Source organism: Bradyrhizobium viridifuturi (assembly GCF_001238275.1).
In the GTDB taxonomy this organism is placed as follows: Bacteria; Pseudomonadota; Alphaproteobacteria; order Rhizobiales; family Xanthobacteraceae; genus Bradyrhizobium; species Bradyrhizobium viridifuturi.
This window is the reverse complement of the sequence record NZ_LGTB01000002.1, coordinates 109,603-224,945: the sequence shown is the minus strand read 5'-3', so window position 1 is coordinate 224,945 and position 115,343 is coordinate 109,603. Positions and strand designations below refer to the sequence as shown.

The 115,343-nt window shown below is 61.4% G+C and carries 88 protein-coding genes, 2 tRNA genes and 18 pseudogenes (2 of these 108 only partly in view); 73 read left to right on the top strand and 35 right to left on the bottom strand.

Annotated elements, in window-relative coordinates:
• From ALC15_RS03130 to ALC15_RS03120, 3 genes and pseudogenes are all read right to left on the bottom strand, one after another.
• Positions 1 to 256, bottom strand: partial view of a carbohydrate ABC transporter permease gene (locus ALC15_RS03130; protein ID WP_050422655.1) — the 5' end (the start) only. The gene continues 614 nt to the left of window position 1, outside the view; the window shows 256 of its 870 coding nt (coding positions 1-256); its start codon is at positions 254 to 256; its stop codon lies off the left edge, out of view.
• A 198-nt stretch (positions 257 to 454) separates the two neighbouring features.
• On the bottom strand, positions 455 to 1,840 hold the full coding sequence (locus tag ALC15_RS03125; protein ID WP_050626014.1) for an ABC transporter substrate-binding protein: 1,386 nt from the start codon (positions 1,838 to 1,840) through the stop codon (positions 455 to 457).
• A 202-nt stretch (positions 1,841 to 2,042) separates the two neighbouring features.
• Positions 2,043 to 4,006, bottom strand: a pseudogene (locus ALC15_RS03120) (AsmA family protein).
• A 243-nt stretch (positions 4,007 to 4,249) separates the two neighbouring features.
• On the opposite strand from ALC15_RS03120, the pseudogene ALC15_RS03115 reads away from it, so the two are divergent.
• From ALC15_RS03115 to ALC15_RS03090, 6 genes and pseudogenes are all read left to right on the top strand, one after another.
• A pseudogene (locus tag ALC15_RS03115) lies at positions 4,250 to 4,956 on the top strand (CoA transferase subunit A).
• Positions 4,957 to 4,991: 35 nt separating this feature from the next.
• The gene (locus tag ALC15_RS03110; RefSeq protein ID WP_021078521.1) at positions 4,992 to 5,642 is read left to right on the top strand and encodes a 3-oxoacid CoA-transferase subunit B; all 651 of its coding nucleotides are present in this window, start codon (positions 4,992 to 4,994) and stop codon (positions 5,640 to 5,642) included.
• A 1-nt stretch (position 5,643) separates the two neighbouring features.
• Positions 5,644 to 6,288, top strand: coding sequence for a GNAT family N-acetyltransferase (locus ALC15_RS03105; RefSeq protein ID WP_050626013.1), 645 nt, complete (start codon positions 5,644 to 5,646; stop codon positions 6,286 to 6,288).
• Positions 6,289 to 6,634: 346 nt separating this feature from the next.
• Positions 6,635 to 7,654, top strand: coding sequence for a GlxA family transcriptional regulator (locus ALC15_RS03100; protein WP_050626012.1), 1,020 nt, complete (start codon positions 6,635 to 6,637; stop codon positions 7,652 to 7,654).
• A 99-nt stretch (positions 7,655 to 7,753) separates the two neighbouring features.
• Positions 7,754 to 8,281, top strand: coding sequence for a tautomerase family protein (locus ALC15_RS03095; protein ID WP_050626011.1), 528 nt, complete (start codon positions 7,754 to 7,756; stop codon positions 8,279 to 8,281).
• A gap of 14 nt (positions 8,282 to 8,295) precedes the next feature.
• Positions 8,296 to 9,417 (top strand): carbon-nitrogen hydrolase family protein, encoded by a 1,122-nt coding sequence (locus tag ALC15_RS03090; RefSeq protein WP_244485900.1) that lies wholly within the window; start codon positions 8,296 to 8,298, stop codon positions 9,415 to 9,417.
• Here the strand turns inward: ALC15_RS03090 and ALC15_RS03085 are convergent.
• A complete protein-coding gene (locus ALC15_RS03085) occupies positions 9,333 to 10,307 on the bottom strand; it encodes a threonine/serine dehydratase (RefSeq protein WP_050626010.1) in 975 nt (324 codons plus the stop codon). The two genes, ALC15_RS03090 and ALC15_RS03085, sit on opposite strands and share 85 nt — an antisense overlap.
• A gap of 27 nt (positions 10,308 to 10,334) precedes the next feature.
• On the opposite strand from ALC15_RS03085, the gene ALC15_RS03080 reads away from it, so the two are divergent.
• Together ALC15_RS03080 and ALC15_RS03075 are read left to right on the top strand one after the other, a co-directional pair.
• Entirely contained in the window at positions 10,335 to 10,652 is a 318-nt protein-coding gene (locus ALC15_RS03080; RefSeq protein ID WP_050626009.1) for an ArsR/SmtB family transcription factor, read from the top strand.
• 249 nt (positions 10,653 to 10,901) lie between these two features.
• Positions 10,902 to 12,596 carry a vWA domain-containing protein gene (locus ALC15_RS03075; protein WP_050626008.1) on the top strand — a complete coding sequence of 565 codons (1,695 nt, stop codon included), beginning with the start codon at positions 10,902 to 10,904 and terminating at the stop codon, positions 12,594 to 12,596.
• Between the two features lie 93 nt (positions 12,597 to 12,689).
• On the opposite strand, the pseudogene ALC15_RS03070 reads toward ALC15_RS03075, so the two are convergent.
• From ALC15_RS03070 to ALC15_RS03060, 3 genes and pseudogenes are all read right to left on the bottom strand, one after another.
• A pseudogene (locus tag ALC15_RS03070) lies at positions 12,690 to 14,056 on the bottom strand (MFS transporter).
• A gap of 74 nt (positions 14,057 to 14,130) precedes the next feature.
• On the bottom strand, positions 14,131 to 15,660 hold the full coding sequence (locus ALC15_RS03065; protein ID WP_050626007.1) for an aldehyde dehydrogenase: 1,530 nt from the start codon (positions 15,658 to 15,660) through the stop codon (positions 14,131 to 14,133).
• A complete protein-coding gene (locus ALC15_RS03060; protein ID WP_094193634.1) occupies positions 15,657 to 16,310 on the bottom strand; it encodes a GntR family transcriptional regulator in 654 nt (217 codons plus the stop codon). The genes ALC15_RS03065 and ALC15_RS03060 overlap by 4 nt, the downstream gene beginning before the upstream one ends.
• A 142-nt stretch (positions 16,311 to 16,452) precedes the next feature.
• Between ALC15_RS03060 and ALC15_RS03055 the strand changes: the two genes are divergently transcribed.
• Together ALC15_RS03055 and ALC15_RS03050 are read left to right on the top strand one after the other, a co-directional pair.
• Complete coding sequence (locus ALC15_RS03055; RefSeq protein WP_050626006.1) at positions 16,453 to 17,247, top strand: alpha/beta fold hydrolase; 795 nt, start codon at positions 16,453 to 16,455, stop codon at positions 17,245 to 17,247.
• 131 nt (positions 17,248 to 17,378) lie between these two features.
• Positions 17,379 to 17,864, top strand: coding sequence for a Crp/Fnr family transcriptional regulator (locus ALC15_RS03050; protein WP_050626005.1), 486 nt, complete (start codon positions 17,379 to 17,381; stop codon positions 17,862 to 17,864).
• On the opposite strand, the gene ALC15_RS03045 is transcribed toward ALC15_RS03050, so the two are convergent.
• Positions 17,803 to 18,630: a metallophosphoesterase family protein gene (locus ALC15_RS03045; protein WP_050626004.1), complete on the bottom strand. Its 828-nt coding sequence runs from the start codon at positions 18,628 to 18,630 to the stop codon at positions 17,803 to 17,805. The genes ALC15_RS03050 and ALC15_RS03045 overlap by 62 nt on opposite strands.
• 153 nt (positions 18,631 to 18,783) lie before the next feature.
• Positions 18,784 to 22,670 (bottom strand): annotated as a pseudogene (locus ALC15_RS03040) (PAS domain-containing protein).
• 357 nt (positions 22,671 to 23,027) lie between these two features.
• Here ALC15_RS03040 and ALC15_RS03035 point away from each other — a divergent pair.
• The 10 genes from ALC15_RS03035 (at position 23,028) to ALC15_RS02990 (ending at position 32,190) form a co-directional block, all read left to right on the top strand.
• Positions 23,028 to 23,426, top strand: coding sequence for a phasin family protein (locus ALC15_RS03035; RefSeq protein WP_050626003.1), 399 nt, complete (start codon positions 23,028 to 23,030; stop codon positions 23,424 to 23,426).
• 256 nt (positions 23,427 to 23,682) lie between these two features.
• On the top strand, positions 23,683 to 24,120 hold the full coding sequence (locus ALC15_RS03030) for a phasin (RefSeq protein ID WP_050626002.1): 438 nt from the start codon (positions 23,683 to 23,685) through the stop codon (positions 24,118 to 24,120).
• 186 nt (positions 24,121 to 24,306) lie between these two features.
• Positions 24,307 to 24,383, top strand: a tRNA-His gene (locus tag ALC15_RS03025).
• Between the two features lie 366 nt (positions 24,384 to 24,749).
• Entirely contained in the window at positions 24,750 to 25,424 is a 675-nt protein-coding gene (gene tenA / locus ALC15_RS41095) for a thiaminase II (protein WP_063781774.1), read from the top strand.
• Positions 25,403 to 25,489, top strand: a tRNA-OTHER gene (locus ALC15_RS03015). Before tenA ends, ALC15_RS03015 begins: the two co-directional genes overlap by 22 nt.
• A gap of 177 nt (positions 25,490 to 25,666) precedes the next feature.
• Positions 25,667 to 27,640: an ATP-dependent nuclease gene (locus ALC15_RS03010; protein WP_050626000.1), complete on the top strand. Its 1,974-nt coding sequence runs from the start codon at positions 25,667 to 25,669 to the stop codon at positions 27,638 to 27,640.
• 2 nt (positions 27,641 to 27,642) lie between these two features.
• Positions 27,643 to 29,547, top strand: coding sequence for a UvrD-helicase domain-containing protein (locus ALC15_RS03005; RefSeq protein ID WP_050625999.1), 1,905 nt, complete (start codon positions 27,643 to 27,645; stop codon positions 29,545 to 29,547).
• 22 nt (positions 29,548 to 29,569) lie between these two features.
• On the top strand, positions 29,570 to 30,220 hold the full coding sequence (locus tag ALC15_RS03000; protein WP_050625998.1) for a hypothetical protein: 651 nt from the start codon (positions 29,570 to 29,572) through the stop codon (positions 30,218 to 30,220).
• A gap of 26 nt (positions 30,221 to 30,246) precedes the next feature.
• Complete coding sequence (locus ALC15_RS02995; protein WP_128089425.1) at positions 30,247 to 30,768, top strand: hypothetical protein; 522 nt, start codon at positions 30,247 to 30,249, stop codon at positions 30,766 to 30,768.
• 141 nt (positions 30,769 to 30,909) lie between these two features.
• On the top strand, positions 30,910 to 32,190 hold the full coding sequence (locus ALC15_RS02990) for a hypothetical protein (RefSeq protein WP_128089424.1): 1,281 nt from the start codon (positions 30,910 to 30,912) through the stop codon (positions 32,188 to 32,190).
• A gap of 26 nt (positions 32,191 to 32,216) precedes the next feature.
• Here ALC15_RS02990 and ALC15_RS47805 read toward each other — a convergent pair whose 3' ends face one another.
• Together ALC15_RS47805 and ALC15_RS02980 are read right to left on the bottom strand one after the other, a co-directional pair.
• Positions 32,217 to 32,546, bottom strand: a complete 330-nt coding sequence (locus ALC15_RS47805) for an SOS response-associated peptidase family protein (protein WP_430649129.1) — start codon at positions 32,544 to 32,546, stop codon at positions 32,217 to 32,219.
• A 31-nt stretch (positions 32,547 to 32,577) separates the two neighbouring features.
• Positions 32,578 to 33,438 (bottom strand): hypothetical protein, encoded by an 861-nt coding sequence (locus ALC15_RS02980; protein WP_050625994.1) that lies wholly within the window; start codon positions 33,436 to 33,438, stop codon positions 32,578 to 32,580.
• Between the two features lie 1,014 nt (positions 33,439 to 34,452).
• On the opposite strand from ALC15_RS02980, the gene ALC15_RS45865 reads away from it, so the two are divergent.
• On the top strand, positions 34,453 to 34,584 hold the full coding sequence (locus tag ALC15_RS45865) for an amidase family protein (protein ID WP_244485898.1): 132 nt from the start codon (positions 34,453 to 34,455) through the stop codon (positions 34,582 to 34,584).
• 1,411 nt (positions 34,585 to 35,995) lie between these two features.
• Here the strand turns inward: ALC15_RS45865 and ALC15_RS02965 are convergent.
• Complete coding sequence (locus ALC15_RS02965) at positions 35,996 to 36,238, bottom strand: excisionase family DNA-binding protein (RefSeq protein WP_244485897.1); 243 nt, start codon at positions 36,236 to 36,238, stop codon at positions 35,996 to 35,998.
• A 530-nt stretch (positions 36,239 to 36,768) separates the two neighbouring features.
• On the opposite strand from ALC15_RS02965, the gene ALC15_RS02955 reads away from it, so the two are divergent.
• The 5 genes from ALC15_RS02955 to ALC15_RS02930 all read left to right on the top strand — a co-directional run bounded on the left by ALC15_RS02955 (position 36,769) and on the right by ALC15_RS02930 (position 50,462).
• Positions 36,769 to 40,332, top strand: a complete 3,564-nt coding sequence (locus ALC15_RS02955; protein ID WP_128089423.1) for an AAA domain-containing protein — start codon at positions 36,769 to 36,771, stop codon at positions 40,330 to 40,332.
• The gene (locus ALC15_RS02950) at positions 40,329 to 41,867 is read left to right on the top strand and encodes a phospholipase D-like domain-containing protein (protein WP_050625988.1); all 1,539 of its coding nucleotides are present in this window, start codon (positions 40,329 to 40,331) and stop codon (positions 41,865 to 41,867) included. The genes ALC15_RS02955 and ALC15_RS02950 overlap by 4 nt, the downstream gene beginning before the upstream one ends.
• 248 nt (positions 41,868 to 42,115) lie before the next feature.
• Positions 42,116 to 43,642: an HNH endonuclease gene (locus ALC15_RS02945; RefSeq protein ID WP_050625987.1), complete on the top strand. Its 1,527-nt coding sequence runs from the start codon at positions 42,116 to 42,118 to the stop codon at positions 43,640 to 43,642.
• 1,529 nt (positions 43,643 to 45,171) lie between these two features.
• Complete coding sequence (locus ALC15_RS45105; protein ID WP_200914636.1) at positions 45,172 to 47,001, top strand: PD-(D/E)XK nuclease family protein; 1,830 nt, start codon at positions 45,172 to 45,174, stop codon at positions 46,999 to 47,001.
• Positions 46,998 to 50,462, top strand: coding sequence for a UvrD-helicase domain-containing protein (locus ALC15_RS02930; protein WP_050625984.1), 3,465 nt, complete (start codon positions 46,998 to 47,000; stop codon positions 50,460 to 50,462). The genes ALC15_RS45105 and ALC15_RS02930 overlap by 4 nt, the downstream gene beginning before the upstream one ends.
• A gap of 45 nt (positions 50,463 to 50,507) precedes the next feature.
• Here ALC15_RS02930 and ALC15_RS02925 read toward each other — a convergent pair.
• The 5 genes and pseudogenes from ALC15_RS02925 to ALC15_RS02905 form a co-directional block, all read right to left on the bottom strand.
• A pseudogene (locus ALC15_RS02925) lies at positions 50,508 to 51,243 on the bottom strand (SOS response-associated peptidase).
• A gap of 45 nt (positions 51,244 to 51,288) precedes the next feature.
• The gene (locus ALC15_RS02920) at positions 51,289 to 53,958 is read right to left on the bottom strand and encodes a hypothetical protein (protein WP_128089422.1); all 2,670 of its coding nucleotides are present in this window, start codon (positions 53,956 to 53,958) and stop codon (positions 51,289 to 51,291) included.
• A complete protein-coding gene (locus tag ALC15_RS02915; RefSeq protein WP_050625982.1) occupies positions 53,925 to 54,656 on the bottom strand; it encodes a hypothetical protein in 732 nt (243 codons plus the stop codon). The genes ALC15_RS02920 and ALC15_RS02915 overlap by 34 nt, the downstream gene beginning before the upstream one ends.
• Before the next feature lie 74 nt (positions 54,657 to 54,730).
• Positions 54,731 to 55,180, bottom strand: a complete 450-nt coding sequence (locus ALC15_RS02910; protein WP_050625981.1) for a hypothetical protein — start codon at positions 55,178 to 55,180, stop codon at positions 54,731 to 54,733.
• 45 nt (positions 55,181 to 55,225) lie between these two features.
• A complete protein-coding gene (locus ALC15_RS02905) occupies positions 55,226 to 55,621 on the bottom strand; it encodes a hypothetical protein (RefSeq protein WP_200914635.1) in 396 nt (131 codons plus the stop codon).
• Between the two features lie 143 nt (positions 55,622 to 55,764).
• Here ALC15_RS02905 and ku point away from each other — a divergent pair.
• A pseudogene (gene ku, locus ALC15_RS02900) lies at positions 55,765 to 56,691 on the top strand (non-homologous end joining protein Ku); the annotation flags it as partial.
• Between the two features lie 54 nt (positions 56,692 to 56,745).
• On the opposite strand, the gene ALC15_RS02895 reads toward ku, so the two are convergent.
• Entirely contained in the window at positions 56,746 to 58,353 is a 1,608-nt protein-coding gene (locus ALC15_RS02895; protein ID WP_128089421.1) for a recombinase family protein, read from the bottom strand.
• A 148-nt stretch (positions 58,354 to 58,501) separates the two neighbouring features.
• On the bottom strand, positions 58,502 to 58,894 hold the full coding sequence (locus ALC15_RS02890) for a hypothetical protein (protein ID WP_050625979.1): 393 nt from the start codon (positions 58,892 to 58,894) through the stop codon (positions 58,502 to 58,504).
• 908 nt (positions 58,895 to 59,802) lie between these two features.
• On the opposite strand from ALC15_RS02890, the pseudogene ALC15_RS02885 reads away from it, so the two are divergent.
• The 3 genes and pseudogenes from ALC15_RS02885 (at position 59,803) to ALC15_RS02875 (ending at position 64,388) form a co-directional block, all read left to right on the top strand.
• Positions 59,803 to 61,808: pseudogene (locus ALC15_RS02885) on the top strand (ParB/RepB/Spo0J family partition protein).
• Between the two features lie 708 nt (positions 61,809 to 62,516).
• Complete coding sequence (locus ALC15_RS02880) at positions 62,517 to 62,828, top strand: DUF736 domain-containing protein (RefSeq protein ID WP_050625978.1); 312 nt, start codon at positions 62,517 to 62,519, stop codon at positions 62,826 to 62,828.
• A gap of 364 nt (positions 62,829 to 63,192) precedes the next feature.
• Positions 63,193 to 64,388 (top strand): annotated as a pseudogene (locus ALC15_RS02875) (DUF932 domain-containing protein).
• Between the two features lie 146 nt (positions 64,389 to 64,534).
• Here the strand turns inward: ALC15_RS02875 and ALC15_RS02870 are convergent.
• Positions 64,535 to 64,762 (bottom strand): helix-turn-helix domain-containing protein, encoded by a 228-nt coding sequence (locus tag ALC15_RS02870; protein ID WP_050625977.1) that lies wholly within the window; start codon positions 64,760 to 64,762, stop codon positions 64,535 to 64,537.
• Between the two features lie 544 nt (positions 64,763 to 65,306).
• Between ALC15_RS02870 and ALC15_RS45395 the strand changes: the two genes are divergently transcribed.
• From ALC15_RS45395 to ALC15_RS02810, 10 genes and pseudogenes are all read left to right on the top strand, one after another.
• Entirely contained in the window at positions 65,307 to 65,501 is a 195-nt protein-coding gene (locus ALC15_RS45395) for a transcriptional regulator domain-containing protein (protein WP_050625975.1), read from the top strand.
• A gap of 166 nt (positions 65,502 to 65,667) precedes the next feature.
• A complete protein-coding gene (locus ALC15_RS41415; protein ID WP_094193630.1) occupies positions 65,668 to 66,078 on the top strand; it encodes a DUF2285 domain-containing protein in 411 nt (136 codons plus the stop codon).
• A gap of 133 nt (positions 66,079 to 66,211) precedes the next feature.
• On the top strand, positions 66,212 to 66,493 hold the full coding sequence (locus ALC15_RS02850) for a helix-turn-helix transcriptional regulator (protein WP_050625973.1): 282 nt from the start codon (positions 66,212 to 66,214) through the stop codon (positions 66,491 to 66,493).
• A gap of 22 nt (positions 66,494 to 66,515) precedes the next feature.
• The gene (locus ALC15_RS02845; RefSeq protein WP_050625972.1) at positions 66,516 to 67,379 is read left to right on the top strand and encodes a replication initiator protein A; all 864 of its coding nucleotides are present in this window, start codon (positions 66,516 to 66,518) and stop codon (positions 67,377 to 67,379) included.
• Between the two features lie 291 nt (positions 67,380 to 67,670).
• Positions 67,671 to 68,135 (top strand): DUF2840 domain-containing protein, encoded by a 465-nt coding sequence (locus tag ALC15_RS02840; RefSeq protein ID WP_050625971.1) that lies wholly within the window; start codon positions 67,671 to 67,673, stop codon positions 68,133 to 68,135.
• A complete protein-coding gene (locus ALC15_RS02835; RefSeq protein WP_094193629.1) occupies positions 68,132 to 68,644 on the top strand; it encodes a S26 family signal peptidase in 513 nt (170 codons plus the stop codon). The genes ALC15_RS02840 and ALC15_RS02835 overlap by 4 nt, the downstream gene beginning before the upstream one ends.
• Positions 68,641 to 69,546, top strand: a complete 906-nt coding sequence (locus ALC15_RS02830) for a lytic transglycosylase domain-containing protein (protein ID WP_244485896.1) — start codon at positions 68,641 to 68,643, stop codon at positions 69,544 to 69,546. The genes ALC15_RS02835 and ALC15_RS02830 overlap by 4 nt, the downstream gene beginning before the upstream one ends.
• Positions 69,547 to 69,748: 202 nt before the next feature.
• Positions 69,749 to 71,512 (top strand): relaxase/mobilization nuclease domain-containing protein, encoded by a 1,764-nt coding sequence (locus tag ALC15_RS02820; RefSeq protein ID WP_050625968.1) that lies wholly within the window; start codon positions 69,749 to 69,751, stop codon positions 71,510 to 71,512.
• Positions 71,513 to 71,547: 35 nt separating this feature from the next.
• Positions 71,548 to 73,532, top strand: a pseudogene (locus ALC15_RS02815) (conjugal transfer protein TraG).
• A 6-nt stretch (positions 73,533 to 73,538) separates the two neighbouring features.
• A complete protein-coding gene (locus tag ALC15_RS02810) occupies positions 73,539 to 73,964 on the top strand; it encodes a CopG family transcriptional regulator (protein ID WP_050625967.1) in 426 nt (141 codons plus the stop codon).
• Positions 73,965 to 74,012: 48 nt separating this feature from the next.
• On the opposite strand, the gene ALC15_RS02805 is transcribed toward ALC15_RS02810, so the two are convergent.
• Positions 74,013 to 74,309, bottom strand: a complete 297-nt coding sequence (locus tag ALC15_RS02805; protein ID WP_050625966.1) for an HU family DNA-binding protein — start codon at positions 74,307 to 74,309, stop codon at positions 74,013 to 74,015.
• 599 nt (positions 74,310 to 74,908) lie between these two features.
• On the opposite strand from ALC15_RS02805, the pseudogene trbB reads away from it, so the two are divergent.
• From trbB to ALC15_RS02750, 11 genes and pseudogenes are all read left to right on the top strand, one after another.
• A pseudogene (trbB, locus tag ALC15_RS02795) lies at positions 74,909 to 75,822 on the top strand (P-type conjugative transfer ATPase TrbB).
• A 1-nt stretch (position 75,823) separates the two neighbouring features.
• Positions 75,824 to 76,150 carry a TrbC/VirB2 family type IV secretion system protein gene (locus ALC15_RS02790; RefSeq protein WP_050625964.1) on the top strand — a complete coding sequence of 109 codons (327 nt, stop codon included), beginning with the start codon at positions 75,824 to 75,826 and terminating at the stop codon, positions 76,148 to 76,150.
• Positions 76,150 to 76,413 (top strand): VirB3 family type IV secretion system protein, encoded by a 264-nt coding sequence (locus ALC15_RS02785; protein ID WP_050625963.1) that lies wholly within the window; start codon positions 76,150 to 76,152, stop codon positions 76,411 to 76,413. Before ALC15_RS02790 ends, ALC15_RS02785 begins: the two co-directional genes overlap by 1 nt.
• A 9-nt stretch (positions 76,414 to 76,422) precedes the next feature.
• A pseudogene (gene trbE, locus ALC15_RS02780) lies at positions 76,423 to 78,862 on the top strand (conjugal transfer protein TrbE).
• The gene (gene trbJ / locus ALC15_RS02775; protein WP_050625962.1) at positions 78,859 to 79,587 is read left to right on the top strand and encodes a P-type conjugative transfer protein TrbJ; all 729 of its coding nucleotides are present in this window, start codon (positions 78,859 to 78,861) and stop codon (positions 79,585 to 79,587) included. Before trbE ends, trbJ begins: the two are co-directional and overlap by 4 nt.
• Entirely contained in the window at positions 79,587 to 79,958 is a 372-nt protein-coding gene (gene trbK-alt, locus ALC15_RS41410) for a putative entry exclusion protein TrbK-alt (RefSeq protein ID WP_094193628.1), read from the top strand. The genes trbJ and trbK-alt overlap by 1 nt, the downstream gene beginning before the upstream one ends.
• Positions 79,955 to 81,184, top strand: coding sequence for a P-type conjugative transfer protein TrbL (gene trbL / locus ALC15_RS02770; protein ID WP_050625961.1), 1,230 nt, complete (start codon positions 79,955 to 79,957; stop codon positions 81,182 to 81,184). The genes trbK-alt and trbL overlap by 4 nt, the downstream gene beginning before the upstream one ends.
• Positions 81,185 to 81,285: 101 nt before the next feature.
• Positions 81,286 to 81,969, top strand: coding sequence for a conjugal transfer protein TrbF (gene trbF / locus ALC15_RS02765; protein ID WP_050625960.1), 684 nt, complete (start codon positions 81,286 to 81,288; stop codon positions 81,967 to 81,969).
• A pseudogene (gene trbG, locus ALC15_RS02760) lies at positions 81,966 to 82,999 on the top strand (P-type conjugative transfer protein TrbG). Before trbF ends, trbG begins: the two are co-directional and overlap by 4 nt.
• On the top strand, positions 82,996 to 84,204 hold the full coding sequence (locus tag ALC15_RS02755; protein ID WP_050625959.1) for a TraB/TrbI/VirB10 family type IV secretion system protein: 1,209 nt from the start codon (positions 82,996 to 82,998) through the stop codon (positions 84,202 to 84,204). The pseudogene trbG and the gene ALC15_RS02755 overlap by 4 nt, the downstream one beginning before the upstream one ends.
• 4 nt (positions 84,205 to 84,208) lie before the next feature.
• Positions 84,209 to 84,448 carry a DUF2274 domain-containing protein gene (locus ALC15_RS02750; RefSeq protein WP_050625958.1) on the top strand — a complete coding sequence of 80 codons (240 nt, stop codon included), beginning with the start codon at positions 84,209 to 84,211 and terminating at the stop codon, positions 84,446 to 84,448.
• Here ALC15_RS02750 and ALC15_RS41405 read toward each other — a convergent pair.
• Positions 84,421 to 85,377, bottom strand: a complete 957-nt coding sequence (locus ALC15_RS41405; protein WP_094193627.1) for a LysR family transcriptional regulator — start codon at positions 85,375 to 85,377, stop codon at positions 84,421 to 84,423. The two genes, ALC15_RS02750 and ALC15_RS41405, sit on opposite strands and share 28 nt — an antisense overlap.
• 254 nt (positions 85,378 to 85,631) lie before the next feature.
• Here ALC15_RS41405 and ALC15_RS02740 point away from each other — a divergent pair, with 254 nt between their 5' ends.
• The 4 genes and pseudogenes from ALC15_RS02740 to ALC15_RS02725 all read left to right on the top strand — a co-directional run bounded on the left by ALC15_RS02740 (position 85,632) and on the right by ALC15_RS02725 (position 90,456).
• Positions 85,632 to 86,126 carry a cupin domain-containing protein gene (locus ALC15_RS02740; RefSeq protein ID WP_128089420.1) on the top strand — a complete coding sequence of 165 codons (495 nt, stop codon included), beginning with the start codon at positions 85,632 to 85,634 and terminating at the stop codon, positions 86,124 to 86,126.
• Entirely contained in the window at positions 86,123 to 87,829 is a 1,707-nt protein-coding gene (locus ALC15_RS02735; protein WP_050625955.1) for a thiamine pyrophosphate-binding protein, read from the top strand. The genes ALC15_RS02740 and ALC15_RS02735 overlap by 4 nt, the downstream gene beginning before the upstream one ends.
• Positions 87,830 to 87,894: 65 nt before the next feature.
• Positions 87,895 to 89,226, top strand: coding sequence for an MFS transporter (locus ALC15_RS02730; RefSeq protein ID WP_050625954.1), 1,332 nt, complete (start codon positions 87,895 to 87,897; stop codon positions 89,224 to 89,226).
• Positions 89,213 to 90,456: pseudogene (locus ALC15_RS02725) on the top strand (ABC transporter substrate-binding protein). The gene ALC15_RS02730 and the pseudogene ALC15_RS02725 overlap by 14 nt, the downstream one beginning before the upstream one ends.
• A 344-nt stretch (positions 90,457 to 90,800) precedes the next feature.
• Here ALC15_RS02725 and ALC15_RS02720 read toward each other — a convergent pair.
• Together ALC15_RS02720 and ALC15_RS02715 are read right to left on the bottom strand one after the other, a co-directional pair.
• The gene (locus tag ALC15_RS02720; protein ID WP_210168576.1) at positions 90,801 to 91,367 is read right to left on the bottom strand and encodes a maleate cis-trans isomerase family protein; all 567 of its coding nucleotides are present in this window, start codon (positions 91,365 to 91,367) and stop codon (positions 90,801 to 90,803) included.
• A 229-nt stretch (positions 91,368 to 91,596) separates the two neighbouring features.
• Positions 91,597 to 92,676 (bottom strand): alkene reductase, encoded by a 1,080-nt coding sequence (locus ALC15_RS02715; protein WP_050625952.1) that lies wholly within the window; start codon positions 92,674 to 92,676, stop codon positions 91,597 to 91,599.
• Between the two features lie 262 nt (positions 92,677 to 92,938).
• Here ALC15_RS02715 and ALC15_RS02710 point away from each other — a divergent pair, with 262 nt between their 5' ends.
• Positions 92,939 to 94,195: a LysR family transcriptional regulator gene (locus ALC15_RS02710; RefSeq protein ID WP_050625951.1), complete on the top strand. Its 1,257-nt coding sequence runs from the start codon at positions 92,939 to 92,941 to the stop codon at positions 94,193 to 94,195.
• 390 nt (positions 94,196 to 94,585) lie between these two features.
• Here ALC15_RS02710 and ALC15_RS02705 read toward each other — a convergent pair whose 3' ends face one another.
• A complete protein-coding gene (locus ALC15_RS02705; protein ID WP_128089419.1) occupies positions 94,586 to 95,488 on the bottom strand; it encodes a helix-turn-helix transcriptional regulator in 903 nt (300 codons plus the stop codon).
• A gap of 313 nt (positions 95,489 to 95,801) precedes the next feature.
• Between ALC15_RS02705 and ALC15_RS02700 the strand changes: the two genes are divergently transcribed.
• From ALC15_RS02700 to ALC15_RS02680, 5 genes are read left to right on the top strand one after another with little or no spacing between them, the layout of a single operon-like run.
• On the top strand, positions 95,802 to 97,229 hold the full coding sequence (locus tag ALC15_RS02700) for an MFS transporter (protein WP_094193626.1): 1,428 nt from the start codon (positions 95,802 to 95,804) through the stop codon (positions 97,227 to 97,229).
• A 36-nt stretch (positions 97,230 to 97,265) separates the two neighbouring features.
• Positions 97,266 to 98,162, top strand: coding sequence for an NAD(P)-dependent oxidoreductase (locus ALC15_RS02695; RefSeq protein ID WP_050625948.1), 897 nt, complete (start codon positions 97,266 to 97,268; stop codon positions 98,160 to 98,162).
• 12 nt (positions 98,163 to 98,174) lie between these two features.
• Positions 98,175 to 99,233: an amidohydrolase family protein gene (locus tag ALC15_RS02690; protein WP_050625947.1), complete on the top strand. Its 1,059-nt coding sequence runs from the start codon at positions 98,175 to 98,177 to the stop codon at positions 99,231 to 99,233.
• 7 nt (positions 99,234 to 99,240) lie between these two features.
• On the top strand, positions 99,241 to 99,576 hold the full coding sequence (locus ALC15_RS47800) for a NifU family protein (protein WP_050625946.1): 336 nt from the start codon (positions 99,241 to 99,243) through the stop codon (positions 99,574 to 99,576).
• Positions 99,577 to 99,632: 56 nt separating this feature from the next.
• Positions 99,633 to 100,067 (top strand): GlcG/HbpS family heme-binding protein, encoded by a 435-nt coding sequence (locus ALC15_RS02680; protein ID WP_050625945.1) that lies wholly within the window; start codon positions 99,633 to 99,635, stop codon positions 100,065 to 100,067.
• A 386-nt stretch (positions 100,068 to 100,453) separates the two neighbouring features.
• Here ALC15_RS02680 and ALC15_RS02675 read toward each other — a convergent pair.
• Positions 100,454 to 100,711: pseudogene (locus ALC15_RS02675) on the bottom strand (cell envelope biogenesis protein TolA); the annotation flags it as partial.
• A 363-nt stretch (positions 100,712 to 101,074) separates the two neighbouring features.
• Positions 101,075 to 102,202 (bottom strand): DUF1236 domain-containing protein, encoded by a 1,128-nt coding sequence (locus ALC15_RS02670; RefSeq protein WP_050626105.1) that lies wholly within the window; start codon positions 102,200 to 102,202, stop codon positions 101,075 to 101,077.
• A gap of 218 nt (positions 102,203 to 102,420) precedes the next feature.
• On the opposite strand from ALC15_RS02670, the gene ALC15_RS02665 reads away from it, so the two are divergent.
• The 8 genes and pseudogenes from ALC15_RS02665 (at position 102,421) to ALC15_RS02635 (ending at position 107,199) form a co-directional block, all read left to right on the top strand.
• Positions 102,421 to 102,648, top strand: coding sequence for a hypothetical protein (locus tag ALC15_RS02665; protein ID WP_050625943.1), 228 nt, complete (start codon positions 102,421 to 102,423; stop codon positions 102,646 to 102,648).
• 253 nt (positions 102,649 to 102,901) lie between these two features.
• Entirely contained in the window at positions 102,902 to 103,318 is a 417-nt protein-coding gene (locus ALC15_RS02660; RefSeq protein ID WP_063781773.1) for a hypothetical protein, read from the top strand.
• Positions 103,319 to 103,504: 186 nt separating this feature from the next.
• A pseudogene (locus ALC15_RS44500) lies at positions 103,505 to 104,141 on the top strand (ABC transporter substrate-binding protein); the annotation flags it as partial.
• Positions 104,142 to 104,224: 83 nt separating this feature from the next.
• A complete protein-coding gene (locus tag ALC15_RS47490) occupies positions 104,225 to 104,422 on the top strand; it encodes a hypothetical protein (protein ID WP_162240466.1) in 198 nt (65 codons plus the stop codon).
• Between the two features lie 105 nt (positions 104,423 to 104,527).
• Positions 104,528 to 104,833, top strand: coding sequence for a hypothetical protein (locus ALC15_RS47485; RefSeq protein ID WP_162240465.1), 306 nt, complete (start codon positions 104,528 to 104,530; stop codon positions 104,831 to 104,833).
• A gap of 152 nt (positions 104,834 to 104,985) precedes the next feature.
• The gene (locus tag ALC15_RS41400; protein WP_094193652.1) at positions 104,986 to 105,357 is read left to right on the top strand and encodes a hypothetical protein; all 372 of its coding nucleotides are present in this window, start codon (positions 104,986 to 104,988) and stop codon (positions 105,355 to 105,357) included.
• A 183-nt stretch (positions 105,358 to 105,540) separates the two neighbouring features.
• Positions 105,541 to 106,262: pseudogene (locus ALC15_RS02640) on the top strand (hypothetical protein).
• A 394-nt stretch (positions 106,263 to 106,656) separates the two neighbouring features.
• Positions 106,657 to 107,199, top strand: coding sequence for a cytochrome b (locus ALC15_RS02635; RefSeq protein ID WP_050625941.1), 543 nt, complete (start codon positions 106,657 to 106,659; stop codon positions 107,197 to 107,199).
• A gap of 162 nt (positions 107,200 to 107,361) precedes the next feature.
• On the opposite strand, the pseudogene ALC15_RS47795 reads toward ALC15_RS02635, so the two are convergent.
• From ALC15_RS47795 to ligD, 3 genes and pseudogenes are all read right to left on the bottom strand, one after another.
• Positions 107,362 to 107,421: pseudogene (locus ALC15_RS47795) on the bottom strand (hypothetical protein); the annotation flags it as partial.
• Positions 107,422 to 107,693: 272 nt separating this feature from the next.
• Positions 107,694 to 107,888: a hypothetical protein gene (locus tag ALC15_RS41385; protein ID WP_094193624.1), complete on the bottom strand. Its 195-nt coding sequence runs from the start codon at positions 107,886 to 107,888 to the stop codon at positions 107,694 to 107,696.
• A 124-nt stretch (positions 107,889 to 108,012) separates the two neighbouring features.
• Positions 108,013 to 108,936: pseudogene (gene ligD, locus ALC15_RS02630) on the bottom strand (non-homologous end-joining DNA ligase).
• A 174-nt stretch (positions 108,937 to 109,110) separates the two neighbouring features.
• Here ligD and ALC15_RS02625 point away from each other — a divergent pair.
• Together ALC15_RS02625 and ALC15_RS02620 are read left to right on the top strand one after the other, a co-directional pair.
• Complete coding sequence (locus ALC15_RS02625; RefSeq protein ID WP_050625940.1) at positions 109,111 to 109,335, top strand: hypothetical protein; 225 nt, start codon at positions 109,111 to 109,113, stop codon at positions 109,333 to 109,335.
• 219 nt (positions 109,336 to 109,554) lie between these two features.
• The gene (locus tag ALC15_RS02620) at positions 109,555 to 109,779 is read left to right on the top strand and encodes a DUF3606 domain-containing protein (protein WP_050626103.1); all 225 of its coding nucleotides are present in this window, start codon (positions 109,555 to 109,557) and stop codon (positions 109,777 to 109,779) included.
• Positions 109,780 to 110,653: 874 nt separating this feature from the next.
• Here ALC15_RS02620 and ALC15_RS02615 read toward each other — a convergent pair.
• The 3 genes from ALC15_RS02615 to ALC15_RS02600 form a co-directional block, all read right to left on the bottom strand.
• On the bottom strand, positions 110,654 to 110,869 hold the full coding sequence (locus ALC15_RS02615) for a hypothetical protein (protein ID WP_050625939.1): 216 nt from the start codon (positions 110,867 to 110,869) through the stop codon (positions 110,654 to 110,656).
• A 23-nt stretch (positions 110,870 to 110,892) separates the two neighbouring features.
• Positions 110,893 to 111,423: a transposase gene (locus ALC15_RS02610; RefSeq protein WP_050625938.1), complete on the bottom strand. Its 531-nt coding sequence runs from the start codon at positions 111,421 to 111,423 to the stop codon at positions 110,893 to 110,895.
• Positions 111,424 to 112,570: 1,147 nt separating this feature from the next.
• Positions 112,571 to 113,254 (bottom strand): hypothetical protein, encoded by a 684-nt coding sequence (locus tag ALC15_RS02600; protein ID WP_050625937.1) that lies wholly within the window; start codon positions 113,252 to 113,254, stop codon positions 112,571 to 112,573.
• Between the two features lie 165 nt (positions 113,255 to 113,419).
• On the opposite strand from ALC15_RS02600, the gene ALC15_RS02595 reads away from it, so the two are divergent.
• Positions 113,420 to 114,010, top strand: a complete 591-nt coding sequence (locus ALC15_RS02595; RefSeq protein ID WP_244485895.1) for a DoxX family protein — start codon at positions 113,420 to 113,422, stop codon at positions 114,008 to 114,010.
• Between the two features lie 47 nt (positions 114,011 to 114,057).
• On the opposite strand, the gene ALC15_RS41380 is transcribed toward ALC15_RS02595, so the two are convergent.
• Positions 114,058 to 114,258, bottom strand: coding sequence for a hypothetical protein (locus ALC15_RS41380; RefSeq protein WP_094193623.1), 201 nt, complete (start codon positions 114,256 to 114,258; stop codon positions 114,058 to 114,060).
• Positions 114,259 to 114,336: 78 nt separating this feature from the next.
• Entirely contained in the window at positions 114,337 to 114,612 is a 276-nt protein-coding gene (locus tag ALC15_RS02590) for a hypothetical protein (protein ID WP_050625936.1), read from the bottom strand.
• A 477-nt stretch (positions 114,613 to 115,089) separates the two neighbouring features.
• Between ALC15_RS02590 and ALC15_RS02585 the strand changes: the two genes are divergently transcribed.
• Positions 115,090 to 115,343 carry the 5' portion of a hypothetical protein gene (locus tag ALC15_RS02585; protein ID WP_050625935.1) on the top strand. Its footprint extends 19 nt past the window's final position, so the window shows 254 of its 273 coding nt (coding positions 1-254); its start codon is at positions 115,090 to 115,092; the stop codon falls past the right edge of the window.

Genomic DNA, 115,343 nt, shown 5'->3' with positions numbered 1-115,343 from the left:
TCTTGATGTTGATGCCGATGACCAGGAAGATCAGCGTGTTGACCGCGGCGCGTGCGAAGATCGGGTCATTGTAGAGCGCGACATAGCTCGCCGGCTGGCGCGCCAGCCACAGGCCGTATCCGACCGGATAGACCACGAAGGCGAGGAAGACGAGCAGGTAGGGCGCGAGCAGCACGATGCCCCAGACCTGCGGCGGCGACAGCCGCGCCGACAGTGGCGGCGAGGGGGCATCGGATGCGGAGAGTGTGATCGCCATTCGGTTACTCTTGGAAAGACATGCCGGTCGCTGCTACGTCGTCGTCCCGGCGAAAGCCGGGACCCATAACCACAGGCCCCGGATATTGCGCGAAAGCCGTCGACCAGCCTACTCCAAAACCGCTGCCGCGGCGTATGGGTCCCGGCTTTCGCCGGGACGACGCGGAGCAAGTATCAGCAGCGCTGGTCATCGCTTACATCACCCCGCGACCTGCTTGATGCGGGCGATCAGCTCGTCGACGGCCTTGTCCACCGGCACCTTCTCGCTGACCACGCGGTTCATGGCCTTGGCCCAGACGTTCTCGTTGTTCAGGATGGTGAACTTCCAGTTCTTGGTGAAGTCGAACGGCGTGGTGCCGCCGGTGAACTGATTCCAGACCGCCTTGCGATGCCGGTCGGCCTGCCAGAACGGGCTGGCCTGGCTGGCCTTGGTCACCGGGAACCAGCGGCCGAGCGCACCTTCGATATAGGGCCGGACGTTGTCTTCCTGCATCAGGAACGCGATGAACTGCTTGCCCTCGGCCTTGTTCTTGGCGTTGGCGAAGATCAGCCCGGTCTTGACGTCGGAGCGGTAGCGGATCGTCGAGCCGTCCGGCGCCTTCGGGAAGGACGCCGTGATGATGTCGTGCTCATAGGCCTGCTTGCCGGCGGCGCGCTGCGCGTCGGTCAGCGCCGGGTTGGTGGAATCCTCGAACCACTTCGCCGCGATCGAGATCGTGAAATTGTGGGTCATCACGATCGTCTTGTTGTGGAAGGCGACGTTGTTGTCCGGATCCTTCCAGGTGGTGGAAGAGGGCGGCGTGCAGCCCTTGATGTAGGTGTCGGTGTAGTCCTTGAGCGCGTGGATCAGGCCATCGCGCACCTTGGGATCGTCGACCAGGAGCTTGCCGTCGTCGTCGACCAGCTTGACGTGGTAGGCGTCCATGAAGGTGTAGAACGACTGGAAGGAGTCGGTGGATTCCACGCCCATCGGCTGGCCGACCCCATAGATGCGCTGGCCGGTCGCCTTGCGGATCGCCGGCTGCACCTTGTCGCACCAGAACGTCCAGTAGTCCTCCCACTTGGTCGGGATGTCGGCGGCCTTGAAGCCGGCCTTCTCCAGCATGTCGCCCCAGATCTGGACGTGCATGCTCTGCTGCTTCAGCGGGAAGCCGTAATAGGACTTCTTCTTGGTGACGTCGTTATAGAGCAGCGCCGCTTCCAGCGTGTTCGGCGCGAAGGCATCCTTCATCGGCAGCATGATGTCGGAGAGATCCTCGAGCTTGCCCTCGAATGCCCACTTGCCCTGGGCCTGCACGTCGTAAGTGTCGGAATAGGCGACGTCGGGCACGGTGCCGGAATCGAGCGCGGCGACCGTCTTCGGAATCATGTCCTGGATCGCGTATTGCGACAGTTCGACCTTGATGCCGGTCTTGGCCTCGAATTTCTTGATGGTCTCAAGCAGCGCGTCGTCTTCGGATTTGTAAAACCCCTTGCCCCACCAGACGGTGATCGTCTTGCCCTGGGCCAGAGCGGGTGCAGTTGCGGCAAGCAGGCCGACCGCGGCGACCGCAATTGATAGTGCACCGATAACCTTGGATCTCACGTTGTTCTCCCTCTTGAGGCCGGCTTTTTAACCGGTTGGAGAAAACAGTAGCGCATGCCCGTGACCCGATAAAGATGCCGGATCGACGACTTCTGTAGGGGTGTGCGGCGAGAGCGTGGATCAGTCCCGGTGCATCCATGCGGAAAGTGAATGGATCGATCAGTTCGACTTCGGTCAGGTCGACTTCTTCAATCCGACGTCGTCAGTTGGATTTGGCGTTCTCGGCCGCTGTCGCCGGTGCATTGCCGGGCGCGCCGGCGGCAGCATCGGGTGCGACCGCGGGGCGTGCCGCGCCGCCGGTGAAGCGCTCGATCACCGAACGCACCGCATCGCGCGTCTTGCGATCCTTCACCGCATCGAGCAGCGGCGCGGATGCCGGCGAACGGCGGATCAGGCTTTCCGGATCGGGGAAGACCAGCGGATCGTCCCACGGGCCCTGGATCACGAAAGGCAGGTCGAACGCGTTGCCGCCGGCCGCCGCCGAGGTCAGGCTGGCGACGCCCTTGAGATCGTATTCGCGCGACGGCACCGAGGCGGTGCCGGTCAGCGTGATCTTCGCCGTGGGGCTCTCGACACGGATGTCGTCGGCGGTCGCGACACCGTCGGCGAATTTCACCGAGACGTTGAGATTGTCATAGGGCGTCGAGCCGGAGCGGAAATTGCCGCCGCCGGACAGCGGCCGCTTCTCCAGCCGCCTCAACAGCTGCTCGACATTGAAGCCCGCGATCGCGCCGTCATGCCCGTTCAGCGTGGCGGTGCCGTCCAGCGACGATGCCAGTCCGAACGGGCTCGAGCCGGAGGCGGTCAGTGAGACGTTGAGGTTGCCGCGGCCGGAGAGCTTGTTGATGCCGAACAGCTCGCTGGCGCAGGCCTGCAGATCGACATCGGTGAACTGGAATTGCGCCCGGACGTCGGCGACCGCATCCGAGCGCGCGATCGCGAACGACCCCTTGGCGATGCCGCCATACATCTGCGCTTCGCCGACGCTGAGCGCCAGCGCGCCGCCGCGCAGATTGGCGCCGAACGCGGTGCGGCCGAGCTTGGACGGGCCGACCGTGACCTTGGCCGCCGACAGACGCATGTCGAGATCAGTCGACGACAGCGAGGAGAGGTCGAACAGTTGCCGGTTCCAGTCGCGCTGGCCGCTGGCCAGGAGGCGGAAGGTCGAGATGTAGGGCGTGAAATCGAGATTGCCGGCGGCAAGCGTCGCCTGTAGCGACTGCCGGCCGTTATTGGCGTAGGTCATCACGCCTTCGGCGACATTGCCGTCGAGCTCGACATTGACGTTGGTGAGCGCGACCGAGCCGCCGACCACATTGGCGCGGGCCTTCAGCGCGAAGCGGCCAAAGCCGCCACCGCCGCCGGGCGGCGCCTGGCCCATCCAGCGCAGCGCGTTGCGCAGCGAAGGGGAGTCCATGGTGGCGGTGCCTTCCATCATCAGGCTGGTGCGGTTGGCGACGGTTCCGTCGAACGCAACCTTCAGCGGCGCGCTGGCCAGCCGTGCCTTGAGGCCGGAGCGGTCGCCCGACAGCAGCGCGACGAAATCGCTGGCGCTGATCGAGCCGTCGACGCGCTCGCCGCGCCAGTCGAACTGGCCGGTTGCGGCAAAGGAACGCGAGATCGACGGCCAGGCCAGCGACAGGTCGATATCGCCGAGCTTTTCGGAGATGCGGTTGATGCCGTCCTCGTAATTCAGCTCGCCGTCCTGGATCCGGATTTCGGAGAACGACACCTGGTTCTCGGCGCCCGGCGTCATCGCCTTGGCGATGGTCTCGACGAACGGGGTCCAGTTGCTCTCGCCGGCGCGTCGCGGACCACATGGATATGCGGACGGAGCATCATGACGTCGGCAATCTCGAACCGCCGCAGCAGCAGCGGCAGCAGGCGCAGATTGGCGGTCAGCACGTCGACCTGCAGGGCCGGGTCGGTGGTATCGGCGCCCTTCAGCCCGACATTATGAAAGGAGACGTAGCTGCCCGGAAACACCGAAACATCGATCGGCCCGTTGACGACGAGCTCGAGCCCGGTCACGGCGCGAATCTGCGCTTCCACCGCGCGCTGCAGCGCGTCCCGGTTGAGGAACCACGACGTTCCGACCAGCCCGGCGAGCGCCAGGCCGAAAAGCGCCGCGATCGGCATCCCCAGGCGCTTAATTCCTTGGGCCATCGTCAATGACATATCCGGGTCGGGTTGAGTTTTGTCGGGTCGTCGTCGAACACAGCGGGCTCTCGCCGGAGGCCCCTGCCAACCCACGCAACTTGAAGGGTTTTCTTGACGCTTTCAAGGCCATGTTGCCGCCGCAGGCGCCGCCTGTCGCCGCACGGGGCCGTGATTGACGCATTGCGAAGATTTCGCCTAATAATCCGCTTTGCCACAGCCGTTCCGCGCCCTCCATCAGGTATTTGCTGCATGAACAAAGTTTATCCCGACGCCAAATCGGCACTCGATGGTCTCCTCAAGGACGGCATCATGATCATGTCCGGCGGCTTCGGCCTCTGCGGCATCGCCGAGACCCTGTCGGACGCGATCCGCGATTCCGGCGTCAAGGGCCTGACGGTCGTGTCCAATAACGCTGGTGTCGACGGGATCGGCCTGAGCCGGCTCCTGGAGACGCGCCAGATCAAGAAGATGATCTCGTCCTATGTCGGCGAGAACAAGCTGTTCGCCCAGCAATATCTCGCCGGCGAGCTCGAGCTCGAGTTCAACCCGCAGGCACGCTGGCCGAGCGTATCCGCGCCGGCGGCGCCGGCATCCCGGCCTTCTACACCAAGACCGGTGTCGGCACGCTGATCGCCGAAGGCAAGGAAGTGAAGGAATTCGACGGCGAGAAGTACATCATGGAGCGTGGTCTGTTCGCCGACGTCGCCATCGTGCACGCCTGGAAGGGCGACACCGCCGGCAACCTGGTCTACCGCAAGACCGCGCGCAACTTTAACCCGATGATGGCGACCGCCGCGAAGGTCACCGTCGCCGAGGTCGAGCATCTGGTGCCGGCCGGCGAGATCGACCCGGACCACATCCACACCCCCGGCATCTTCGTCAAGCGCATCATCGAGGTCGGCACGGCCAAGAAGCGGATCGAGTTCCGCAACACCCGTCCGCGGCCCGCCGCTTAACGCGCAACCCATAAGTAATTCCTCAGGAGAGCCTCATGGCCTGGACCCGTGAACAGATGGCCGCCCGCGCCGCCAAGGAGCTGCGCGACGGCTATTACGTCAATCTCGGCATCGGCATTCCGACGCTGGTCTCGAACTACATCCCCGACGGCGTGGACGTGAATCTGCAGAGCGAGAACGGCATGCTCGGCATGGGCCCGTTCCCCTATGAGGACGAGGTCGACGCCGACCTCATCAACGCCGGCAAGCAGACCGTGAGCGAGCTGCCCTCGACCAGCTATTTCTCCTCGGCCGAGTCCTTCGGCATGGTGCGCGGCGGCCATATCGACCTGTCGATCCTCGGTGCCATGCAGGTGGCGCAGAACGGCGACCTCGCCAACTGGATGATCCCCGGCAAGATGGTCAAGGGCATGGGCGGCGCCATGGACCTCGTCGCCGGTGTCAAGCGCGTCGTCGTCGTGATGGAGCATTCCGCCAAGGACGGCCCCAAGCTGCTCAAGCAGTGCAACCTGCCGCTGACCGGCGAGCGCGTGGTCGACATGGTGGTGACGGATCTGGCGGTGTTCACCATCGACAAGCACGGCAAGGACGGCATGGCGCTGATCGAGCTCGCCGACGGCGTCACGCTCGACGAGGTCAAGGCCAAGACCGAGGCGGAATTCCGCGTCGCGCTGAAGAACACCTGAGATGGACGGCGCGGGACGATCTTCGATCCGTCCCGCACGATCCGACGACGCCAGCTTCATCGCCCGTATCGTGCTGGCCGCGCAACGCGGCCCACTCCCGCGCGGCTGGTGCGACATTGCGCTCGACCGGCCGGAGGGCGAGTGCCTGGCGTTCATGACGCGGCTCGCCGTGGCGCGGGTGCGGTCATGGTACCACGTCGCCCATTTCCTGATCGCCGAGGTCGATAGTGTCCCGGCGGCCGCACTGTGCGCGATGCCGGCATCCGGAACGGTCGTTGCGGCCCGCGCGGCGATTGAGGAGGTGGCGGCACAGCTCGGCATGGATGCCGATACCATCGTGGCGCGCGGCGGCTACGCCCGCAATTGCTGGGTGCAAGGCGGTGAGGGCGACTGGCTGATCGAGCATGTCGCCCGGCAAGCATCGCAGCACGGCCGCGGCCTGGTGCAGGCCCTGATCGGCCGCGCGCTCGCCGACGGCAAGGCCGCAGGTTTTGCGCGGGCATCGATCTCGTTCCTGATCGGCAACGACGCCGCCGAACGCTGCTACACCAGGGCCGGCTTCGCCTTCGTCGAAGAGAAGCGCGATCCGGCATTCGAGGCCCTGACCGGCGCACCGGGCTTTCGCAGATTTGCGCGCGCGATTTGAGGGGGGCACAGCGCCCACAAACACCGCTGTCGTCCCTGCGAAAGCAGGGACCTATACTCCGCGGCTTGTGTAGTGGGAGGAACGCGTCGTCCCGGCATCGCGCAACAATGACCATCGGTGGTTATGGGTCCCTGCTTTCGCAGGGATGACGATGGGGATGATTCTCGATTCAAGACGTCAAATCCTCGGTGTCATCACCCGCGAAAGCGGGTGATCCAGTATTCCAGAGACGTTTGAGTTCAATCGGAGAAGCCGCGGCATACCGGAGCGACAGTTTTGATGTGGCTTGTCCGGTCATGCAAGCGATGACAGGATTGCCCCATCCTAGGCAAGATCGGACACGGCCATGCCACTCATCCGGATTTGGGTCTATGACGGCATCCTGGCTTCGGGCGTTGCCGGCATCGTCGACGTGTTCACCGCCGCCAATTCGGTCGTGGCGAGCCGGCCGAGGCGCGGCGACGGCAAGCCGTCGCAGCTGCGCTGGCGCGTCGAGTCGCTGAGTGGCCGGCCGATCCAGACCGCCTCTGGTCAAATCATCAGCGTCGACGGCCAGATCAGCGCGCGATCTTCGGCGGACGCGGTGGTGGTTCCCGGGCCGTTCGTCGGCGACATCGAGAGCTTCTTCGAGCGGCTCGATACGGTCGAGCCATTGCTGACGGCACTACGCCGCCAGCATGAGCGCGGCGCCCTGCTCGCATCCTATTGCACCGGCAGCTTCATCCTCGCCGAAGCCGGTCTGCTCGACGGCCGCGTCGCGACGACCCATTGGGCGAAGGGCCGGACTTTTGCGATGCGCTATCCGGACGTCGATCTGCGCGTCGCCGAGATCCTCACCGAGCAGAGCCGGATCATCTGCTCGGGCGCGGTGACCACGTCGCTCAATCTTGCGCTGCGGCTGGTCGAGACGTTCGCCGGCATCGACGTGGCGACCGAGACCGGCAAGCTGATGCTGATCGACAGCAATCGCGTTTCACAAGCGTCCTATGCCAGCCGCACGCGCGACGTGCAGCATTCCGATGCGCTGGTGGCGCGGGCGCAAAGCTTGATGGAAAAGTCGCTGCAACGGGGCTTCAGCCTCGCGAGGCTGGCCCGCGACCTTTCGGTCAGCGAGCGCACCCTGAACCGACGCTTCAAGCTGGCGGTCGGCGAGGCGCCGCTGCAATATCTGCAGGCGCTGCGCGTTGACGTGGCCAAGCGCCTGATCGAATCCAGGCGGCTGAAGCTCGACGCGGTCAGCGCGCGCGTCGGCTACACCGATCTGTCGACCTTTCGCCGCCTGTTCAAGCGCGAGACGGGGCTTTCGCCACGCGAGTACCAGCGCCGCTTTGCGCGTGTTGCCGCACGGGTTGCGCCGGCCACCTGACCCTGTGTCCGAATCTGCCCTGAAATTGGTGATACTGCCACTGCTGCGGGAGATGCCCGGCGCATAGACCTCGTGTTGACAACAACAGGAGGTCTCTCAATGCCGATGATCGATGTGACAATTCCTGAAGGAGCCCTGAAGCCGGACGCGGAAGCGCGGCTGATCAAGGAGCTCGGCGATATCCTGATCGGTCACGAGGGCTTCGACCCGGCCAACAAGGTTGCGCAGAGCGTCACCGTCGTGTTCCTGCATCGGCCGACCGCAGTTTATGTAGCAGGAGCGCCGTCGCCGTCGCCGCGGTATCGCATCGTCCCGACGGTGCCCGAGGGGCAGTACACCGAAGCGTCGCGCGCGGCGCTCGTGAAGGACGTGACGGCCGCAGTGGTGCGCGCCGCCGGCGGCTCGTTCGAGGATGTGGCGCCGCAGGTCTGGGTGTTTCCAACCGAGATACCCGACGGCCAATGGGGCAGCCGCGGTGTCATTCGTCCGCTGCCGGACATCCAGGCCTTCATCGCCGGCGAGCACGAGCGCGAGGTCGGCGAGCAGCGCCTGGCGCGGCGGCGGCGTGTCAAGGCGCTGGAGCTGCTTGTGGGCGCGCTGGATGCGGCCCGCAAGGGCGTCGAGTGACGCGGCGGCCGGCGATGACAATCGATACGCATTTCAGGCTCGCGGCGATCCAGGCCGCTGCGGTGCCGTTCGATCGCGAGGCTTCGGTGGAGAAGGCCTGTCGCCTGATCCGCGAGGCCGGCGCCATGGGGGCAACGATCGCCGCGTTCGGCGAGACCTGGTTGCCGGGCTATCCGTTCTTTTGTCACGCACCGACCGGGCCGCTGACCTTTCGCGCCATGGCGGAATATCTCGACAGTGCCGTCGAGATTCCGTCGCCTGCGACCGATCGGCTCTGCGATGCCGCAGAGAGCGCAGGTATCGATGTCGTGATCGGCGTTGCAGAACGCGACGCCGTCACCAAGGGTACGGTCTATTGCACGCTGCTGTTCATCGGCCGCGAGGGGCGGATTCTCGGCCGCCATCGCAAGCTCAAGCCGACCTTCAACGAGCGCTCGGTGTGGGCCGACGGCGACGCGATCGGCCTGCGCGTGCATCAGCGGCCGTACGGCAGGATCAGCGGGCTCAATTGCTGGGAGCACAACACCATGTTGCCCGGCTATGCGCTTGCCGCGCAGGGAACGCAAATCCACGTCGCCGCGTGGCCGGGACGAGAGCCAGCGGTGGCGCCACCGTCGCCGACGCCGCTTTGGCCCCGCCAGCTCCTGCTGTCACGCGCGTTCGCCTCCCACGCAGGCTGCTACGTCATTGCCGTCGGCGGCATGCGGTCGCACGAGGCGACGCCCGAACGTTATCGCGAGCTGTCGACGATCGAGTACACCGGCGACAGCGTGATCATCGATCCGCGCGGCGAGATCATCGCGGGGCCGGCACATGGCGAGACCATCCTGATCGCCGACGGATCGCGGGAAATTGTACTCGCCGCCAAGGCTCTGTGCGATATCGGCGGCCACTACTCGCGGCCGGACCTGCTGCGGCTGCTCGTCGACCGCGATCCGCAGGATCGTGTCATCGATTGCGGCCTTGCCGGGCGTGTTCGCCCGGACATGTGGGAGTGGGGCTGCTCGATCGATCCACTCGACGCTCGGTCCCGGAATGATATCGGGAGAGATCAGCGCGTGCGCGCAAAATCCACGGCGGCGGTATTGCCGCCGCTGAGCACGACGGCGATGCGTTCGCCGGCCTCAGGCTTGTAGGCGCCCGACAGCAGCGCTGAGAAGGCTGCGGCGCCACCCGGCTCGGCGACGATGCGCAGCGTGCGCCACAGCGTCTCCTGTGCCGAGGCAATCGCGTCGTCGGACACCAGCACCGTGCTGCGCACATATTTTTCCGCAATCGGATAGACGCGGTCGCCGACCCGGCGCGGCGCCAGCGAATCCGCCGCAATGCCGCCGGCCTCGGCATCGACCGGATGGCCGGCCGCAAGCGCACGGGTCAGCGTCGGTGCCGCCGCCGGCTCGACGCCGACTACCTTGATGCGGCCGGCGAACCAGGCGGCGATGCCGGCGATCAGACCACCGCCGCCGACCGCAACCAGCACGGTGTCGATGTCGGGCGCTTGTTGTTCGAGCTCGAGGCCGAGCGTCGCTTGGCCCATGATGGTTTCGCGCTGGTCGAAGGCCGGCACCGGCATTGCGCCGCTTTGCCGAGCCCAGATCTCGCTGGCGGCGAGCGCGTCGGCATAACGGTCGCCCTCGATGACGAGGTCGGCGCCGTAATCGCGGATGCGCTGCACCTTGGCCGGCGACGATACGCTCGGCACGTAGATGCGCGCCGGCTTGCCGAGCTTCATCGCGGCGTAGGCGGTGGCTGCGCCATGATTGCCGCCCGACGCCGCAACGACGCCGGCCGCCGGCACCTCGCGGGTCAGCAGATTGGCGAATGCGCCGCGGGTCTTGAATGCGCCGGCATACTGCAACAGCTCGAGCTTGAGCGTCAGCGGATTGGCGGCGAGACCGAACTCGGTGCCATCGATCGCGACCACCGGTGTCCGCCTGATGTGCGGCCGGATCAACGCCGCGCATCGTTCGATGTCTTGCGATGTGATCCCGGTCACGGCGTCCTCCTCGGTACAGCGGATTGACATTACTTAGTCATTTAGCTAATTAGCAATATGCCTACTTCACCTGATGATGTCGAGTCCACCCTGCGTGCGCTGGCGAGCGATCGCAGGCTGTTGATCCTGGAGTGGCTGAAACGTCCGAAAGCGCATTTCCGGCCGCAGGTCGATGGCGATCTCGTCAAGGACGGCGTCTGTGCAGTGCTGATCGCCGAGAAGCTCGGGGTCAGCCAGCCGACGGTGAGCGAGCATCTGAAGATCCTGGCGCAGGCCGGCCTCGTGACCACCAAGCGCGTCAAGCAGTGGACATTCTACAAACGTGACGAGGCGCAAATTGCTCGGCTGAAGACTGCGATTATCGAGAAAGTCTAGGCCGGTACGGGCGCGAGAGCGTTTCGGTTGTCGCGCCGTGGGCGCTTACCAATGCACGGCAGCGTGCAAAGGAGCGTCATCCGTGATGGCGCTCACATCTGCGGTCATGGCCGCATCTCGCAAAACAATCTAATTGTCATTCGCGTGTCGCGTCAGTCCAAACGCTTGTCGCGATAGTCCAAGTGTCAGGACGCCGGCCGTCGTAGTCGTCTCCGCCCTCCGATTGTCTCCATTATCGAGGATCGATCCGTGATTAAGGTTTTTCGCCGCTCGTTCGTTGCCGGTCTGCTGTCGCTTGGCCTGGCGTTGCTGTCACCTCACGGCGCCAGGGCGCAGGCGCAGGGGACCGACACCATTCTCGTGCTCGATGCCTCCGGCTCGATGTGGGGCCTGGTCGACGGGCAGAGCAAGATCTCGGCTGCCCGCCAGGCGGTCGATGCGATCCTGTCGAAATGGAATTCGGCCGATCGTCTCGGCGTCATGGTCTATGGCCATCGCTCGAAGGGCGACTGCAAGGACATCGAGCTGATGGTGCCTGTCAGCAAGTTCGATCCGGCGAGGATCAAGGCCGCGATCGACGGCATCAACCCCAAAGGCAAGACGCCGATCTCGGATTCACTGCGTGCCGCCGCCGAGGCGCTGCACTCGACCGAGAACAAGGCCAATGTGATCCTGGTCTCCGACGGCATCGAGACCTGCGCGCCGGATCCGTGCGCGGCCGCGGCCGAGCTGAAGAAGGCCGGCATTGGCTTCACTGCCCATGTGATCGGCCTCGACGTCGCCGATCCCGCGGCGAAGAGCCAGCTGCAATGCATCGCGCGGGCGACCGGCGGCGTCTATCTCGATGCCGGCAACGCCGCGAGCCTGACCGGTGCGCTGACCAAGGCGGTGGCGGCGACGCAAGGCGCCAAAGTCGCGAGCGAAGCGCCGCCGAAGCCGGCGGCCGCCGATCCCTATCTCGGCAAGAACCTCCGCGGCGTGGCGCGGCTCGCCGAAGGGCTCGATCCGATCAGCGACGAGGACGTCAACTGGGGCATCTACAAGCGCGCCGGCGACGAGAAGGGCGAGCACGTCAACACCTTCTACGGTGCGCCGTTCGCCGACAACATCGCGCCCGGCGACTACATCGTGGAGGTGAGCTACCGGCAGCTCAAGCGCGAGTTTCCGCTCAAGGTCGAGAAGGGCAAGCCGGCTGCGCTCGACGTCATCCTCGATGCCGGCTACGTCACCAGCGAAGGCGCCGTTGCCGGCGGTGCGGGCAAGGTCGACGACGTGGTCTGGCAGGTCGCCGACAAGGGCGGCAAGGTGGTTGCGCAGGAATACGACGCGGTGCCGCGCTTCGTGCTCGCCGCGGGCAGCTATACGCTGACGCTGACCAAGGGGCAGTCGAAGACCAGCAAGCCGTTCACGGTCGCCGCCGGCGATTCCAGCAACGTGCAGCTGACGATCGACGTCGGCAAGCTGATCGTCACCACCACCTATGCGGAGGGCGGGCCCAAGGTCGAGAAGGACCTCGTGGTCGCGGTCCACCAGCCTGCGAAACCCGATGGCGACGAGGGCGACAAGGTCGCGCAGGAATACGATCCCGAATCGAAGTTCGATCTGCCCGGCGGCAGCTACGAGGTGAAGGTGACGGTCGGCGAGGCCAGGGGCACCGCGAGCACGGAAGTGAAGTCCGGCGCGCCGACCCGCGTTACGGTCAATCTCAATGCCGGAGTGGTCGGGATCAAGACCGACGGCGCCCAGCAGGTCGACATCTACAGCGCCGAGCGCGATCTCAACGACGAGCGCAAGCACGTCGCGGTCAACTACGATGCGACCTACAACGTCGCGCTCAACGCCGGCGACTACGTCGCGGTCGCCACCTTTGCCGACGGCCAGAAGGCCGAGAAGCCGTTCTCGATCGCCGCCGGCAAGCGCCAGACGGTGGAGATCAAGCAGTAGGGGCGGATTACGTGGCGTCGTCGCCCAAGTCTCGGTCGCGCATTCCGGCGCGCGCTGGAATGCGTGACGAGCAGCCGGTGGGACTGTGGCGGCTCACGACGCTTCTTGCGGGACCGCGGACGGCGCCTCCTCGCCCTTGAGCTCCTCGAGGCTGCGGTGTCGTGGCTCGATGCCGAGCGCCCAGACCGTGATGATCTGCACGATGAGCAACCCGATCATCAGGGCCATCACGCCGGCGACACCGCGCGCTTCGAACAGCATCACGACCAGGAACGGCGTCACGATGGTGGCGCCGCGGCCGAGCGTGTTGACGATGCCGGACGCCCGCAGCCGCACCTCGGTCGGGAACAGTTCGGGGATGTAGATGCCGAACAAGAGCGCGACCAGGACATAGATCGGTACCGTCAGCGCGAAGCCTGTGGCCGGCAGCAACAACGGATCCGAGATCATCGGGTAGATGGCGCCGAGGATGATCGAGATCAGCGATGCGCCGATGATCGTGGGCTTGCGGCCCCAGCGGTCGGCGGTCAGGGCGCCGATCGCCGATCCGATCGGCGCGCCGAGCGCCATCAGCAACGAGTAGCCGAACGAGGTCGCGATCGAGAGGCCCTGCTTGATGAAGAACACCGGCAGCCAGGTCACGAAGCCGTAGAGCAGCGTATTGATGGTGATCAGGCAGACAGCGCCGACGATCATGCGTGACAGCAGCGGCGCGGTGAACAGCGTCGCGAGATCGGGTGATACCGGCACCGGCGTTGCCGCCGCGGGAGCAGGCAATGGTCGGCCCTGAGCCGCTTCCTTTTCGATCGCCTGCATCAGCGCCTCGGCCTCGGCGGTGCGTCCCACCGCCTCCAGCCAGCGCGGCGATTCCGGCAGTGATTTGCGCAGGTACCAGACGATCAGGGCGCCGACGCCGCCGAGCACGAACATCGCGCGCCAGCCGAACTGTGGGACGACGACGGAGGCGACCAAAAGCGCGATGGGCAGGCCGGTCACGACGCAGACGGCGGTGAAGCCGAGCACTTGCCGCGGCTTCGGGCCGGCACGAACTCGGTCATGGTGGAGTAGCCGACGACGTTCTCGGCGCCGAGACCGACCCCCATCACGAAGCGGCAGGCGATCAGGAAAGCCATGTTCGGCGCAAACGCCGCCGCCAGGGAAGCGATGCCGAAAAGCAGCAGATTGAACTGATAGGTGAAGCGCCGGCCGTAGCGGTCGCCGAGAAACCCGGTGCCGAAGGAGCCGAGCATCATGCCGACGAAGGTTGCCGAGATGAACGCCGCGTTCTGGGCAAGCGTCGAGAACCCGGTCTTCAGCGTCACGCCGAGCACGGTGCCGGCGATATAGATGTCGAAACCGTCGAAGAACATCCCGATCCCGATCAGGATCATGATGCGGCGGTGGAATGGTCCGATCGGCAGCCGATCGAGACGGCTCCCCGCATTGACCGATGTCGACATATACGCTCTCCCCTTGACTGTTTCCTCGCGCTGCGGCCCGCCATCTCCGGGCGGTTTGCCGCTCCTGACTGTAGTTAGTTCAACCGGCGCTGGCTGGCCGTGTCGCGGTACCAATCGAACGGCTGTTCGTGAGTCGCCACCATCACGCTCTTGGTGTTGAAATGGTCGTCGAAGCTTTCGCTACCGCACTCGCGGCCAATGCCGGAATCGTCGACGCCGCCCCAGGGCGAGGCCGGATCGAGCCGGTGGTGGTCGTTGATCCAGACGATGCCCGCCTTGACCGCGGCGGCGACGCGATGGGCGCGCGCGACGTCGCGGGTGCGAATGGCGGCGGCGAGGCCGAAGGGCGAGTCGTTGGCGAGCCGCAGCGCGTCGGCCTCGTCCTTGAACGGCGTGACCGAGGTGAAGGGACCGAATACCTCCTCCTGGAAAATCCGCATGTCGGACTTGACGTCGGCGAACACCGTCGGCTCGACGAAATAGCCGTTGTCGTGACCCGCTACCTTCGCGGCCACGCCGCCGGTGAGGAGCCGCGCACCGTCTTCATGGCCATAGCGCGCGTAGGTCAGCACGCGGTCGCGCTGACGCGCCGAGATCACGGGCCCAAGCTGGGTGTTCGGATCGAAGGGATCGCCGATCCGGATGCTGCGGGTCTTGGCTTGCAGCTTTTCGACGAACTCGTCGTAGATCGAGGCCTGCACAATGTGGCGCGACGCGCAAACGCAGGTCTGTCCAGCGCCGATGAAGGCGCCGAAGGCGGCATAGTTGACGGCGCGGTCGACGTCGAAATCGTCGAAGATCATCACCGGCGTCTTGCCTCCGAGCTCCATGGTCTGGTGCGCGAACACCTTTGCCGCGGCGCTGCCCGCGATGCGGCCCGCCTCGGTGCCGCCGGTCAGCACGAGCTTGTTGATGTCGCTGTGCTCGGCCAGCATCCTGCCCGCGCTCTGGCCGAGCCCGAGCACGATGTTGAACACGCCGGGGGGAAGGCCAGCCTCGCTGAAGATCTGGGCGAGCTTCAGCGTCGTCAGCGGCGTGTATTCCGACGGCTTGACCACGGTGACGCAGCCGGTTGCCAGTACCACGGCAAGCGACTTGCACAGGATCATCAGCGGGTGATTGAACGGCGTGCAGTTGGCGACGATTCCGATCGGCGTGCGCAGCGTGTAGTTCAGATAGGCGCCTTCGACCGGGATCACGGAGTCGCGGCGAGATAGCGCAAGCCCGGCGAAATAGCGGAAGAAATCCGGCAGCCGCGACAACTGCGCGCGGGTCTCGTTGACGGGGCGGCCATTGTTCAACGTCTCCAGCCGGTACAGGGTGTCGAGATTGGCCTCGAACGCGTCAGCGAGCCTGTTGACGAGCTTCGCGCGCGACCTGGTATCCATCCCGCCCCACGCCTTGCCTTCGAACGCCGCGCGTGCGCTCTTTATCGCGCGGTCGATATCCGCTGCGGTCGAATTCGGGATCCGGGCGATGACGTCGCCGTTCGCGGGATTGCGAACGTCAAGCATCTCGCCGTTGCCGGCCTCGACCTCGCGTCCGTCGATGAAATTGCCGTGAATCTCGACGTCGATCGTCGCGGGCTTCGACGGAATGTTCATGATGACCTCTCTTCGACGATGACGGCGTTGCGCTTGAGTGCCGGCAGCACGCGCTTTTCGGTCGCCGCGATGTGAGCCTTGATGATGCGGGCCGCGGTGCGCCCCTCGCGCTGCTGCATGGCGTCGATCAGGGCGACGTGTTCGGCCACGAGCTTCGCCGGATCGTGGCCTTTCAGGTTGGAGACGCTGACCCGCACCAGCCGGTCGGCCTGGCCGATCAGGTCGCAGAGCGTCGCCGCCATGCGGCGGTTGCCCGATGCGTGCGCGAGCGCGGAATGGAAGCCGCGATTGTAGGCGATGAAGTCCTCATGGCTGCCGGAGAAGCGGCGGAATTGATCGAGCGATTTCAGCATGCTGTCGGGCGCGCTCTCGATCGCTTCGGCGACGCAGGCCGGCTCGAGCGCAAGGCGAAAGCGCAGCAGGTCGCGTGCGTCGGACAGCGAGATCGGATTGACCCGGTAGCCCTGGCGCGGCTGCACCGTGACGAGATGCTCGCGCTCGAGCCGCAGCAGGGCATCCCGGACCGGCTGGCGGCTGACCGCGTAGCGCTCCGCCAGATCCTGCTCCCGTATTTCATCTCCCGGTGCAAGCTCACACGATAAAATATCAGAACGCAGGTTTTCGTAGATATTTTCGCGCAGAAGGATCATATGGCTCGGTACTCCTGCTATTAAACTGCATGCCGTGAAATATCACGTCAAGGCCAAAATCCTTGAAATCCGTGTGATTTGATTTATCAATCGTCGCGCAAGGGCGCTTCCGAGCCCCGGCGCGATCTGAAAGAGACCGGCAATGGACAGGCTTTTCGCCAACCGCACAGTCAACGCAGCCCAAATCGGCGAGGGGCCGCCGCTGCTGCTGTTTCACTCGCTGCTGTCGGATCGCGCCAGCTTCGATGCGATCGTGCCGGAGCTTGCCAGGTCGTTTCGGACCATCGTGCCGGAACTGCCGGGGTTCGGCCGGTCGATCGCGGTCGAGGGCGGCCTTGCCGCCGTTGCCGACCGGATGGCGGAAGTGGTGCGTGATGCGACTGAGGGCGTCCCGGCCATTGTGCTCGGCAATGGTTATGGCGGATTCGTCGCGTTGCAGATGGCGATCCGTCACCCGGCGATCGCGTGCAAGCTGATCCTTGCCGACACCGGCGCGGCGTTCTCCGAGCCGGGCCGCGAGGCGTTTCGCAACATGGCGAGGATCTCGCGCGAGAAGGGGCTTGCCGCGATCACCGACGTCGCGATGCGCCGGCTGTTCGCACCGGATTTCCAGGCGCAGCACCCGGCGCTGATGCAGGATCGCCGCGACGCCTTCCTGCGCACCGATCTCGACGTGTTCTGCGCGGCCTGCGACGCGCTGGCGGGCCTCGATCTTCGTGCCGGACTGCGCGGCATGACCGTCCCCACGCGTGTCGTGGTTGGCGAATATGACGAGGCGACGCCGCCGGAGATGTCGTACGAACTGGCGGCCGGGCTGCCGCGGGCCGAGCTCAGGATCATCCCCGGCTGTGCGCACGTCCCGCAACTGCAATCGCCACGACTGTTTCTCGATACGATCGGCGATTTCCTCGCGCTCAAGTACAATGTGCTCGCCTGAGCGGCGCGCAAACGGCTGGATCGCGTCGCGGCCGGTCCCTCGTCTGCCGACAATTTGGGCAGTCCGCCCAGCTAATCCGGTTCATCTCGACGGCATCTCTGCCTAGTCTGGCTGACACGGAGGCGCACAGCATGCGAGCGATCCTTGATCACTGCACCGGCGGGACCAGGCGCAGCCTGCCGGCCGGCACGGATTTCGTCGAGGAGGGCGGCAAGACCGGTCATCTGTTCGTGCTGCTCGAGGGCAAGGTCGAGGTCATGAAGGGCGACAGCCTGGTCGCCGTGATCGACGAGCCCGGTGCTGTGTTCGGCGAGATGAGCGTGCTGCTCGACCGGCCGCACAGCGCGAAGGTTCGTACGGCGTCCGACTGCGTGCTGTATGAATTCGACGATGCGGCGTCGTTCCTGCGCGAGCAGCCGGCGGTGGCGCTGTTGATCGCGCAGCTCCTGGCGCAGCGGCTGCACGTCGCGACGACCTATCTGGCCGACCTGATGCACCAATATGCCGACCACGGCACCCATCTGGCGATGGTCGGCGAGGTGCTGCAGAGCATGATCAACCTGCCGCCGATGCAGGTCGCGCCAGGCTCGGATCGGCAATCCGATCCAAGGATATGAGCCAGTCCGGCGCTTCGCGCACCGGCGCCGCCGGCCGCGACAGCGGCGCCTTGAGATCGACGATCTGGGCATCGCCGGCGGCGAGCCAGAAGGCTTTCTCCTGTGCGAGATCGAGCACGATGTAGACCGGCGGCCGGCCGGGCTGCAGGCCGGTGTTGAACACCCAGGTGGTGCCGATCCGGTCGAACCACGAACCGCTTTGAATGAACGGCGATTGATGGACGTGGCCCGAGATCACCATCGCCGGATGGTGGCGCTCGATCCAGTGCTTGAGCTCGACGTCGCCGAAGAAGCGCTTGCCGCCCCAGCTGATCGGGGAATCCGCCGGCGGGGCATGATGGACCCAGACCCAGCGTCCGTGCGGCATCGCCGCTGCCGCGCGCAGCTGATCGTCGATCCGCGCCTTGACCATCGGGCCGTCCCACCACGGGCACACCGTGAACAGCGTGTCGCCGACGGTCAGATTGTCGCCGTCACAGGCAATGCCGAACTCCCTGATGCCGGCGACCCAGCGCGCGATCTTTTCACCCTCGGCGCTGCGCTCGTCCAGATCATGATTGCCCGAGCAGAAGATCACGCGCGTAAGGCTGGCGAGCCGCGCGAGATATTTGGTCACCACCACGATCTGGGCCCGGAAATCCACCGCCGAGCCGAGGTTGAGCGCATCGCCGGCGAAGATCACGAGATCGAATTGCGGCGCGGCCGCCAGCAGCCAGTCGAACTGCGGCAATGAGTAGTGCAAATCGGCGACGACCAGACAGCGCATCCGCCAGATCCAAATGCCCGCAAAGCGGGCGCTCTACACGGCAATGAATTATTCAAACAATCTGAATCGCAGCAAGATCCATGCCGCGCTGCGCGGAACAGGCGCGACAGATTTTCGCAGTCGCGCTCCCGCGGGAGAGGGGCGGATCGTTGCTCACGCCCTTGCGGCGGCGTGGGCGAAGGTGACCTCGATCAACGTGCCGGTGCGGCCGCCGGTCTTGATCTGGAATTTGGCGCGGTTGGCTTCGACCAGTGCCTTGGTCAGCGACAGGCTGACGCCGCCGGAGCCGGCCTGGTCGGACGGCGTCGGCGCACGGAACGGCTCCAGCGCGGCGGCGACCTCGTTGTCGTTGAGGCTCTGGCCGGTGTCGCGCACCCGCAGCATCACCTCGCCGAAATCCGACAGCGCGGTCGAGACGATCACCTGGCCGCCGGCGTGGCGAGATGGATCGAGTTGCCGATCAGGTTCAGCGTGATCTGGCGCAGCGCGCGGGCGTCGGCGACCACAGGCGGCAGCGTGTGCGCGAGCGAGGTGCGGATGATGATGCGTTCGCGGTTGGCCTGCGGCTGCATCACCGCGACGCAGCTCTCGACCATCTCGTTGAGGTTCTGGCTGGTGAAGGCGAGGTCGAGCTTGCCGGTCTCGATCCGCGACAGGTCGAGCAGGTCGTTGACGATGGCGATCACCCGCTCGCCGGAGGCGCGGATGTCCTTCATGTATTCGACATAGCGCTCGTTGCCGAGCGTGCCGAAGCGTTCGCCGATCATCACCTCGGCGAAGCCGATGATGGCGTTGAGCGGCGTGCGCAGCTCGTGGCTGATCCGTGCTAGCATGTCGGACTTGGCATTGGCCGCGCGTTCCGCGAGCCGCCGGGCCTCGCGCAATTCGCCTTCGCTCTTTTTGGTTTGCGAGAGATCGCGGAATACGGCGAAGAAGTTCGGTCCGTCGGCGCGGGTACGGCCCATCGTCACCGAGAGCGGGATGATGCCGCCCTGGCGGACGCGGCCGAGGGTCTCGCGGCCATGGTCGAGCAGGCTGGCGACGCCGGCCGATTTCACGCCGGTGAGATAGTCGAATATACCGTGCTGGCTCTCGGGTGCGAACAGATCGGCGAGATTGCGCGTGACGAACTCGTCGCCGTCATAGCCGAACAGCGCCTCGGCGCTGCGGTTGCAGGAATGGATGTTGCCCTCGGCATCGAACATGATGATGCCTTCGGCCGCAGTGTCGAGGATGGCGCCGAGCTCTTCGGCGTCGGCGTGGCCGGCCTGCGGCAGCGGTGGCGCGAGCATGGGCTCTGCGGCTGCTGCCGCCGGCTCCGGATCGGACAGCGCAGCCGCGACCGCGGCGTCCTCGTCGAGCGTGCGCGAGAAGATCAGCGCCAGGGCGGAATCGTCGTCCCAGCTGATGGTGTGCAGCCTCGCCTCGGCGGACAGCTGCTCTGCCCGGCCGTTCTGGTTGGCGGAGATCGTCACCGGCGTGCCGGTGCCGGAGCTGCTGCTCGCCTGCGAGACGCCGGGCTCGACATAGAGCGCATCCAGTCCACCGGCGGCTTCCAGCGCGTGCAGGCTGTCATAGCCCATCCGCGCGAGGAAGGCGTGGTTGGCATAGAGCAGGCGGTCGAGCCGGTAGATCAGGATGCCAACGGGCAGCAGATCGAGCAGCGCGCGGTCGCGCCGGGAATCTGCGCGCGGCGCAGGTTCGGCGGCGGCGAGCCAGCCGGCCTTCGGCGCGTCGGCAGGCGTCTCCAGTTGCGCGGCCGGCGCGTGCTGCGATGGGGCCTCCGCGGGCGGCGGCGGCTCGCTTGCGGGCGGCACTTCGGCAACCGGCTCGGCGGTGGCGCCCGCGTTCGTCGTCGCAGTGAGGCCGGCCTCGTTCTCGAGCCGGGCCGACAATTGGCGCGCCAGCTCGTTGAAGGCGTTGTTCTCGACCGGCGTCAGCGACGGCGGCCTGGTGTCGCCGGCGGGGCGGAACGGCACCACATTCGGTGGCGGGTCGTGACGCACTTCGTGCGTTTCCTCGTGCGTTTCCACGGCGTGATCCGGATCGGCTTGGTGTGAAGTCTCTGCTGCTACGGGGTCGGTCAATTCCTCGGGTGGTGCACTCGCGGTCGGGTCGGGCGGCGGCTCCGCGTGCGGCGGAGGATTTTCATGCGGCGGCGCCGCAGGGGCGGGCGGCGCATCGATACGCGGCAGAGGCGGAACGCCGGCCGACAGCGATTGCGGCGCGATCGAGCCGCTGAAGAACTCATAGCGGCGCAATGCGGCGAGTCGCGCAAGGCCGTCGAGGTCGCGACACACACCAAAGCCGCGATAGCCAGCGAAATTCCGGTTCCTGTCGAACACCGGAAGGCCGGACAGTTCGACCGGCAGCCGGCCGCCGCCGTCGACCGGCCAGTTCAGCGTGATGCCGCTCCAGGTGTCGTGGCTGGCGAACGCCCGCATGACACGGCCCTCGGGATCGAGGCCGAAACTCTCGGCGATGTCGCTCCACAGCCGGCCAAAGCCGGCGGCGGTGTGCAAGCCGATCAGGCGGGTGAATTCATCGGAGCCGAGCGAGAAGCGCGCCTCATGGTCCATCTGCCACATGAAGCGCAGCGGATGCCGCCGCACCGGCAGCGGCTCGTCGAGCCAGGATGGCGGTGGCACCGGCGCCAATGTCGCGGGCTCCGGCTCGGCGGGAGGCCTGTCCGCAATCGCATAGGGCGAGGGCGCGGGATCGGCCGGCGGCGCCGGTGATTCCGAAGCGGGCGCGTGTGCGGTCGCTTCGATACCGGGCGCGGGCTCAGGTACGTGCGCTTCGACTTCTGCCTCGGCGGGTGCCTCGATCACCGCTTCCGACAGCGGCTCCTCGACCGCGGCGGTTTCGTCGGGCGTGGTGTCGAGAGGCGTGGTCTCGACCGGTGCTGGCGCTTCGTGCGCGCGTTCCGTCAACGCGAGAGGCGGAGCAGGGTGCGCAGGCGCTTCGACCTCAGTCGCAGCAGGAGCGTCGATCAGCGCTTCCGATATGGGCTCCTCGACCGCGGCAGTCTCGTCGGGCGTGGTGTCGAATGCGGCGGTCTCGATGGGCGCTGCGTGCGTCTCTTCCGACGCTGGCGATGGAGCAACGGCCGCAGGCTCTGATCCAGTCGTGCCGACGACCGGCTCGATCGCGACCTGCTCTTCCAGCTGCGGATCCAGCGCATCGAACAGCGTGAAGGTGGCCGGTACTTCGCTGACCGGCGCGGGAGCTGCTTCATGCGCTGTTGGCTGCTCGACGGCGGCAGGCGCCGGCGGCGGCGCCACGGTTGCGGCCTCTTGTGGCGTCGCTGCTGCAGATTCCGGTGCTTCGGGCGCCGCCGGCGCAATCGGTTCAGGCACGATCGGCGCCGCTGGCTTGGCGGCGAGATGCGGCGCCGGCTTGATCAGTGCAATCAGCGCGCGATCGGCGCCGCGGCCGATCCGCTGCAGCACGACGCGGCCGACTGCAACGCTCGCGGCCGCGCGGCCCTGCGCCAGCGCCTCGCCGCGCGCGGCATCGAGGCCGGCTTCGGTGAGATCGTGCAGACCGGGCAGCGAACGCGCCGCCTCATTGGCTGCGATCAACAGTCCATCGCCGTTGAAGGCCGCGGCGGGCCGCGGCAAGCCCTGCACCAGTCGCTGCAGGCGCTCGGCGAGCGGCATGCTGCGGCCACTGGCATTGAGCGCCGTCATCAGGATGCCGTGGCTGCCGTCCGGGAGGTCGATGCGCGTGCAGCCGCAGGTCGCGAGCATGCCGGGCGCGGCGCCGAAGCCGCGCAGCCGCTCGAGCCGCACTGCGCCGCCCACGGCGAGGTTGTAGCCGAGCCGCGCAACCTGGCGGCGATGCGGATCGGCCGGGCCGAAGGCGCGCTTCGCCAGTTCGGCGCCGTTGGCGGCACCGAATACCTGCGCACCGGCCGGATTGGCCCACAGAATCCGTGCGCCGTCGGCCGCCCACAGCCATGCCGGCAGCGCGCCGGTCGCATGGTCCGCCAGCCTCACATCGCCCAGTGCCTGGATCTGGAATTCCGCGTCACTCATCACGCAAGATTTGACCGCATAGGTTTGGCTTTTTCCTCGCATCGCCGAAGCGCCGGCAGCCGCAGGACGACAGCCTTAACAGAAGGTTAGTATCGCAAGCGGGGGGCGGCAGGTCCATGTCCGCTGCGAACCTGCCCCCGCCAAAGCCGGGATAACGTTAACCTGGCTGAACGATCCACAGCTGATTGGCGTTGTCAGTCAGAGGCGGCTGCGACAGCGTGTTGCGGAACCAGGGCGGCGGCGCGTCACATCTGTGAGTGCAGTGCCGCGATATTCTACCTGGTAGTCTACCCTGTATTCCACCTTGGGCCCGCAGGGCCAACCGGCGGGCCGATCACCAAGCGAGGGAGAGCGACCATGAGCGACAACGGGCGTGACCAGTTCGAGATTCCCAAGTTCGAGATTCCCAAGGACATGCGGTCGATGGCGGAGGCGAGCTTCGACCAGGCGCGCAAGGCTTTCGAGCAGTTCGTGACCAATGCGCGCGACGCCGCCGGCAAGATCGAGGAGCGCAACGCCACGATGCGTGCCGGTGCCAAGGACCTGTCAGCCAAGGCGTTGTCCTATGCCGAAAAGAACGTGCAGTCCTCGCTTGAGTATGCCCAGTCGCTGCTCAAGGCCAAGGACCTCACCGAGGTGATGCGGCTGCACAGCGAATATGTGCAGGGCCAGATGCGTGCGCTCGCGGAGCAGGCCAGCGAAATGGGCCAGGCCGTCAGCCGCGCCGCGATGGATGCGGTCAGGCCGAAGAGCTGACAGGACCTCCGATCCGGGCCGGCTGGGCCGGCCCGGCGCGGTACGCCATATTCCGTCTCACAAAAAATATGGCGTCGCACGCGATCTTACGTTGCGTTGCACAAAATTGACATGATATGGGTGTTTATTAGGCGCGCCCGACGAAGGGCACTCCCGTGAATCAAGGCAGCGTGATCCATTTCAGCGCTCCCGGCCTGCTGGCTCCGGGACGTCCGCAATGGTCACATCTACTCACCCGTTGCGAAGGATTACACGTATGACCAACCCGTCCGATCCGTTCTCCGCCTCGATCATCCCGTTCGAAGTTCCCGAGCAGGTCCGCGCGTTCGCCGAGAAGGGCGTGCTGCAGGCCCGCGACAGCTACGCCAAGTTCAAGGACGCTGCCGAGACCCACAACTCGACCGTCGAGGCCGTCTTCACCTCGATGAACAAGGGCGCCACCGCCTATTCGGCCAAGCTGATCGAGTTCTTCAAGGCCAACACCACCTCGTCGCTCGACTTCGCCCAGGAGCTGTTCAGCGTGAAGTCGCCGACCGAAGCGCTCGAGCTGTGGACGTCGCACGCCCGCAAGCAGTTCGAGACCTACACCGCGCAGGCCAAGGAATTGGCCGAGCTCGGCCAGAAGGTCGCCAGCGAGACCGCCGAGCCGATCAAGGCCAGCGCCGCGAAGTTCACCCAGCAGCCGGCCGCCTGATCGCGATCTGCCTGAGATAGCGAAAGGCCCGGGCCTTGTCGGTCCGGGCCTTTTTGCTGCCGCGGACCGTTAAGCGGCCCGAGATAAGACCGGAAATCGGCGCGTTAAGCGCTTGCCAAAGGCGGGCGTTGCACCTAGTTTCCGCCCGAAATCGCCGCCCCCTTTTGCGGGGCCGTGCGTCAGGATGCAGTTGTAGCTCAGTTGGTTAGAGCGCCTGTCTGTGGAACAGGAGGTCGGTGGTTCGAGCCCACCCAACTGTACCAACGAAATCAATAGCTTATTATGGTCCACGCGCAAAGCCAGCGACCGTTAGCTACCATGTAGCTACCACGGCGACGGAAACGGAGTTCGCTTCTAAAATGCAGTCATTCGTAGTGGCGGGCCACAGGTTCGAGCCCTGTTTGCGACATCACTCAACCTAATGAAATTGCCCCCGAGTCCTTTCGCGATCGCGACGTGATAACGTGGAAATGCAAGTCAGGCCCCGATCGACGGCAAGACAATTCCCTTGCACCGTCGCACCGACTGATCGTGGCGGTCTCTCGTGGTCAGAGTTCACCCGGTTCGCAAGGCACAATGGGCAGCGAGCCAAAGACAATTTATGGAACAGCAAGCCGGGCGAAAAGATCGTGGGCTTTTTCGAGCGTCTCAAGACAGAAGCATTCGCTGAGTGGCGGGCCTACACCGAGCATCCCTTCACGAACGGATTGGCAGACGGCTCGCTCCCCGAAGCGGCGTTTCGTCACTACCTCGTTCAGGATTACCTGTTCCTCATCGAGTTTGCTCGCGCCTACGCGCTCTCGGTCTACAAGTCGCCCAAACTTGCCGACATGCGTGAAGCAGCGGCTGGCCTTTCGGCCATCCTTGATGTCGAGATGAACCTGCATGTGAAACTCTGTGCCGGTTGGGGTCTATCCCTGAGCGACCTTGAACAAACCCCTCCGGCGGTCGAGGTGCTGGCCTATACGCGCTACGTGCTCGACGCGGGAATGCGCGGCGATCTGCTGGCACTCAAGGTGGCGCTTGCTCCCTGCGTGATCGGGTACGCAGAGATCGCAACGCGGCTCGCCTCGCGACCCGATGCGGACGCCGCGACAAACCCCTATCGCGTTTGGATCGCCGAGTACGCCGGCGTGCCGTACCAGGAGGTCGCGGCAAAGGCGCGGGCGCACATGGAAAATCTGGCCGATCTCTACGCCACGCCGGCCCGCGAGGCGGAGCTGATTGCGTTATTCAAGGAAGCCACCCGACTCGAGGCAGACTTCTGGGAGATGGGCTGGCGCGCGGGCCAGCGTGTTGAATAGCTCTCACGGCAATCATCAGGCTCATAACCTGAAGGTCATAGGTTCAAATCCTATCCCCGCAACCAAACTTTTAATAATGATTTCAATGTTTTAACTCGCCTTTGGCGGGTTTTTTCATGCGCTACAACAGGATTCAGAATTTCCTCGAAAAACGGATGACTTATCGAAGGTCCGATTGACGAGGGAACCTTTTTGGATCGAGAAAAGCGCAATAGATGAACAATTCAACGTAGGGGAGTGGTGTGCGAGTTCAGTCGATCACGATCTCGGGCTTTCGGTCATTTGGCCCCGAGCCAGAGCAAATCACCCTGGCCGACAATTTGACAACCGTCGTGGGACCGAACGCTTCGGGTAAAACGGCACTGCTTCAAACGTTGGCCAAAATGTTTGGCGTCTCTCGTGCGCAACGCATGCTGCACCGGTCAGATTTTCACTTGCCCAAAGATGCCGCGCCGGACGACCGCACGACACGCGACCTATATATTGATGCTGTCATCGCACTCCCCGAGCTGAAAGCTGGCTCCGCTACGGCAGAAACCGTTGCACCGACATTTCGGCACCAACAACTTGAGGGGCCAAAGAAAATGCCTTTATGCCGCTTGCGGCTGGAAGGGCGCTGGCAAGACGATAGCACAGCCGAGGGCGAGGTCACACAGGAGCTATTTTGGGTCGACCATCTCAAGGAGAAGGTCGAAGCAGACGACAAGCATGCCGTCTCTCCAGCCGATCGAGGTCTTATCCAATTCTATTACACCCCAGCCTCCCGGGACGCCGCGACACAAATTCGCGCTACGACAGGAGCGCTAGCTGCACGTTTAATCAAGGCAATCGAATGGTCAAAGGGCACACGCAAGGCGGTTGACGATGCGACCAAGAAGCTGTCTGAGGCCTTTGGCGGCGAAGCGGCCATCGACGCCGTTAGCAAGGCACTCAGCATTCGCTGGAAGGAGTTGCACGACGAAGAAACTGACACCGATCCGGGCCTCGCGTTAGTCAGCAAACGGTTTGAGGAAGTTGTCGCTCATATTCAGGTCATGTTTCAGCACGGACCTGCGAAAATCGAACGCGGTCTAGACGTGCTGAGTGACGGGCAGCAATCTCTCTTCTACTTCGCGCTTGCAGCAGCGGTGTTTGACCTGGAGCGCGACGCGGTAGCGAAAAAAGTGGATGGATTTCGAGCGGATGAGTTGCGCATCCCCGCGCTCAGTATCTTCGGCATTGAGGAGCCGGAAAATCACCTGTCGCCGTATTACCTGTCCCGTATCGTGGCGCAGGTCCGTTCCATTGTCGGCGGCAACGCGGCGCAAGCCCTCATTACAAGCCACTCGCCATCCGTGCTCAGTCGTATCGAGCCTAATGAGGTCCGCTACTGCCGTTGTGACACGGATACCCGAGCTTCGACTCTGCGCGGAATCGAGTTGCCATCCGATGCGACGGAAGCCGCAAAATTCATCAGAGGGGCCTTGCTGGCCTTTCCGGAGCTTTACTTTGCGCGCTTCGCGGTCCTGGTCGAAGGTGATTCCGAGCGAATAGTTATCCCACGCCTTGCGCAGGCTGCCGGTCTCATGCTCGACCCTTCGTTTGTCGCTATCGTACCGATCGGCGGGCGACACGTTCAGCACTTCTGGAAACTTCTCGAAAGCCTTTCCATACCGTACGCAACGCTGGTTGATCTCGATCTAGGCCGAAAAGGTGGCGGCTATGGTCGTGTGACAACTGCAATGTCCGAGCTGATCGCGGTTGGTATTGATGAAAAGGAGCTGCTGAAGACCAAAGACGGCTCCACTGACTTAGAGACAATGAAGACATGGAATTCTGCGAATTGGGATACCCTCAAAACATGGGTTAGTTTCCTAGAAGGGTACGACGTTTTTTATTCAGCCCCTCTCGACCTCGATATGGAGATGCTGTCCGCGTTTCCGGCGGCTTACGAAGCTATCATTCCCAAGGACGGAGGGCCGTCTCTTACACCGGACGAGGCCGTTGCCGTTGTGCTCGGTAAGGGTGGTAAGGGCATTGCTGATTACACGGCCGCCGAATTTGCCGACTACAAAGACCGTATGCCAGCGTACCGCTATCATTTTCTAACGCGCAGCAAGCCCGCAACACATCTGCAGGCTCTGGCACAGCTCGATGATAAAGAACTGAAAAGGAGTATGCCTGAAGTTCATCGCCGACTCCTAAGTCACATCGACAAGAACCTGAGCCGAGATTGACCATGACGCTCGTAGGCCGTCGCGTACGCGCTGACCAATGGAAGCCGATTGACGTGGAAGCGCTTGAGGCGAACGCGCTCGATGTTGTTCGCTCCGTTGACAATCGCTCCGTAATCGCCGGACCCGGTGCAGGTAAAACCGAACTCCTAGCTCAGCGAGCGTCGTACCTGCTTCAATGTGGGATCTCGCAGTCTCCAAGACGCATTCTCGCTATCAGCTTCAAGCGAGATGCCGCCACCAATCTTGCAGCGCGAGTGAAGAAGCGATGTCACCCGGATCTCGCATATCGCTTTGACTCGCTGACGTTCGATGCGTTCGCCAAAAGTCTCGTCGACCGTTTTGGCCAAGCGTTGCCGCAGCGTTGGCGACCTCATCCCGACTATAATGTCGTCGTAGACGCGTATGACCGTACCTTCGAAGAGTTTTTGCGCTTTTTGGCGCCGCCACCGCCCCATATCGGGAAGAAGGCGGACATCATGGCGATTGGCTCCAAGGAGTTCCAACGCCGCTGGCTGTTCGGGACGCAACTTCCTGAAGGCGAGCCGACCATTGCCACGCCGGCCGAGTGGGCCGCGGACCAGTTCTGGCAATCATGGATACATGCGCCCGGAGGGTCTTCGCTCACATTTCCGATGATCAGCCGATTGGCGGGGCTTCTCGTAACCAGCAATCCAATGGTTGCCCAAGCTTTGCAGTTGACTTACTCGCATCTTTTTATGGACGAGTTTCAGGATACGACACAGGCGCAGTACGACCTGGCAAAGGCGATCTTTCTTGGGTCCGACACCATCGTGACGGCAGTCGGAGACAACAAACAGCAAATCATGCGTTTTGCTTTGGCCATGGACGATCCGTTCAAGCCCTTTGAAACGGAATTTAAGGCAAGGCGGATACCGTTGCTCAACAACTACCGATCGTCGCCTGATCTCGTGCGGATACAAGACGTGCTGGCGAAAGCGCTGGATGCGAAGTCGTCAACGCCAATTTCGAAGACGAAAGTCACCGTGTCCGGTGATAGTTGTGCTGTCTGGGATTTTTCGACGCCAGCGATCGAAGCGGACAAGGTCGCAGAGTTCGTGGCGAAGCAGATGGCGGAACACAAACTTACGCCTCGCGACTTTTGTGTCCTCGTTCGACAGAAGGCCGCTGACTACTTCAAAAAACTCGAACCCGCGTTCGCGAAGCAGAAGTTACAGCTTCGCAATGAAGTCCAACAGGTCGGCGAAGTCACGATGCAAGAGCTGCTCGTGGAGGAAGTTTCGGAACTCGTCATCGTACTGCTGCGCTTGTTCACAAGCGTACGGGCCGGGCGGCACTGGACCGTATGTCTCGACCGCATGTGCCAACTCAATAGCCTCGCGTTCGATGATGATCCCGGCCGAGCGAAAGTGGTTAAGACTCTCAATGCGTTTGAGGGGCAGTTCCGCAAAACGTATCCGGTTCCAGTCACAAGCCGCGCAGACGCAATCAAGGTCGTTCAATCTCTTATCGACTTTGTCGGCAAGGCAAACATCGTTGCCGCGTCCCCAACTTATCGCCAAGGGGACTGGTTCGACAAAGTTTGCGAAGCTGCGGCATTGCATCTGGAAGCAAGCTCGAAGTCGGCGTCAAGTTGGAAGGATGCCCTCGATGAATATGAGGGTGCGCACAGTGTGCCCTTGATGACAATTCATAAGAGCAAGGGTTTGGAATACCACACCGTCATCTTCGTCGGGCTGGACGATCAGGCTTGGTGGAGTTTTGCAAACGATAAGATCGAGGCCACGGCCGGCTTCTTTGTCGCGTTTACGCGGGCAAAGCAACGGGTGCTGTTTTCGTACTGTGCGCAGCGCGGCGATCGTACAAAAATTGCGGCCCTGTACCAGCTGCTGACCCAAGCTGGGGTCAAGACGGTTGCAGTCGCTTAACCTAAGCCCCAAGGAGTAAAGAGTGGCTGCGGACGAGGAAAACCGAGAACGGCGGGAACGAGCTTATCGCCTCGTGGGCCAAATCATTGATGGGATCGTCGCTCAAGCCTGCGCGAGGCACTATTTTGCGTCAACGCAGGAACACCAGTTCACGAGCAAGATCGCTGACCGCATCGAAAGCGAACTCGACAATTTAACCGTGTCAGGCATGCGGGTATCAGTTCACGCCCAAGACTTTCCAGACAAGGGGCGCGGGAGCTGGGAGAAAGAGTCCGGCGCAGACGTTTACATTTCCATCGTAATGAGCGCTCCAAACCATACCATCAATAAAGGAATGACGATCCAATCGAAGTGGGATGATTCCACCGACCGTGCCGGCCTTGCTGAACAGGTGGGGAAGATGAAGAAGCGCACGAAGTCATCCTACGTCTGGATTTACGGACCCTCCAGCATCATGGTCGTGCCGTCGAGCGACGTGCATGGAGGAAAGCTCGACTTCTCGCACGCGATGACGGTTGGCAAACTCATCACCGATGCGCTCCGCTGCCGGGAAGCCGATCCGCGCCTCGGTCGTGATCTCAGCATGCCAATCCCGCAGGGGCTCACGGCTATGATGGAGCAGCTAACCGTACCCAATGGGCTCAGTCTGACTCTCACGGATGGTGTCGGATAATGCTATCTGAGGCTCAGATCCTTCAAATGAATTCCGAGCAGCGTGCCGAGGCCGCAAAAATGGCGGTAACGCGCGGATGCGAGAAGCTTTTGAGGCTTGACCTTATGCTTCTTGCCATCGGCGCCCATGAGCAGGCTATCTGCCACCGGCTTGCTGTCTATCTTGAGCCGTTTGCCGCATTAAACGTCGACTGCGAGTACAACCGTCAACGGGTCCACCCAAAGTCCATACGCGATGGAAGAATAAAGCCGGACATCCTCATTCACAAGCGGATGGACAGTCGGTTCAATATTATGGTCCTAGAAGCCAAGGCCAGGGCTGCAACTTCGCTGCGGGATAAACAGAAGCTGGAAGCGATGTTGGCAGTACGCGGCATGTATCGATACGCACTCGGAGTCTATCTCCATGTCGAGAACAAGCGCACGCGAATACTTAGAACGGGTCAAGTGAGGTTAAGTCTGCGTTGGCATGGGAGCGACGATGTCTGCGAAATGGCGCGAGAAATACCCGAAGCCATTTTGCACGAACTCGCGGGCCAGCCTGACTAATCGTTTACGCTATCTTCCTTCCCGCCGCGCGCTTAGATTGTTAAAATGTCAGTTGGTGAGGGCTGTTGCAATTTCAATGCGTACCACGCCGGGTCCTTGGCTTTATTGGACTCTTCATTTCGCTTAGATGAGGTTGCGCTAGTGAACATCTTTTGGGCTTGGCAGTTTGATTTGCCGGGAAAGATTTCCCGGCACTTCATCCGCGGCGCTTTGGAGGAAGCCATTGCGCAAATCAATGCAATAAACGGCATCGAGGAGCCCGACGAAGAGTTTCAGGCGGGGCTTCAACTGGACTATGGGCGAAAAAGCCTGAAGGGCAGTCCCGATCTGGCCATTGAGATTCTGAAGAAGATCGATGCTGCCACAGTATTTGTAGGCGATGTCACTCCGGTTGGACGAGGTGCGCCGCATGTGACGGACGAGAACGTGTCCTCTGACGGCAAGGCTTTGATGAATCCAAACGTCGCCATCGAGCTGGGTTACGCACTCAAATCGAAAACGACGGAAAATGTGCTCATGGTAATGAACGGCTACTATGGCAAGCGTGCCGATATGCCGTTCGATCTTGGTCACAAAGGCGGTCCTATTTTCTACACGCTTGCGCCAGATGCGACAAAAGATCAGATCGCTTCCGAGCGCAAAAAATTAGTCGCGCGTCTAACCGAAGCACTGCAGGCGTACTCTCCAAGTCCCGTGCTGACGCCGTTCGCTGAATTGCCGCCAAAGATTGGAAAGGGGCTCTTCTTCGCAAGCGGTGAGGTGCTGGGTGCCAACAAGAACGATCGCGACCATGCCGCATACACGATGCCATTCCGGAGCGTGATGTGGCTGCGAGTCATACCAACCAAGCCGCTTCCGATGCCACTTTCGCTCCAAACGCTCCTCACAAATGTCGGCCGTTTTGGCCCGTTTGGAATGCCCGCGGGCCTCGAACCGATCAGGCAAAATGCGTACGGGGTCGCCTTTTTTACGCCTGCCGGATCGACGGCGCGCATCGATAATCTTTCTCAATACACACGCGATGGAGAAATCTGGGGCGTGAATGCAGACATTCTCAGGCAAGGGGAGCGGGGCGACAGTAAGCTCATCTTCTCACTTCCTATGGAAAATCTCTTCGTCACCCAACTCGACCTTTACCTTCAGTTCATGGGGCAAGTCTCAAATGTGGAACCACCGGTCGAGGTCGAAGCCGGAATCGAAGGTATCGCGGGCCGGCGGATCATCCACAACGGCCAAGCGTTCGTAATGGGAAGTGGCTTTGCTGGCGCAGGTGACCCAATGCACCAGGATCGCCTGATGCACCGTGCGCGGCTTCGCACGTTTGACAGACATGAGCAGCAGAGAGTCTTGATCGAGTTCTTTCGCAAAGTAAACGCGAACACGGGCATCGAAAGGCCAGCCGGTCTGTATGGGCGCGGCTGACGGTATCGGCGCGCAGTCATCGGCATCTATTCTTCCGCGCCGTCTTCCTTCGTGCCGCGTGCGACAAGGGTCAAAATGTCATTCGGCAAGGGCCGTTGAAGCGCGAGCGCCTCCTCAGTCGGGGCCGTCAACCAGGTTTCGATCTCGTCGAGCTTGGTCAGGATGACGGGCATCGCCTTACCGCAACCGGCGCTGTAACCGCTAACTTCGACGGCATGGCTACCGCCGAAGACAGCTCCCGTTACGACATCGTTCAAACCATGAGGAGTGGCACGAACTGGGGAAGCTTTTTCTTTGCCGGAGGCTCCGGCCTCGGAAAGGAACCATAAACAGGCCGCGCTTGCATGCGCCGTCAATGCTGAAACGTTTTGCGCGGCTTTATCTCTGTCAATGAATCGCTACGGCCGCGGCCACCCCGGCGGCAATAGCTGAAGTCACGGTAACGTATCCTAACACTTCGCTGGGATTAGTCGCTGAAAAACCGGACACTAGCCCGCTGCTATCGAACGTCACAGAGGTTTTGTTGGCGACGAAGGCGCGGCGAGCGAAGCGAACAAATCCAAGGCTCGACGCATTGGGAGCAGCTACCGTAAACGGTGGCAGCATAACAGGCGAACCTACTTTCGTTCCCTTGCTGTCGAGAACCGTAGCCGTGACTGATATTTTGTAGATCGACCCAAGCCGGAAGCAGAACACATAATCATTGCGGCACACGTCGGATGTCGGCACATTGGCTTCATTCGGAGCGGCGAAGCCACGTACCCCAAGTGGCACGTCCGATTGAACAGATTGGACGATGTCGAACTTGATCGAGCATACGGATGTACCCGTCTTCGCTATGGCCGGCTGTGTAACGTACGTGTCGCCGCGGTCGTGTGTAATGTTCTGGATGTAGCTCGCCTGCATGTCCGCGCACGGTGCCGTGGCCTCGGGTGCAACGGCAGCCGGTTTGGCAGCTTTCGCAATCGCGGCCTGCGTCGCAGTTACTTGTGAAAGAAGGCTGGTGACACCTTGAATGATCTGGACGGTCTGGTCGGTGGTCGTTGTAGTGATCGATGTCACGAGACCGGCATTGAGCAGGATCGCGATGTCGTCCTGAGAAATCCCAGAGTGATTATATATGAGCTGATACATGCTCTTCGGGTCTGCCTGCGCGACAACCTTCTGGTCAGTCGTGAGGGTCAAATCGCCCGATTTCAACTGGGCTTGAATCGTAACGCGGCCATCTGCGAACGCGTAGGCGATCACGGCTCCGTCGATGTCGCCCCGCGGGGGGCCGGACCTGGTTTCTGTCCAGACAACCGGACTTCCGCAGCCGCTAACTAAAAAACAAAAAACGATAACCGCAATCGTTCGCATCGCGGACATGCAACGCCCCCGTCACGCAACACCGCACTAATGTCGGGTTACAGCCCTACCCAGCAATCCAACGTTAAGCTATCTCGGCGTGCAAGTCGCCAAGGTTGTGTCACGCTCAATAATCTACCCGTGTTGCGAGCGGGCCACAGACGCTTTCCGGCTCGAGCCAAGTTGGGAGGGGCGATCGGCCATCTCCCGCGATCTGAACTACGAGCGCGTCGGAATATCCAGGGCGCGGCAGATAGCGCAGGCGACGTTGAGCGAGGTTCGCGACGGGCTCGGGCTGGTTTTGGACTTTTGAAGATTCATTTCGAAGTATCTCGGCGCGACCGGATCCGTCGGTCAGGCTCTGTTTGCGAGCGCTCACCAGAGCCCAGAGGTCTCGGCCCTTCGGGTAACGATCCTTCGCGCAAAGATCTATCGAACGTCTCGCCGGGGGCACTCGCGGAAGGGGTTCGCTTTCGGCGAACGCTATCACTGCCCCGCCCGCGGGTGCCGCCGTTAACCGGTCTCGGCGCTCGCGGGTTCACTCCGCTGCGCTCCGTCTGACACGCTACTTTGCGAAGACGCTTCGCATAGCTCGCGTCAAAGACGCCGGGCGGCGGTGGCGAGACGTCGATAAGCCGGCTTTTCACTCAGCTGGGGTGCGACTTCGTTTATTCGATCGAGGGCATCGGTCAGGTCGAGTGGAATGACTGATCCCTCGGATGTGCCCTGATGGATGAATGAGGCTACGCCCGACAATCGGTCGCAAGCACTGTTCAGGGGCCACCTGGCCGATGATAGGGACAGTTAGATTCTGGTCGAGCGCTATCGGGCAGGAACGCTTTCGCCGGTGGAAGCGACGCAGGCTGTACTCGATCGCCATGTCAACGCTTTCGCGCTGCTGCAGCCCGTGTGTCAGTGCGCCAATCCGAAATCCGCTGGCGGCGTGGTCCGGTCGATGGTGTCCCGGTCGCCCTCAAGGATCTCATTCTCGCCAAGGGCTGGCCGACGCTGCGCGGCAGCCGGGCAATCGATTCGACGCAAGACTAGAATGAGGATTCGCCTGCCACGGTCATCGTCGCCGGCATTTCTTTCGAGAGGCGAGGCGGAACCCAGCGGCGAGCTTATACTCGTCGCGCCGAGAAGCTCCGCAGTCGGCAATCTCGTTCTTTGGAGCGATGGCAACAATTCTCGATCAGCGAGGTGCGAGAACGGCGCTTGAAATCAAGCAGCCACCGTCGGTTTGCTGACGAAGACGCCCCTTACGGCAGGGATGGCTTCAATTTTCGCCACGCAGCCCTTCGAATTCAGTTTGGCAAGACGAAGATCATAAATACTGCCACTAAAAAGAGGCCGCACGGAGCCAGCAAAGACGACACATCGTCATGTGCAGTTTTTTGAATGCTTTTCCAGAATGGGCGTGACCTCTTCGAAAACACAATGTGCGTTGTCCGCAATTCTTTGACAGTGCGCACATGAGATAACGAGTGTTCCTGGACATAACCGGACCAGAAGCTGCGCGGCTTGGGTTTCTCGTCGCGCGCCGTCTGCACAAATAGAAGTGCGAGTACAACGAAGCCAAGCACAGTGTTGAGTGCAAGCAGGATGTCAACAAGTGAGACCGTGTGCCAAATCTTTAGATTACAGGCCGCAGCAACGAAGAACGCTATGATGGCGTAAATCGAACAACGAAGCAGCCTCCGGAGCCTGCACTGAGACTCGTTCGTCGAGAGAACAACAAACACGAGAGCTGCGATAAAGCACGCTATGCCCGTGCCCAATGCAGAATGATAGTCACGCTCACTGATGCTCGACGTTGTTCGCAGAACACCTGCGATCATTCCGAAAGCAATACCGAACAAGTAGCCGTACGCCCGATGCGCCTCAAGGGCCGGGGCCTCCTGGCCGACAATCGCTTAATAGTGCAGCCAATTGATTTTGTTTGAGTTTTGGTCAAGCTGCTGCCGAGATACCGACAGAAATACCGACAAGTTGGCCCCCGGATTAGCTCGCAAAAAATATATCGGCTGAACGGCGACCGACTCAGTTGCGCTTGGCGCTAGACTGACGTCGAAGCGCGACCGCCCGACGTCGATCCGCGATTCAGGGAGGATGGCGTGCCGATGTCCGGCAACAAAACTAAGCGAGCCGATTTTGGGCGGCCACAGGGCGACCAGTGCGCGCCTGGCCGCTCGACCGCATAGATCGTGCTCAACTAGGAAGACACGTACGACGCTCATGTCGTGGAAGTCTTACTCGCTAACAACACGCAGAAAAAGCGAGCCGGCGGCGCGACGAGGAGGTGGGGCGCTAGCTTGGCCAGTACAACTAGAACAAGGCGCGCGTATTGATAAGCTTGCGGCCTCTTGGGCCGAAAGCCTGCATTAATGCAGCGTCGGTCTGACCGCCTCGACGGTCCACGCGACAGTGCGTCCGCAGTCTCGTGGCGGAGATCGGCCGCCTAGCTCGTCCTGGCTTCAACCCTTGGCAGCGAAGCGTGATATTCATCCACACTGTCGAGGTCGATTAAGGTCTTTCCGCCCATCTTGTATGCCCTGATCCTTTCGCGGGCGATCAGCTCATAAGCCTTGGTTTTTCCGAATTTGCCATAGCGGCAACCGTCCTTGAACTCGACAAGGCGACGCCTCTTGTTGTTATCACGGTCAATCATTGTTCCTGCATGTGCTTCGATGGTCTCCGCCACAATCGGATCAAGCCTCGCTGAGCGAGATGAGCTTTTCCACGACGCGACCTTGGTGTGGACGCGGGCTTACCAAGAAGGCACTGCTCTTGTGGTCGCTGACGAGTTCCTGCTGATCTGTTTGGACGCCATCTGCGCATAACCCAATCGCCCGGGATCGGTTGGTCTATGTCGCCAGCGGTGCTGAACGAAAGGCTCTTTGATGCCGCCGCTAACTCCTGCGTGCCGTAGAGGGCAAATCGGACGGACCTACGGGGTCGGGCCCGTCGATGCACCGGCCTTGGACTGGGTCGTCATCGATTTTGGGAAGCCCAGAAGTACTTCAAAACTAAGCGTTTCTCGAACCACCAATTTGTCGTCGGTGGATCGCTGCGGTGGAACGCCGCGCGGCAACATAACCCCTCATCTTTTGGCTATTCCGGCGAGCCCCGCGCCACAACCGCGGGTGGGGATTATAGTCTTTCCTCCACTTGATCGCGACCTGCGGAACGTTCGATAAAGTAGACACCTCTGCGATTCCCTGGGTCCTACAAATGGCAGCAAGACGAAGCAGCTCGAAGTCGTTCTTAGGCGCGTATCGTATCGAGCGCGATCCGCTGCTCGGTCCGAAACCCACTCTGGGTCGGCCAGGTCTTCAGCCCGCGATAGATCCCGACGGCCGAAACGTACTTGTCAAGTTCTGGGACCGGGCTGGCAAAGGACGCGACGCCGACCTGGAACAAATCTGGCGCAGCGAGATCCGCCAACTGCAGCGCCTTGCTGCTGTCCCTCGAGCAGAAGAACTCTTCGTGCCGATGGTGGCCAGTGGAGAGGATGACCAAGGCTTCTATCTGGTTCTCGATCCGGGGCAGACCGGTCCTCTTGAAGTTTACAGGCGGGCGGCTTCGAAGCCTTCGGTGATGACGCAGTATCGACTACCTCGGAATCGACGACGTCTTTGGGCCAATGCGAAACGTGCCGCCGAAGGGTTAGAACTCCTCCACTCTCAAGGAGTGATCCACCGCAACGTCGATCCATGGGCGATCATGACGGCGTTCGGTGACCAGCCCGACTTCCGGCTGACAGGTTTCGAGTGGTCGATGAGGCTGGCCGCTGCCGATCTGCCGCTCTCGGGCCGCGAAACTATCGACGGTAGGGAGAATGTGGCCTCGTTCGGCAGAGATTGGACCAACCTGGGCATCTTGGTTGCCGAATTGGTCGGAGCACCGCTGGATAGGGTATCTGACCTCAGGCTAGTGCCGTCCGATATTGCCGAGCACCTCTCGGCCGCCGAAGGCAAACTTCTGCGCAGCATGATGAGGCTTGAGACCGCCGAGCGGCTCGACGGCGAAGAGATCTGCCGGCGCATGGACGACGTCGTTCTCGCAATAACCGCCGAGGCCGCTGGCAGAGAGGCGAAATCCGCAATCGCGCTGAGGTTGGGGAGGAACTCAAAGCTCGCGGAGATCATCCGCGGTGTTTCCGACAACGATATCGAGATGGCCGACGAGCAATCGCAGATGGAATTCATCCAGGCCGATCTCTCAGCGGAGCCTTACTTCGTTCGGGTTCGACAGAAGCCGGATGACGAGCCTTCCTATGCCCTACTTGGCCAGGCCATGACCTATTGGCTTACGCCGTTTCGCGTAGCCGAATCCTCAGAAGCAGCTGACTGGGAGTTCGCAACTTGCGAACGCGCTCAACGTGGTCGTTTGCCGTCCGACTGGGTTGAAGGCAGCGTCGCGTTGGAGTGGAGCAGCTTGGATCTCGTCGATTCCCGTGCCGCTCGGGAAAGCTTTCCCCGCCGCAGGGGGAAGGTGGCTAGATGGAGTGACTACATCGGCCAAGCGGAGCCAAAGCAGTCCAAGAAGACCGATCTCGACCGGATGCACGGGGCGTTCTCGCTGCTGCTCGCCCTCGAGATGGCCTATGCGGCCGCCGATGTGTTTCCCGTCGAAGTACCGGCGAGATCGGTGCGCGCGCCGAGCGGCGAATCCTACACGCTCACAGTGTCGTCCAGATACGACCGAGCTCGCGCCGGCCTTTCGGATGCTCTGGCGCTCGAGGCGCCAGCGGTTCGCCTGACGAAGATGCTCGAGTCCGATGATCTGGTCCAACAGGAAGGGAGCTGGATCCTTACCGAGACAGGCGAACTTGGCGATCATACCGACGAGACGGAATGGCGCTTCTTGGACCGCAGTGAGGCGGAAGCGCGAGAGCGTTTGCGCTTCGACGGAGCGTCCGCCGCCGAGGCCACATCGATTGCCTACCTTTCTCCGCCGGGTATGGCCGGACAGCTCGCCCAATTCCGACGCCGAAGGAAGGCCCTAAAGGTCTTGCGCGAGCACACTGAATTGCTTCGGATGCTGACCGACCCAAGGTCGCGTATCGATGACAGCCACGATCCGCTGAACGAAAAAGAGGCTCGTTTCAAGGAGCTCGACGAGTCGAAGAAAGGCGCGCTCCGCGAGATACTCTCGACGGTCCCGTTGTTCTTTCTTCAGGGCCCGCCCGGCGTCGGCAAGACCTTTCTCGTTGGCGACATCGTCAAGCGACGGTTCGAGGATGACCCCTCGACGAGGATGCTCCTCTCCGCCCAAAGCAACGCGGCGATCGACCATCTAATGAAAGAGATACAGTCCATCTTCAGTGACGGATCAGGCGTGACGCCAGTGATGGTGCGAGCTCGCCCGGCGGACGATGATCCGTCCGACACTGATTTGGAAATCGACAGGCAGGCTGACCGGCACCTCCAGGCGCTTGCAAAGAGCCAGCTGGTCGCCGAAGCGAGCAGCGGTCTGCAGCAAAAGGTGATAGCGCTTGCTCGCGCGAGAGAGGATCAGCAGGGAGGTGGCCGCTCAAGGCGCAGAAACCGCATGAACGCGGAAGGGCGGGCTTTCGAAGGCATGATCCTACGATCCGCCAACCTGGTCTTCGCGACCACGAACTCAGCGGCCGTCGAACGGCTGATAGAGGAGCGGAGCCTGTTCGATTGGACCATCGTAGAAGAAGCCGGTAAAGCGACGGGTGGCGAATTGCTGTCGCCGCTTCTACTCTCTTACCGCCGCTTGATGATCGGAGATCACAAGCAGCTGCCTCCGTACAATGTCGAGCGGATGACGCGCCTGCTTTCTGCGCCCGACAAGGTGAAGGCGGCTGTCGGAGCCGCGCAGGAGCTGATTTCGCGTCATCTAAAGGACGCAGGGCTCGACGAACTCTTCGACGAGATCGAGGACGATAGCGACGATTTCGGTCGGCTCTGTTCTCAGACCCTCTCGATCCTCACGATGTTCGAATCGATGGTGGAGGAGGAATTTGCGCGAAAGGCCAGATCTCGTCGCGAATTCCGTCCCATCGCTAGGCGACTCGAAGAGCAGTACCGGATGCATCCGGCAATCGCGAAGATAGTCTCGGATTGCTTCTACGGCGGCGATCTCTCGACGAATACGAAGAAGGCCGAAGAATATCGGACTAGGAAGCCTCCGCTAACGCTGAGTACCGGCGGATCGATACCAGACGCGCCGATTGTGTTCGTCGACATGCCCTTTGTGAGGGCGGCCAAAGGGTACAGGGGCGGGGAGAAGGCACCGCCATGGTCAAATCCGGACGAAGTTAAGGCTGCTCTAGCCGTTCTGACCAACCTGCGAGCCCAGGACGGATCGAAGCCGTCTCTAGCGGTCCTTTCCCCTTATCGCGAACAAGTCCGTTCGCTGCGTGATGCGATTAACGCAAAGACGGCGGGATTGGCGCACTTGTCGTCATTCAAACCGGCCGTCGGCGACGGCGAGTTTTGCGGAACGGTCGATTCCTTCCAAGGCGATCAAGCCGACATCGTCCTTATCTCGCTGGTTCGAAACAATGGCCATGGCGCGCCCGCGAAGGCCCTAGGATTTCTCCGCGACAATAGACGGATGAACGTGCTGCTGAGCCGCGCGAAGTGGAGGCTCGTTGTGATCGGAAGCTTGGAGTTCTACCGAAATGTGGTGGACGTCGCTGAAGGCCTTCCGGAGTCGGATATTGGATTCATGAAGAAATTCCTCGGGGCGTTGGATGCCGCTAAGAACGACGGCGATGCACAGATAGTCTCGTGGTCCCAATTGCGTGGGGCCTCAGCATGAGCGTCGTGCAGGTTGCGATCCCGGTGCTGCGCGGTAGGCGCCGCTTCCATGTCGAAAAAGGAAAGCGTTGGAGCCTCATCGAGCATCTCATGCTCGAATCCGTCGCACGGACCCCAGCGACAGCCGCCGATCTAGCTCAACGCTCGAGTCTTCCACGACGTGTCGTCGTCGAGGCCTTCATCCGGCTCATGCGGGTGGGGTGGGTAGAATTGGCAGCGGGCAGTGATGGCCTTTCGTTCGTTGCGACCGACAGTGGTCAAGCGCAGATCAAAAATGGATCGCTCCAGGCGCTCACGGTAACCACGCCCCGCTGGATGGGTTTCCTCATCGACCAGGTCTCCGGCAGCGTCTTCAGGCGCTCCGAAATCGCCGCCCGACACAGAAATGAACTCGCGAAGCTTGGCGAGAACTTGGTCTACCTTCAAAAGTCTCCGGACCACGACAAGGAGGACTTAGCCGAACTATTCACGGCCCTAGAGGGGGAGGACGAAGTCATCGTCCGGGTCGAAGCGAGCCCCGATCGTTTTCTCGAAAGATTTGCCGTCGTGACGGTCGTGAATGACGCGATCGAGGGTCTGCCCGCGCGGGCAAACCCCGCTCTGCGCGAGGCGATTAGGTCCGCCGCTGCTCAGTCCCTCAAGAAGAGCGAGACAAAGACTGCAGTTTCCGCCGCGCCCGAACCCTCGCGTCCGTCGCCGACAGCGGCGACCACGACCGCGCTGTTCGAGCAGAGTGATCTTCTGATCGACGCGCAGGATCATTCGTCCGCGCTCGACAGGGCCCTCGCGCAAGCTCGCGAGGAGGTCATAATTCATTCGACCTTTATCTCCGAGAAGTCCATCCCCGGGATATTGCCCAAACTAACAGGCGCGGCATCTAAGGGCACAGTCGTCCGCGTCATGTGGGGACAGGATGACGACGGAACGAGCGTCTCCAGCTCGAGACGCGCCGTTTCGGCCCTTCAGCGCGCGATCGACGAGGCGGGGTGGGGCGGCCAAATCAGAATTCATTCGTTCACGACGAGATCGCATGCGAAGTTGCTCATCGCGGACGACGGAAGAGGACAATGGTCGGCGATCGTCGGATCGTGCAACTGGTTGTCTTCCGACTTCGACAGCTTCGAAGCATCTGTTCGGGTTCGCGAACCTGCGCTGGTCGGTCAACTGGTGCGGCATCTCGCTTCAATGTCGCTCGGATCGCCCGGCGTGTGGCATGAATTTGCGACCGATCTAACGATCCTCGGTCGACGAATAGAGCAGATTCCGCGTCCGGCAGGCCGCACTGCGCGTATGAAGATACTGCTGGCTCCGGACCATGGCGCTCTCGTGCTCGAAGCACGTGATTCCGCTGCAAGGAGAATTTTCGTCACAAGCCATCGAATCGGCATCGCAGGGCGGCCGATGATCATCATACCCGCCTTGGCCGCTGTCAGAGAGAGCCGCATCGAGGTTGGCCTATACTACGGCCGGCGACGGGGCCACTTTCAGGAATCGATGCCGCCGGCCTCACTCTTGAGCTCGCGAAACAAGGCATAGGTTTTCGGCCGATTCATCAGCCGCGACTGCACGCAAAGATACTAGCTTGGGACGACGATAATTTGGCCGTCACAAGCCAAAACTGGTTGTCAGCGGATCCCTCGGAGATCGCTCGGCTTAGCGAGATCGGAGTGTTCGTAGAATCCAACCGCGTCGCCGATTATCTCATTCGAAGGTTCGAACATGCCAGAAATGGCTGAGGGGTCGGTTAAGCTGGAGTGGTTGTTCTGCGTATTGGATGAATTGCAATGCCCAAGAAGTTCTTGAGTGAATACGAAGCCGCATGCCTTACCGGAATGTCGCCCGATCTTCTGAGATGGCTGACCGTTAACGCGCCTAAGTCGGGCGTGCCCCGGAAGCTGAAGGTCGCCGACAAGAAGGGAGAGGCGCTGTTCTTTGAAGAGGTCGAGGTTATCGGTTTCAATCAATGGCTGAAGGCACCTTGGCCCCACAAGCCCGGCAAGCGTCCACATGTCCCTGCGGGCATCCGGCGGGAGATCAAGCAGGAGGCGAACGGCGCCTGCGCCATCTGCCATGGCCACCAAGATTCGTGCGAAGCGGCGCATCTCGACCCTGTCTACAAAAGCAAGAACAACCATCCGGAAAACCTGCTTTGGCTGTGCAGCAATCATCATACGGCGTACGATAACGGACTCTTTGGTCCCGACGAGGAGAACGCCGAATTTGTCGGGTCGTTCAAGAAAATCCTTCATCGTTACAAGTTGCTGCTGTGGCGCACGCAGCATGAAATCAGCAGCACGCTTCTCACAGTGCTGGAGGACTGCAGCGCACTCGCGAAGCAACTGGCCGAAGCGAAGACCGGCGAACAGGTGAAGGCCGTTGCGAGAATCGCCGAATCGACGCTGGAGAGGTTGCCTGCGCTTGCGCCCGTTTCGAAGCAAGATCCCAAGTATGAGGCGTTCAAGTCGATCTCGGCTGAGGTCGCTTCGCTCTCGAAAGATGAGAGTCCCATTGCGACGAGACTTGAGAAGGCGCGTAGCATCAGGAAGGATTACGTCGCGGCCTTCGGATTCGTGGTCTGCCCCCTATGTGAGGGATCGGGGCGTCACAAGGGCACGGACTGCCCCGTCTGCGGCGGCGATAGGGAGATCGAGGAGAAGTTCGTCGATCGGATCGATCTAAGAGACTACGAGAAAGTCGACTGCCCACTCTGCGAGGGAGAAGATACGTTCCGCGGGGAGCCCTGTCCGGTCTGCGGCGGCGAAGCGCGGATGGATCGTCGGTATGCGGACCTAGTCGACCTCGGCGACTACGAAAAGATTCACTGTCCGCTATGTGGCGGCTCGCAAACATACGAGGGCGAGCTCTGCCCAGTATGCGGGGGCGAGGGTGAGCTTGATCGCCGCCACGCGGACGCGGTCGATCTGCGGGAATTCGAGCTTGTCGATTGTCCGCTGTGCGGCGGTGCAGGTCGCGTTGAGGGAAACGATTGTCCGGGATGCGGCGGTCGTAGAGAGATGCAGCGCAGGTTCGCCAATCGGATCGACCTTGGTGACTACGCCAAGGTCGATTGTCCCGTCTGCAGCGGCGAAGGAATCCGGACCGGAGGCGAATGTCCGATATGTGGCGGCGCCGGCCAGGTCGCGCGAGGCGATCTGGAGCGCATCGACGTGAAGGACTACGAATTGATCGAGTGCCCGATCTGCGAGGGAAAGGGCCACTGCGACGACGGCGATTGCCGCGCCTGCGGAGGCGGTGGAGAGATCGAGCGGAGGTGCGCCGAAAACATCGATCCGAGAGACCATCGCGGTTGACTATCATCAGCTCCGGATTTCAGGTGGAATTTCACAGCTTTTTCGAATCATTAAGTGTATGGTCCTGTTCCCATGGACTTGCTTGCGGTCACTTCCGCCTCCAGTCGTCGTCGGATAGAGCGCGCACGCGCCTGGCTGGAGACGCGAGAGCGAGATGAAGAACTCCTCGTTGTCGGCGCCACGGTCGACGCCGCCAATGAACTGGTGCGGCAAGTTGCGTCTCGAAGCGGCGCGGCGTTCGGTTGGCATCGTATCAGTCTTGCGCAGCTCGTCTCTATCGTCGCGGCTCGAGAGCTCGCGCACCGCGGAGTGGTTCCGCTCACCAAAGTTGGGACCGACGCAATCGCGACGCGGTTGATCCATCGTTTGAGGGACGAGGGCAAGCTGGGCCGGTACGTTTCCGTAAGCGAGACGCCAGGCTTTCCCCGAGCGACAGCGAGCGTGATAGCTGAATTGCGCTCCGCCGGCGTCCGCTCAAGTGAGCTTGAGGCGGTCGTTCCTGACTTGGAACCGATCGTTCGCGAATATGAGCACGAGTTGGCGGAGGGTGGTTTCATCGATTGGTCCGGCACTCTCGAGCTCGCAACGAGCGCGATCTCTCGGCCAGACCGGCACCGGCTGGTCGGCCTACCAACGTTGCTGCTAGACGTCGCGGTACGGACCGAAGCAGAATTCGAATTCCTTTCTGCGTTCGTCTCTGCTGCACAAGAAACGTTGGCAACTGTGCCAGCCGCCGATATCGAAACATTGCATCGGATATGCGATCGTTTAGGCTTCGAAAGCCGCGATCTGGATTCGGCCGCTGGCGAGCCGAACGACGCTCTCGCGCGGCTCCAACGTCATCTCTTCAACGAGCATGAGCAGCCACCGGAGATCGAGGGGGGCGATGAGATCGAGATATTCTCAGCACCGGGAGAGGGGCGGGAATGCGTCGAGATCGCTCGCCGCATACTCTCGCTTGCGCGGGGCGGTCTCCCGTTCGATCGGGTGGCCGTTCTGTTACGGTCGGCCGACCTCTATCGTTCGCATCTCGTGGAGGCTTTTTCTCGGGCGGGGATCCCCGTTCACTTCGCGCGCGGGGCTGTGAGGCCGGAGCCCGCCGGCCGCGCCTTTTGCTGTTTGCTCGATTGCGCTGCCGAAGGCTTTCGGCTCAAAGGTTCGCCGAATACCTTTCGCTCAGCCAGGTGCCTGATGCTGTGGCGGGTGAACCTCCCGAGGCGCCGCTTCGGGGTGATTTGTGGATCGCGCCGGACACGGAGAGCACTTCGGCCTCGACGATGGCTGGCACAAGCGAATCTACGACTATGCCGCTGCAGAGTTCGGACATCTCGGAACCTTCGGACGGGCCCGTGCGCGAGGGGCGTCTCAGGGCGCCGCGGCGATGGGAACGGCTACTGGTCGAAGCCGCGGTAATAGGTGGAAGCGATCGTTGGCGGAGGCGACTTGACGGCCTTGCGAACGATCTGCGCCGCAGGCTCGAGGTGACGGAAGTCCAGGAGGACGCGCGGGCCGCCGCGATCTCCCGTGAGATGGACGATCTCACGGCATTTTCTTGCTTTGCCCTTCCGCTGATTGATGAACTTGAAAGCCTCCCGATCTCAGCGACCTGGCGGGAATGGCTCGACCGGTTGAGCGCACTTGCGGCCCGAAGCCTCAGGCGACCGCAACGCGTGCTCGCGGTGCTGGCGGAGTTGGAGCCGCTGGCGCCGGTGGGCCCGGTGACCTTGGACGAGGTCGTTGCTGTCCTCCGAAGCCTTTTGTTAGAGGCAGCCGAGCCGCCGGCCCCACAGCGGTACGGTAAGCTCTTCGTTGGCTCCATCGAATCGGCACGAGGACTAAGCTTCGAGGCGGTTTTCGTGCCGGGCTTGGCGGAAAAGATGTTTCCCAAGAAGATCGTCGAGGAGCCGATCCTGCTGGACGTTATCCGCGCTCAGCTCAACAGCAATCTGGCGACCAATCAGTCCCGACTTGACCAGGAGCGGCTTGCACTGGCCCTTGCAGTGGGTGCGGCCGAACGGCGCATGTTCTTCTCCTATCCACGAGTCGACCTCGATCAATCGCGTCCGCGCGTGCCCTCGTTCTATGCGCTGGAAGCCGTGAGGTCGGCGGAAGGCAAGCTGCCGGACTTTGCGGAACTTGCACGCCGAGCGGAGACGGTAGCTGCAAGCCGGCTCGGTTGGCCGGCACCGGACGATCCGAACGAAGCCGTCGACGATGCGGAGCATGATCTTGCCGTCCTCAGTGGCCTAATGGGGACGATGGATGCCGGCGTGGGCCGGGCGCGCTATCTCTTGGGAGCCAACCCGCATCTCGCGCGAGCGTTGCGCAACCGCTATCAGCGTTGGAATCGTGGTTGGACTGTCGCGGACGGGTTGCTCAGTTCCTCGACGGATGTTCGAGCTATTATGGCCAAGCACGCTCTCAACGCTCGTGGCTATTCACCGACCGCGCTGCAGACCTTCTCGCGCTGCCCATATAGCTTCTTTCTTCACGCTATCCAGAGAATCACGCCCCGAGATATCGCGATCGCAATCGACGATCTGGATCCGCTCCAGCGTGGCTCCGTGATCCACGACGTCCAGTTCGCCCTGTTCGCTCGCTTGATGGCTGAGAATCTACTACCGGTGCGTCCGGCCAATCTCGAGCGGGCAAGAGCCCTGCTCGAAGAAGTCATGGTCGGGGTAACAGATCGCTACGAGGACGAGCTTGCGCCGGCCATAGATCAGGTCTGGAAGAACGCCGTGGCTGAAATCCGCGCTGATCTCCGAGAGTGGCTGCGGCGGCTGAGCGAGGACACGTCGGGCTTTGTTCCAAGACATTTCGAACTATCGTTCGGGCTGGCTCGGGCAGGTGACCGCGGTGAAGCAGATCCTAGATCGGTACCGAACGCCGTGCTATTAGACTGCGGCATCCAACTTCGCGGTTCGATCGATCTCGTGGAGCGACACCCGAGTGGGTTGCTCAGGGTCATCGATCACAAGACCGGCAGGAAAGCTGGGGCAAGCGAGCCGGTCATCGAGGGCGGGAAGTCGTTGCAGCCCGTCTTGTACGCGCTCGCTGCGGAGAAATTGTTCGAGGACGACAAGGTCTCCGAGGGGCGCCTCTACTTCTGCACCTCGATAGGTCAGTTCTCTGAGCAGGTTGTTTCCCTCGATCGACGCGCGCGCGATGCTGCCGCCGACGTCGCGGCCGTTATCGGACAGGCTATCGAAAGGCCTTTCCTTCCGGCTGCGCCTGGAGAAGGGCAATGCGGGCACTGTGAGTATCGGGCCGTCTGCGGCCCTTATGAGGAGATTCGTTCGGCGCGAAAGCCTCAAGCTGACCTTGATATGCTGCAGGCGCTAAGGGATTGGCAATGACGGAATTGGTTGACGCCAAGGCGCGTGCTCGGATTCTCACCGAATACGAAACGACTTTCTTCGTCGAAGCGGCTGCAGGGACAGGCAAGACGACGGCCCTGGTCGGCAGGATCGTCGGCCTGATCCGGAGCGGAAAGGGTACGTTAGCCCGCATCGTCTCGGTGACGTTTACGGAAAAAGCTGCCGGCGAAATGAAGCTGCGCCTTCGCCTAGAGCTTGAAAAGGCTAGGCTCCTTGCCGACCCGACGGAGAGGAATCGGCTAGATAGGGCGCTCGAAGAACTCGAACTTGCCCATATCGGGACTATCCACGCATTCTGCGGCGACCTTTTGGGCGAGCGCCCAGTTGAGGCAGGCATCGATCCTTCCTTCACGATGCTTGATGACGCGGCGGCCGCGGCAATCGCGGATCAGGCGTTTGAGCGCTGGCTGCAAAAGATCTTGGCGAATCCCCCAGAGGGACCCAGAAGAATTTTGCGGAGGAGGTCTGGCAGCGAGCCACCGCACGAGCAGCTCCGTGCGGCGATGCATGCCCTGTGCGACCACCGCGATTTTGCTCAGGCCTGGCGGCGAGATCCGTTTGATCGCCAGGAGGCCATCGACGTCTTGCTTGACGAATTAGCTGAGGTTGGCGAACTGGCGTCTTTCAGCTCGTGGGCGGACGATTATCTCGCGCGCAATCTGGCGGAAATTGCTTCATTTGTCGGGGAGGCAACGCGTCTCGAAGCGGTCCGTGGACGCGATTACGACGGACTTGAAGCAGATCTTCGCGACCTTGCCACGAACCGACGACGGTTCAAGGGTTGGGATCACAAGGGCGCCCCGCGGACGACATTCGGACATCTGTCCCGCGACCAGGTTCTGGCGCGCCGGGACGGTGTGCGGGCCAAACTCAAGGCGTTCGTAGCCTTGAGCGACGCCGATCTCGCCCCTCTGGTGCACGACGCCCTGCAAGAAGCGATCATGGACTATGAGGCCTTGAAGTCGAGGACGGGTTCTCTCGATTTTCTGGATCTGCTGATCAAGATGCGTAATCTTGTCCGTGACGATGAGAAAGTCCGAAAGGAGCTGCAGGACCGCTTCTCCCACTTCTTTGTCGACGAGTTCCAAGACACCGATCCGCTTCAGGCAGAGATTCTTCTGCTAATTGCATCCAACAATCGCACGGTAACGGACTGGCGGGCTGTCGAGCCGGTGCCTGGGAAGCTATTTCTTGTCGGAGATCCGAAGCAGTCGATCTATCGTTTTCGCCGCGCTGACGTCGCGCTTTACGCGGAGATCAAAAAGCTCCTCCTCGACGCTGGTGCTGAACTGCTTCATCTGAGCACAAGTTTTCGCGCGACCCCTTCGATTCAGAGATTTATCAATAAGGCTTTCGCGCCGGCCATCGCCGCGGATGAAGATGCGGATGGCTATGTTGCGCTCGAACGGGCGCGACCCGATGTGAGTGGCCAGCCGACGATCGTTGCGCTGCCTGCTCCCCGGCCCTACGGTGACTACGGTAAGGTAACCGACTGGTGTATCAATGAGTCCTTGCCAGGCGCGGTTGGTGCGTTCGTCGATTGGTTGATCAACGAAAGTGGATGGACGGTCGAAGAGGGAGGTCAGCAGACAGCAATTCGACCTCGACATATTGCTATTCTATTCCGCCGTTTCCGCAATTTTCGCGCCGACGTCACGCGACCATATGTACGTGAATTGGAAGCTCGACGCATACCTCACGTGCTGGTCGGCGGGCGGTCGTTTCATGACCGTGAGGAGGTCATCGCGCTACGAAATGCCATCACCGCAATCGAATGGCCCGACGACGAGCTCGAGGTGTTTGCGACTCTCCGAGGCCCGCTGTTCGCCTTAAGCGACGAGTCGCTTCTCCTCTATCGCCAGACGATCGATGGAGAGGGGAATCTCGCATTTCGGCGTCTGGATCCGATGCGCATCGTCGACCGCGCTATTCTCGCGCCGGCGGCATTGGAGGTCGCAGACGCTCTTGATCTCCTACGGCAACTTCACGTTGGACGTAACAGCCGTCCGATTGCGGAAACGTTGACGATGTTCCTGGAAGCGGTACGGGCGCAGGCTGGTATTGCTCTTTGGCAGAATGGTGAACAGGCGCTCGCAAATTGCCAACGACTGATAGACACGGCTAGACGGTTTGAGCGGACCGCATCCTCGTTCCGCGCGTTCGTCGAGAGCATCGAATCCGACGCCGAGCATGGTGGAGTCGACGAAGCACCTATCGTTGAGGAGGGTACTGAGGGCGTTCGCGTAATGACTGTGTTTAAGGCTAAGGGATTGGAGTTTCCAATTGTGATTCTTGGAGATCCGACATGCCCTGCCTCGCGCGACCGCCCGAGCAGACATATCGATACCACCCGTTCTCTTTGGCTGGAGTCGGTCTGCGGTGCATCGCCGGTAGAGCTCTTGGAAGCGAGCGATCTAGAACTCAAGCGCGATCGGGCTGAAGCCGTGCGTGTGGCTTACGTGGCTGCGACACGCGCCCGTGATCTTCTGGTCGTGCCTGCTTGCGGCGATGCGCCGATTGAGGGGTGGTTCGAAGCCGTCAATCCCGTATTGTATCCGGTGGATGCCGCGCGCCGGACGCCTGTGCCCGCGCCTGGCTGCCCTGCCTTTGGGGAAGAGAGCATCCTCGACCGCGGTCCAAGGGGCAAGCCGCCGTTGTGGGGGTCGGTGAGGCCAGGCCTGCATACGCGGGAACCGGGTGCTCTATCGGTCACATGGTGGGATCCTGCATGCCTCCAGTTGGAAATCGAGGAATTGGCACCGCTTCGTCATCAGAGACTTCTGGAACTGGATCCCGGTGAGGTTGCTGCCACTGACAGCGTTCAAAGACATGATGCATGGAAGGCGCAACGTCGCAAGGTTTTGGCAGGGGCGTCTCTGCCAGCGTTGCGGACGCGAACGATCACTTCGTTGGCTCGGGACGGGGAAGCACAAGAGTCGCGCGCTGAGCCCGTCGAGGTGCAAGTGGTGGCACGGGAAGGAATTGATCGTCCTGGGGGGCGACGTTTTGGAACACTTGTTCATGCCGTGCTGGCGTTGATCGACCTACAGTCGTCGAGTGTTGACCTAACGGCGATCGCTGCCGTTCAGGGCAAGATAGTCGGCGCGACGAAGGAAGAGATCGACGCCGCCGTCGCGACGGTGTCTCGTGCCAAGACGCATCCCCTACTGCAACGAGCTGCGGACGCGGCGAAAGTTGGCCGGCTGCGCCGGGAAATCCCGGTAATGCTAATGCAAGACGAAATCCTCGTCGAAGGGGTAGTTGACCTCGCTTTTCGAGAGGATCTGCCGGATTTCGCCGGATGGACTGTGGTGGACTTCAAAACGGATCGAGAGCTTGCCGAGGCCCGTGATCGTTATGTTCGGCAGGTGCAACTGTATTCGAGGGCAGTGAGCGCGTCGACGGGTTTGCCCGCTCGCGGGGTGTTGCTGGCGATCTGATCAATGCGTTGCGTCCGAGCGTGTGACATCAGATCTTCGTTGTGTTCATGACCTTAGGGGATCAAGCGACGCGGCAGGATCTTCCTTCACGCCGCGGGCGACGATCTGGAGCGATCCATCCGGCAGCGGTCGCTGCAGCTTCAAGGCCTCGTCCGGAGGGGCCGTCATCCAGGTCTCGACCTCGTGCGGCGTCGTCAATATTACTGGCATCGCCTCGGGTGGATGGCGCCGACCTCGGCGTTGGGCTCCGTCGTGAGGAACGCATAGAGGTCGTTGGTGGTTTTGCCTTCCTTGACCTTCCGGACGGAGGTCCAGTTGGTCCAGATGCCGGCGAAGCAGGCGAGGGGCCGGGATTCGTCGGGGGCAAACCAGATGTCGCCGCCTTCGGCCTTGTTGAATTCACTGAAGGCGTTGAACGGCACCACGCAGCGGTTCTCGACGCCAAGCCAGCGGGCCCAGTGTTTGCTCTTCACATTGCGAATGTTGGTCGTGCCGCCGTCCGGTTCCATTCTGAGCAATTCTTTGAAATCGACCGTCTTGCCCTTGGCCTGCAGCTTTTCAGCTCGTTTCTTGGTAGCGTCCATCATTGCCTTTGACGACGATGGCATCCCCCATCGCGCCGTGGCGAGCTCGCGGCCCTCGGTTCCGTTGCGCACGATCGGCGCTGGTAGTCCGGAAACATGCCGGGCATGGGTGCCAGATTGCCCACATACCGGTTGACGACGCGGAAGAGCGCGCTGATGGCGGCCTGATTGGTCGTGATCGAGTAGAGATTGCACATGTTCATAGTTCCGAAGCGGGTAATGCGTTCAAGCTGAAGATGCCTCTAGCGGAGAAGATCAATGAATGAGTCGACCCCCTTGGATGCCAACACGTTGACGATCCGCTCGACCCGCCGACGCGTCTTCTCGCTTTGCGAAACCTTGCCGGCGGTCAGCATCTTGCGAAGCTCCGCGGGCTGCACCATGAGCGCGTATCGGCTCACGGACGGGCTCGTCGCGATCCCTTCGAGTACCTCGATCACCTTGTCGATCTTCGCCTCCTCAAGCCTCGAGAGTCTCTGGAAAACGATAAAAAGGTCGTTGGGGGCGTAGCCCGCGCCCAACGCGTCTGTAATTTGTTCGAGAAGCCAGTCCACATCGACGTTCCATAGAAACCAAAGGCCTATGGACCCAATCTCGTTGGCGTAGCGACTTCGGTCGGCGCTTGCCTTGGCGGCGGAAAGTCGCCGCGACCAATATCGTTCTGCGCGCTCTTTCAAGGCCGAGGATTCGGCCCCGCCGGATCCGATCGTCTGGCCGATCAGGCGCATGGCGTCCTGACGCTCGGACATTGGCGCGCTCTCCAAGAAGAGATTCAACAATTCCTCAGGTAGAGTCCCTCTGACGAGCAAGGTGATCAGATATCCGGTAAGCCGATGGTTGTTCGTCTCACGGACATTCGCGCCGCCCGACGACATTTTCCCGATTTCGCCGATGTAGCAGTCGCGATAGGACGGCTCTTCGAAGAGGTCGTCGATCGGGCCGACGTCGTCGCGCAGATGCGTCGACCAGGCATATTCACGCAGAGACTCGTCGTCGACAGGCAGCAGCGATGTCAGGTGATGCCTGAGCCAGCACCCTTCGACCCGATAGAGGCAATTCAGGTACCTGCCCATGACCATGCGGGGCGCGGCATGCTTGCCGCTTTGATCGGCCAGGGACTGAACCAGCATGGACCGAAGCGCTCCGACGGGCGACGGTGTGTTCGTAGAAGGCTCGGACGTCGATGCGGCTCCATTCGCATGAAGCCAATTCAGGCCGAGGATGCTCAACTCGACGATGCTGCCGCTCAGTCTCTGCCGGGCGTCGGCGAACGACGGCGGCTGCAGCAACCTTCGCATTTCGTCGGGCTCGGGAGTCGTCGAAGCGATCGCGTGCAGCGACGTCGCGAGGGAGAGAACCTCGCCGCCATGTCGGATATCGATGGCCGCGGTCTTGCGGAGGCCGGACACCATCAGCGCGATGCATGCGCGCAGGAGAGGATAACGGTCGGCATCGACCGGCCGCCTTTCCAGCCGCCGGACGACGGTCGTCATGAAAGACAAGAGTGACGACCAGTCCAGATTGGCGCCATTGAAGGCCGGCGTATCCAGACCCTCGAGGAAGCGCCGCACGAATATCGACGGAAGGTCGATAACTTCGCTCGCGCTTTTCGAATAGGCGAGGGGATCCGCCGAGACCGCAGTTCTGAATTCGCCGGCCAATGCCGTCGTCTCGCGCGCCGATTCTCGATCCGGATCCGGAGCGCGATCGCGAAGGAAAGAGATTGTCGCGTCGACGCCGGCAGAACTCATGTCCTCGCTCGACCGCGGGCTCGTCACGAATCCCACGAACCGATGATAGCGGTCGCTCGGCGTGCCGAACTCGGCGGCGCCGGCCTCGAGCTCGCGCTGGCGATCGACTGGCAGAACGTCGCTCCAACCGCCGACGATATCGTGGACGGTCGCGAACCGGTGCTCCCGCGCGTCCCATTCGTTCGGTTCCCGGTGATTGGCCTCGACGAACCATTTTCGCCAACGATCTTCCTGTATGAACGAGTCCACGCGATCGAGGATCGCTTGTTGCTCCTGGGCACCGAGCGACGGAAACCACGCCTTCGCGATCAGGTCGTACTCGGTCCGGCACCAAGACGCTCCGATAAGGTCGGCGTCCATCAAGTAACGCGTAGCCAACTCGGGCAGACTGCCGGACGAGGACGCCACCACGCGCATCGCGATGCGCTCGAAGACCATGCCTTCGCGGGAGCGAATACGTGAGACCACATCGTTCGCCTTCGACACGTCTTCACGGATCGCCTCGGTGGCGGCCTCGACGATGGCGGCGGCGAGCGCCGTCGGAATGTCGCGGTGTTGCGGATTTCCGTCGATGTCGCCCAACAGATGATTGGAGAGATCACCGTGCTCGTCGACAGGGAGATACTTCCGAATGACGGCCACTCGATGCAGTAGATCGCAGAACAATTCCAACGCGGGCCGAGGCGCGGCGGCTATGAGGTCCGTCGCCGTGTCCGAAAGGAAGTGCTCATACATCAAATGGTCGTGCAGCGTTGCCAGACGGTCGTCTTTGGAGAAGACCTGGAAGTAGGCGGTGGCGATCCGAAGCGCCGCGTTTCCGTAACCTGCGCGGGCGAGATTTTTCATTATGTTCGCCGGATGCAGCAGGAAGAACCGTTCGCCGGGCACGAGCCAACCGGAGATCGTTTCCGCCAGCATGGCGGCGTCCAGCGCGGGAAGCGCGGCCGCGATCTCCACGCCGGAAAGCTGTACGTCCGGATGCGTGGATCCCGCCAAAGCGCGGATCGCGCCGACGACCATGGCGCGCGTCGACGGGTTCGGAGATGCGGCCATTCGGAGTAGATACCGTCCGACCGACCATTGCCGGAAGCCGGTATCGTCCTCTTCCGGCGTGAAGAACGGTTCACCTAGCAGTCCCTTCTTCCGAAGCTGAGCAACCAATCTTCCGACGTCAGACTGTCGTAGAATCTGTATTGAAGCTGTCCGGCTCCCGGGACTTCGGCGACGAAAGCCTTTATACCCAGCGCCGCCGGCATGGCCGCGATTTCGATCGCTCTCTGGAGCAGAGCTGCGTAGCGATCCTGCAGCGCGATGGCGATACCGCGCATTACCACGTCCATCGGATGAGCGAACTTCCGTCGAAATTCTTCGTCGACGCGCAGCCCCTTATTGAAATTTCGTTGGTGGACTGATTTGTTGATGTCGCGGAGGAGGAGCCAGTGCGACACGACCTCGGAGTCGGGAGCCAGTCCGAGCCGATCGCTGATGCGTTCGATCTGAAATCGGTGGTTCTGCCGGGGTTTAAGTTGCTTGGATACGTTCTCTAGCACCTCATTGTCGTACCCGAACGCCTTCACGGCCTCCAAGGCCTCATTCCTGTTTTTCTCGGATTCCGCACTTTCCGTCGGTATGGCGTCCATCGGCGCCGCTAGGATCGCGCGGACGAGCCCTTCCAGTTCGCGAAGAGCGTGCGCAGCGGGCGGAAGGTTCGCCAGTAGCGGTAGCGTGCCGCTGACGATCTGGCAGAAGTCGATGTAGCGATTGGCTACGGCGGTTCCTAGAAGCAGCCGGAGCGTTTCCGCGGTCTCGGTCTGTTCCGACGTGAGGGGTACGATGTGGTCAGCGGCGGGAGGGCTCATATCTCTAGCTCTCGCACTACGCGCGCATTCGTACCCGCTTGGCTGGTCCTATCGGTATAGAGATTGCACATCGGTCAAGGTTCGGTTCTGAGGTGGCGAGGCTGTGAGGCCAATTGTAGCAGAGTTGCGGATGGACGCCGGCCCGCCTTGGCAGATTTGCGACAGCGCAGCCGGCTGGCGAGATCGTGCACGAAGGTGCTCGGCGGATGCTTGATCGCCCCAAGATCGACGTCGCTCGGCGTCTTGCAGCGCGCGCACATGATCTCGAGCCAGGGAAAGCCGCCATTCACAGCCTGGTCGATGGTGGGTGACGGGTCGACCGGCTCGCCGTCGCTCCACATGCGCTCGTTCCAGCTTTCGCAAAGCAGCCTGTCCGCTTGCTGGATCATGGCTTCGCCCTTGGCTCGCATCTCCGTTGACTGAGCGGCCAGGATGTTGGCCATGGCGCGTGCCTTGCCGAGCGCTTTCGCCAGAGCCTTGCGATCGCCGCCTGACAGGGGCGTGGGGTGATACTTCGGGGCCATCCGGGCATCCAGGCGCTAATAGATCGGATCGGCATCCGGAGCGGTCTACGGCGCCTCGAACGCCGGCCAGCACCCGTCTTCTTCATGCCTGCCGGTGCGCTGCTGGCAGGTGTTGTCGAGCAACCGCTGCGCCACGTCCTTCCAGGCGGCGTTGCGGCCATACAATCGGACGGCATCCGCGGTCTGGATTTCCACGATTCGCTCGCAGCGGCGGCAGGAAACGCGCAGCACGTGGCGTTGAATCTCGCAAAGACGTCGCTGCCGCCTCTCGGCTCCGGTCTCGTCGGCGCGAGGGTCTTTCAGGACCGATTCCCAGTATTCCGCCGGAAGTGGCGCATCCGGAGGTGCAGAGGAGGGCGCCGGTTTACGGGCGGCTTCGGCGGCCAGCTTTTCCATCTGCTTCGGGGTCGGCATGCGCCAGCTCGCGGGTCGATCGGTCATTCCGAATTAGAACATAACAAGAACAAATGTCGAGTCCGCTAGCACCGTCATCGAGAGAAAATCGTCCTGCCTGGAGAGGCGCCGTGTCGGAACCAGGCCGTGCCGTTCGTCTTGAATCCAGCACAGTACTGGAGTTCCCCGCGATGGCCCCCCGCGCTAACTGGAAAGGCTTCCTGCGCCTTTCCCTCGTCACCTGTCCGGTCGCGCTCTATCCGGCCACGTCGGAATCCGAAAAAGTCTCGTTCAACCAGCTCAACCGGAAGACCGGTCACCGCATCAAGTACGCGAAGGTCGACGCCGATACCGGGGAGGAGGTTGCCAACGAGGACATCGTCAAGGGCTACAATGTCGATACCGACACCTTCATCGAGGTGACCAAGGACGAGCTCGACAACGTCGCGCTGGAATCGACGCGAACCATCGAGATCGACGAGTTTGTCGACCGCCGCGAGATCGATCCGCGTTATCTGATCCGCCCTTATTACCTGAGCCCCGACGGCAAGGTCGGCCACGATGCCTTCGCCGTGATCCGCGAAACCATCCGCGAGATGAACATGGTTGCGATCGGCCGTGTCGTGCTCACCAATCGCGAGCACATCATCGCATTGGAGCCGTTCGAGAAGGGGCTGATGGGAACGCTGCTGCGCTATCCCTACGAAGTCCGATCCGCGGAGGAATATTTCGACGACATTCAGGATGTCAAAGTCACCAAGGACATGCTCGATCTGGCCAGGCACATCGTCAATCAGAAGTCAGGCCATTTCGAGCCGGACAAGTTCGAGGACCAGTACGAGACCGCCCTGATCGATCTCATCAACCAGAAGCGCGCCGGCAAGCCGATCACGGCGAAAGCGCGCCCTCGCGGCGAGAACGTCGTCGACCTGATGGATGCGCTGCGCAAGAGCCTTGGAAAAGAAGGAGTGGGCGTACCGGAAGCATCCAAAAAGCCAGGCAAAAAGCCTCGAAAGGCGGCGGCCGGGCAGAAGGAAATGCTGATGCCGATCGCAGGCAAGAAGCCGGCGAAAGAGGCGGCCGTGAAGAAGCCGGCAGCCAAACCGCAGCGGAAGTCGCTTAGGAGTCGCGACGCCACCGCCAGGGATTGTCTCAAGTTCTGCGCAAGGAGCCTAGTGCTTGGTCAATCGGCCTCGCAAGGGGAGCCGCTCCATCGCCGAGGCCGCGCTGATAACAGAGCGGGCCGCGGCCTCGATCGTCGTCGCGCGAAACCGAAGAATCTCGGCTTGTCTGGATTTCCTGAACGTCAAGCGAGGCTTCAGGGCGCGACGCACCGGGAGCAAATGAAAGTCGAGGAATGAGACATTGTCGCTTCTCATACGCGCGGCCAGGACGAATGGCGCGCCGGCATCAATCCGCCGAACAACGGGCCACCGAAGAACATTCTTTGCCGTAGGGCGGCAGCGGATGATGAATACCGATACGGAGAGCCCGGGCGCGATCAGCATTCGGCCCGTCTTCACATCGTAACTGGCGGGGCGACCGCTGCCTTGAACCATTGAGACGATCTCATCCGCGAGTTTGTCGCGGCTCGCGTTCGCGGCTCGCCTGGATTCATAGAACTTGAAGGTGTCCGGCTTGTAACCAATTTTGGCATAGGCATTCTTCAGGCTGCCAAAGCGCATGAGATATGTCGCGCCGACCGGCATGTTCTTGGCATTACTTATCAAGGAGTGCGTGAGCCGGCCCTCTTTGATGAGAAGCTCCCGCAGCAGATCCAGCATTTCCTCGTCCGATTTCGAGGCCCGCAGCGTTCGACGAGGACGTCGATCCACAATCCTCTTCGCGGCTCTGAAAATTTCTGGATCGACGAGGGCATCGAATGCGCCTTCGCACCGAATCCACTGTTCGGGTGGGTTCGGTCTCCGTTTGCCTTTGAGCTTTCCAGATTTTTGATTGTAGACGTAATTGCCGATGTACTTGTCGCAAGTTAACAGGCGACGGATAGCTAGCATCTGCCAGGGGCGTCCTTGCTCATTGAATTTTCCCTCCTCGTTGAGGGTCCGCGCAATGTCAAGTTCCGAGCGCCTTTCTCGCACAAACATCCGATAGACGCGGCGGATTGTGGCGACTTCGTCAGGCGGCCCCGGCTGAAGCACGACGCGGTCTGACAGAAGGACCTTGCGATCTCCAGGGGCAAGGATGCATCGTTGATTGCCAAATTGATCGAGCAGGACCCGCTGAAGCCCGTAGCCGGCTCTGCCACCTTGTTTGAACCCGAGGCGAACCTGGCGGCAGGCACCAGCGAACACCTTGACTGAGAGCTCTCGGCTGTAATCTCCTGCGGCAACTCTCTTGATGTTCTTCATGATTGCAGAGATGAAGCTTCCGTCGTTTTCAAATTGCTCGGCGCAATAGAGAACGTGAACGCCAGCCTGACGGCAGGTGAACTCATAGTATGCGCTCTCATCGACGTCTTGAAATCGTCCCCATCGGCTGACGTCGTAAACGAGCACAGTGTCAAAGTTCACTCTTCGATTCTGGATGTCGTCAATAAGCGCCTGCAGTGCCGGTCGATTGCTCACACGAAGGCCGCTGCGGCCCCGATCGATATAAGTCCTGACGATCTTGATGTGACGAGACGCCGCAAACGTTGCAATCATCGCCGCCTGGTTTTCCAGCGAATAGCGCTGATGCTCGGTCGACATGCGAACGTACTGGGCGGCAGTCTTCAAGTCTTGAACGGACGGTTCGTCCCGAGAGGATGGCGTCAAGAACATCGACTGCCTCCTAGCTTCCGGGCTCGGAGGGTAGGACCGCCCAAGTTTGTGAGCGGTCAACCATCACCGCAAAATTCAACCGATATTCGATTTGAATTCTAGAAGATGCCAGTTCGGCTGCGAAGGATGACCGAACCGCCAATACTGGCTAACCTTGAGGTCTCATCCCCAAGCGTTGGCCGCAAATGCTTCCGTAGGCGCCGACCAGACCCGGAAGGCCATATCCTGCATTCGAATCCTCGGTATTGAGCTGCTGCACAACCCCGGTTGGCGAGGTGATCACGCTCACCTTGCAATACCGTGTGCTCGCCGTGCCCCAACCTCGATCAGTCTCAATGTCGGTTACGGCGGAGAGCTGCCAGACATAGGATGACTGCCCGCTGTTCATCTTGAACATGCTTGTCGGTGGTCCGAATTTCACAACCAGGGTGTCTATGTTCTGACCGACGTATTGGTCTCCGAGGCGCGCCACCACTTCTTGTTTTGATGCCGCGCAGCCAGCCAACACTGCGCAGGCGGCAGCGATAACCAAAAGTCTCATTCCGAATTTCCCCCAGCAATGGGGACATTAGGGGAGCAAATGGGCGATATCAACTGTTGGTAGAACTAAAGTTCAGGGCGCGCTTCAACGGTCGCCCGGCCTATCGATGACGGTTCATGGCCGAGATCTTGTTTATGCCGCTCATCGGCTGTGGCTGAGGAGATAGGTTCGATAGGACAGCGTCTTGAACACCCGGCTGCGGCAGGGTCTGGGTTCTGCCCGGCCTCTGGTGATACTGCCATCGCAATCCGCAGCAATTGAGCGGTATCTGGGTCGGTTCATCGCATTTGGCGCGTGCGGCTGTGCCGCAGCGGGCTCTCGTGAACCGAGCCGCACGGCGTCTCGGCCATTCGGCGTCGATCCCTCGCGCAAGCAAGAGATCATAATGTGTCGCTTGCCGGAGGCACTCGCTCACGGGCCCCGCCGTCATTGCATGCCGTCGTCGTTATCACTGACCCGCGCTCGGGTGCCTTTTTAGACCAGTCTCGCGACTGCAGTCGCCTCGGTGCCCGCGGTCATTGCATGCCCGCGTCGCTATCACTGCCCTCTCGCCGGCTGCGTCTTTGATTTTCTCACTCTTGATTGTGCTCCACCTTTTTTGGCGATCCAACTTTCTCATGGTTGAGATCTCAGGGGCGCTGCCCCTCGCGCGCGCCAGGGTAAAGCGCCGGCAAGTGCCGGCGCCGCCCCGAGCGGTCTCCCCGGTCTTCCGCGCTTTCGCAGGTTCTTCATTCTCTCGAACGGCGACATGCGCCCGTGCAGACCCGCTCTTGCGAGCGGCCCTTGCGGGCGGGCGATCCCCCTCCGCTCGGGGCGCCCTGGCACTTGCTACCCCCGGTCTCGCCGACGGGCAGGGGCGCAGGCGCGGAGTGCGCCTTGCACCCATGAAAGCGAAAGGAAGAAGGATCATGTCGGCCAAATCAGTTGAAGTCATTCCGGCCAGCGGGACGGAGATTTTCGTTCCGCTCAACAAGCTCAAGAAGTCGCCGAACAATGCGCGCAAGACGCCCCATAGCGAGGCGGCGATCGAGGCCTATGCGGCGAGCATCGCCGCCAAGGGTATCCTGCAAAATCTGGTGGTGGAGCCGGAGATGGACGGCGAGACCGCCACGGGGTTCTACTTCGTGACCATTGGCGAGGGCAGGCGGTTGGCCCAGCTTTTGCGGGTCAAGCGGAAGGAGATCAAGAAGACCGAGCCGATCCGCTGCGTCGTCGACACCGCGAACGATCCCCACGAGATCAGCCTCGACGAGAACGTCACCCGGGAAAACATGCACCCGGCCGACCAGTACGAAGCGTTCAGGAAGCTCGCGGAAGAACGCAACCTCGGCGCGGAGGAGATTGCGGCACGGTTCGGCGTGACGCCGCACGTTGTGCGGCAGCGTCTGCGGCTCGGCGCGGTCTCTCCGAAGCTGATGCAGGTCTATCGTGACGGTAATCTCACCCTTGAGCAGCTGATGGCGTTTGCCATCACCGATGACCACGCCCGGCAGGAAGGTGTCTATGAGCGGCTGTCCTACAACCGCGACGCCAGCACCATCCGCCGCATGCTCACGGAAACCCATGTCGCCGCGACGGAGCGCCGCGTGCGCTTTGTCGGGATCGAGGCCTACACGGAGGCAGGCGGCTCGATCCTGCGCGACCTCTTTACCGAGGATCGCGGCGGCTATCTGGAGGACGTGGCGCTGCTCGATCTCTTGGTGACGGCACGGCTCGGCCGCGAGGCCGATGCGCTGCGCGCCGCCGAGGGCTGGAAATGGACCGAGGCTCATCTCGATTTCCCGCATGCGCATGGCATGCGGCGAACCTATCCGCACCCGGTCGAGTTGTCGGCGGACGATCAGGCCGCGCTGACTGCGGTCCAAGCCGAATTCGACCGGCTGACCGAGGAGCATCAGACCGCTGAGGAGCTTCCGGACGAGGTGGATGCGCGGTTCGGCGAGCTTGAGGCCGACATCGAGCGGCTGGAAGCCAGGCGGCAGGCCTACGATGCCGACGACATCGCACGCGGCGGCGCCTTCGTGATCCTCAATCATGACGGCACGCTGCGGATCGAGCGCGGCTTCATTCGTCCAGGCGACGAGAAACCGCAGTCCGAAGCCGATCAGATCGATGATGGGCAAGTGCCCGATGCTGACATCGACGAGGGCGGCGAGGTGGATCACCTCGACGGGCAGGAGGATGACGGCGACGACGAGGATGAAGGCCCGTCGCTATCGGACCTTCTGGTCCGCGATCTCACCGCCCACCGAACGCTTGGCCTGCGGCTCAATTTGAGCGAACAGCCGGAGATCGCGGTCCTTGCGGTGACGCATGCGCTGTCCGCGCAGACCTTCTATGTCGGCGCGGACGCGCGGGTTGTCGGCATCCAGCCGGTCAGGATCGACCTGTCGTCACATGCCGACGGTATCGAGGACGCTCCCACCGGCAAGGAGTGGGCGGATCGCCATGCCAATTGGGCAAGGCAGATGCCGCGTGACGTTGCCGATCTCTGGACGTTCGTGGTCGAGCTTGATCACGACAGCCGCATGGCACTGTTCGCGCATTGCGTTGCGCTCACCGTCAATGCGGTGAAGCTGCCATGGGAGCGCAGGCCGCGCGCTTGGCGGCGGCCGATCGTCTGGCGGAGGCCGTGGACCTCGACATGACCGGCTACTGGCGTCCGACCGTGCGCAGCTATCTCGGCCGGGTCACCAAGGCGAGCATTCTGGAGGCTGTTCGCGAAGGAGTGAGCGCGGAGGCGGCCGACCGTCTCGCCGACCTGAAGAAGGTCGAGATGGCGGAAGCGGCTGAGCAACTGCTGACGCCGACCGATTGGCTGCCCTCATTGCTGCGAACGGCGAAGGCGCAGAAGGACGCGGAGGCACCGGCCGCGACAGATGATGCGGGCATGCAGTCACAGGCTGCGGAGTAACGAGCGAGCCGGGGCCGCTGACGCGGTCCCGGCAAGTTCCAAAAATTCGGCCGCGCGCCTGACCGGCGCGCGGCCGAAGTCGTTTGACGCTCAACGGCGACCGGTCCAACGAAGGCCCGCCATGAGGCGGGGCTTTAATCGCTCCGGATGTCACTTGCGGCAGTGTCAGGAGGTCTATCGTCGCGATGTGCCCTTCTGCGCTTGGCAGTTGATAGCGGTCGTTCGGAGCACGTGCATTGACTGCGGTGCTTGTGTTCGCTGCCCGGCGGATCAGTCCAGCGGCGGCGTCGCTCCCGCTTGCAAGCATGCGCCATGGCGCGTCGGTGTTGGCCGGGATGCGTTTTCCTCGCCGTTGATGCGCCGGTGTCAGCGTGTGCTCGATCGCTACAGCCGCAGTCCTTGTGCAGCATCGGTGGCGGCCGCATGGTGGTCTCCGTCAGTTCGTTCAGGGGCGCGTCCAACGCAACTCGAATGGGCTGATCAGGCCCGAGGGACGGCAAGAGCCTCGATCGCCTTCCCGCAACGGCTACGCCTGCTTTTTTCCCCTGCCGCCGGGGGGCGGCATTCCTCGCGGGAAGACAAAAAAGCAGGCTGACGCCGTCCTCCGCTGCGCTGCGGGCCTGACGGCTGCGGGCCGATCGCTCCCCGGGCCAAGGATCGCCATCGAGGCTGCGATAGGCGCGGCCCGAGCAACAGACGGAGACCACCATGGCTACCATCGGCACCTTCACCGCTTCGGACAACGGCTACACCGGCTCGATCAAGACCCTGACGCTCAACATCAAGGCCCGGTTTGCCGCATCCGAGAAGGAGAACGACAAGGCGCCCGACTACCGCATCTTCGCCGGCGTGACCGAGTTCGGCGCCGCCTGGAAGAAGACCGCCCGCGAGAGCGAGCGCGAGTACCTCTCGGTCAAGCTCGACGACCCGAGCTTCCCGGCCCCGATCTACGCCTCGCTGGTGAAGGTCGAAGGCGACGAGGGCTTCACCCTGATCTGGTCCCGCCGCAGCGGCGACTGATCCAGGCGATCCTCGGCCCCGCCTCCCTCGGAGGCGGGGCCTTTTTGCGTTTCTTGCGCCGTTTGGCAGGAACAAGGCCTTTTTTATTGAAGGGATTGCTAAGGGCTCCGCCCTCGCGCGGGCAAGGGTGAAGCACGGCGGCTCGCCGTGCCGGCCGGAGCGGTATCCCCGGTCTTCCGCGCCAGACTGTTCATGACGACGTTGTCGTCAGGCGCGTGCAGACGCGCGGCCTTCGGCGCGCCCTTGTCAGGCGGGTGATCCCCCTCCGCTCCGGCCGCCCTTGCCCTTGCTACCCCAGGTCTCGCCGACGGGCAGGGTTGCAGCGCAGCGCTGCGCTTCAACCTCAGCCAACAGGAGAATGACCATGAACACGATGAATCTGTCTCAGAGCGAACAGCCTGCATCCGGTGGTTTCCGCGTCGATGTCTCGCGCGGCCAGCGGATCGGCCGCGTGTCGTCCGAGTGGTTTGCGCGGCCGGATGACGAGCGCTTCCTGAACTTGCCGGACCTTTACCAATCGGTGCGGGATCGAGCCGAACGCGCGCAGGCGCGGACGGTGGAAAGCCGGGCCATCCGCGTGGAGGCGAACCGCGACAGTTCCGAGCGGTTGGCATTGCTGGTCCCGGGTCGCGACGCGCCGGTGGCGCCGACCCATTGGAGCTTTGGTCAGTTGTGCACGCTGGTCGCGCGCCGACCTCCTACCTGCGGCAACTGCCTGCTGCGCTGTCGGCCATCAATCTGCAGCACGGCTTGCTGTCGCATCGCGGCGAGCTCGTGAAGGCCCTCGAGACCGATAACGGCCGCGTTGAGCTCCGTGCGGTCACCGGGCCGGATTACGGCCGCATCTGGGACCACGAGCTTGTCGCCGCCGTGATGAAGATCGCGGGCAATGGCACCGGCGACACGAGGTGGAAGGTGCCGGGAGTCCTGGACTGGTCCACCATGACCCACAATCCCTTTGTGGACGTGACCAAGGACACGACCACGCTCTACGCCAGCGACCGCGACGTGTTCCTGTTTCTGGTCGACGACGCCAATCCGATCGAGGCAGGCAGGCTGCCGGATGGATCGCCGGATTTGTACTTCCGGGGCTTCTACTGCTGGAACAGCGAAGTCGGCAGCAAGACGCTGGGCATCGCCAGCTTCTACCTTCGTGCCGTCTGCATGAACCGCAATCTGTGGGGCGTTGAGAACTTCGAGGAAATCACCATCCGGCATTCCAAGTTTGCCGCGCAACGGTTCGCACATGAAGCCGCGCCAGCGTTGACGAGTTTTGCCAATTCGTCGCCTTCGCCATTCGTCGCCGGGATCAAGGCGGCGCGGGCGCGGATCGTGGCCCGCACCGACGAGGACCGGGAGACGTTCCTGCGCCGGGGTGGGTTCTCCAAGTCCGACGCGGCAAAGGTCATCGAAACCGTTCTGGGCGAGCAGGGCCGCAAGCCGGAAAGCATCTTCGATTTCGTGCAGGGCATCACCGCGTTTGCGCGCGGCAAGGCTCATCAGGACACGCGTCTTGAATTGGAGGGCAAGGCAAAGCGCCTGATGGAGCGCGCTATGTGAAGCTTGAGCCGCGCAACCGGTAACGGATTGCGCGGCTTCGCCCGGTGATCAAAATGCAGCGCCGCCGACCCGGCTTGCCGGATCGGCGGCGCTGACGCACGTCCGCGTCCGGCGCTCGCCGGGCCTTTGGCCCGGCTCGCGGAAGGTCAGGATCGAACTTTGGGCACTTTCTGCTCAAGTAGATCTGCAGGCCGGACCCCCAATGCTTCAGCAATTTGTCCGAGTACAGTGACGCTCGCTGACACATCGCCGCGCTCGATGGCGCCCACGTAACGGGCGCTTAACCCTGCGCGCTCGGCTAGCTCTTCCTGCGTCATTTTTAGATCGTGGCGTTTCCGACGCAGGTTTACAGCCATGATCTCTTTGAGATCCATGGCGATATGGGAACTGAGCCGGAACGATCGTTCTAGGAACGATCGTTCCTATTCGTGTCTAACCATGCTATAGTGTGCGGCAATGCTATAAGCGCGGCCGAGTATGATGCAGAATCCCCCTCTTGATCCAGATGCGTCTTACAGAGCGCCGGACGATAATGCGCTGACGCCCTATGATGAGGCGCACGTCGTCACATACATTCGCCTTCTGCAGGCGGAAGGTGAGGGGGCCGACTGGCGGGAGGTGGCTCGGATCGTGCTGCATATCGATCCAGAGCGCGAACTGGATCGTGCACGGAGCGCATATCAGAGTCATCTAGAGCGCGCCAAATGGTTAACCGAGCGGGGACGTCTCTTGCGTCCTGACGGTCCAAAGTAGAAGAAGATCACCAGGCCCTCGCTTACACGAAAAGCAATTTCTCCCTGCTGATGGTGGTGCTTCTCACGCACCACGTGGTGCCAAATAAGGGACTTCCTACAACCCTCTCGCTCATAATTATTGCGTCGCAATCTTTGTTGAGTGCGTGCAGTGGGGGCGGGAGCAATGACTGAGTTCGATTGGCGGTCGTCGGAATCCTACAATAGCTTGCAAGACGCCGAGATCACCGACATCGCATGGGAATGTCTTCGTCGCAATGCGGACTACCGGCGCGACTACCAAGCGATGATCGCCGGCAGTCCGGATGGCGAGGTAACTCCGGAATTCAGGAGGAGGTGGGGTCTCTGCTTTCGCCCATGACCCGCAGAGATCCTTCGACGAGCAGACTGTCTTTTGGGCGCCCGAGGTTCTAGCTGCGGTCGTCCCGCTTACGGTCGCGTCGGCTTCCGATCACCGTTCGGCGTCCCCGCCACTGTTCGATCTCGTAGCAACTGAGGCGCGCCGCGCCGCGGACGGCTGGCATGCCGTGCTGAGCATCGCGGGTCTAGACCACCGGGTCTGGTGCAAGGATCGTCCAGTTGCCGGCGCGTTATATGCAGCCGAACTGCCGTTTGACGGCGATTTAGAGGCGCGCGTCCATGCAGCCCGGCGGTTGTGGCGCGCCGCAAATGGACGCGCGCCAGGTCCTGCGTTTCACCAGCTATCCAAGCAGCGGCGCGAACGCTTGAGTGCCGCAATCCGCGCGCTCGACGCGCACCGTGAAGGCGGCAGCTATCGCAGCATAGCCGAGGCGTTGTTTGGTAAGAAGCGAATCCCCGATCGCGCCTGGAAGACGCATGATCTTCGCAATCGGACGATCCGTCTGGTGCGCGGTGGCATTAAGCTCATGCGCAGCGGCTATCGCAAGCTGCTGCGCCCGAGCCGTAAGGAAAAATAGGTTCTCCGCGCTAGGGGTATCGAAAATCGTATCCCCGATTTTCGGCATCCCCCTCCGAGGACGCGCTTCTCCATGATGACCGCATACACGCAGGTACCGCCATCCGCGATAGCTGTCATCCTGGAGCCTTCAAATGCCCGATCCGATGGCCGGCCTCCCACCGCGCTTTCTGCGTACGCCCGAGGCTGCGCGTTACCTGGGGCTATCCGGTCGGACCCTCGAGAAGCACCGCACCTACGGCACGGGCCCGACTTATCGAAAGATCGGCGGCCGCGTCGTTTATGCGCTGGATGACCTGAAAGCCTGGGCCGACCTTGGCGCCAAGACGTCGACCTCCGATCCCGGCAAGGGGACGGTCCTGCCGGCCAAGAAACACCCGACGCTGCGCCCGTATGCGGGCCAGGAACGCCGCTGATGTCAGTGCGAGGGCAGTGACAATGCGGCGAAAGCAACATTCCGAACGCGACCAGCTCGAGCTCTTTCGCGCGCTGCCCGGCGATCTCGCGCCGCGCGATGCGCAGGATCTGATGGCCTATCCGTTCTTTTCCCTCGCCAAATCGAAGCGGGTCGTGCCGATCGATTTCCGGGCTGGAGCCATTTCGATCCGCGTCGAAGCGGTGCCGGAACACGGTATGGCGACCATCTGGGATGCTGACGTCTTGATCTGGGCGGCGTCGCAGATCGTCGAGGCGCGTGATGCCGGGCTGAAGACATCGCGCCTGATGTCGGCAACGCCTTACGAGATTCTGACGTTCGTCGGCCGCGGCACGAGTGCGCGAGATTATGATCGTCTGAAGGCCGCGCTCGACAGGCTGCAGTCAACCACCGTGCAAACGTCGATCCGCCAGCCGGCAGAGCGGCGGCGCCGTCGCTTCTCCTGGGTCAACGAGTGGAAGGAGACGGCGGATGCAAACGGTCGGCCGCTCGGTGTCGAGCTGATTCTGCCGGATTGGTTCTATGCCGGCGTTCTGGACGACGCGCTCGTGCTCACGATCGACCGCGCCTATTTCGATTTGACGGGAGGACTTGAGCGCTGGCTTTACCGGCTCGTCCGCAAGCATGGCGGTCGCCAGGACGGCGGTTGGAGTTTCGATTTCCTCTATCTCCATGCCAAGTCCGGCAGCCTGTCGCCGCTCAAGCATTTTGCCTACGACCTCAGGGAAATCGTCAAGCGGCAGACGCTTCCCGGTTATCAGCTCGTGATCACGCATGACCGGCGGGGCGTCGAGCGCCTGAATTTCTCACCAACCCTCGCCGATCCGCTTTCGGACCGCTTGCGCAAGCGTGGAGGTAGCCTGTGAATCCGCTCGTGCTATCGGGGACCGTCATCCTCGTGCCATCGGGGACCGGATCCTCGTGCTATCGGGGACCAGAATCTGGCTTAAGCGCTTGTTCTCTCGGACGTTGTCGTCCCCGTAACTTTCCTAACCTGAAATCCTTCGGATTTCTTCTAACGGTCCCCGCCATTCGTCGCGCTGGAAAGCGTCAGTTCGGCCGAGCCACATCTAACAGCACGGCCGCGCCAACGACGCCACAGTTCAACGCGCAACGGCCGCTCAGTCGCCCGCACATTCTACGCCGTGGAGAGATGCATGAGTGAACTCACGCAGGTCGAGCTGCTGTGGCTCGAAAAGCGCATCGAGAACCGGATCCGTTTCGGTCGCGCCGTCCAAGAGAAGAAACTGGATCGGTCTCGCCGTGTCTTGTCGTTTGCCCCCGGGAGCATTTTCGCCTTCGTGCGCTGGACCTCCAACGACTTCGGCACCGTCGTGTCCCGGATCGATATCCTGCGCGCGGTTCCGCCAGGCCAGCGCTACTCGACCGTCCCATACGTGCAGCCCGGTGGCGAGATCCTGCTGCGGCTCTCTGGCTGGCCGAAGGTTGAACGGGTGCTGCAATTGATCGACGGCGTCGAGGCGCTCGGCATCGATCCTGCGGACGCCGCGCCAGATTACTGGCAGCACGTCCATAACCGTCTCACCGTCAACGAAGACCCGCGCGCCTACACGAAATCGCGCCATCAAGCATGGCTTCATCGACGGAAGATGACGCCATGATGGCCCGGTTATCAACGCTGGCCGGCATGCTTGGCGGCGTTGCCTTGCTGGTCGGACCGATTGTCGTCGAGCCGGCGCCGGTTTGCATCTGGAACGCTTCGGAAAGCGTTGCTCTTGGCCTCTATCGCGTGCGGCGGACAGGTACGCGGTACGTCAATGAACTCGTCGCCGTTCGGCCGCCCGAGCCGCTTGCCACCTTTCTCGATCTCAACGGCTATCTGCCGCTCGGCGTGCCGATGTTGAAGCATGTGTTGGCGCTTCCAGGACAGATCGTCTGCCGCCACGGGCTCACGATAACCGTCGACGGCATTGAAATGGGTGACGCGCGGGAGCGCGACAGCCGCGGCCGCCGGCTGCCGTCGTGGCAGGGCTGCGACATCGTCGGAGCGGACGAACTCTTTCTCATGAATCGGCAGTCCGCGGATTCCCTCGACGGCCGCTACTTCGGACTGTTGCCGTCGTCGGCCGTTATCGGCCGTGCGCTTCTCGTGTGGACCCGGGAGAAGTGATCGTGCGCAGTTCAGGATCAGTCATTCCTCTGTTCGATCGGTGGCTGCACCATTCCTCCGTCCCGACCAAGGTTCGCAAAGCCGCCGCGCGCAGCGGCGGTCCAGGGCGGCCGCAAGGCCGGCGCGACGTAGCTTTACCCTGGACGGGCGCGAGGACGGCGGCACGATTTCATTCGCTCGGGTTGGTTGCTTGGATTGCCTTCGCGACGTGGTCGGCAGGGTGTGCGTACGCGCAAAACGTCTTCGTGGAGAGTCCGCCGTCATCGCACCGGGATCACTCGCTCGCAGGCGGTCCGTTTGCGGCATACGTTTCTGAGGCGTCTCGCCGATTTGGCATTCCGGAGCGCTGGATCAACGCGGTGTTGCGCATCGAGAGCGGTGGCGACGTGCGCGCCATATCGCGAAAAGGGGCGATGAGCCTGATGCAGATCATGCCGCAGACCTGGTCCGAGCTTCGTCTGCGCTATCAGCTCGGCCCTGATCCATTCGCTCCTCGCGATTACATTCTGGCCGGCGCCGCTTATCTGAGGGAGCTGTACGATCGGTACGGTTCGCCGGGTTTTCTGGCTGCCTATAATGCAGGTCCCGCCCGCTATGACGAGCATCTCAGCGGTCGACCGCTGCCGGCGGAGACACAGGTCTATGTGGCAACGCTCGCGCCTTTGATTGCAGGGCAAGGACCTGCCGACACGTTGCCGGTTGCGGCCGCTCGAACCCGGCCATGGACCGAGGCTTCGCTGTTCGCGGCACGAATCGAGCGCGCCGCCACTGCCGACCTTTTGACGCCCCTTGGTCGCTGGAACGGCAGTTCGACTGCAGATCCAGTGCACCAAATCGCGACGGTCATCCCCCGGAGCGAAGGCCTGTTTGTTGAGCGATCGCGGGCTGGAGTGTCGCGGTGATCATGGGAGCGGGGTGGTGGGGAGGCACGACAGCGGGAAGGCGAGATAAAAGGGGCTCGCCGGTCGAACCGCAAGCCATTGACATGGCTTGGGTCCTGGCGTGCCAGTCGGTCGGGGCGCGTGCCGCGCCCAAGATTTTCGCCAGAAGATTCAAGGATGTTTTCGGCACCATAGGCGCGGTTGCGTTTTTCGAGGGCCGGCCATGACCGTCGGCGACAGCGATCTGCGTATTCGGCCCGGGCGCATCCGCGGCACCCGTACGCCGAAGCCCAGGAGCTTCATCAACCAAGTGCTGCGTGCCGCGAAGAAGTCCGGTCACACCTCCGGTCAGGCTGCGGCCGGCCGGCGTTCCGTGGCCCATGGACGCTCAACGTTTGGCCGCGGCCGACTGGCCTTTAGTCGTGGCCGGTTGTTTAGCCCGACACGGCGCGTCGTGGTGAAGGCGCGCGTAGTTCGCCATAAGGGACGGGCCTTCCGCTCAGCACCACTGAGCGCGCATCTTTCGTATCTGAAGCGCGATGGTGTCACCCGAAGCGGCGAGCGGGCCGAGATGTTCGACGCCGGCAGCGACCGTGCCGACGGCACGGCTTTCGCGGAGCGCTGCAAGGACGATCGCCACCATTTCCGGTTCATCGTCTCGCCCGAGGACGCCGGCGATATGACCGACCTCAAAGCCTTCACCCGCGATCTGACCAGGCAGATGGAGATCGACCTCGGCACGCGAATCGATTGGGTAGCCGTCGATCACTGGAACACGGACAACCCTCATGTCCACATTCTTGTCCGCGGCGTCGATGAGAATGGGGCTGATCTCGTGATCTCGCGCGACTACATCAGCCGAGGCCTGCGCTCGCGCGCCGAGGAACTGGTCGCAATCGAACTAGGTCCAAAGCCGGAGCACGAGATCTGCAGTTCCCTGGAGAAGGAAGTCACGGCAGAGCGATGGACTCGGCTCGATCAGGAGATCCGGCTTGCAGCTGATGAGACCGGCTATATCGATGCTCGTCCCGAAAATCCCGGCAGGTCCGATCCCGAGATCCGGCGCTTGATGGTCGGCCGCCTTCAGAACTTGGAGAAGATGGGCCTTGCTGCATCCGCCGCGCCTGGGGAGTGGATGGTCGGGCTCGAGGCTGAACGTAGCTTGCGCGACCTCGGCATGCGCGGCGACATCATCAAGACTATGCACCGCGCCTTTGCGGAGCGTGGGGAAGCACGAGGAGTTGCCGATTACGTTATTGAAGGTGGAGAGCCGACGTCCCAGATCATCGGACGGTTGGTCGATCGTGGATTGCATGACGAACTGACCGGCGAGGCCTACGCCCTGATCGACGGAACAGATGGGCGCGCACACCACGTTCGCTTCCAAGGCGTCGAGGCCTTCGAACAGGCGCCGCCGGTCGGCGGAATCGTCGAAGTCCGACGTTTCGGTCAAGCCGGCGATCCGCATCCCACCATGGTGATCGCGATCCGCTCCGATCTCGATCTTGGGGAGCAGATCGCCGCAAAGGGAGCAACCTGGCTCGACCACCGGCTGGTCGAACGGGAGCCGATGCCGCTCGCCATGGGCGGCTTCGGCCGAGAGACCCGCGACGCGATGGAAGCCCGTACCGAGCATCTGGTTCAGCAGGGCCTGGCACGGCGGCAAGGCCAGCGTGTCATCCTGCAGCGCGACCTCCTCAATACGTTGCGCCGACGCGAACTGGATGAAGTGGCAGCAAAAGTCTCGGCCAGTACCGGACTGCCTCAGACGAACGCGGCCTCCGGGGAGCACGTGGCGGGCACGTATCGCCAGCGGCTGACGCTCGCCTCGGGGCGCTTTGCCATGATCGACAACGGTCTTGGCTTTCAGTTCGTGCCCTGGTCCCGCGAACTCGAAAAGAAGCTCGGCCAACACGTCACCGGCGTCGTGAAGGACGGCGGCGGTATCGAATGGGGTTTTGGTCGGAAGCGCGACCTCGGCCTCTAGTGACTTGCGAATGCAGTGGCGGAAAGGCGTTTCGGGTGTCTGGAACAAAAATCCTGTGGGGACAGGTGATCGTCGTCGGCTTGATCGTTCTGCTCGCCATCTGGGGAGCAACGGAGTGGACGGCGTGGCGGCTCGCGTACCAGCCAGAACTCGGACGGCCCTGGTTCGAGTTGTCCGGCTTCAAGATCTATTACCCGCCGATCTTTTTCTGGTGGTGGTTCGTCTATGACGCTTATGCACCGCAGGTCTTCGTCGAGGGAGCCTTTATCGCAGCGTCGGGGACTTTCGTTTCGATCGCGGTAGCGATCGGCATGTCGGTCTGGCGGGCGCGCGAGGCCAAGAATGTCGAGACCTATGGTTCAGCGCGCTGGGCTGACGCGGAGGAGATTCGAGCGGCCGGACTTCTCGGTCTGGATGGTGTGGTCCTCGGCAAGCTCGACCGCGACTACCTTCGCCATGACGGACCGGAACATGTGCTGTGTTTTGCTCCTACCCGGTCCGGCAAAGGCGTCGGCCTCGTCGTACCCTCTCTGTTGGGCTGGCCCGGCTCGGCTATCGTTCACGATATCAAGGGCGAGAACTGGCAACTGACCGCCGGCTTCCGCTCGCGGCACGGTCGCGTCCTGTTGTTCGACCCGACCAATCCAAAGTCCTCAGCCTACAATCCGCTTCTCGAGGTCCGGCGCGGGGAATGGGAGGTTCGCGACGTCCAGAACGTCGCCGACGTCCTGGTCGATCCCGAAGGTTCGCTCGACAAGCGGAACCACTGGGAGAAGACCAGTCATTCGCTTCTGGTCGGCGCTATTCTCCACGTCCTCTATGCCGAGGTCGACAAGACGTTGGCGGGCGTCGCCGCTTTTCTGTCCGACCCGAAGCGCCCGATCGAGGCGACGCTGAAGGCGATGATGACCACGCCGCACCTTGGCAAGCAGGGTGCTCATCCCGTGGTCGCCTCAACCGCGCGCGAACTCCTCAACAAATCCGATAACGAACGCTCTGGTGTTCTATCCACCGCGATGTCGTTCCTCGGGCTCTACCGAGATCCCGTGGTGGCCCAGGTGACCTGCCGCTGCGACTGGCGGATCGCGGATCTGATCGCAGATAGCCGCCCTATGACGCTTTATCTCGTGGTGCCGCCTTCCGATATCTCGCGGACCAAGCCCCTGATCCGCCTAGTGCTGAATCAAATCGGCCGGCGCCTCACCGAGGACCTGCACGCCCGCAACCGCCGGCATCGCGTCCTGATGATGCTCGATGAATTCCCGGCACTCGGGCGGCTTGATTTTTCGAGTCCGCGCTCGCCTTCATGGCGGGGTACGGCATCAAGAGTTTCTTGATCGCGCAATCGCTCAATCAGATCGAGAAGGCCTATGGGCCCAACAACGCCATTCTCGACAACTGCCACGTCCGCGTCAGCTTCGCGACCAATGACGAGCGTACGGCCAAGCGGGTATCCGACGCGCTGGGTACGGCGACGGAGATGCGGGCGATGAAGAACTATGCCGGGCACAGGTTGAACCCCTGGCTGGGGCACCTCATGGTGTCGCGCCAGGAGACTGCGAGGCCGCTCTTGACGCCTGGCGAGGTCATGCAGCTTCCGCCGATGGATGAGGTCGTCATGGTGGCGGGCACGCCGCCGATCCGGGCGAAAAAGGTGCGCTACTACGAGGACCGGCGGTTCACCGAGCGGGTCTTGCCGCCACCCGATCCGGCGGCATCAGGTCGATCATCGCGAACGGACAGATGGTCGACAACTGGAACCCTTATGCCGGCCGCCCGTCCAACCGACAAAGCGGAGCAATCAGCGGAAGACACGGCGAATAGCGGCCTCCGTCGCGAGCCCGAACTTCCCGATCATGTCGCGATCGCCAAAGAGACGACCGAACTGACGCCTGCAGAAGAGTTTGCCGTCGTTCTCGACGACGACGAAGATGCAGTCCGCCAGTCTCGGCTTCTACGCCAACAGCGTGGTGTCGCCCGTCAGGTCGCTATGGACCCGGATGACGGAATGGAGCTCTGAGGCATCATGCGCGACCGGATGAACGTCTATTTTCCGCCGGAACTTCTGAAGCAGATATCGGATCTGGCCGATCGCAAGAAGCTTTCGCGGTCTGCGATCGTGGAAGCGGCAGTCGCTTCATTTCTGTCACCGGACGGATCGGACAGGCGGGAGGCGGCGTTTGCCCGTCGCCTCGATCGGATGTCACGCCAGATGCAAAGACTGGAGCGGGACGTTGGTTTGACGGCCGAGACCTTGGCCCTCTTCATTCGCTTCTGGCTGACGATCACGCCGCCATTGCCGAATGACGCGCAAGCGGCCGCGCAGATAAAGGGCAGGGAGCGCTTTGAAGGATTCGTTGAAGCGCTCGGGCGCCGATTGCAAAAGGGGCAAAGCTTTCTGCGCGAGATTCCAGAAGATATCCGCCCTCAGGAGCCGGTCGGCGAAAGCTGAATGATTTAGTTAGATAGCTATCGCGCCTGTCTCTTCCTTTCTTACTGATCAGACCGCGTCTTTGGCAACTTTCAGCGGTGAGGCCTTGACAGATTTGCTCGCCGGCTTAGCCGCAAACTCCATTGGCTCTTTCGTAAAAGGGTTTACGCCGCTGCGAGCTTCGGTAGCGGGCTTGTTCACGACTGACATTTTGACGAATCCCGGGACGACGAATTCGCCAGATTCATTCAACTCCTTATATCCCACAGTTGCCATCTGCTCGATGACGGCCTTTACATCCCCCTTCGAAAGCTGCGTCGCATCCGCAATCGCGTCAATCAGCTGGTTCTTGGTCATCTTTGCCATGATAGGTCCCGTGGGAGAGAAAGTAAACGAGCCACGGTGGATGCGTCATGCTGATCGAAGCGCGATCGCGATGCGCTCTTCGATCCCACCGGCGTCAAGAAGTCACCGGGCTTAAAACCCATCGAGGTTCAAAATGCAAGAAGGGCCTCGACGTTTGATTCTGGTCTCGAAGGGGGCCCGCGAGAGCTTCTTCGTGGCCGTCAGCCTTTGATCACCGTCGATCGGGACGACCAGCGACATAAGCGGATATATCGTCGCGACCAACGCATGACTCGCGCTCTCGAACGGGAACCTCGAATGCAGAACTTCTCGATGTGATTGCATAGCGGATAAATTCTGGCCCAACGCCGCTCTTGACGGCATAGGCCCTCGATCCCGTCGATTCGATCAGGCCAAGCTGCGCGGTGAGCCCGGGCCACAATTCCCAACCTTTCCTTTTATTCGCTGGTCTACGCTCAACGAGAGCGCTTGTTGCGCTAAGTCCATTAGTGCCTTTTCTAATCATCCCCATCTGAGAGCGCTTTTTGACGTTCTCATTCGGTGGGGCGGCAATGGCAATCCAGTCCATTCAATCGGAGGCGAATTCGCGCGGTGCGCGAATGCTGCGCAGCGCGCTTGGCACAGCGATTGCCGGCTACCTCGAAGATGAAGCGATCATCGAGGTGATGCTCAACCCAGACGGGCGGCTGTGGATCGACAAGCTGTCGAGTGGTCTGACTGACACAGGCGAAACTCTGTCCGCAGCGGATGGCGAGCGGATTGTTCGCCTGGTCGCGCACCACGTGGGCGCGGAAGTACATGCCGGCGCGCCACGGGTCTCGGCCGAATTGCCTGGGACCGGAGAGCGTTTCGAGGGTCTCTTGCCTCCCGTCGTTACTGCACCGGCGTTCGCTATCCGCAAGCCCGCGGTCGCTGTGTTTACGCTCGACGACTACGTCGCCAAGGAGATCATGACCCCGGCGCAAGCAAGATCCTGAAGAACGCGGTCGCTGCACGGAAGAACATCCTTGTCGCCGGTGGGACATCGACCGGTAAGACCACCTTGACGAATGCGCTATTGGCTGAGGTGGCAAAGACCGCCGATCGGGTTGTGCTGATCGAGGACACACGCGAACTTCAGTGCAAGGCGCCCAATCTTGTCGCGCTTCGGACCAAAGATGGCGTGGCGACGCTGTCCGATCTTGTCCGCTCCTCGCTGCGATTGCGTCCGGATCGCATTCCCGTCGGTGAGGTTCGCGGTGCTGAAGCGCTCGATTTGCTCAAGGCCTGGGGTACCGGCCACCCCGGCGGCATCGGGACCATCCACGCGGGTAGCGCGCTCGGCGCGATGCGGCGGCTCGAGCAGCTCATCCAGGAAGCCGTCATCACGGTTCCACGAGCTCTGATCGCCGAGACCATCAACCTCGTCGCCGTTCTTGAGGGTCGGGGTGCCGATCGCCGCCTCAGCGAGCTCGCCGCCGTCACGGGACTCGGGGTCGCTGGCGACTACAGCCTTTCATCAGCAGGAGACTGACATGCGTTTGGAATTTCGCGTTCTTCGGCAGACCGCATCGCTGGCCGCGTCCGGCATGGTGCTTTTGGCGACGGCGCCGGCATGGGCGGCTGGCTCGAACATGCCGTGGGAGCAGCCGCTCAATCAGATCCTGCAGTCGGTCGAAGGCCCCGTCGCCAAGATCATCGCCGTCATCATCATCGTCGTGACCGGGCTGACGCTCGCGTTCGGCGATTCGTCCGGTGGCTTCCGCAGGCTGATCCAGATCGTGTTTGGTCTGTCGATCGCGTTTGCCGCCTCGAGCTTCTTCCTGTCGTTCTTCTCCTTCGGCGGCGGCGTGGTGATCTGATGGATGAACTGGTCGCAGGTTTTGTCGTGCCCGTTCACCGCGCACTCACTGAACCAATTCTGATGGGCGGCGCGCCGCGGTCGGTCGCGATTGTCAACGGCACTCTTGCCGCGGCGCTCGGGCTTGGATTGCGGCTGTGGATCGCGGGTCTCGTGCTCTGGTTCATCGGCCACATGGCGGCCGTCTGGGCCGCAAAGCGTGATCCCGCTTTCGTCGATGTGGTGCGCAGACATTTGCGCATTCCCGGTCATCTAAACGCTTGAGCCTCGGTCATGATGAATCTCGCTGAATACCGCCACTCCAACGCCCGTCTCGCCGACTTCCTGCCTTGGGCAGCCCTCGTCGATGAGGGCATCATCCTGAACAAGGACGGCTCATTCCAACGGACGGCGAAATTCCGGGGACCTGACCTCGACAGCGCGGTGCCGGCTGAACTCGTAGCCGTCGCCGGTCGCCTGAACAACGCCTTGCGTCGCTTGGGATCTGGCTGGGCCGTGTTCGTTGAGGCGCAGCGTCATTTTGCGGGTGCCTACCCGCCGAATGCCTTTCCGGATGTCGCATCCGCACTGGTCGACGCCGAACGCAGGGCTCAGTTCGAGGAGGCGGGCGCCCACTATGAGTCCAGCTTTTTCCTGACCCTCCTCTACCTGCCGCCGGAGGAGGGAGCCGCCAGGGCAGAGCGGCTGCTCTACGAGGGCCGCGATCGTACCGTTGGAGCCGATGCGCGCGAGGTGCTCCGCGGGTTCATCGATCAAACCAACCGCGTACTGCAACTCGTCGAAGGGTTCATGCCAGAATGTGCCTGGCTCGACGATCAGGACACGCTGACCTACCTGCACTCGACCATCTCGACCAAGCGTCATCGCGTTCGAGTGCCCGAAATACCGATGTACATCGATGCGCTGCTGGCCGACCAGCCGCTGACGGGTGGGCTCGAGCCGATGCTGGGCTCAGCCAATGTGCGGGTTCTGACGATTGTCGGCTTTCCCGGCGCGACGACGCCGGGAATTCTGGACGATCTGAATCGCCTGCCATTCTCGTATCGTTGGTCGACCCGGGCGATCATGCTCGACAAGACCGATGCCACCAAGCTGGTGACCAGGATTCGCCGGCAGTGGTTCGCGAAGCGAAAATCCATCGGCGCCATTCTCAAGGAGGTCATGACCAACGAGGCGTCGACGCTGCTCGATACCGACGCCAACAACAAGGCGATCGACGCCGACGCGGCGCTGCAGGAACTGGGTTCGGACCAGATCGGACAAGCTTTTGTCACAGCGACCATCACCGTCTGGGACGGCGATCCCAATGCCGCCGATGAAAAGCTCCGCCTAGTCGAAAAGGTCATTCAGGGCCGCGATTTCACCTGCATGATCGAGACGGTGAACGCTGTTGAAGCCTGGCTCGGCAGTCTGCCGGGGCACGTCTACGCCAACGTGCGGCAGCCTCCGGTTTCGACCCTCAACCTCGCCCATATGATTCCGATGTCGGCCGTGTGGGCGGGTGAGGCGAGGGATCAGCATTTCAAGGGACCGCCTCTCCTGTTCGGCAAGACCGAGGGCTCAACACCGTTCCGGTTCTCGCTCCATGTCGGGGACGTCGGTCATACCCTGGTGGTGGGGCCGACGGGCGCCGGAAAGTCGGTGCTGCTGGCCTTGATGGCACTCCAGTTCCGCCGTTATCCAAGCTCTCAGGTCTTTGCGTTCGATTTTGGTGGCTCGATCCGGGCGGCCGCGCTCGCCATGGGTGGCGACTGGCACGATCTCGGCGGTGCGTTGTCTGACGGAGGCGACCGACCCGTCGCCCTGCAACCCCTGCCTGGATCGACGATCCCTCCGAGCGAGGATGGGCGACGGAATGGATCTGCGCGATCCTGGCGCGGGAAAAAATCGAGATCACTCCGGAGGCCAAGGATCATCTTTGGTCGGCCCTGACGTCTCTCGCCTCGGCGCCGATGCAGGAGCGCACCCTGACGGGCCTGTCGGTCCTGCTGCAATCGAACTCCCTGAAACGGGCCTTGCAACCCTATTGCTTGGGCGGTCCCTCCGGGCGCCTGCTTGATGCCGAATTCGAGCGCCTCGGCGAAGCTCGGTCCAGGCATTTGAGACCGAAGGGTTGATCGGAACGAGCGCGGCTCCGGCCGTGCTGGCTTACCTGTTTCATCGTATTGGGGACCGCCTCGACGGCCGGCCGACACTGCTCATTGTCGATGAAGGCTGGCTTGCCCTCGACGACGATGATTTTGCCGGCCAGCTCCGAGAATGGCTTAAGACGCTTCGGAAGAAGAATGCGTCGGTCATCTTCGCCACCCAGTCGCTCTCGGACATCGATGGCTCCGCGATCGCGCCGGCGATCATCGAAAGCTGCCCAACGCGCCTGTTGCTGCCGAACGAACGGGCGATCGAACCGCAGATCACGGCCATCTACCGTCGCTTCGGCCTCAATGACCGCCAGATCGAGCTTCTGAGCCGGGCAACGCCAAAGCGCGACTACTACTGCCAATCCCGCCGGGGCAACCGGATGTTCGAACTCGGCCTTGGCGAGGTCGCGCTCGCATTCACCGCGGCCTCTTCCAAGACGGACCAGGCTGTCATCGCGCAGCTCCTCGCCGAACACGGACATGATGGCTTCGTACCGGCCTGGCTCCAGCACCGCGGCGTCGCCTGGGCGACCGACCTGATCCCCAATCTCGTCAATCTGGAGAAACCGCTATGAGGCGTGTTGGCCTATTCGTGGCTGCCGGCACCATCGCGCTGGCGCTTGGCGTCGCGGTGCCCGCACGGGCGCTGATCGTCTTTGATCCCAACAACTACGTTCAGAACGTCCTGACCGCCGCGCGGGAGCTGCAGCAGATCAACAACCAGATCACCTCGTTGCAGAACGAGGCGCAGATGCTGATCAACCAGGCAAAGAACTTGGCAAACCTGCCGTATTCGTCGCTGCAGCAACTGCAGTCGTCGATCCAGCGGACCCAGCAATTGCTGGCTCAGGCCCAGCGGATCGCCTACGACGTCCAGCAGATCGATCGCGCGTTCTCGACCACCTATGCGCTGGTCACCGGCAGCCAGTCCAACCAGGTTTTAATCACCAACGCTCAATCGCGGTGGCAAAATACGTATGCGGCAACGCAAGACGCGCTCCGCGTTCAAGCCGGTATCGTCGGCAACCTCGACGCCAATCGCATCCAGACGTCAGCGCTCGTAACATCAAGTCAGGGTGCCAGTGGCGCCTTGCAGGCAACCCAGGCCGGCAATCAGATCCTCGCGCTTCAAGCGCAACAACTCGCCGATCTCACGGCTGCCGTGGCGGCGCAGGGCAGGGCACAGAGCCTCGAAGCCGCGCAGCGCGCCTCGGCCCAGGACCAGGGACGTGAACAGCTTAGGCGGTTCCTGACCCCCGGACAGGGCTATCAGTCCCAAGACGTGCGGATGTTTCACTGATGACCGATGTAAGAGCGTCCAAGGCGTTGTCGCTGCTTACGACAATCGGCGTATTCGCCCTTGCTGCCTGCACGATTCAGCTCCGTGGTGGAGATGATTCTCCGCAGTCGCCGGGGGCGGAGCAGACGACAGATGCAACGAGCTCAGACCTCGCACGCTGCCGCGGCGTCACTTCAGAGGAAACGGCAGGTTATCAACATTGCAAGCGGGTTTGGGACGAAAACCGGCGTCGCTTCTTTGGCAAGAAGGAGGGTGCCGCAGTTCCTGGCCACGATGATTCCACCGCAGGCTTGGCGTCCGCGCCGAAGGATCAAAGCCGGATCCCGCAAGGATATTCGCCGTTGGCGACCCCCGAGGCGAGCAAGCCATGACCGGGGCCGGGATCATCGACCAGTTCCTGGAAACGTTCACGCGTTATATCGATAGCGGCTTCGGGCTGCTGGGCAGCGATGTCGGATATCTCGCAACGACCCTTGCGGCGATCGACATCACGCTTGCCGCGTTGTTCTGGAGTTGGGGAACGGACGAGGACATCATCGCGCGCCTTGTCAAGAAGACGCTCTTCGTGGGTGTCTTTGCCTACCTCATCGGTAACTGGAACAGCCTGGCGCGCATCGTCTTCGAGAGTTTTGAAGGTCTCGGGCTGAAAGCGTCCGGTGCAAGCCTGTCCGCATCTGATTTCCTGCGACCGGGAAAGATCGCTCAAGTCGGACTTGACGCCGGCCGACCGTTGCTCGACTCGATCTCGAACTTGATGGGCTACATTAGTTTCTTTGAGAATTTTGTTCAGATCGTCGTCCTCCTGTTTGCGTGGGTCGTGGTGCTGCTCGCCTTCTTCATTTTGGCGATCCAGCTCTTCGTGACCCTGATCGAGTTCAAGCTCACGACGCTGGCCGGCTTCGTGCTCATTCCCTTCGGCTTGTTTGGCAAGACCGCCTTCGCGGCAGAGCGGGTCCTGGGCAACGTCATATCCTCCGGGATCAAGGTTTTGGTCCTGGCCGTCATTGTCGGCATCGGATCGACCCTATTCTCGCAGTTCACCACTGGCTTTGGCGGCGCACAGCCGACCATTGAGGACGCGATGACCATGGTGCTCGCGGCGCTCTCCTTGCTCGGGCTGGGTATCTTCGGTCCAGGAATCGCAAACGGCCTGGTATCCGGCGGGCCGCAGCTCGGCGCCGGCGCCGCGATTGGAACGGGGCTTGCCGCCGGCGGCATTGTTGCGGCTGGCGCAGGTCTCGCCGCCGGCGGTGCTGGTGTCGCTGGCGGTGCCATGGCAGGCGCCGCGCGTGGCGGCGGTGCCGTCTTGAGCGGCGCATCCGCCGCCTATCGAAGTGGCGGCCTTGCCGGCGTCGCGGAGGCTGGTGGTTCGGCTGCCATGAGCCCGTTGCGCCGCGCTGGGGCTGCCCTCAGCGGTGGTGGGCAAGGGGGCGAGCAGGCCGCGAGCACTTCGGCCGAAGGGCAGCCCGATTGGGCGCGGCGCATGAAGCGTGCCGAGACCGTTCGGCACGGTGCGTCGGCAGCCGGACAGGCAGTCCGCTCAGGCGATCACGGCAGCAGTGGTTCCTCCGTCGATTTGTCTGAAGGAGAGCGCTGATATGCGGCCATTGCGCGTTCGTCACGCGTCACCGACCGCATCGGAAATCCGGATACCGCACGACTTGAAGCCGATCACTTGAACTCAGGGGGCAATTATCAATGTTCAAACGACCATCCGTTCACTACGGGCGCATGCCCGAGCCGGTTACGCCTTATCAAAAGGCTGCGCAGGTTTGGGACGAACGCATTGGATCAGCGCGCGTGCAAGCTAAAAACTGGCGCCTGATGGCGTTCGGCTGCCTCATGCTGTCCGCCGGCCTTGCCGCGGGCCTTGTCTGGCATTCGAGCCAAGGCTCGATCACGCCCTGGGTGGTGGAGGTCGATCATCTCGGCCAAGCCCAAAGGGTCGCGCCGGCCAACTTCGACTATCAACCCACAGACGCGCAGATCGCCTACCATCTGGCGCGCTTCATCGAGGATGTCAGAGGGCTACCCGCCGACGGCATCGTTCTGCGCCAGAATTGGCTCCGCGCCTACGATTTTACGACCGACCGCGGCGCGGCCGCACTCAACGACTATGCGCGCAACAATGACCCCTTCGCAAAGCTGGGCAAGGCGCAGATCTCCGTCGACGTATCGAGCGTCATTCGCGCGTCTTCAGAAAGCTTTCGAGTCGCGTGGACCCAGCGCACCTACGACAACGGATCGCTGAGCTCCACCGAGCGTTGGACCGCCATTCTCACGATCGTGATCGAGCCGCCGCGCGATGCCGAACGCCTGCGCAAGAATCCCCTTGGCGTCTATGTCCGCGCCATCAACTGGTCAAAGGAGTTGAGTCAGTGAGCAAGACGCTGTCTGACATTCATTTGAAGCGTCCCATCACACACCGCGGGCTCAATTCGACTTGGTCCGAATTCGTGACCTGGAAGCGAGCGGTGTTATCCGCTCTTCTGCTTTGTTCGTCGGCGCTCGGTGGGTGCGCGACCTACATTCCGCCAGAAATCAGTTACGACGCGGAAGTCCCTCCGCTGCCGGCGCCTCCAGCGCCTCAGGACGACAGGTCGCGGCCGCTTCACGTGCCGCCGCTCTGGAAGCCGGCTCTCGGCGGCAAGTCGGCCGCGAAGGAAGAGCCCGAACCCGTGAGCCGGGTTGAGACGGCGAACAGCGCAGCCCGTGTCGAACCGCGTAAACGGGGGTATTTCAACGCGGCGCAAATCTACGCCTACAGTCCCGGGGCGCTCTATCAGATTTACGCCGCACCCGGGCAGATCACGGATATCGCGCTCGAGGAGGGAGAACAGTTGACGGTATCAGGGCCGATCGCGGCCGGCGATACCGTACGCTGGGTCGTGGGCGACACCGAGAGCGGGAGCGGCGACACACGGCGCGTCCATATCCTGGTCAAGCGACCCGAGCTTCGATAGAGACCAACCTGGTGGTCAATACTGACCGGCGCACCTACCTGATCGAGCTCCGCTCCCGCGAACGGCCGTACATGCCGTCTGTTGCCTGGTACTATCCAGAAACTGCACGGGAACGATCGCGTTCGGTCGCTCTGAAGCCCGTTCTTCCGGACCCGGCGCAGCGCATCTCCCGCTATGCCATCGAAGGGGACAGTCCACCCTGGCGGCCGCTCGCTGCATACGACGATGGCCGCAAGGTCTACGTCGAATTCCCGCAAGGCATCGTGCAGGGCGAGATGCCACCGCTCTTCGTCATCGGTCCAGACGGCAAGACCGAACTCGTCAACTACCGCGCTTACGGCAACATATTGATCGTCGATCGGCTGTTTGCTGCTGCAGAACTCCGACTGGGCGGTGAGCACCAGCAGAGGGTCCGTATTGTCAGGACCGATGGGAGGCCGTCGTCATGAACACTCGGAATGTAAACGATCACGAGCAAGCAGTTCCGCCGGAGACACAAGGGGAGCAGTCCGAGAGCTTCCGCTTGAGAGCAGAGCATCCGCGCGTGACCCGGTTGTCGCGGAAGATCTTGGCCGGCGGGAGCGCGGTTGCCCTGCTTGTCATCGGCGGAGCGGTGCTGTGGTCGCTACAGAACAATCGCTCCCGTAGTCAAGCGGCCGACGAACTCTACAATACCGATCACCACAATTTTGCCGACGGTATTACGACGCTGCCGAAGGATTATGCTGGCTTTCCGCGCCAGCCAATCCCACAGCTTGGTCCGCCGCTCCCCGGGGACCTCGGTCGACCGATCCTTGCTGCTCAAGGCCAAGCCCCGGCGATCGGCGCTGATCCGGACCAGCAGCGCCGGGACCAAGAGACCGAGGCGGCCCGCATCAGCCATTTGTTCGCTGCGACCAATGGAGGAGTCCGTCCGCCCACCGCTACGGCGGTTGGAAGCGACCGCGTTGCGCCACCGAACGCATTGAACTCTGGAGACGATGGATCTGCACAGAATGGCCAGGACCGCAAGCTTGCCTTTGTCAACGCCTCCGTGGACCGTCGCACGGTAAGCCCTGACCGTGTCACCAGGCCCGCTTCACCATACATCGTGCAGGCTGGAACGGTGATTCCCGGAGCGCTGATCGCCGGGATTCGATCAGACCTTCCAGGCCAAATCACCGCGCAGGTTACCGAGAATGTTTTTGACACGCCGACCGGCCGCTTTCTCCTTGTGCCTCAGGGAGCGCGTCTAATCGGCGTCTACGATAGCCAGGTCACGTTCGGTCAATCCCGTGTCTTGCTCGTTTGGACCCGGTTGATCATGCCGAATGGACGTTCAATTGTTCTCGAGCGGCAGCCCGGCGCTGACACCGCAGGATATGCGGGCCTCGAAGACCAGGTCGACAATCACTGGGGCGAACTCTTCAAAGCTGCGGCACTATCGACGTTTCTGGCGGTCGGGACCGAACTGGGGGCTGGCTCGGACACCAATAGCAACGACAGCACCATCATCCAGGCATTGCGACACGGCGCCTCGGACTCGCTGAATCAAACCGGACAACAGGTGGTGAGGCGCAGTCTCAACATCCAGCCCACTCTGACCGTACGACCTGGTTTTCCAGTTCGCGTTCTCGTCAATTGTGACCTCATCCTTGTGCCATACGGAGGGTAACGGCATGCCCAAGCTCAAAATAGCAACCCTGCCCGACGACAAGCCGGTCAAGGTCGCCACTGAACTTCCGGCATCAGTGCATCGGGATCTCGTCGCCTATGCAGAGGCCTTGGCAAGCGAAAGTGGGCAACGCATCGATCCGGCGAAACTGATCGCACCGATGCTGGCGCGCTTCATGGCCACGGACCGCGCATTTGCAAAGCTAAGACGGGTCGCTCAATCACTGGATGCCGGCAAGGAATAGCGCTCGGCCAATACCTTGAGGAAGCAGTTCAAGGCAGGATTCTCGTTGTCGGCTCTCCATCGCGCAAAAAAGCGCATGCGGATGGGACCAATCTCATCGCGGAGTTCACGATAGACCAAGTTTGCAAAGTTCCCCGTGTCTGACTCCAACGCAAGGCCAATGCCGAGATCCATGCTGATCAGACTCTTGATAATTCCTCGGCTGACGTCGTGACGTTCGATCTTGGGGCCATCTTTAGCAAGCAAAAGCTTGGACATCAGCAAGTCTTCAAGATCGCGTCCAGGATCATAGTGGCTCAGGAGTACATTCTCGTTCCGGAGATCGGTCCAATTGACAACCTCGCGGCTCGCAAGGTGGTGGTCCTCTGGCAAAGAGACCATTATCCGTTCATCCCAAAGCGGTAGGACTTGACTATCAAGCATCGGAGCATCGCCGGCGACGATGAGAACATCGAGCGCTCCGTTGCGGAGAGCAGCAGTCAGTCGAGATCGAGACCGCTCGGCTGTTGTCAGCTTAACTCGCGGGAAACGTCTCTTGAATTCGATCAAGGTTGCTCGAAGACCTCCAGCTGACAAGGATGTGAAGAAGCCCACCGAAAGCAGGCTCGAGTGGGCACGGAAGTTGCTGCGCTTGCCGATCGTAAGCGTGTCGACTTGCTCCAAGATGATTCGCGCTGTTCGCAGCACGTTTCGCCCGGCAGGGGTAGCAGTCACTCCATTGCTAGACCTCTCGAAGAGAGTCACGCCAATTGAATGCTCGAGTTGACTGATCGATCGGCTGACAAGCGAGTGTTGAACGGAAAGCAAATCTGCCGCTCGCCGAAGACTTCCACAATCACATGCTGCTATCGCGAACCGTAGCTGCTGCAGGTCGATCGCTACCCTCTTCGTGACATGATGCCGTTCGCTCGTTTCGCCCCGCGCTGCCATGACTATTGGTCAAGTCTGATTCACAAGAGTGCAATCATCTCGCCGCTCGCATGGTCCGTGATGAGCCATAACGTCAAACGGACACCGGTCGCTCTGACAAAAGTCTATCCAATTGTCCCGTGCAGCCTCCATACGTAATCAATTATGAGCACATTTCATTATGCGAATTAGCCAAGACGCAAACCGTCGTTCAAATGACCGAAGTCGGTCAGCGAGCCAGCTTTCGCTCACCGATCGGAGTGGAGGAGGAGTACGTGAGCAAGACCGCATCGTTGAACATGGAAATCATAGAATATTCGCCCGAGCAGATGAACATGCGGGTGGCGCGCTTCTCGGAGCTAAAATGCCCACCCGATCGGTATCCCGACAGCCAGTTACCAGGTCATGAGCGAAAGAACTTTCTCGTCGTTGGTACAGGCTTGATTGCCGCCGGTGCAAAGGAGCCGATGTCGGCCATCCCGGTGAGGGAAGGATTCCAGATGTCGTTTATCGAGGCGAAGCCTGGTAATGGGCCGAAGCTCCACAACCACGACACCAACGAGACGTTCATCGCGCTCAAAGGCGTTTGGCGGGTTATTTGGGGGCGCAATGCCGAGCATTCGGTGGACCTCAACCCGCTTGATGTGATCGCGGTGCCGCCTTTTGTGCCTAGGCGCTTTATTTGCGTGAAACCCGAAGAAGGCCGCGAGGTCGGGCTACTACAATCAATCCAGCCCGGCGATGATCCAAACGTGGAGTTCTTGGAATGAACGACGCTGGAATGATTTCGGAGGCATCGGGTCGAACCGGTGCCGACGTTCTCGCTGAACAACTTCTAACGAGTGGCGTTAGTCACATATTTTTCGTCGATGCTATTCTTCGCGACACGTTGATCAAGTTGCGGAAGGCGGGCGTTTCGACGGTGCTTGCTCACTCGGAAAAAGCGGCGGCTTACATGGCCGACGGCTTTGCCCGCATCACCGGTAAGCCGGGCGTGTGCATGGCGCAGTCGGTTGGAGCCGCTAACTTGGCGGCGGGTTTGCAGGACGCCTGGCTTGGTATGCATCCGGTGATTGCGATCACCGGACGCAAGCCCGCATCACAGCTGGACCGGAACGCTTATCAGGAAATCGACCATCAGAAGGCATTTGGTGCGGTTACAAAGTATTCGGGCAGCATATCGACCGTCACAGACGTGCCGCGCGTGATGGCGCAGGCATGGCGATATGCGGTGTCGGGCACGCAGCGCCCCGTCCATATCGACGTCGCGGGTCTCATGGGTGAAACCCTCGAGATGTGCACGCCGTCCTCCAAGCAGCCAGATCCGGTTTCGCCCATGCAGCGGTTATCCCTCATACCGCCGCTTGAGCAACTGAAATCGGCTGCTCGTGAGATCGCCGAGGCCCGGCGGGTTGTCATCGTAGCTGGGACTGCGGCGGTGTCTTCGGCTGCCGGGCCCGCGTTGACAGAGATTGCAGAGTTTCTCGATGCGCCGTTCGCTACCACCACCGGCGCGCGCGCGATTAGCCCGACCAGACATCGGCTCGGGATAGGATGCATCGGGAGTTACGGAAATCCTGTGACCAACTCGATCGCTCATGAGGCGGATCTGGTGCTGGTCGTGGGGTGCCAACTCAGCGACCAGAACACCCATGGTTGGCGCATTCCGGCCGCCGGACAGCGGATCGTGCAGATTGACAGCGATCCACACGAGATCGGCCGAAACTACCCGAATTGCTTGGCAGTCGCTGGTGATCCACGGCTCGCGATCGAGGGGCTGTTAAAAATCTTGAAGGAATCAGGGGGTGAGCCCCGTGTGCGGGACTTTGGCACCCGCGCGGAGACCGCGATGGCGGCCTGGCGAACGAAACACCGGTCTGACGCGATGAACGGCAAGAACCCCGTTTCGGTTGAGCGTCTATGTGCCGAGATCACGGCTGCGCTTCCCCCGGACGGAATCGTTGTCGCGGATACCGGCTACTCGACAATCTGGTCTTCAGCGTTGATCGAGTTCAATGGCGCTGGCCAGAGCTATATCAGGGCCGCAGGTTCGCTTGGCTGGTCGTTTCCAGCAGCGCTGGGGGCAAAATGCGCAGCACCGGACCGACCGGTGATCTGCTTCACCGGAGATGGCGCCTTCTACTATCATCTTTCGGAACTCGAAACGGCTCTACGCAACGATATCGCGATCGTGGTGGTGATCAACAATAATTCTGGCTTCGGTCAAGGCGCCGTGAATATGCGTGCGCGCGGGCTGGCGATGGATGACGTTGACCATATGGCAGGCTTTCGTCGGACGAACTTCGCGGAAATTGCCAAGGCGTTCGGAGTAGAGGCGGTACGGATCGAGCAACCTGGTGATCTCGCGTCGGCATTGAAATCCGCACTGGCAAGCAATCGGCTCGCCGTGATCGACGTCGTGACGGACTTCCTGTCAAGACCGCCGGAAGCCTGGACTCCGCCAAAGCGCTAACGAATCACACTCGAAGAGAGGCAGTCGCTCCTCCAGCGGGCGACATGCCACTGCGCGGAGATCCAATGTCGACAACGACTCTTACTGAAGCACCGGCGGCTGAGTCATCGACGCATGACGAGCGCGCGCGACACGCTATCTACGGCGCGTTCTTCACCGAATTCGTCGACATGTTCGATATTTATCTTCCGGTTGTTGTCCTGGCGCCGGTCCTATTCTACTTCCAGCCACCCGATCTTGGACCGGGAATAGCTGCGAGCCTCGCGTCGCTTGTTTTCGTCACCACATTGTTGGGGCGCCCGCTGGGAGCGATCATCTTTGGCGTTATTGCCGACAGGAGAGGGCGGAGAGTTGCCTCGATCTGGTCGGTCGCCGGGTTTGCCGTGGTGACATTGCTGATTGCTCTCCTGCCAGGATATCGCGAAGTTGGCCTTTCTTCCTACCTCTGTCTCATCGCTCTGAGATTCATCGACGGAATTTTCCTGGGCGGCGGCTATACCGCGTCACATCCGTTGGCCTTGGAATACACTTCCAAAAGAAAACGCGGCTTCGTGGGTGGACTCATCGTCGCTGCGTTCGCCGCTGCCTATGTGGCGATAAGTGCCGTGGCCGCGACGATGTACTGGATCGCTCCGTTGGGCGGCCTCGATTCGTCCTATGTCGCCTGGGGTTGGCGTGTGCCATTCGTGATCGGCAGCGTCCTTGCGGGTATTCTGGCGATCTACTATTGCCGCCAAGTTTCAGAGTCAGAGATCTGGAAATCTGGAGTTGAAACGCCGCGGTGCGGCGCGCCAGCCATTTCCCGCAAGCGGCAGGCGACGACGCTCCTCCAGGTACTGGTGCTGGTTACAGGCCTGTGGACGACCGAGTTCATGATCACCCTGTACATGCCATCTGTTCTGTTCCCGCAAGTACTTCATATTACGGGAAGTCTGCTCACGTTGACGTTGGTGGCAATCTACACGCTTGTATTTTTTGGCTTTATTGCTGCAGGCGTGATTGCACAGAGGGTTGGACGCCGCCGCTTCTTTGTTTGCTCTCTCGTTCTCATCGCTACGGTCGGGGTGGTGCTCTACTACGTTCTGTCACGCAGCGCCGGTGCTTCGTTCGCAACCCAGTTGCTGCTCGCTTGCTTGGTGTCGGTCCTGGTTACGTCGCCTTGGGGTGTCGTCGTCCCCTACATAAGCGAGCGTTTTGAGACCGGTTTCAGGGCAACTGGCTTCGGTATTGGCTGGAGCTTGTCGTCGATCATTCCGTCTTTCTACGCCTTCTACATCGCGGCTCTGGACCAGGTGTTTCCGCCTGAGATGTCACCAGCAGTTCTGCTGCTATGCGGCAGCATTCTCGCGTTCTGCGGTGCAATCGCCGGGCCTGAGACCAAAGATGTCGATCTCTAGCGAAAAAGGGGAACGCATGCCATTCTCGCACCGCGTGGTCGCGGCGATCGTTTTCGTGCTTTCATGGATGATCGGCGGCAGCGCCGGCGCGCAGCAGTCTGTTTTGCCGATCAAGATCGGCGTCATGACCGATTTCGCCTCGGTTTATTCCGATATCGGTGGCGCCGGTAATGTCGAGGCCGCCAAGATGGCGATCGAGGATTTCGGCGGCAGCCTGTTCGGCAAGCCGATCGAGCTCGTCACCGCCGATCCGCAGATGAAGGCCGACAATGCTGCCGCCATCGCGCGCAAATGGTACGAGGCCGAGAATGTCGACATGATCGTCGATCTGCCGAGCTCGGCCATGGCGCTCGCGGCGATGGAAATGTCAAAGCAATTCGACAAGCTTTTGATCGCCACCGATGCCGCGAGCTCCGACATCACCGGAAAATCCTGTTCGCCCTACACGCTGCATTGGGCCTACGACACCTACTCCAACGCGCACACTGTCGCCAGTGCGATCGCGAAGCAGGGCGGCGATACCTGGTTCTTCATTACGGCCGACTATGTATTCGGCCATTCGATCGAGCGCGACGTCAGCACTGTCGTGGAAACGGCCGGGGGCAGGGTGCTCGGCAGCGCGCGCCATCCGCTCAACAGCTCGGATTTTTCGTCCTATCTCCTGCAAGCGCAGTCCTCCAAGGCCAAGATCATCGCGCTTGCCAACGCCGGCGGCGACCTCATCAACACCATCAAGCAGGCGACCGAATTCCGCATCGTCGGCGGCGGGCAGAAGCTCGCCGCCATCGTCATGTTTATCTCGGACATTCACAGCATCGGTTTGCAGCAGGCGCAGGGCCTTGTCGTCACCGAGGCCTATTACTGGGACCAGACGCCCGCACCCGCGCATTCGGCAGGCGCTTCTTCGAGCGTATGAAGCGGATGCCGACCATGAACCAGGCGGCGACTTATAGTGCGACCCTGCACTATCTGAAGGCGGTGAAGGCCGCCGGCACCCGCGAGACCAAGGCGGTGCTCGCCAAGATGCGGGAAATGCCGGTGCGCGACGCCTTCACCGACAACGGCTTCGTCCGAGAGGACGGGCGCATGGTGCACAGCATGTTCCTGTTCGAGGTGAAGAAGCCCGAGGAATCCAAATATCCGTGGGACTATTACAAGGTGCTTGCGGAGGTGCCGGGCGACCAGGCGTTCCGCCCGCTGAAGGACGGCGGCTGTCCCTATGTGAAGTAGTGCTTGAGAGTTTGATTGCGGCAGTGCTCCCACAAACTCGGTTCACCTCTCCCCGCTAGGGAGAAATCGGTGCAAAGCGCCGGGTGAGGGGCCGCAGCTCAGCGATAGACCGTAACCCCCTCACCCAGATTGCATCTGGCGATGCAATCTGACCTCTCCCAATGGGAGAGGTGACGAGTCCGACCGTCTACAGTTCAAGTCAATTTTATCGCCTCAGCTCTTCCCGCGATCAGCGAGCAGTTTTGCAGAGCGTCGTTCAGTCAACCAAGCTGACCACTACCCTTCATCACAACTGCCCGGCCCCCAAAATGGAGGATCAGGTCCGGGGCCGGGTCTCCGGCGCCTCAGTGAACGGATAGTAGGCGACCGGCGCCGGCTATGCTCTCATCAACCCCGGCAAGCCTCAGGGAATGCCATAACGTCGCCGTCGTCGACGTCACAACGGGTCTGCCGAGTTCCTCTTCGAGTACCTCTGCGACCAAGTGCGAGCGCGTGTTCAGGCAGGTCATGACGAGGGCATCTGCTTTCGCTGACCAACCTCTCCGGGCGAGGTCGAGAAGGGTCGCCTCGTCGGGCGCAGCGAGGCCAAACGTATCCGAGATGCCGAGATTGGCTGAGCCTTCGATCTGGAGGCCGGAATTCTCGAAGAAGCGATGTTCCATCGCGTCGATCTCATCGGTATAGGGCGATACGATCGAGACGCGACGGACGTCCAGAGCAGCGAGCGCTGTCAGGATGCTATGCGTAGCCGTCGTTGCTTTGGCACCGCTTTCCCGCTCAATCTCCTCGCGCAGGTGCTCGTCGTAGGCCTGCCCCTGGACGATGCTGGATGCCGTGCAGCAATATGCGATAACGGCGGGCCGACAGGTCGCGATCTGGCGGACGGCTAACATTCCGTCGGACCGATCCATTTCGATGATGCCATCAGGGGTAAGGACTGGCGGCATGAGCATCCGAGAGGCATGCAGACTGGCCCTCGCCGGGAGGACGGTCGAAAACCACGGTTCGACAATGGTGTTGATGCTCGGAACTACAACGCCCAGCCGAACGGTCGCGCTCCCGCTCGGATGCCTGTGTCTGTCACCAGCCGTCATGACGAGGTTACCTCCTTTGAATAGTGACGCCGTCGAAATACGATATTTAAGCCGTTGGGTAGTCGAGATATCCTTGGGAGCCCTGCGTGTAGAAATAGGTGGCGTCTGGTTCCCGAAGCTCTTCGCCGTTCCTCAGCAGCTCCGGTAGATTGGGGTTGGCGATGTATGGGCGGCCGAACGAGATTGCGTCGGCCTCGCCCGCTCTGATAGCGGCCACGGCGTCGTCTTTCGTGTAGTCCGTATTCAGGATCAGTGGCGCTCGAAAAAGCTTACGAATGATCGGTGCCAAATCGTACTTCCCGGCGCCGGGCCGGAAAGTGCTGCCCGGCCGAGACGCATTCATCTCGAGGAACGCAAGGCCGATCCGGTCGAGTGCCAGGGCTGCTGCCGGGAAGATTGCCGCGTTGTTGCTGTCGGCACAGCCTTGGCGATGCTCATCGTTTGGAGAGAGGCGGACAGCTGTTCGATCGGACCCTACGACCTCCGCGAGGGCTTCGGTCACCTGCACCAGGAGGCGGATGCGGTTCTCGATCGGGCCGCCATATGAGTCCGTCCGGAAATTCGTGCCATCTCGCAGGAACTGGTCGACCAGATAGCCGTTTGCGGCGTGGAGCTGTACACCGTCGAAGCCTGCCTTCATCGCGTTTGCGGCCGCGCGGCGATAGTCCTGAATGATATCCGCAATCTCAACTTCCTCTAACGATCGGGCCAGCTCATAGGGTTTGTTGCCCTCGTAGGTGTGGGCATGAGACGGTGCCGTTGTTGCAGAGGGAGCCACGGGCGGCTTTTCTCCCAGGAAGCTTGGATGCACCAGGCGTCCCATGTGCCAGAGCTGACAGAAAATGCGGCCGCCGGCTTGGTGGACTGCTTCGGTAATCGGCTTCCATGCCGCGACTTGGTCGTCGCGCCAGATGCCAGGCGCGAACGGCCAGCCGAGGCCTTGCTGGCTGATTCCCGTTGCCTCTGTGATGATCAGACCGGCTGACGCACGTTGACGATAGTAGTCGACCATAATAGCGGTCGGAACGTGGTCCCTCGTAGCGCGCGCTCTCGTCAAGGGCGCCATGATGATTCGGTTCGGGGCCGTGATCGCCCCCAGCTTTATCGGCTCAAAGAGAGTTGACATCACAAACTCACTGTTCGGCTTAACGTGTGGCCAGATGCGTCGGGAGCCGTTCCGATTGAACAAGTCTTAAGTTCGGTCATGGTTGTTCACCCGTATGGATCGAGTCTCCACATGTGTCTAAGTATCGGCTTTGCCAAATCCGGCCGAATGCATGTTCCCATAACGGGAGGCGTATGCGCGGCACCGGTAACGGGCGAAAGGCCTTTTGCGGCGGAGCGGGGTGAAAGGCGCCCTTACACCCCACCGCCATGCGCATCTGGTCATGGCAGAATTCGCCCAGCGTCATGTCGACTCACCCTGGTATTCGGAGGTTCTGAACGTTGTGTATTTCGCGCATGGCGTCGTCTTGGTCGCCGGCGCATACCTTGGCTATTTTCTGTTCGTCTCGAGCGGTAGCATGATTACCGTGGTGGCCGACGCGACGCTCGGGTCCGCAATCGTCGACGTGGCAGTCAAGCATATCGCCGTCCGCCCAGTGAGGCACACAAACCACCTCATTCCGCTCCGCGGGCGGATGGGGCTCGCTTCAGCCGCGCGTGTATGTCAAAATGTTACTTCGTCAAGCGCTGTTTCAGAGTTCATGAAGAATCGACATCTAGATCTCCATTTGCTGAGATGCTTTTCGGTCCTAATAACGGAAAGGCACGTGACGCGTGCGGCGGAACGTCTGAATACATCCCAACCCGCGATGAGCGCAATTTTGGGCAGGCTGCGCAAGCTGTTTGACGATCCTCTCCTAGTTCGCACCGAAAAAGGGATGTTTCTGACTAATCGCGCAATCGAGATTGGCCGATCTGTCGATGCCGCGCTGGCGTTGATCGACGGGACGCTTCACTCGAACGAGATATTCAATCCTGCAACGGCAGTACACGAGTTCAAGATCGCCGCGAGCGAGTCCGTGACGCTGGCGATCATGCCCAGCCTTATTTCTCGCGTACATCAACTCGCGCCCAGCGTGACGCTTTGTGTTCGCGTTCCCGATCTGGCTAGGATGAAGCAGGCCTTGGAGGAGGCGCAGACGGATATTTTGATTAGCTTTACAAAGAGCGCGCCATCAGGACTTCGATCGTCGACACTTCTTCGCCAATCGCTGAAAGTCGTGGTCTCAAAGACCCATCCCGATATTCGGGACTCGTTGAGCATCGAGCAGTTTGTGAGTTGGCCACACGCGGGGCATCGTATCGATGCGCGCGAGGGATCCACGATTGAGAAGGCGGTTGATAAATCTTTGAATCGCCTTGGCCTTACGCGATCAATGGGAGCCTGGTTGCCATCTGCCGTTTCTCTGATCTCCATCGTTGCGGAAGGGCCATTCATCGCGACCGTGCCCGAGGCAATTGCAGATCGACTGGTCGATGAGGCCGGGGTAAGAGCCTTCGATCCACCGTTGATGCTTGACGAGGCGCGCATCGGGATGTTTTGGCACGACCGCATGCACGACAATTCCGCACATCGTTGGCTACGGGGAGTGTTGCGAACTGTTGTGTCGGAGCTAAAAGCCGAGCCGACGCCTGAATGATAGCGTATGGTGTCAAATATACGCCTCCCTCCTCCGGACTGTTCTGCCGAAATCGGGTCTTAGGTCGGCGTCTCGCAGACGCACTTCATGCGAGAGTTTTCGTATACCTCCCCAATCCGAGCATTTCTAATCGCCGAACAGATCGATATACGATCGTTGAAGCCACACGTTGGCCGCATCACGGTCGAACCGTTCGTGCCAAAAAGAGGGAAACCGTGTAAGTCGGGAGTTTGACCGGCGGGGGCATGCTTTGAAGGGTACAAGCCTTTCGAAGATCCTGGCCAGGCGGCGGCCGTGACGACGACCAAATCCGACGGCCGAGATGATCGGTTTACTGCTGCCGCTTCGCCCCGTGGCCAGCCTGCCCGGTCACGCCGCTCGCCATCTGTCTCAAACCTTCGCGGTGCATAATAGTTCTTGTGCCTGCACACGGAACTCGTGAGGGGTGCGGCCTACGATCTTTTTAAACGTGTTACTGAAATGAGAGTGAGACGAGAATCCTACTCCGAGCGCAATTTCAGTGATCCCCTGATCGGTTGTATACAGGAGGACCTTGCTTTTCTCGATCCGTCTCTCGACAAAATATCGATAGGGTGCCGTCCCTACCGAGGCTTTGAATGTTCGGCAGAAATAGTCGGGAGTCATCCCAAGAAGATTGGAGAGATCGTCCAAGCCTATGTCCATTTCAAGGTTACTCTCCATAAACTCAACGACGCGTTTAATCTGCCAGTCGGCTAGAGCCGAAGTTTTTTCAGAGATATCGACGTGAGCATAGCGCGCGAGAATATAATTCGCGATGAAGCGGCCCGCTGCTCCAAAGAAAAGTCGAGATGATGCGCTTGAGATCCGGCATTCGTCGAGTAAGGAAGTGACCATTTGCTTGATCAAATCATCTTTAGTGACAAGCGGGGTTAAATACTTCTCAGCGGCTTGGGCGTCCCCGGCTTCTTGCGCGGCGCCAATGATCAGCGCGTGGCTGATGAAAAGAATCGTCACCCGCTGATAAGAATTCCAGGTCCACCGTTGGAATGCGTGGGCCGGACTTATGGACACCGAGCCGGCGGGACGAATCCTACGTTCGCGATTGTTTCCGATAACTCGCTCGACGTGCGGAGAACCCGCTTCCACCACTGCGACACGGCAATGAGTGAGGCCGTCGTGCCACCACGAACCGGGCTGATACTCATATTGCTGCAGGTACATATCCTCGAAGCCCCGCTGGTGGACCAGCTTGGCACCAAATGCTTGGGCAGTCGAAGCGACGTCTTGGGGTCGCAGATATTCCCGCATCATGTTTGGGTCCTGCGTCACCTGGAGTTGGGCTGTCCGCGTGCTGCTCGTAGGTTTCGATGTGCTTCTAGAATAGACGATAGCTTAGGTGCGAGTAAGGGTAAACCTCGCCGTCTCGATCGATGCTGCGATAATGGCGGGCGCTTGGATCTCGCGACCATCGTGCCTGCATTGCATGCGGCTGTATCGGATCGGCGCAATATCCCGCAAGTCCCTCCAATATCTCGATAGCGCCACCCGCCACTCATCAAGATGATGACCGGCAGAGCCGCAAATCTCTTAAGCGGACAAAGTCAATCAGTATTGGGGGGCCGTGATGGTGACACGAAAATCCGTGTCGGAAGTCATTGACGACAGTCGGCATTTGACGAAGCGGTACTGGAGCTTTGCCGTCGCCGTGGCGGTTGCGACGATCTTCGAGTACTTCGACCTGTTCGTCATCGGGTACGTCGTCGCGTTTGTCGGCCCCCGATGGGGGCTTAGTTTCGGTCAAAGCGCAATCGTGCTTATCGCCTCTGGCGTCGGCGCGATGGTGGGTGCACTTATTGCCGGCTGGGCGAGCGACAGGTTTGGCCGCAAGACGGTGTTGCTGATCAGCCTTGCGTCGTGTGGCGCGGCCACTGGTTTCATGGCGATCGTCCCCGACGGCGCCTGGCCGGTGCTGGCGCTGCTGCGCTTGCTCGTGGGCGCCGCGGTCCCGGCTATGCATCTGGCCGCCATCACCTTAGTTGTCGAATGGACCCCGACGCGCTGGCGCACCACCTTGAGCAGTTTGATGGCCGTTGCATTCGTGCCGATAGGGGGACTGCTCGCAGCCCTTGCCGCGTCCTGGTCTGACGTTCTGGGCTGGCGCGGCTTGGTGATGCTGGGGTGGACAGCGGTGCTGCTCCTACCAATTCTGTGGGCGGTGATCCCGGAATCTGCGCGTTGGTTGTCGGCGATTGGCGAGGGCAAGCGCGCGCAGACCGTAGCTCAATGGTTCACGGGCACTCGATTGGAAACCGAAATCTCGGCGGCGCCCGCGGCGGACTGCGAGACCTCGTTTGCCGACTTGTTCCGCAACCGCGCCAATGTCTGGCTCGTGGCGATGACCTGGCTCGGCATCTCCACGGTCACTTATGCGATGGTGCTATGGGGGCCGAGTTTCGTCCGGCTGACCTTGAACATCCCGCCCGCCCAGATGGCGTCGCTGTTCATCTTCGTGGCCCTCGGAGGATTGGCCGGCCGGATCGCGGCATCCTTCGTCGCCGGCTGGCTTGGCCGCCGAGCCACCGGCGTCATCTTCGCTGTCGGCTCAGCGGCGATGCTATTGCTAATTTCGCTCCTGCATGGTCACGCACCGATCGAAGCCTTCGCTTTCTTTCCGATGTGGGCCGTCGCTTACTTCTTTACGGATGGCGGATGGGCCAACGCGGGTCCCATGCCCTTCGAGTTGTTTCCAACGGCGCTGCGTTCGCAAGCCGGCGGATTCGCGCAGTTCATGAACGGCATCGGCAAGATCATCGGCCCGATGATCCTTGGCCTAATCGCGGGCGCCGGCAATCTCATCACGCCGCAAGCGACAATCGAGGCCATCACGCCCGCTTTTGTCGTTCTGACCGGCTTCTCGCTCTTGGTCGCGCTGACCTATGCGCGCGTGCGCGCCGAGACCCATGGCCGTTCGCTAGAGGAACTCAGCGCGGGTGCGACAGCGGGTCCTGTCAACCTGCTCACGGTGACGGCGCGGTCAACGAACGAGCCGTAACGTTGAGCCCACAAGATGCCAATCGAGGAGTTGTGGATGGAATTTAATGAACCAAAGGCGGTCGGCGTTCTCGGGATCGGGCTGCTGGGGGCGCCGATCGCCCAGCGCATCCTGACCGGCGGGTATCAAGTGCTCGGCTACGATATCGATGAACTGCGCCGGGTTGCGGCGCGAAAAGCCGGCGTTCCGATTGCGGAGAGTGTGCGCGAGGTCGGAGAGACGTGTGACCTTGTTCTAAGCGTGCTGCCGAGCGCCGAAGCCTTGCAAGTCGTCTGCAGCGAGCTCGCTGTACCAGGCAGCGGCGCGCGCGCCCGCTGCCTGGTCGATGTCAGCACGCTGGCGCTGGACGTGAAGTCGGCCGTAGCCGCGGCGCTCGGCCACGTTGGGATCGCAATGCTCGACTGTCCGGTACTCGGCACCAGCGCACAAGCCTATGCCGGCGAGTTGGTGATGTGCTGCTCCGGTCCGCAACACTTTATTCAGCGATGCGATGCGGTGTTTTCGACCTTTGCCGCGCGGCGCGAGGACATGGGCGCGTTCGGCAACGGTACCAAAATAAAACTCGTCTCCAATATGCTCGTGGGTATCCACAACGTCGCGGCGGCGGAAGCTCTGATCTTTGCTAAACGAGCGGGAATCGAGCCTGCGACGGCGCTTAGGGTGCTGATCGGGTCGGCGGGCGGGTCGCGGCAGATGGAACTGCGCGGCGGCATGATGGTGAAGGAAGTCTTCGAGCCGGCCGCGGCGACCACCAAGGTTTTCATCAAGGACATGGGGCTCATTTCCGACCTGGCACGTTCGGTCGGCTGTCCCGTTCTCATGCACGCGACGGCATCGGGCTTGTTCGCGGCTGCAATGGCCATGGGCTGCGAAGACAGCGATCTCAGCAGCGTCCATTCTGTGGTGGCGACGCTTGCGGGCGACAAGTCCTGAAGGAGGAGAACAATGCTCAACAACGATGTGTTCATTTTCGACAATGTCGTGCACATGTACGACAACTCGGACGACAATCTCGTGCGGCCGGTGTCCCAGATCGACCGTTTGCGCCATCTCAAGATCGGAGCGGCTTGCCGGCGCGGCGATCGCAGCCAGCCGTCGAAGTTCTTGCAAGCCGAGACCGCCATCGGCGGTCTTGACGACGGATTCGCCAGACGTTGGACCGTGGAGGACTTGGGCCGGCTCCTGTTCGACGACGCCGTGACCGACATGGCGATGGCGCAAGCGGTCGTGCTTTACGATATCTACAGGGACGGCTTTGCGCCTGTTCAAGCCCAATATGAACTGGCGGAGGCACATCCCGGAAAAATCCTTTTCTGCGGCGGTGTGGACCCGAAGTATCCGAGCGAAATCGGCGTGCTTGCCGAAATGAAACGGCAAGTCAAGGAGATGAACGCCAAATCCTTCAAATTCTACAACGGGCACATCGACGAGATGTCGTGGCGATGCGACGACCGGACGGTCGCCTATCCGATGTACGAAAGTGCGCTCGAACTCGGCATCCGCGTGGTTCAATTCCACAAAGGCTTTCCGATCTCGCGCGCTCCTCTCGACTCACTCAGTCCGCTCGACATTGAACGCGCGGCTTACGATTTTCCCGAGTTGATCTTCGTCGTTCACCACCTTGCGCTGCCGTATTTTGAGGAGTGCGTGTATTTGGCTTCACGCTACCCCAACGTCTATCTCGCGCTGTCCGGGACCATGCATCTGCCTTTCGTCGCGCCGTGGGACTTCAAAATGTATATGGGCCGGTTGCTGCGGGACGTGGGGTCGGATCGCTTGCTGTGGGGGTCCGAAGCCCCCCTCACGGGAAACCCGCGGCCGGCCATAGAATGGTTCTGGAACATGCAAATCGATGAGGAGTTGCAGGATCGCCACGGCTTTCCTCAGATATCGGAAATGGACAAACGACAGATCCTCGGTCTCAACCAGGCGCGTCTCTTCGAGGTCGAGGTGGCGTCATTCTTAAAAGAAAGGGCCATGAAGCCCATCGCCGCACAAGTGTAAGGGTGCAATGATGAATCTCGCTGAGAGAGACGAGGACACCCGACTTGCGGTCGAGCGCGTCATTGAATTTCAGATCCGCCCGTTTCTCCGAGTCCATGGAGGCGATATTATGTTGGTCGATATCCGCGAAGGCAACGTTGAGCTCGAATTCCAGGGCGCTTGTCGAGCCTGCGCGCTTAAGGTTGTGACATATGCGATAGGGGTTCGAGAGCGGCTGAGGCACTTGCCCGGCGTGAATAACGTAAAAGTCGCGGGAGTGGGCCTATCGACGCGCGCACTCGATCGCGTGGCCCTCGCGTACGCTCCGCATCCGCTCGGGCCTGCGCCGCCTATGAACGCATAATTGCAGACACGATAGTTTGACTCAAAGCGGATCGCTGCCGATAAGCCAAGGTGCTCATGTCAATCTCACTTCTCGACGCTAACACGATTATTCAAATTGCGATACAGACCGCCCGATCGCAAAAGGCAGCTCCGCTTGCCGTGGTTGTTCTAGATCCTGGGGGGCACTTGAAAGCATTCCAAAGCGAGGATCGAATTGGCTTTTTGCGCGGCGACATCGCTTTCGCAAAGGCATGGAGCGCTCTGGGCATGAGACAGCCGTCACGTCAACTCGCCAGCAGAGCAGAGAAGCAGCCAATGTTCTTCACGAGCCTGCTGGCGGTGAGCAGGGGTCGAATGGCATTGTCAGCAGGGGGCGTGATCTGTATCGATACCCAAGGCGATATCGTGGGTTCTGTCGGCATATCCGGCGATACCGCCGATGTTGATGAAATCTGCGCGGTGGCTGGAATCGAAGCTGCTGGATTTCGTGCTCTTGCGACAAGTGGGTGAACTGCGACGTACGAATTCGTCTTAGAGATGCCGAGAACTGAGGCTAGAAAGTTCAAACATTCTCTTTTTGAGAGAGCAGAGTTACCGAGACGCCGCTACGGCTGTCGATCTGACACTAGTGAGTCCGCCGAAACCTCATTTTCCGGCCGTAGATCAAACGGTAGGTCTTGGTCTAGGAAGGCCGAAACCGCTTTACTCTTCACCGAGACCGACTGACACTCTCTCCGCTCGCCTGGCCCGTTCCTTCTCGCCCGCCGCCTCTTCCTTTCTCGACGCTCCGCGTCCCGGCGCTTCTGCTCGCGTCAGTAGGCCGCGGCGGCCTTGCGCGACTCCTCAATGGTAATCTTGGAGGCGCCCCGCCGCTTCGGCTCCAGTCGGCGGCTCTTCTTCGGCTTGGCCCCTTCGTCGTCCAGGTCCGGCAGGTCGGCGTGCTCGATGAACGGTCCGTCCGATCCCGCCGGCCGCTTCGACACCACGCCCGGCTTCGCCATGGTCGTGGCGACTACATCCGGATCCTCGGTCTCCGTGGCGTGTTCCTGATGGAAGAGGTTGCTGCCGGCACCCCCCGCTTGCAGGGCGGCCTTCATCGATGGCGCCGCGATGGCCAGATCGTAGAATCCAGGCGAGGTCTGGTAGGTCTTCAGCTTGCGGGCACCAGATCACCTGCGTGACCGTAAAGCCCTAGCATAACACGTAGCGGCGGGGGCGACCGCTTCCCAATTCGCTCGACCGCCGGCTCGTTGAAAGTTTCCGTCCTCTTGCGCTACTCGTCAGCGGCAGAGAAGCGGCTTAAGCGACCTCCGGACCAAGAAGCCGCAGGGCCGTCTCGATCTTCGCGAGCAGCGGCTGGATCTCGGTTCTTTCGTGGTGCCGGGGCTCTGCCTTGAGCCGCTCCAAAAGTTGTCGCTTCTGTTCAGTCAGTTTCGCGATCGCGGACAGATGGTTTCCCTGAATCGGAAGGGCCGCGCGGGCGGCCCTTCCTTCTCAAACAAGCTCTCTCGGTGCAGTTAGTCGATCTCTTCGATGACGCGGCGCTCGCGCGGCTCGACGATGTAGGTGTGGCTGTCGCGGTTGATGTACCGGTACTCCCGCAGCGTCGGGGCGTCGCGATAGACTTCCTCGGGGAAAGTCTCGACCTCGACGCCCTCGGGCACCCGCTCGCCGGTCCGGATTTCGGTGCGGACCGTGCTGCCGGTGGTCACGTGCTTCTCGCGCTCGACGGGCCGTGCTTTCGCGTGCTTCCGGATCACCTCGCGGTCGCGATCGCTGAAGGTGGTCTTGCGCTCCTCGCTGCGGACGGGCGCGGAGGCAGTGGACCTGCCGGAATACGGCAGCGTGGCGACGATCTTGTAGCTGGACGGCTCCACGATGACGATCTCGTCCTTGACGACGACGAAGTCGTAGCCGCGGTATTGCGGGACGATCTCGACGACGTCGGCCGGCAGCTGCTGAAGGCGAACGTCGCGGGGAACGACAGTGCCGACGGACACCGAGAAGTTCACGCTGGTGAGCGGCCTCACGTCGAGACGCGCGATCGACTGGCTGACGCGGGTGCGCTGCTGGTCGTTGATGTTGACCGACGCGTTCACGTTGGTCGATGAACGGTCGGCGTTGTTCTGCCGGTCGTCGGTCCGCTGCGCGGCATTGGTGGAATTCGACCCGGTCTGGTTCTGCTGCGCCTGATTGCTGCCCGATGCCGGCGGATTGGCCGACTGGGTCTGGCCGCTGGAGGGCTGGCTGGTCTGGGCCTGGTTCGATTGCGGATTGGTGGTGTTGGTCTGCGCCTGGCTCGGCGAAGTCGAGGATGTCGGCGCCTGCGACGTGTTGGTGTTGCTGCCGGAACCTGTCGACTGACCAGCGGCGCTCTGGTTCGATGTCGAGGGGGCCTGCGTCTGTGCCGAATTAGTCGACGAAGGATTCGAAGTCTGCGCGGAGCCAGTCGGAGTCGCGCTCGTCGACGGGCTGGTGGTCGAAGCGGACGGCGAGTTCGCAGTCGAGGGCGTCGAAGTCGGCGTAGACTCCTGCTGACGCTGCGCCGACGGGGCGGTTGTCGATGTGCCCGGCGAAGACTGGGCGAAAGCCGAAGTAGCGATAGCGACGAAGGCGGTGGTCGCCAACAAAAGGCGTTTGTTCATCTGAACCTCCTCAAACATGGGTGCCCATCAACATTCCATGGTGTTAGCGGTTCCAATCGGGAATTGCGGCAACCTCTTACACTTTTTGGTTTTATGTTCGCGAAAATTGCAGTTCGGGGCCACTCCCGAGATCGCATCTGATTTCGGGAAAAAGAGGAACTTTCACTCTCCGCTCTCGTTTCCGTGATTGCTTTACCGCGACTGGAGGAGAGGACATCATGAAGAAACTGATCGTGTGCGGCGCTCTCGCCGCTTTTGCTCTCGGTAACCAGGCCGCAAGCGCCGCCGAGTTCTACATCGTGCGCGACGCGACCACGAAGAAGTGCACCGTCGTCGACAGCAAGCCGACAACGACCACCACCACGGTCGTAGGCGACGGCGTGTACAAGACCAAGGTCGAGGCGGAGTCCGCCGTGAAGACCACGAAGGTCTGCACCGAACAGTAATTGGATCGGGCCGCGAGGTCCTTCCCAGAGCGGCCCGTCCGGGAAAACGGGCGGGCCTTTTCTTTTGATCCCGATCGTGGTGCGGAAGCTCATTACCGCTCCCTTCTAGCTTCGCGTGAGACGCTGCAGTCGTGGCTTGAGGAGTCCATCGTCGCGGTAAGAAGTGTCAGCGCTGGCTCTATCGACGCGGCAGCAACCATTGCCTGTTTTTCCCGTTAACGGCAGGGGCGTGCGCACAGAGAAAGGAATTCCGATGAAGAAGATTGCAATGTCGGCATTGATGGTCTGCGCCCTCGGTCTGGCTTCGGTAGCCACGACGTCTCCCGCCGAAGCTCGTTGGCGGGGTGGTGGCTGGGGACCGGGTATCGCTGGCGGCCTGGTCGCGGGAGCCGTGATCGGCGGGCTTGCATCGTCGGCGTACGGCTGGGGACCCGGCTATGGATACTACGGTGGGCCCGGCTACTATGGCGCCGGTTATTACGGCGGCCCGTACGCTTACGACTACGGCTACGACGAGCCCTATCGCTGGGGCGGAGGCTACACCACCACCTACTACAGCGCGCCCGTTTCCTACGGCTATCGCTATCGTCGCGCCGTGCGACCCGCCTACGCATACTATGGGGGATCCTATCCGTTCGTTCGGCATCGCTGGCATCGCCACCACTGGTGAGGCCGGCCGATCGCATGCAAAGGAGGCCGCGCCAGATGGCGCGGCCTTTCTTTTATCGCCAGCCTACATGAGAGACGGCTCGCCCTCGCGCAGGACGGAACATTCACGCGGGAGACCGGGTCGCCCAAACTCACGGCGCATAGTTGCGCCTCGAAGGCAGGTTGATCGTTCACTCAGGTTTTGCCAATGTCATCATCCGACCCGATCAGGAGCGCGTACGACGGACGCCAACGAAGGCTGCTGGTGGTGCTGGCATTGGGGTTCGTCGTCTTCGCCGCCGCCGCGGCCGCTCTCTACTATCATGCAGCCCGAGATCCTCCGTATCGCGGTAGGCCCCGCGGGCAGCGACGACCATCGGGTGGTCGAGGCCATGGCCGATGCCTTCGGCGAGGAGAACAGGTCGGTCAGGTTATCTCCGATCACGACCGAAGGCGCGGCCGAGTCCCTCGCTCTGCTTGGCGCCGGCAAAGCCGATCTGGCCGTCGGTCGCGGCGATCTGAGCATGCCGACGGATGCGCAGATGTTGGCCGTGCTGCGGAATAACTACGTCGTCCTTTGGACGCCCTCCGGACGACCGGGCAAGGACTCCCGGAAGAAGGCAACTGGGAAGATCGCGGAGCTCGCCGATCTGGTAGGCCACAAGGTCGGCATCATCGGAAGGACCGGCGCCAATCTGGCGCTTCTGCGCACCGTTCTGATCGGATCTGGCGCGGAGCCCGATAAGGTTGCGACGGTCCAATTCGGGACCGACCAGATCGAACAGCTTGCGCGGGACATTACTCTCGATGCCTACCTCGCGGTCGGTCCGCTCGATAGCAGGATCGACTACACGACGGACGGTAGGATCGTCGGCGTCCGCGACTCGTTCTCCGCCTTTAGCGAGCCGTGCGGCGCATTTGGGCAGAGGTGACGGCACTCACTGGCATCACCGACGAAATGGTGGCAGGTCAAAGGTTCGACAACGCCGCGATCTCCGCCTTCGTCGATGAGACGGTGGTGATCTCAATCGCGCACAAACAGTGGCTTCGACCGAAAGTTCGCCGAACGCTACTGGCCCTGTTCGAGCACAAGGCCTGGGGCTGCAGCATGAGCGAAATCGACTAGCGAAAGCACGGCTTCGCGGGCTCGCAGCTCGGATATCTGCTAAATGGCACGGGCTACTTCCATCAGGCGCACCGGGCGGTCGACGATTGCCACGCCCTGCTGGAGGTGCTCGCCTTCGAACAGCCGACGACCGGATCGCCGGCGCTTGTGCTGTTGTCGGAGACCGCACGCAGACCGACCATGCGGGTCTGGGCGGAGCAGGCCGCGTTTCAGCTCAAGGATTCCCTGAAAAGCAGAGGGTACCGCTGGAATGACGGCAGCGACGGAAGACCCAAGTCCTGGTTCATCGATGTCGACGAGACCGCGCTAGAGGGCGAGATCGCGTTTCTTCGGACGGATATCTACACGCGCGAGGTTGAGCCGGCCGTGCAGAGACTGACCGCCTTCACCCGATTCTCCAGCTGCGTTTGAGGCGATCCGCGCGCGGTCACCGTGGCGCAAACCGGTTCAAATCGCGATTGTCCCTCTGCTGCGCACTTGGCATTTGCCCAGGAACGGATTGCCACTTGTTCCCGTTAGCCTCGTCGTACCGGATGGTCCGGCGGCACAGTAGAGGATACATCATGGAAAAGAAGATCGCCGGACTTTTGGGAGCGGTAGCCGCGCTAGGTACGCTGGCAACAGCGCAGGCTGCTCCGGTTCCCTCGGACGTGCTCAAGGCAGGTTCGTACGCCGACCTCCTGGAACCGATCCCGAACGCGGCGCGCACGCTGCAAGCTCTAGAACAGCATGCTGCTGCCCAGCCTGCTGATGTGAACGTCCAGGTGGCCCAGTTCTACCACCACCATCATCGCCATCACCATCATGGCTACTGGCACCACCATCATCACCATGGCTACTACCGCGGCGGTGTGGTCGTGGTTCCGCGCCGGCGTTTCTATCACCACCATCATCATCACCACCATCACCACAGCGGCGTATACTTCCGCTATTGATTACGTACGCGTGGCGGAAGGGCTTGCTTAGCCGGCCCTTCCGCCAGTCCTAGATCACCTGAGCTCGGCGGACGCCGATGATGGGTGAGCTGGATGTCCGCACATGCTGCTTTTTCCAGGGCTGGAACCGAGGGTTCGGATTCCCCGTTTTATTCGATACACGTCGGCACGGAGGGACTGCGCTTGCACACCGTCAAATACCGGTTGAACGATCCGCGCCTGGCTCCGCGCCGAACGAAACTCCAGATCCCCGGCTGGGCGGGCACGAGAGATCCTCGGAAGGATGGGTCGCACGAACAGGTCTGGCACTGCGTGCCATTCTCCGAAGGAGCGCAGTACGGAATCGAACTTTTCTACCCGTACGATAACGAACTGCGGGTCTCCACGAGAGACGGCACCCTGCACCTCGAGGGCGATTGGGGCGAGCCGCCAGTGCCAGGTTTGCAGTGGCCGCCCTTCCGAAACTTCGGTGATGGTTTCTACACCTACCAGTTGCTGTTAGACATGAAGGTCGAGAAAGGACTCGCCATCCGTACAGAACCTCATCCGCGCTTTTACACCGATCGCAGCGATAAGGTGCCGATCGCGGTGCCGGCCCTCGTTCGCAACTGGTGGCCCATGCTGTTCTTCTGCGTCTTCAAGTCCCCAGCGGAAGGCCGCACGCACGTCTTCCGCCCGGGCGAACCGTTCGCGCAGATCATCGTCATCCCAGAGGAGGCGAATTTCGAGCTCAGTCCGATGAGCGAAGAGGAAGCCGCGGAGCGCGAACTGCAATCCCGGCGCATCTACGCCAACCGGCCGAACCTCGCGGCCGGGACCGAGTGGACCTCCACGACAGATACGTCTTCGACGGAACGTACCGGCATCTCCATCGTGCAGCCAAGGACAAGGCGCGGCAGGACTGAGCGAGCTCTGCGAATTCATCGTCAACCTGATCGCCGATATCGGCTTCGGTAAGTTCGGTGAGACGGATTTCGCACCTGCCGCCCGGCTGACGCGCAAGCTCGGGTCCGAACTCTTCGCTTTCGAATACTATGCCAGTTTAGGCCAGATCGAGACTTCAAGTCGGTTGATCAGCAGCAGCACACGCTGTTCGCCGTGACCAACTTCAAGCTCGGCGAATTCGATGTGAACTTCGGGGTCGGTTACGGGTTGACGCCGGCATCCGACCAATAGGTCGCCAAGACGATTGCCGGCTACGCGTTCCCGGTACCGGGCACGAAGACGGCCGACCGTCCGTCCGATCAATCCGATGGCGCACGCTTCCCAGCGGCCCGCCCTCGATCAGGTTCTATTCCAATGATGAGACGCTTGCGATACGGACCGACAGCGAAGGCCTTCCACTGGACGATCGTCGCGTTGCTCCTGATCCAATATCCGATCGGATGGCTGATGCCGGATATCCATGGCGGGATGAAGCCGGGAGCCGCGATGACGTTTCACATCTCCATCGGGCTCATCATATTGGCGGCTACGCTGCTTCGTTTCGCCTGGCGTCTGACCCACCCCGTCGCCCCTGAGAGCTCTCTTCCTGCCTGGCAGAGGCTGTCATCGGAAGTCCTGCACTGGATGCTTTACGTCATGGTTTTGCTGACGACCTTGTCCGGCTGGTTGTTCGCATCCTTCCGCGGTTGGGCTGTCTCGATCTTCTACCTCTTTCCGCTTCCGATGCTTTCAGGTGCGAACCCCGCCGCAATCAAGTCTGTCGATGGGCTCCATCAGGCAGCCGAATGGACGTTGCTGGCTTTGATTATCTTTCACGTTGGAGCAGCTTTGCTACACCTTTTTCAATATCGGAACGGCGTCATGAAGCGCATGCTTCCTGGCCGGACAACGCCATAAGGTTAGCCGCCAACGCTATCGCGACTGGAATTAAGCGGTACTAGCAGCGCCACAAGCTGCCAGGCCGCGATGAGCGAGCGCTCGGCAAGCGCGGACTGGCGCTTTGCGAAGTTGCGCGTCGTCGAATTCACGGGCGAAGCTACCGCAAAATAGCCAATCGCGTCAGGCGTACGTGATCAGTCCTGCGAAGCTTTCGTCCATGTGGTCCTGATGGTGGCAGTGGAAGAAGGCCGGGCCGGGGTCATCGGCGACGAAATCGGTCTCAGCCGCCGAAGTATCTCGGCATGCTGATCGCGTCCCTGATCACTCCTGAGGTCGTCTCGTCCCCGACCTTCGCGATCTCGAAGGAGTGGCGGTGCAAATGCCCGGAAGCGCTCAACTGCGTTTACACGAACTTGGTGGGTGGGTTTTCGACGTCATTCTGGCCCCGCGCGGGTGCCGCTCGAAGGGCTCAACGCAAGTGAAAAGCCCGGCTCATCACCGGGCTTCTTAAGTCACTTTTGGCTTTGGCTCTTTGAGTGAGCCTGCTCGCTATGTTGGTGGGCAGTTTGGGAGTGTTGCTTTGCCGTGTTGGCGTGCTCCATGCCTTTTGCATGATCGCCCTTGCCGTGGTGCTCCGCGGCCGATCGATGCGCTTTGGCGGCGTTCTCGTGATGCTCGGCTGCCTTGTTGTGTTCTTCTCTTGCCATGTCGGAATCCTTCGTTGGTCGTCGCTCCCGGCTGATAAGGTCTCCATCTTGGTTTCGTTCCTATGCGGACGGTCGTGCTCTCTCCGTGCAGCGCCTTTGTCGCAGAGGATGCAAGCCGGTTCGGTCATAAGTCCTCCCGGATACCCCGAAAGAAGGGATGCCGCACCTTCCCCTCGGCTGATTTGGCGCGGTACTCGATCTCAGCCTGCACGTCAGGCTCGACCCAAATGGCCTTATAGGCAACGCGTTTGGTATAGGGCTGCGTTTTCCGGGTCAGGGGTGTGAGGCGCTTTCGCAAATCCGCAGCCGATGCCTTGTCGAAACCGTGGTCGACCTTGCCGGCATATATCAGCTCTTTTCCCTTGCGGCGCCCGACATAAATGCCGTCCCAATCGTTGCCATCGAGCGCAAAGCCCGCGATCGTGAGGGTCTCGCGTTGCGCGCAGGTCTTCTTGACCCAGTCCCGGCTACGTGAGCCAGTCGGTTAGATGCTATCTGCGACCTTCGAGACGACGCCCTCATAACCCAGCTTGCAGGCGTGCTTTAACATCTCGCCCCCGTCGACTTCGAAGCTCTCACTGAACTGGACGGCTGTGCCTGCAACGAGCTTTTTCAACGCCGCCTTGCGGTCCCGCAGCGGTAGCTTTCGCAGGTCGCGACCGTTGAGATAGAGCAGGTCAAAAGCGACCAGGACAATCTTGGCAGACTTGCCGCGGAGTTCGTTTTGCAACACGGAGAAATCGGTCGTTCCGTCGGCGGCTGGCACGACGATCTCGCCATCAATGATCGCGGACGCGGCGGATATGTGCCGGGCGTCCTCGGCGACTTTCTTGAAGCGTTTCGTCCAATCGTTGCCGCGGCGAGTATAGATCTTAACGTCTTCGTTAGCGAGATGCACCTGGACGCGATAGCCGTCGAACTTAATTTCGTGGTGCCAGCGTGAGCCAGTCGGCACCTTGTCGATTGGGGACGCCAAGGCCGGCGAAATAAAGCCGGGAAATGATGTCTTTGTCCCGATCGGCTCGGGCTTCCTCCGGTGAAACGCCACAACGCAACTCCACAAAACAATGAGCTGATTCAAACGGGCATGGTCACCATCGTTCCAGTCGGCAATTGGAACTGGCGATCTTACCTTGCGTTTTGCCAGAACGGCGAAGACAGCGAAGAAGCTGACCTGCAAGCCGCCGCGGAAGTCCGCCTGACCCTATAATAGGAGAGCCGCATGGATTTGAAAGAAGCCTCGGCGATGACGGAAGCCTCAGGGCTAATCGAGGAGCAGGACGGCAGCGGTCGGACTTCCGAAGCGCCCCGTCGACGGTCCCCGCAGCCTTCACAGGAAATCGCGCTGCGCTGGGCCGAGCGGCTTCGCGAGGTTGCCATGAAGGCGCCGTTGCAGTCGCTCTTCGTCGCCTTCCTGATCGGGATCTGGGTCGCGCGGCGGCGTTAACCGCGAACCGGCACGCGTCAAGGCCAGGAAGCTTAAGACGTTGCAGTCCTCGCTGGGGCGCCGGAAGCAATCTCTTTCACCAGGGCCTCGCCAAGCAGCCGAACGGTCCGAACGTTGCCGCACCAAGAGTCATGCCCGCTATGCAGGTTAGGAACTAAGGCCGGTGAGTCGCCGTTCCCGGATTTGCCGCAAGGAACGAGGCGGATGAGGGAGGCCATAATGGCAAAGAAAGCGAAGAAGCAAACGGCACGTGGCCGCAGGCAGGACAGGGCACGCGTCGCTGGCGGGCAGGACTACGAGGTGAGCTATGAGGCGAAAAAGACGGGGAAGTCTGTGGCCTCTGTGAAGAAGGCGGTCAAGAAGGTCGGTAACAGCCGCAAGCGGGTGGAGCGGCGGCTCGGATCAGCAATGAAGAAGTCCCTGGGCACGACGCGGGCACGTTAGCCTGCGTGCGCGAGGGGAAGCCGGCCGGTGGCGCCAGTCTTGTGTCCCCTGTCATCGAAGCCGCCTTGTGGATCATTCCGGGGTGGAGAAATTAGCGAGAGCAAATGAGTCGTCGACGATGGACACCTGAAGAAATCGAAAAGCTGAAAGCTATGATAGCTGCCCGAGCGAGTGCAAACCGCATCGCGGTAGCGCTGAAGCGACCGCTTAACGTCATTCGCGATCGTGCCCGCGACCTTGGTGTACGCCTACCGACAATGACCGAAGAGCGGAAACGAGTGAGGATGTTGCTCAACCAGAATGATCCTCGCCATCGCTAGAATTCCCAGGCCGCAATCGCTTTGGGAACCATGGTGACAGCCCTCGCTTGGTGGGTAGCGCTTCTCTCGAGGCGCCATCTCATGGATGGTTTCCAAGACTTGAGCGGCCCAGCCTGACAGGCTGGGTCGCTTTCTTTGGCGGTAAGAAACGATCCGGAGTCGGGAAAATTAGGCAATCAATGGCGCGGAAACCCCCGCATTGCCCATGCGCCGCGCCTTCATAGTCCCAGCGCTCCCTCCCCAGAGCGCTGGGACTTCTCAGCGCGTCCTCTCTCGCTGAGGCCGATCTTTGAGCGGCGACTGTCGTGGCGTCACCGGCAGATCTACGAGTTACATTCTCGGCTGGAAAGCATCTGCAAGAGAACTGCGCCCGAGCTATGAGCTGATTGCCGAGCGGGAGGGAAACGAACGGGGCGGTGCCCTGCTGGCACCCGATCTGGCTAGTGAAAATAGGTCATCCCTCCCGCCACGGCCGCGACAACGAAAGCCAAAGCGGCAGCGGCGATAATCCAAGACATGTCTTTGCGCTCTCTGGGGGTCATCAAGCTTTCCCTCTAGGGGTGGAGAAGTGAAAGCAGGCGTTGGCGGTTCTGCTCTCGGTCGAGCTGAATTTTGCGCATCACTTCGAGTTCGGCTTCAAGCTTGGTGACGTTTTCATTCAGCCGCTTCGATTCGATCAGCAACTCCTCAAGCTCAGCGAGCCGCCTTTCACCTTCGACCACGTCGAGTTCAACTTGCCTCAACTCGTCCATGATCGTGTCTTTATGCATCTTACTCCATCGCACCTGTGCGGTTACAGCCGTGGGCGGTGCTTGTGCGACTTTCCCCGGCTCGATTTCATCGCGCCGGATCCGCCCCGTTCCTTGGTGTCATTGAGGGTGACTCCGGGATTCACGGCTCCCGGACTAGTGTTGATGCGGTTCACTTGATCCCCATTCGAGACCCGGCGGTTGTCCTCACGCCATAAGGATTCCTGAGCGTATCGGAGGAGATACGCACCGGCGATGTGGTGGTGAATTCCGATCTCGGCAAGCCGCAAGCGGGAGAAGTATTTCTCAGCCATGTTAGTGCACGCGCCATCGAAGCCGTATGCCTCCTGATGGATGATTCCTTTGATCTCGAAACGCTCATGTAAGTTATCCCATGAAGCTGCTTCGTCCGCATGCACGATCGTCCCCTTCGCGATGCGGGCGCGAATGAATGAAGAGCCTTGGCTTTCTGAACTGAAAACGGCGGGGACGGAATTGCCGCCACGCTCGCGCACTACAACTACAACCTTGCGCTTGCCGTTCTGGTTCCTAGCGAAGCGACGGGCAACCCGCACGGTGTGGCGCGATACCCACTGTCTAACGTGGTCCGGTCATCGCATCAGCCTGATAGCACGTCGGTAAGGCGACCCTTTGCGCCTTTTGGCATCCAGCGGTCGGATAACGTCACAGGTCGCGTCGCTTCCGCCATGGCGGAGCTGCGCGGCTCAATGAGTAAGCGAATGAGACTCGTGGAGGCCAGCTTCCACAAACAGTGTTGCCGAACAGCACTGGCGGCCCAATAACGGCAGCTGCCAGCGCTTGGTTCCTACCACTGGCTGAATAGGACGCAGTCTGTGGGCCTAACCGAAAAACGGAAAGACGAACGAGCCGGTCTCTGGCATCCTTCCTGGTATTTCCAGTGACGAATCAATTTCCGGGGGAGGGGACATGGGACGGTGGTCCGCAGAGGAAGAGCGACGGCTTCTGCAGCTAGCACGAAACACTCATCTTACGCAGTGGGAGATTGGCCAGAGGCTCGGACGGAGTGAAGCGTCCGTACAACTCCGCTTGGCGATCCTTCGCAAGCGGATCGCTGAGAATGAATAAGACAGCGTCCTAGATTATAGGAGCTCCCCAACTGGCCGCCTTGTCGGCGTGCAGCAAGGGCATGGCCAAGATCAAGCATAATGCCGATGACGATGGTCGCGAGTGTTGCGTGTTCGAGTGCTTCAACTGCGGCTACACGGAAACGTCGGAGCCGGCAGTGCACGGGCGATAGCCAACAGGAAGGCCGTGCTGGGAATGGTTGGTGCGTCCGGCCCCCGAGGACCGCTAGCTTGGGAGATCGAGGCCGGGCGTCGTACCAATTTTTCGATCTGGACAGCGCGCTCGGCTTCGTGCGCCTTCTTCATCATCCTTTCGCGTTATGGCCCGGGCGGCAGGATGGCTGCTCTTGCGTGAGCAGCATCCGCCAGTTCAATAAGCCTGAAAGTTAGCGTGGTCGTTTGCTTGATGCGGTTGCGACGCTTCTTTTCCATGACGCTCACCAGGATCATCACTCAAAGCCAAAAAACTCCGATTCCCGGCGCTGGTTCGTTTGTTGCGTTGCATTTTGACATGTGAAAAATTTCCGGCGAGGCCGAACAATATTGGACGAGGTCTCGAAATTTGACCGTGATTCCTGTGACACCGCGCAGTATTCGGCCCAAAATCTGCGAACCGTCATTGGCTCTTGTATGCTGATCGGTCCGTTCTTCGGAACACCGTGGTTTCCGGATGCATGGCGCAATACTTCAGATACTGCTCTTTAGTGCCGCAGCGCCGGCGCTCGAGCTTGCCGGCGTAGCCGCGGCCGGTGAGGGTTTGCTGTAGCGTGAAGCCTTGCTCGAGGAGCCGCATAAATTCGTCGGCCGGGAAAACGAGCCGCCGCAACGGCTCAGTCAATGGCACGCCCAATCGCTCAAGCCGGGCTTTCCGGGCTTCCTCGCGCCGAGCGGTTTTAGCCGCTTGGCGGTTGGCGCGGGCGGCCTCGTGCGCCGCCCATTCCCGATTTTGCTTTCTCTGCTCGCGCGCCTTTTTAGCGTTCTTTTCCGATTTCGCGCGCAGCCGCTTTCCGAGCCGTGGGCTATCCCGCGTCGCGGTCGCAAGCCCGACAAATTTGATCAGCGCTGGCCGATCGCCGTCACGCTTGGTCACTTGGGCGATCGTCTTTCCGGCGTCGAGCGCCCGTTCCACGGCCACGATCTGCTCGGCGGTGTAGTGGCCGCGCTTGTCCCACTCGGCCCGGCAGGTTTTGCGCTCGCGCATAATCCACCCGTGGCGTTTCACCACCACGATTTTGAAATTGTCGGGCGTGAGCGCGTGGCCGCGCTTGCAGTGTGATTTAGGCTTTTGTTCTCCTGTCATAGGATCGCTCCATCACGCGCGGGATGCGCGCACGCGGAGCCGATTCCTAGAACTTCTTTCTCGCCAGACGGGGAACTGTGGGAACTCCCGAAATGCTTGCAATTCACCGGCAGGAACCGTGAGGCGACTCGGTACCCGTCTCTCCTAGAAAACTCGAACAGAACGATGACCGCCGCAGCCAGCGAGGAAACGCCCATGCAGATGGCCGTGCGGCTGAGCCCTGTTGCCGTAGTTTTACGGAAGCTGCCTAGTCCGATTGGGCATTGTCATTTTCAGTTCGCGATGCACAGTTTGACCAGCTTCGCGCATTTTGAGGAGCGACGGATGATTGATCAAAGAACCGCGCCTTATGCGGCGCTGCTATTGCGCGTTACTATTAGCGGATACTTTATCGCCGCGCTGTACGGCAAATTTTTTCTAAGAGGGATCAACGCCTGGTGGGGTGGGCTCGTGAAGGCCGGCTACCCGGAGTGGGTGCTTGCATACACCCTTACCGCCGAATTCGCGTCTGCAATTCTTCTACTGCTGGGCATCTACGTCCGTTGGGTCAGCCTTTACACGCTTCCAATGATGCTTGGAGCGACCCACTACTGGATGGTTCGCAAAAATTTCTGGTTCGTGGAAGGTGGATGGGCAATGCCATTCGCGTGGTCGGTGATGTTGCTTGTCCAGGCGCTGCTAGGAGATGGCGCGCTCGCATTGAAGATGCCGAACTTGCCGTGGGAACGTGGATATAAACAACGGACGGCGATCTAGCCCAAGTATCGCTGCAAGGTTGCCCGTCCGGCCATCCAGAAGGGCGCTTAACCTGCTTTGGTGCGGTTAGCGGCTTCTGCCTCTCGCGCAAGCCGTTCTGCCTTCAGGCGCTCTCGGTTCTCGTGGAATGCCTTTTGCGCTTTGGCGTAATCAGTCAGAGCTTCCTTGGCTTCTGCCTGCCTGAAGATCTTACGAGCTTCTCTTTCTGCCGCTGTCGGCGCGCTCCTTCGCTCTCGATCGTATGCCATTGCCGCAACCTCCTTTGGATCAACGAGCGGCGCCGGCTTTCGATCCTATCAGGGACGAAGGGTGCTCGTTTCGGCGGATCATTTACGGGTCCGGTCGCGCCGCACCTTTTGGAATTCGCCGGGCCCCTTGACGAGTTGGCGCTTACGGTCGGCTTGCTCCTCCGCGCTTGCGGTGCTGTCCGCTATTTTGTCGATTGCTTTGTCCGCCATGTCGCGAGCGCGCTGGCGCTGGGTGTCGCTCTTGGGTCGGACTCCAGTGGCTGAGGTCAAGGCGATCTCGACCAAGCGACGCAGAGCTTCCGAGCGATTCGGGCTGTCTGGCTGCTGCGCCGCCCATGCATCGAGGTTGGTCATGAACTCGTCGGAGAGTCGAAAGGTGCGTGCGGGATCTCTGCCGGTTGCTGGGCGGCCCGCCCCGGGTCTTTTCCCGCCCACCCGTTTTGGTATTGCCTTTTTCATAATTTGGTATTACCGTTTTCAGGCTTGAAAAGCAAGCGGCCCGCCGTCGTGTTGGAAGCGCGACGTCGGGCCTAGCCCAAAACATGGAGCGACCCATGCCTCAGGTTAATTCTGAGAATAGCACAGCTTTGCGTGTGCCCGACCAAGGGCCAGCTTACCACCCGACCGACATTCCCTCAGAGCAGATATTCAAGGCCATCTGGCGCCTCCGCCGTGAGGCCATGGACGAGATAGCCCGGCTCATTCGCTTCCTCGACGACACTGACAACCACATGGAGCGGGAGCCCGGACGACGACGAGCCGTGGCTTGGTTTCCAGGAGGCCTTTCCCGGTCTCGGTGCGGGCCGTGGAGGCAGTGGTGACGATCGCGAAATGGACCTTGGGACCTTCGACCGCATGCTGGATCAGTCTCATGCCTCTCGGCAGTGCCTCAGCGAGGAGACCGTATTGGTCGACGCCGAGCACGACACGGCGGATATTGAACCGAGCCTCGGCAGCCTTGACCAGAATGACAGCCAGGAGCGATGGGCCGCGGGCGGGCGGCGCGATGTCGAGGGCGACCCGGCGGAGACCGGCATCGGCGACTATGACGGCTTGCTCGAGCAGGCCGTCACCCAAGACTGGCA

What these genes read in the sequence shown, in the direction of transcription:
- ALC15_RS03110 (WP_021078521.1), top strand. Translation starts at nt 4,992, where the DNA reads ATGGCCTGGACCCGTGAACAGATGGCCGCCCGCGCCGCCAAGGAGCTG.
- ALC15_RS03105 (WP_050626013.1), top strand. Translation starts at nt 5,644, where the DNA reads ATGGACGGCGCGGGACGATCTTCGATCCGTCCCGCACGATCCGACGAC.
- ALC15_RS03100 (WP_050626012.1), top strand. Translation starts at nt 6,635, where the DNA reads ATGCCACTCATCCGGATTTGGGTCTATGACGGCATCCTGGCTTCGGGC.
- ALC15_RS03095 (WP_050626011.1), top strand. Translation starts at nt 7,754, where the DNA reads ATGCCGATGATCGATGTGACAATTCCTGAAGGAGCCCTGAAGCCGGAC.
- ALC15_RS03090 (WP_244485900.1), top strand. Translation starts at nt 8,296, where the DNA reads ATGACAATCGATACGCATTTCAGGCTCGCGGCGATCCAGGCCGCTGCG.
- ALC15_RS03085 (WP_050626010.1), bottom strand. Translation starts at nt 10,307, where the DNA reads ATGTCAATCCGCTGTACCGAGGAGGACGCCGTGACCGGGATCACATCG.
- ALC15_RS03080 (WP_050626009.1), top strand. Translation starts at nt 10,335, where the DNA reads ATGCCTACTTCACCTGATGATGTCGAGTCCACCCTGCGTGCGCTGGCG.
- ALC15_RS03065 (WP_050626007.1), bottom strand. Translation starts at nt 15,660, where the DNA reads ATGAACATTCCGTCGAAGCCCGCGACGATCGACGTCGAGATTCACGGC.
- ALC15_RS03060 (WP_094193634.1), bottom strand. Translation starts at nt 16,310, where the DNA reads ATGATCCTTCTGCGCGAAAATATCTACGAAAACCTGCGTTCTGATATT.
- ALC15_RS03055 (WP_050626006.1), top strand. Translation starts at nt 16,453, where the DNA reads ATGGACAGGCTTTTCGCCAACCGCACAGTCAACGCAGCCCAAATCGGC.
- ALC15_RS03050 (WP_050626005.1), top strand. Translation starts at nt 17,379, where the DNA reads ATGCGAGCGATCCTTGATCACTGCACCGGCGGGACCAGGCGCAGCCTG.
- ALC15_RS03045 (WP_050626004.1), bottom strand. Translation starts at nt 18,630, where the DNA reads ATGCGCTGTCTGGTCGTCGCCGATTTGCACTACTCATTGCCGCAGTTC.
- ALC15_RS03035 (WP_050626003.1), top strand. Translation starts at nt 23,028, where the DNA reads ATGAGCGACAACGGGCGTGACCAGTTCGAGATTCCCAAGTTCGAGATT.
- ALC15_RS03030 (WP_050626002.1), top strand. Translation starts at nt 23,683, where the DNA reads ATGACCAACCCGTCCGATCCGTTCTCCGCCTCGATCATCCCGTTCGAA.
- ALC15_RS03005 (WP_050625999.1), top strand. Translation starts at nt 27,643, where the DNA reads ATGACGCTCGTAGGCCGTCGCGTACGCGCTGACCAATGGAAGCCGATT.
- ALC15_RS02995 (WP_128089425.1), top strand. Translation starts at nt 30,247, where the DNA reads ATGAATTCCGAGCAGCGTGCCGAGGCCGCAAAAATGGCGGTAACGCGC.
- ALC15_RS02955 (WP_128089423.1), top strand. Translation starts at nt 36,769, where the DNA reads ATGGCAGCAAGACGAAGCAGCTCGAAGTCGTTCTTAGGCGCGTATCGT.
- ALC15_RS02950 (WP_050625988.1), top strand. Translation starts at nt 40,329, where the DNA reads ATGAGCGTCGTGCAGGTTGCGATCCCGGTGCTGCGCGGTAGGCGCCGC.
- ALC15_RS02945 (WP_050625987.1), top strand. Translation starts at nt 42,116, where the DNA reads ATGCCCAAGAAGTTCTTGAGTGAATACGAAGCCGCATGCCTTACCGGA.
- ALC15_RS45105 (WP_200914636.1), top strand. Translation starts at nt 45,172, where the DNA reads ATGGACGATCTCACGGCATTTTCTTGCTTTGCCCTTCCGCTGATTGAT.
- ALC15_RS02930 (WP_050625984.1), top strand. Translation starts at nt 46,998, where the DNA reads ATGACGGAATTGGTTGACGCCAAGGCGCGTGCTCGGATTCTCACCGAA.
- ALC15_RS02915 (WP_050625982.1), bottom strand. Translation starts at nt 54,656, where the DNA reads ATGAGCCCTCCCGCCGCTGACCACATCGTACCCCTCACGTCGGAACAG.
- ALC15_RS02910 (WP_050625981.1), bottom strand. Translation starts at nt 55,180, where the DNA reads ATGGCCCCGAAGTATCACCCCACGCCCCTGTCAGGCGGCGATCGCAAG.
- ALC15_RS02905 (WP_200914635.1), bottom strand. Translation starts at nt 55,621, where the DNA reads ATGACCGATCGACCCGCGAGCTGGCGCATGCCGACCCCGAAGCAGATG.
- ALC15_RS02895 (WP_128089421.1), bottom strand. Translation starts at nt 58,353, where the DNA reads ATGTTCTTGACGCCATCCTCTCGGGACGAACCGTCCGTTCAAGACTTG.
- ALC15_RS02890 (WP_050625979.1), bottom strand. Translation starts at nt 58,894, where the DNA reads ATGAGACTTTTGGTTATCGCTGCCGCCTGCGCAGTGTTGGCTGGCTGC.
- ALC15_RS02880 (WP_050625978.1), top strand. Translation starts at nt 62,517, where the DNA reads ATGGCTACCATCGGCACCTTCACCGCTTCGGACAACGGCTACACCGGC.
- ALC15_RS02870 (WP_050625977.1), bottom strand. Translation starts at nt 64,762, where the DNA reads ATGGATCTCAAAGAGATCATGGCTGTAAACCTGCGTCGGAAACGCCAC.
- ALC15_RS45395 (WP_050625975.1), top strand. Translation starts at nt 65,307, where the DNA reads ATGACTGAGTTCGATTGGCGGTCGTCGGAATCCTACAATAGCTTGCAA.
- ALC15_RS02850 (WP_050625973.1), top strand. Translation starts at nt 66,212, where the DNA reads ATGCCCGATCCGATGGCCGGCCTCCCACCGCGCTTTCTGCGTACGCCC.
- ALC15_RS02845 (WP_050625972.1), top strand. Translation starts at nt 66,516, where the DNA reads ATGCGGCGAAAGCAACATTCCGAACGCGACCAGCTCGAGCTCTTTCGC.
- ALC15_RS02840 (WP_050625971.1), top strand. Translation starts at nt 67,671, where the DNA reads ATGAGTGAACTCACGCAGGTCGAGCTGCTGTGGCTCGAAAAGCGCATC.
- ALC15_RS02835 (WP_094193629.1), top strand. Translation starts at nt 68,132, where the DNA reads ATGATGGCCCGGTTATCAACGCTGGCCGGCATGCTTGGCGGCGTTGCC.
- ALC15_RS02820 (WP_050625968.1), top strand. Translation starts at nt 69,749, where the DNA reads ATGACCGTCGGCGACAGCGATCTGCGTATTCGGCCCGGGCGCATCCGC.
- ALC15_RS02810 (WP_050625967.1), top strand. Translation starts at nt 73,539, where the DNA reads ATGCGCGACCGGATGAACGTCTATTTTCCGCCGGAACTTCTGAAGCAG.
- ALC15_RS02805 (WP_050625966.1), bottom strand. Translation starts at nt 74,309, where the DNA reads ATGGCAAAGATGACCAAGAACCAGCTGATTGACGCGATTGCGGATGCG.
- ALC15_RS02790 (WP_050625964.1), top strand. Translation starts at nt 75,824, where the DNA reads ATGCGTTTGGAATTTCGCGTTCTTCGGCAGACCGCATCGCTGGCCGCG.
- ALC15_RS02785 (WP_050625963.1), top strand. Translation starts at nt 76,150, where the DNA reads ATGGATGAACTGGTCGCAGGTTTTGTCGTGCCCGTTCACCGCGCACTC.
- trbJ (WP_050625962.1), top strand. Translation starts at nt 78,859, where the DNA reads ATGAGGCGTGTTGGCCTATTCGTGGCTGCCGGCACCATCGCGCTGGCG.
- trbK-alt (WP_094193628.1), top strand. Translation starts at nt 79,587, where the DNA reads ATGACCGATGTAAGAGCGTCCAAGGCGTTGTCGCTGCTTACGACAATC.
- trbL (WP_050625961.1), top strand. Translation starts at nt 79,955, where the DNA reads ATGACCGGGGCCGGGATCATCGACCAGTTCCTGGAAACGTTCACGCGT.
- trbF (WP_050625960.1), top strand. Translation starts at nt 81,286, where the DNA reads ATGTTCAAACGACCATCCGTTCACTACGGGCGCATGCCCGAGCCGGTT.
- ALC15_RS02755 (WP_050625959.1), top strand. Translation starts at nt 82,996, where the DNA reads ATGAACACTCGGAATGTAAACGATCACGAGCAAGCAGTTCCGCCGGAG.
- ALC15_RS02750 (WP_050625958.1), top strand. Translation starts at nt 84,209, where the DNA reads ATGCCCAAGCTCAAAATAGCAACCCTGCCCGACGACAAGCCGGTCAAG.
- ALC15_RS41405 (WP_094193627.1), bottom strand. Translation starts at nt 85,377, where the DNA reads ATGGCAGCGCGGGGCGAAACGAGCGAACGGCATCATGTCACGAAGAGG.
- ALC15_RS02735 (WP_050625955.1), top strand. Translation starts at nt 86,123, where the DNA reads ATGAACGACGCTGGAATGATTTCGGAGGCATCGGGTCGAACCGGTGCC.
- ALC15_RS02730 (WP_050625954.1), top strand. Translation starts at nt 87,895, where the DNA reads ATGTCGACAACGACTCTTACTGAAGCACCGGCGGCTGAGTCATCGACG.
- ALC15_RS02720 (WP_210168576.1), bottom strand. Translation starts at nt 91,367, where the DNA reads ATGGATCGGTCCGACGGAATGTTAGCCGTCCGCCAGATCGCGACCTGT.
- ALC15_RS02715 (WP_050625952.1), bottom strand. Translation starts at nt 92,676, where the DNA reads ATGTCAACTCTCTTTGAGCCGATAAAGCTGGGGGCGATCACGGCCCCG.
- ALC15_RS02710 (WP_050625951.1), top strand. Translation starts at nt 92,939, where the DNA reads ATGGCAGAATTCGCCCAGCGTCATGTCGACTCACCCTGGTATTCGGAG.
- ALC15_RS02705 (WP_128089419.1), bottom strand. Translation starts at nt 95,488, where the DNA reads ATGATGCGGGAATATCTGCGACCCCAAGACGTCGCTTCGACTGCCCAA.
- ALC15_RS02700 (WP_094193626.1), top strand. Translation starts at nt 95,802, where the DNA reads ATGGTGACACGAAAATCCGTGTCGGAAGTCATTGACGACAGTCGGCAT.
- ALC15_RS02695 (WP_050625948.1), top strand. Translation starts at nt 97,266, where the DNA reads ATGGAATTTAATGAACCAAAGGCGGTCGGCGTTCTCGGGATCGGGCTG.
- ALC15_RS02690 (WP_050625947.1), top strand. Translation starts at nt 98,175, where the DNA reads ATGCTCAACAACGATGTGTTCATTTTCGACAATGTCGTGCACATGTAC.
- ALC15_RS47800 (WP_050625946.1), top strand. Translation starts at nt 99,241, where the DNA reads ATGATGAATCTCGCTGAGAGAGACGAGGACACCCGACTTGCGGTCGAG.
- ALC15_RS02680 (WP_050625945.1), top strand. Translation starts at nt 99,633, where the DNA reads ATGTCAATCTCACTTCTCGACGCTAACACGATTATTCAAATTGCGATA.
- ALC15_RS02670 (WP_050626105.1), bottom strand. Translation starts at nt 102,202, where the DNA reads ATGAACAAACGCCTTTTGTTGGCGACCACCGCCTTCGTCGCTATCGCT.
- ALC15_RS02665 (WP_050625943.1), top strand. Translation starts at nt 102,421, where the DNA reads ATGAAGAAACTGATCGTGTGCGGCGCTCTCGCCGCTTTTGCTCTCGGT.
- ALC15_RS02660 (WP_063781773.1), top strand. Translation starts at nt 102,902, where the DNA reads ATGAAGAAGATTGCAATGTCGGCATTGATGGTCTGCGCCCTCGGTCTG.
- ALC15_RS41400 (WP_094193652.1), top strand. Translation starts at nt 104,986, where the DNA reads ATGGAAAAGAAGATCGCCGGACTTTTGGGAGCGGTAGCCGCGCTAGGT.
- ALC15_RS02635 (WP_050625941.1), top strand. Translation starts at nt 106,657, where the DNA reads ATGATGAGACGCTTGCGATACGGACCGACAGCGAAGGCCTTCCACTGG.
- ALC15_RS41385 (WP_094193624.1), bottom strand. Translation starts at nt 107,888, where the DNA reads ATGGCAAGAGAAGAACACAACAAGGCAGCCGAGCATCACGAGAACGCC.
- ALC15_RS02625 (WP_050625940.1), top strand. Translation starts at nt 109,111, where the DNA reads ATGGATTTGAAAGAAGCCTCGGCGATGACGGAAGCCTCAGGGCTAATC.
- ALC15_RS02620 (WP_050626103.1), top strand. Translation starts at nt 109,555, where the DNA reads ATGGCAAAGAAAGCGAAGAAGCAAACGGCACGTGGCCGCAGGCAGGAC.
- ALC15_RS02615 (WP_050625939.1), bottom strand. Translation starts at nt 110,869, where the DNA reads ATGCATAAAGACACGATCATGGACGAGTTGAGGCAAGTTGAACTCGAC.
- ALC15_RS02600 (WP_050625937.1), bottom strand. Translation starts at nt 113,254, where the DNA reads ATGACAGGAGAACAAAAGCCTAAATCACACTGCAAGCGCGGCCACGCG.
- ALC15_RS02595 (WP_244485895.1), top strand. Translation starts at nt 113,420, where the DNA reads ATGACCGCCGCAGCCAGCGAGGAAACGCCCATGCAGATGGCCGTGCGG.
- ALC15_RS41380 (WP_094193623.1), bottom strand. Translation starts at nt 114,258, where the DNA reads ATGGCATACGATCGAGAGCGAAGGAGCGCGCCGACAGCGGCAGAAAGA.
- ALC15_RS02590 (WP_050625936.1), bottom strand. Translation starts at nt 114,612, where the DNA reads ATGACCAACCTCGATGCATGGGCGGCGCAGCAGCCAGACAGCCCGAAT.